At 73.0% G+C, this 112,595-nt stretch carries 100 protein-coding genes and 3 pseudogenes (1 of these 103 cut by a window edge); 48 read left to right on the plus strand and 55 right to left on the minus strand.

Annotated elements, in window-relative coordinates; all coding sequences use genetic code 11:
* Positions 1-742 carry the 3' portion of an MFS transporter gene (locus ACXNSR_RS02150; protein WP_458640419.1) on the plus strand. The gene continues 485 nt to the left of window position 1, outside the view, so only the last 742 of its 1,227 coding nucleotides appear in the window; the start codon falls outside the window, past its left edge; the stop codon is at positions 740-742.
* 48 nt (positions 743-790) lie between these two features.
* On the plus strand, positions 791-1,591 hold the full coding sequence (locus ACXNSR_RS02155) for an arylamine N-acetyltransferase family protein (RefSeq protein WP_458640420.1): 801 nt from the start codon (positions 791-793) through the stop codon (positions 1,589-1,591).
* Between the two features lie 34 nt (positions 1,592-1,625).
* On the opposite strand, the gene ACXNSR_RS02160 is transcribed toward ACXNSR_RS02155, so the two are convergent.
* The 3 genes from ACXNSR_RS02160 to nadE form a co-directional block, all read right to left on the minus strand.
* A complete protein-coding gene (locus ACXNSR_RS02160) occupies positions 1,626-2,387 on the minus strand; it encodes a GNAT family N-acetyltransferase (RefSeq protein WP_458640421.1) in 762 nt (253 codons plus the stop codon).
* Positions 2,388-2,449: 62 nt separating this feature from the next.
* Positions 2,450-3,673, minus strand: a complete 1,224-nt coding sequence (locus tag ACXNSR_RS02165; RefSeq protein ID WP_458643537.1) for a PP2C family protein-serine/threonine phosphatase — start codon at positions 3,671-3,673, stop codon at positions 2,450-2,452.
* Between the two features lie 128 nt (positions 3,674-3,801).
* Positions 3,802-4,632, minus strand: a complete 831-nt coding sequence (gene nadE / locus ACXNSR_RS02170; RefSeq protein ID WP_458640422.1) for an ammonia-dependent NAD(+) synthetase — start codon at positions 4,630-4,632, stop codon at positions 3,802-3,804.
* A 193-nt stretch (positions 4,633-4,825) separates the two neighbouring features.
* Between nadE and ACXNSR_RS02175 the strand changes: the two genes are divergently transcribed.
* Positions 4,826-9,604 (plus strand): hypothetical protein, encoded by a 4,779-nt coding sequence (locus ACXNSR_RS02175; RefSeq protein ID WP_458640423.1) that lies wholly within the window; start codon positions 4,826-4,828, stop codon positions 9,602-9,604.
* Positions 9,605-9,670: 66 nt separating this feature from the next.
* Positions 9,671-10,408 (plus strand): SAM-dependent methyltransferase, encoded by a 738-nt coding sequence (locus ACXNSR_RS02180; RefSeq protein ID WP_458640424.1) that lies wholly within the window; start codon positions 9,671-9,673, stop codon positions 10,406-10,408.
* A 64-nt stretch (positions 10,409-10,472) separates the two neighbouring features.
* Here the strand turns inward: ACXNSR_RS02180 and ACXNSR_RS02185 are convergent, their stop codons facing one another.
* Entirely contained in the window at positions 10,473-10,886 is a 414-nt protein-coding gene (locus ACXNSR_RS02185; RefSeq protein WP_458640425.1) for a nuclear transport factor 2 family protein, read from the minus strand.
* An 86-nt stretch (positions 10,887-10,972) separates the two neighbouring features.
* Here ACXNSR_RS02185 and ACXNSR_RS02190 point away from each other — a divergent pair, with 86 nt between their 5' ends.
* Positions 10,973-11,539 (plus strand): PadR family transcriptional regulator, encoded by a 567-nt coding sequence (locus ACXNSR_RS02190; RefSeq protein ID WP_458640426.1) that lies wholly within the window; start codon positions 10,973-10,975, stop codon positions 11,537-11,539.
* Complete coding sequence (locus ACXNSR_RS02195) at positions 11,526-12,311, plus strand: SGNH/GDSL hydrolase family protein (protein ID WP_458640427.1); 786 nt, start codon at positions 11,526-11,528, stop codon at positions 12,309-12,311. Before ACXNSR_RS02190 ends, ACXNSR_RS02195 begins: the two co-directional genes overlap by 14 nt.
* A 15-nt stretch (positions 12,312-12,326) precedes the next feature.
* On the opposite strand, the pseudogene ACXNSR_RS02200 reads toward ACXNSR_RS02195, so the two are convergent.
* Positions 12,327-13,158: pseudogene (locus tag ACXNSR_RS02200) on the minus strand (IS5 family transposase).
* 227 nt (positions 13,159-13,385) lie between these two features.
* Between ACXNSR_RS02200 and ACXNSR_RS02205 the strand changes: the two are divergent.
* The 3 genes and pseudogenes from ACXNSR_RS02205 to ACXNSR_RS02215 form a co-directional block, all read left to right on the plus strand.
* Positions 13,386-13,718, plus strand: coding sequence for a hypothetical protein (locus tag ACXNSR_RS02205; protein WP_458640428.1), 333 nt, complete (start codon positions 13,386-13,388; stop codon positions 13,716-13,718).
* A gap of 123 nt (positions 13,719-13,841) precedes the next feature.
* The gene (locus ACXNSR_RS02210; RefSeq protein WP_458640429.1) at positions 13,842-15,026 is read left to right on the plus strand and encodes an IS701 family transposase; all 1,185 of its coding nucleotides are present in this window, start codon (positions 13,842-13,844) and stop codon (positions 15,024-15,026) included.
* Between the two features lie 240 nt (positions 15,027-15,266).
* Positions 15,267-15,877 (plus strand): annotated as a pseudogene (locus ACXNSR_RS02215) (transposase); the annotation flags it as partial.
* A gap of 158 nt (positions 15,878-16,035) precedes the next feature.
* Here the strand turns inward: ACXNSR_RS02215 and ACXNSR_RS02220 are convergent.
* Positions 16,036-17,679 (minus strand): PLL family lectin, encoded by a 1,644-nt coding sequence (locus tag ACXNSR_RS02220; RefSeq protein WP_458640430.1) that lies wholly within the window; start codon positions 17,677-17,679, stop codon positions 16,036-16,038.
* A gap of 168 nt (positions 17,680-17,847) precedes the next feature.
* On the minus strand, positions 17,848-19,518 hold the full coding sequence (locus ACXNSR_RS02225; protein WP_366454483.1) for a PLL family lectin: 1,671 nt from the start codon (positions 19,516-19,518) through the stop codon (positions 17,848-17,850).
* Between the two features lie 341 nt (positions 19,519-19,859).
* Here ACXNSR_RS02225 and ACXNSR_RS02230 point away from each other — a divergent pair, with 341 nt between their 5' ends.
* Positions 19,860-22,802, plus strand: a complete 2,943-nt coding sequence (locus ACXNSR_RS02230; protein WP_458640431.1) for an ATP-binding protein — start codon at positions 19,860-19,862, stop codon at positions 22,800-22,802.
* 236 nt (positions 22,803-23,038) lie between these two features.
* Here the strand turns inward: ACXNSR_RS02230 and ACXNSR_RS02235 are convergent, their stop codons facing one another.
* Positions 23,039-23,956 carry an alcohol dehydrogenase catalytic domain-containing protein gene (locus ACXNSR_RS02235; RefSeq protein ID WP_458643538.1) on the minus strand — a complete coding sequence of 306 codons (918 nt, stop codon included), beginning with the start codon at positions 23,954-23,956 and terminating at the stop codon, positions 23,039-23,041.
* A 132-nt stretch (positions 23,957-24,088) separates the two neighbouring features.
* Between ACXNSR_RS02235 and ACXNSR_RS02240 the strand changes: the two genes are divergently transcribed.
* Positions 24,089-24,496, plus strand: a complete 408-nt coding sequence (locus ACXNSR_RS02240; protein ID WP_458640432.1) for a winged helix-turn-helix transcriptional regulator — start codon at positions 24,089-24,091, stop codon at positions 24,494-24,496.
* Between the two features lie 90 nt (positions 24,497-24,586).
* On the opposite strand, the gene ACXNSR_RS02245 is transcribed toward ACXNSR_RS02240, so the two are convergent.
* Together ACXNSR_RS02245 and ACXNSR_RS02250 are read right to left on the minus strand one after the other, a co-directional pair.
* On the minus strand, positions 24,587-25,300 hold the full coding sequence (locus ACXNSR_RS02245) for an AAA family ATPase (RefSeq protein WP_458640433.1): 714 nt from the start codon (positions 25,298-25,300) through the stop codon (positions 24,587-24,589).
* Positions 25,301-25,332: 32 nt separating this feature from the next.
* Positions 25,333-25,893 carry a MarR family winged helix-turn-helix transcriptional regulator gene (locus tag ACXNSR_RS02250; RefSeq protein WP_458640434.1) on the minus strand — a complete coding sequence of 187 codons (561 nt, stop codon included), beginning with the start codon at positions 25,891-25,893 and terminating at the stop codon, positions 25,333-25,335.
* Between the two features lie 47 nt (positions 25,894-25,940).
* Between ACXNSR_RS02250 and ACXNSR_RS02255 the strand changes: the two genes are divergently transcribed.
* The 3 genes from ACXNSR_RS02255 (at position 25,941) to ACXNSR_RS02265 (ending at position 27,952) form a co-directional block, all read left to right on the plus strand.
* A complete protein-coding gene (locus ACXNSR_RS02255) occupies positions 25,941-26,912 on the plus strand; it encodes a DMT family transporter (protein WP_458640435.1) in 972 nt (323 codons plus the stop codon).
* Positions 26,913-26,978: 66 nt separating this feature from the next.
* Positions 26,979-27,377 (plus strand): hypothetical protein, encoded by a 399-nt coding sequence (locus ACXNSR_RS02260; protein WP_458640436.1) that lies wholly within the window; start codon positions 26,979-26,981, stop codon positions 27,375-27,377.
* A 164-nt stretch (positions 27,378-27,541) separates the two neighbouring features.
* Complete coding sequence (locus ACXNSR_RS02265) at positions 27,542-27,952, plus strand: hypothetical protein (RefSeq protein ID WP_458640437.1); 411 nt, start codon at positions 27,542-27,544, stop codon at positions 27,950-27,952.
* 76 nt (positions 27,953-28,028) lie between these two features.
* Here the strand turns inward: ACXNSR_RS02265 and ACXNSR_RS02270 are convergent, their stop codons facing one another.
* Positions 28,029-30,083: an AfsR/SARP family transcriptional regulator gene (locus ACXNSR_RS02270; protein WP_458640438.1), complete on the minus strand. Its 2,055-nt coding sequence runs from the start codon at positions 30,081-30,083 to the stop codon at positions 28,029-28,031.
* 157 nt (positions 30,084-30,240) lie between these two features.
* On the opposite strand from ACXNSR_RS02270, the gene ACXNSR_RS02275 reads away from it, so the two are divergent.
* On the plus strand, positions 30,241-33,546 hold the full coding sequence (locus ACXNSR_RS02275) for an ATP-binding protein (RefSeq protein ID WP_458640439.1): 3,306 nt from the start codon (positions 30,241-30,243) through the stop codon (positions 33,544-33,546).
* Positions 33,547-33,748: 202 nt separating this feature from the next.
* On the opposite strand, the gene ACXNSR_RS02280 is transcribed toward ACXNSR_RS02275, so the two are convergent.
* The 9 genes from ACXNSR_RS02280 to ACXNSR_RS02320 all read right to left on the minus strand — a co-directional run bounded on the left by ACXNSR_RS02280 (position 33,749) and on the right by ACXNSR_RS02320 (position 41,411).
* The gene (locus ACXNSR_RS02280; protein WP_458640440.1) at positions 33,749-34,333 is read right to left on the minus strand and encodes a GNAT family N-acetyltransferase; all 585 of its coding nucleotides are present in this window, start codon (positions 34,331-34,333) and stop codon (positions 33,749-33,751) included.
* 28 nt (positions 34,334-34,361) lie between these two features.
* The gene (locus tag ACXNSR_RS02285; RefSeq protein ID WP_458640441.1) at positions 34,362-35,774 is read right to left on the minus strand and encodes a sensor histidine kinase; all 1,413 of its coding nucleotides are present in this window, start codon (positions 35,772-35,774) and stop codon (positions 34,362-34,364) included.
* Complete coding sequence (locus tag ACXNSR_RS02290) at positions 35,771-36,502, minus strand: response regulator transcription factor (RefSeq protein WP_458640442.1); 732 nt, start codon at positions 36,500-36,502, stop codon at positions 35,771-35,773. Before ACXNSR_RS02290 ends, ACXNSR_RS02285 begins: the two co-directional genes overlap by 4 nt.
* 34 nt (positions 36,503-36,536) lie before the next feature.
* On the minus strand, positions 36,537-37,115 hold the full coding sequence (locus ACXNSR_RS02295) for a hypothetical protein (RefSeq protein ID WP_458640443.1): 579 nt from the start codon (positions 37,113-37,115) through the stop codon (positions 36,537-36,539).
* Between the two features lie 77 nt (positions 37,116-37,192).
* A complete protein-coding gene (locus tag ACXNSR_RS02300; RefSeq protein ID WP_458640444.1) occupies positions 37,193-37,969 on the minus strand; it encodes a cytochrome c biogenesis CcdA family protein in 777 nt (258 codons plus the stop codon).
* Positions 37,966-38,586, minus strand: a complete 621-nt coding sequence (locus ACXNSR_RS02305) for a TlpA disulfide reductase family protein (RefSeq protein ID WP_458640445.1) — start codon at positions 38,584-38,586, stop codon at positions 37,966-37,968. Before ACXNSR_RS02305 ends, ACXNSR_RS02300 begins: the two co-directional genes overlap by 4 nt.
* A gap of 26 nt (positions 38,587-38,612) precedes the next feature.
* Positions 38,613-39,374, minus strand: coding sequence for a thioredoxin family protein (locus tag ACXNSR_RS02310; RefSeq protein ID WP_458640446.1), 762 nt, complete (start codon positions 39,372-39,374; stop codon positions 38,613-38,615).
* 336 nt (positions 39,375-39,710) lie between these two features.
* Positions 39,711-40,277 (minus strand): hypothetical protein, encoded by a 567-nt coding sequence (locus ACXNSR_RS02315; protein WP_458640447.1) that lies wholly within the window; start codon positions 40,275-40,277, stop codon positions 39,711-39,713.
* Positions 40,278-40,517: 240 nt separating this feature from the next.
* Positions 40,518-41,411, minus strand: a complete 894-nt coding sequence (locus tag ACXNSR_RS02320; RefSeq protein ID WP_458640448.1) for a CAP domain-containing protein — start codon at positions 41,409-41,411, stop codon at positions 40,518-40,520.
* 243 nt (positions 41,412-41,654) lie between these two features.
* On the opposite strand from ACXNSR_RS02320, the gene ACXNSR_RS02325 reads away from it, so the two are divergent.
* From ACXNSR_RS02325 to ACXNSR_RS02340, 4 genes are all read left to right on the plus strand, one after another.
* On the plus strand, positions 41,655-42,365 hold the full coding sequence (locus tag ACXNSR_RS02325) for a hypothetical protein (RefSeq protein ID WP_458640449.1): 711 nt from the start codon (positions 41,655-41,657) through the stop codon (positions 42,363-42,365).
* A 235-nt stretch (positions 42,366-42,600) separates the two neighbouring features.
* The gene (locus ACXNSR_RS02330) at positions 42,601-43,263 is read left to right on the plus strand and encodes an NADPH-dependent F420 reductase (RefSeq protein WP_189746561.1); all 663 of its coding nucleotides are present in this window, start codon (positions 42,601-42,603) and stop codon (positions 43,261-43,263) included.
* Between the two features lie 101 nt (positions 43,264-43,364).
* Positions 43,365-43,703, plus strand: coding sequence for a PadR family transcriptional regulator (locus ACXNSR_RS02335; RefSeq protein ID WP_189746563.1), 339 nt, complete (start codon positions 43,365-43,367; stop codon positions 43,701-43,703).
* The gene (locus ACXNSR_RS02340; RefSeq protein ID WP_458640450.1) at positions 43,700-44,593 is read left to right on the plus strand and encodes a hypothetical protein; all 894 of its coding nucleotides are present in this window, start codon (positions 43,700-43,702) and stop codon (positions 44,591-44,593) included. The genes ACXNSR_RS02335 and ACXNSR_RS02340 overlap by 4 nt, the downstream gene beginning before the upstream one ends.
* Before the next feature lie 9 nt (positions 44,594-44,602).
* Here ACXNSR_RS02340 and ACXNSR_RS02345 read toward each other — a convergent pair whose 3' ends face one another.
* Positions 44,603-45,403 (minus strand): class I SAM-dependent methyltransferase, encoded by an 801-nt coding sequence (locus ACXNSR_RS02345; RefSeq protein ID WP_458640451.1) that lies wholly within the window; start codon positions 45,401-45,403, stop codon positions 44,603-44,605.
* Between the two features lie 279 nt (positions 45,404-45,682).
* Between ACXNSR_RS02345 and ACXNSR_RS02350 the strand changes: the two genes are divergently transcribed.
* Entirely contained in the window at positions 45,683-46,084 is a 402-nt protein-coding gene (locus ACXNSR_RS02350; protein ID WP_458640452.1) for a RidA family protein, read from the plus strand.
* A 28-nt stretch (positions 46,085-46,112) separates the two neighbouring features.
* Here ACXNSR_RS02350 and ACXNSR_RS02355 read toward each other — a convergent pair whose 3' ends face one another.
* Positions 46,113-46,952 (minus strand): dienelactone hydrolase family protein, encoded by an 840-nt coding sequence (locus ACXNSR_RS02355; protein WP_458640453.1) that lies wholly within the window; start codon positions 46,950-46,952, stop codon positions 46,113-46,115.
* A gap of 317 nt (positions 46,953-47,269) precedes the next feature.
* On the opposite strand from ACXNSR_RS02355, the gene ACXNSR_RS02360 reads away from it, so the two are divergent.
* The gene (locus tag ACXNSR_RS02360) at positions 47,270-49,171 is read left to right on the plus strand and encodes an alkyl/aryl-sulfatase (protein ID WP_458640454.1); all 1,902 of its coding nucleotides are present in this window, start codon (positions 47,270-47,272) and stop codon (positions 49,169-49,171) included.
* Positions 49,172-49,200: 29 nt separating this feature from the next.
* Positions 49,201-49,851 carry an HAD family hydrolase gene (locus ACXNSR_RS02365; RefSeq protein WP_458640455.1) on the plus strand — a complete coding sequence of 217 codons (651 nt, stop codon included), beginning with the start codon at positions 49,201-49,203 and terminating at the stop codon, positions 49,849-49,851.
* A gap of 19 nt (positions 49,852-49,870) precedes the next feature.
* On the opposite strand, the gene ACXNSR_RS02370 is transcribed toward ACXNSR_RS02365, so the two are convergent.
* The 3 genes from ACXNSR_RS02370 to ACXNSR_RS02380 all read right to left on the minus strand — a co-directional run bounded on the left by ACXNSR_RS02370 (position 49,871) and on the right by ACXNSR_RS02380 (position 53,175).
* The gene (locus ACXNSR_RS02370) at positions 49,871-50,605 is read right to left on the minus strand and encodes a hypothetical protein (RefSeq protein ID WP_458640456.1); all 735 of its coding nucleotides are present in this window, start codon (positions 50,603-50,605) and stop codon (positions 49,871-49,873) included.
* A 261-nt stretch (positions 50,606-50,866) separates the two neighbouring features.
* Positions 50,867-51,712 carry an IclR family transcriptional regulator gene (locus ACXNSR_RS02375; protein ID WP_458643539.1) on the minus strand — a complete coding sequence of 282 codons (846 nt, stop codon included), beginning with the start codon at positions 51,710-51,712 and terminating at the stop codon, positions 50,867-50,869.
* Between the two features lie 884 nt (positions 51,713-52,596).
* Positions 52,597-53,175 carry an RNA polymerase sigma factor gene (locus tag ACXNSR_RS02380; protein WP_458640457.1) on the minus strand — a complete coding sequence of 193 codons (579 nt, stop codon included), beginning with the start codon at positions 53,173-53,175 and terminating at the stop codon, positions 52,597-52,599.
* 630 nt (positions 53,176-53,805) lie between these two features.
* Here ACXNSR_RS02380 and ACXNSR_RS02385 point away from each other — a divergent pair.
* Both ACXNSR_RS02385 and ACXNSR_RS02390 read left to right on the plus strand, forming a co-directional pair.
* A complete protein-coding gene (locus ACXNSR_RS02385; RefSeq protein ID WP_458640458.1) occupies positions 53,806-55,728 on the plus strand; it encodes a glycoside hydrolase family 15 protein in 1,923 nt (640 codons plus the stop codon).
* Between the two features lie 43 nt (positions 55,729-55,771).
* Positions 55,772-56,992 carry an FAD-dependent monooxygenase gene (locus ACXNSR_RS02390; protein ID WP_458640459.1) on the plus strand — a complete coding sequence of 407 codons (1,221 nt, stop codon included), beginning with the start codon at positions 55,772-55,774 and terminating at the stop codon, positions 56,990-56,992.
* 66 nt (positions 56,993-57,058) lie between these two features.
* Here ACXNSR_RS02390 and ACXNSR_RS02395 read toward each other — a convergent pair whose 3' ends face one another.
* The gene (locus tag ACXNSR_RS02395) at positions 57,059-57,700 is read right to left on the minus strand and encodes a hypothetical protein (RefSeq protein ID WP_458640460.1); all 642 of its coding nucleotides are present in this window, start codon (positions 57,698-57,700) and stop codon (positions 57,059-57,061) included.
* Positions 57,701-57,835: 135 nt separating this feature from the next.
* Here ACXNSR_RS02395 and ACXNSR_RS02400 point away from each other — a divergent pair, with 135 nt between their 5' ends.
* The 3 genes from ACXNSR_RS02400 (at position 57,836) to fusA (ending at position 62,497) form a co-directional block, all read left to right on the plus strand.
* Positions 57,836-58,513, plus strand: coding sequence for a response regulator transcription factor (locus tag ACXNSR_RS02400; RefSeq protein WP_458640461.1), 678 nt, complete (start codon positions 57,836-57,838; stop codon positions 58,511-58,513).
* A 118-nt stretch (positions 58,514-58,631) separates the two neighbouring features.
* Positions 58,632-60,008: a sensor histidine kinase gene (locus tag ACXNSR_RS02405; protein ID WP_458643540.1), complete on the plus strand. Its 1,377-nt coding sequence runs from the start codon at positions 58,632-58,634 to the stop codon at positions 60,006-60,008.
* Positions 60,009-60,421: 413 nt separating this feature from the next.
* Positions 60,422-62,497: an elongation factor G gene (gene fusA, locus ACXNSR_RS02410; RefSeq protein WP_458640462.1), complete on the plus strand. Its 2,076-nt coding sequence runs from the start codon at positions 60,422-60,424 to the stop codon at positions 62,495-62,497.
* A gap of 128 nt (positions 62,498-62,625) precedes the next feature.
* On the opposite strand, the gene ACXNSR_RS02415 is transcribed toward fusA, so the two are convergent.
* The 4 genes and pseudogenes from ACXNSR_RS02415 to ACXNSR_RS02430 all read right to left on the minus strand — a co-directional run bounded on the left by ACXNSR_RS02415 (position 62,626) and on the right by ACXNSR_RS02430 (position 66,236).
* Positions 62,626-63,495, minus strand: a complete 870-nt coding sequence (locus ACXNSR_RS02415) for an alpha/beta fold hydrolase (protein WP_458640463.1) — start codon at positions 63,493-63,495, stop codon at positions 62,626-62,628.
* 76 nt (positions 63,496-63,571) lie between these two features.
* Positions 63,572-64,309, minus strand: coding sequence for an SAM-dependent methyltransferase (locus ACXNSR_RS02420; RefSeq protein WP_458643541.1), 738 nt, complete (start codon positions 64,307-64,309; stop codon positions 63,572-63,574).
* 15 nt (positions 64,310-64,324) lie between these two features.
* A pseudogene (locus ACXNSR_RS02425) lies at positions 64,325-65,539 on the minus strand (glycosyltransferase); the annotation flags it as partial.
* Positions 65,540-65,549: 10 nt separating this feature from the next.
* The gene (locus ACXNSR_RS02430; RefSeq protein WP_458640464.1) at positions 65,550-66,236 is read right to left on the minus strand and encodes a hemerythrin domain-containing protein; all 687 of its coding nucleotides are present in this window, start codon (positions 66,234-66,236) and stop codon (positions 65,550-65,552) included.
* Positions 66,237-66,408: 172 nt separating this feature from the next.
* Here ACXNSR_RS02430 and ACXNSR_RS02435 point away from each other — a divergent pair, with 172 nt between their 5' ends.
* The 5 genes from ACXNSR_RS02435 (at position 66,409) to ACXNSR_RS02455 (ending at position 70,338) form a co-directional block, all read left to right on the plus strand.
* Positions 66,409-67,302 carry a LysR family transcriptional regulator gene (locus ACXNSR_RS02435; RefSeq protein WP_458640465.1) on the plus strand — a complete coding sequence of 298 codons (894 nt, stop codon included), beginning with the start codon at positions 66,409-66,411 and terminating at the stop codon, positions 67,300-67,302.
* A 97-nt stretch (positions 67,303-67,399) separates the two neighbouring features.
* The gene (locus tag ACXNSR_RS02440; protein ID WP_458640466.1) at positions 67,400-67,735 is read left to right on the plus strand and encodes a lysine transporter LysE; all 336 of its coding nucleotides are present in this window, start codon (positions 67,400-67,402) and stop codon (positions 67,733-67,735) included.
* A gap of 119 nt (positions 67,736-67,854) precedes the next feature.
* Positions 67,855-68,397, plus strand: a complete 543-nt coding sequence (locus tag ACXNSR_RS02445) for a heme-binding beta-barrel domain-containing protein (RefSeq protein WP_458640467.1) — start codon at positions 67,855-67,857, stop codon at positions 68,395-68,397.
* 120 nt (positions 68,398-68,517) lie between these two features.
* On the plus strand, positions 68,518-69,291 hold the full coding sequence (locus ACXNSR_RS02450) for a polysaccharide deacetylase family protein (RefSeq protein WP_458640468.1): 774 nt from the start codon (positions 68,518-68,520) through the stop codon (positions 69,289-69,291).
* Between the two features lie 135 nt (positions 69,292-69,426).
* Positions 69,427-70,338, plus strand: a complete 912-nt coding sequence (locus ACXNSR_RS02455) for a sigma-70 family RNA polymerase sigma factor (RefSeq protein WP_458640469.1) — start codon at positions 69,427-69,429, stop codon at positions 70,336-70,338.
* Between the two features lie 74 nt (positions 70,339-70,412).
* Here ACXNSR_RS02455 and rox read toward each other — a convergent pair whose 3' ends face one another.
* Positions 70,413-71,846, minus strand: coding sequence for a rifampin monooxygenase (gene rox, locus ACXNSR_RS02460; RefSeq protein ID WP_458640470.1), 1,434 nt, complete (start codon positions 71,844-71,846; stop codon positions 70,413-70,415).
* Positions 71,847-71,999: 153 nt separating this feature from the next.
* On the opposite strand from rox, the gene ACXNSR_RS02465 reads away from it, so the two are divergent.
* From ACXNSR_RS02465 to ACXNSR_RS02475, 3 genes are all read left to right on the plus strand, one after another.
* Positions 72,000-73,199 carry an NAD(P)/FAD-dependent oxidoreductase gene (locus ACXNSR_RS02465; protein ID WP_458640471.1) on the plus strand — a complete coding sequence of 400 codons (1,200 nt, stop codon included), beginning with the start codon at positions 72,000-72,002 and terminating at the stop codon, positions 73,197-73,199.
* 289 nt (positions 73,200-73,488) lie between these two features.
* Complete coding sequence (locus tag ACXNSR_RS02470; RefSeq protein ID WP_458640472.1) at positions 73,489-75,564, plus strand: RICIN domain-containing protein; 2,076 nt, start codon at positions 73,489-73,491, stop codon at positions 75,562-75,564.
* Between the two features lie 116 nt (positions 75,565-75,680).
* Positions 75,681-76,322: a hypothetical protein gene (locus ACXNSR_RS02475; RefSeq protein WP_458640473.1), complete on the plus strand. Its 642-nt coding sequence runs from the start codon at positions 75,681-75,683 to the stop codon at positions 76,320-76,322.
* 104 nt (positions 76,323-76,426) lie between these two features.
* Here the strand turns inward: ACXNSR_RS02475 and ACXNSR_RS02480 are convergent, their stop codons facing one another.
* Positions 76,427-77,311 (minus strand): ATP-grasp domain-containing protein, encoded by an 885-nt coding sequence (locus ACXNSR_RS02480; protein WP_458640474.1) that lies wholly within the window; start codon positions 77,309-77,311, stop codon positions 76,427-76,429.
* Between the two features lie 275 nt (positions 77,312-77,586).
* Here ACXNSR_RS02480 and ACXNSR_RS02485 point away from each other — a divergent pair, with 275 nt between their 5' ends.
* A complete protein-coding gene (locus ACXNSR_RS02485; protein ID WP_458643542.1) occupies positions 77,587-78,474 on the plus strand; it encodes an endonuclease/exonuclease/phosphatase family protein in 888 nt (295 codons plus the stop codon).
* Here ACXNSR_RS02485 and ACXNSR_RS02490 read toward each other — a convergent pair.
* The 11 genes from ACXNSR_RS02490 to ACXNSR_RS02540 form a co-directional block, all read right to left on the minus strand.
* On the minus strand, positions 78,469-79,437 hold the full coding sequence (locus ACXNSR_RS02490; RefSeq protein WP_458640475.1) for an NAD(P)-dependent alcohol dehydrogenase: 969 nt from the start codon (positions 79,435-79,437) through the stop codon (positions 78,469-78,471). The genes ACXNSR_RS02485 and ACXNSR_RS02490 overlap by 6 nt on opposite strands.
* Positions 79,434-79,667 carry a helix-turn-helix transcriptional regulator gene (locus tag ACXNSR_RS02495; protein WP_458640476.1) on the minus strand — a complete coding sequence of 78 codons (234 nt, stop codon included), beginning with the start codon at positions 79,665-79,667 and terminating at the stop codon, positions 79,434-79,436. Before ACXNSR_RS02495 ends, ACXNSR_RS02490 begins: the two co-directional genes overlap by 4 nt.
* Complete coding sequence (locus tag ACXNSR_RS02500) at positions 79,661-80,089, minus strand: hypothetical protein (RefSeq protein WP_458640477.1); 429 nt, start codon at positions 80,087-80,089, stop codon at positions 79,661-79,663. Before ACXNSR_RS02500 ends, ACXNSR_RS02495 begins: the two co-directional genes overlap by 7 nt.
* A 141-nt stretch (positions 80,090-80,230) precedes the next feature.
* The gene (locus ACXNSR_RS02505; protein WP_458640478.1) at positions 80,231-80,974 is read right to left on the minus strand and encodes an SOS response-associated peptidase; all 744 of its coding nucleotides are present in this window, start codon (positions 80,972-80,974) and stop codon (positions 80,231-80,233) included.
* Positions 80,975-81,011: 37 nt separating this feature from the next.
* The gene (locus tag ACXNSR_RS02510; protein ID WP_458640479.1) at positions 81,012-82,973 is read right to left on the minus strand and encodes a helix-turn-helix domain-containing protein; all 1,962 of its coding nucleotides are present in this window, start codon (positions 82,971-82,973) and stop codon (positions 81,012-81,014) included.
* Between the two features lie 93 nt (positions 82,974-83,066).
* Positions 83,067-84,461 (minus strand): MFS transporter, encoded by a 1,395-nt coding sequence (locus ACXNSR_RS02515; protein ID WP_458640480.1) that lies wholly within the window; start codon positions 84,459-84,461, stop codon positions 83,067-83,069.
* A 564-nt stretch (positions 84,462-85,025) separates the two neighbouring features.
* The gene (locus ACXNSR_RS02520; protein ID WP_458640481.1) at positions 85,026-85,571 is read right to left on the minus strand and encodes a type 1 glutamine amidotransferase domain-containing protein; all 546 of its coding nucleotides are present in this window, start codon (positions 85,569-85,571) and stop codon (positions 85,026-85,028) included.
* Positions 85,572-85,959: 388 nt separating this feature from the next.
* Positions 85,960-87,687: a thiamine pyrophosphate-dependent enzyme gene (locus tag ACXNSR_RS02525; RefSeq protein ID WP_458640482.1), complete on the minus strand. Its 1,728-nt coding sequence runs from the start codon at positions 87,685-87,687 to the stop codon at positions 85,960-85,962.
* A 23-nt stretch (positions 87,688-87,710) separates the two neighbouring features.
* A complete protein-coding gene (locus tag ACXNSR_RS02530) occupies positions 87,711-89,306 on the minus strand; it encodes an FMN-binding glutamate synthase family protein (protein WP_458640483.1) in 1,596 nt (531 codons plus the stop codon).
* A gap of 161 nt (positions 89,307-89,467) precedes the next feature.
* Positions 89,468-90,046, minus strand: coding sequence for a SixA phosphatase family protein (locus ACXNSR_RS02535; RefSeq protein ID WP_458640484.1), 579 nt, complete (start codon positions 90,044-90,046; stop codon positions 89,468-89,470).
* 125 nt (positions 90,047-90,171) lie between these two features.
* Entirely contained in the window at positions 90,172-90,390 is a 219-nt protein-coding gene (locus ACXNSR_RS02540) for a DUF6480 family protein (protein ID WP_458640485.1), read from the minus strand.
* A 282-nt stretch (positions 90,391-90,672) separates the two neighbouring features.
* On the opposite strand from ACXNSR_RS02540, the gene ACXNSR_RS02545 reads away from it, so the two are divergent.
* Entirely contained in the window at positions 90,673-91,134 is a 462-nt protein-coding gene (locus ACXNSR_RS02545) for a DUF4232 domain-containing protein (protein ID WP_458640486.1), read from the plus strand.
* Positions 91,135-91,297: 163 nt separating this feature from the next.
* Here the strand turns inward: ACXNSR_RS02545 and katG are convergent, their stop codons facing one another.
* A complete protein-coding gene (gene katG, locus ACXNSR_RS02550) occupies positions 91,298-93,487 on the minus strand; it encodes a catalase/peroxidase HPI (protein ID WP_458640487.1) in 2,190 nt (729 codons plus the stop codon).
* 231 nt (positions 93,488-93,718) lie between these two features.
* Here katG and ACXNSR_RS02555 point away from each other — a divergent pair, with 231 nt between their 5' ends.
* Positions 93,719-94,150: a Fur family transcriptional regulator gene (locus ACXNSR_RS02555; protein WP_458640488.1), complete on the plus strand. Its 432-nt coding sequence runs from the start codon at positions 93,719-93,721 to the stop codon at positions 94,148-94,150.
* 144 nt (positions 94,151-94,294) lie between these two features.
* Here the strand turns inward: ACXNSR_RS02555 and ACXNSR_RS02560 are convergent, their stop codons facing one another.
* Both ACXNSR_RS02560 and ACXNSR_RS02565 read right to left on the minus strand, forming a co-directional pair.
* Positions 94,295-94,786, minus strand: coding sequence for a DUF6328 family protein (locus ACXNSR_RS02560; protein ID WP_458640489.1), 492 nt, complete (start codon positions 94,784-94,786; stop codon positions 94,295-94,297).
* Between the two features lie 409 nt (positions 94,787-95,195).
* Entirely contained in the window at positions 95,196-96,458 is a 1,263-nt protein-coding gene (locus tag ACXNSR_RS02565; RefSeq protein WP_458640490.1) for a cation:proton antiporter domain-containing protein, read from the minus strand.
* A 555-nt stretch (positions 96,459-97,013) separates the two neighbouring features.
* Here ACXNSR_RS02565 and ACXNSR_RS02570 point away from each other — a divergent pair.
* The gene (locus ACXNSR_RS02570; RefSeq protein ID WP_458640491.1) at positions 97,014-97,928 is read left to right on the plus strand and encodes a SigB/SigF/SigG family RNA polymerase sigma factor; all 915 of its coding nucleotides are present in this window, start codon (positions 97,014-97,016) and stop codon (positions 97,926-97,928) included.
* Between the two features lie 282 nt (positions 97,929-98,210).
* The gene (locus ACXNSR_RS02575) at positions 98,211-98,678 is read left to right on the plus strand and encodes an ATP-binding protein (protein WP_458640492.1); all 468 of its coding nucleotides are present in this window, start codon (positions 98,211-98,213) and stop codon (positions 98,676-98,678) included.
* Positions 98,679-98,930: 252 nt separating this feature from the next.
* On the opposite strand, the gene ACXNSR_RS02580 is transcribed toward ACXNSR_RS02575, so the two are convergent.
* The gene (locus ACXNSR_RS02580; RefSeq protein ID WP_458640493.1) at positions 98,931-100,295 is read right to left on the minus strand and encodes an NAD(P)/FAD-dependent oxidoreductase; all 1,365 of its coding nucleotides are present in this window, start codon (positions 100,293-100,295) and stop codon (positions 98,931-98,933) included.
* 275 nt (positions 100,296-100,570) lie between these two features.
* A complete protein-coding gene (locus tag ACXNSR_RS02585; RefSeq protein ID WP_458640494.1) occupies positions 100,571-100,978 on the minus strand; it encodes an SsgA family sporulation/cell division regulator in 408 nt (135 codons plus the stop codon).
* Positions 100,979-101,328: 350 nt separating this feature from the next.
* Here ACXNSR_RS02585 and ACXNSR_RS02590 point away from each other — a divergent pair, with 350 nt between their 5' ends.
* Together ACXNSR_RS02590 and ACXNSR_RS02595 are read left to right on the plus strand one after the other, a co-directional pair.
* A complete protein-coding gene (locus ACXNSR_RS02590; protein WP_458640495.1) occupies positions 101,329-101,604 on the plus strand; it encodes an isoamylase early set domain-containing protein in 276 nt (91 codons plus the stop codon).
* A gap of 577 nt (positions 101,605-102,181) precedes the next feature.
* Complete coding sequence (locus tag ACXNSR_RS02595) at positions 102,182-102,511, plus strand: plasmid stabilization protein (RefSeq protein ID WP_458640496.1); 330 nt, start codon at positions 102,182-102,184, stop codon at positions 102,509-102,511.
* A 62-nt stretch (positions 102,512-102,573) separates the two neighbouring features.
* Here the strand turns inward: ACXNSR_RS02595 and ACXNSR_RS02600 are convergent, their stop codons facing one another.
* A complete protein-coding gene (locus ACXNSR_RS02600) occupies positions 102,574-102,900 on the minus strand; it encodes a hypothetical protein (protein WP_458640497.1) in 327 nt (108 codons plus the stop codon).
* 249 nt (positions 102,901-103,149) lie between these two features.
* Here ACXNSR_RS02600 and ACXNSR_RS02605 point away from each other — a divergent pair, with 249 nt between their 5' ends.
* Complete coding sequence (locus ACXNSR_RS02605) at positions 103,150-103,731, plus strand: DUF2231 domain-containing protein (RefSeq protein WP_458640498.1); 582 nt, start codon at positions 103,150-103,152, stop codon at positions 103,729-103,731.
* A gap of 1,041 nt (positions 103,732-104,772) precedes the next feature.
* Here the strand turns inward: ACXNSR_RS02605 and ACXNSR_RS02610 are convergent.
* Positions 104,773-105,396, minus strand: a complete 624-nt coding sequence (locus ACXNSR_RS02610; RefSeq protein WP_458640499.1) for a TetR family transcriptional regulator — start codon at positions 105,394-105,396, stop codon at positions 104,773-104,775.
* A 101-nt stretch (positions 105,397-105,497) separates the two neighbouring features.
* Between ACXNSR_RS02610 and ACXNSR_RS02615 the strand changes: the two genes are divergently transcribed.
* Both ACXNSR_RS02615 and ACXNSR_RS02620 read left to right on the plus strand, forming a co-directional pair.
* Complete coding sequence (locus tag ACXNSR_RS02615) at positions 105,498-105,683, plus strand: hypothetical protein (RefSeq protein ID WP_458640500.1); 186 nt, start codon at positions 105,498-105,500, stop codon at positions 105,681-105,683.
* Positions 105,683-105,976 (plus strand): DUF4190 domain-containing protein, encoded by a 294-nt coding sequence (locus tag ACXNSR_RS02620; protein WP_458640501.1) that lies wholly within the window; start codon positions 105,683-105,685, stop codon positions 105,974-105,976. The genes ACXNSR_RS02615 and ACXNSR_RS02620 overlap by 1 nt, the downstream gene beginning before the upstream one ends.
* Before the next feature lie 190 nt (positions 105,977-106,166).
* On the opposite strand, the gene ACXNSR_RS02625 is transcribed toward ACXNSR_RS02620, so the two are convergent.
* Positions 106,167-106,490 (minus strand): hypothetical protein, encoded by a 324-nt coding sequence (locus ACXNSR_RS02625; protein ID WP_458640502.1) that lies wholly within the window; start codon positions 106,488-106,490, stop codon positions 106,167-106,169.
* A 410-nt stretch (positions 106,491-106,900) separates the two neighbouring features.
* Here ACXNSR_RS02625 and ACXNSR_RS02630 point away from each other — a divergent pair, with 410 nt between their 5' ends.
* Positions 106,901-107,500 (plus strand): hypothetical protein, encoded by a 600-nt coding sequence (locus ACXNSR_RS02630; RefSeq protein ID WP_458640503.1) that lies wholly within the window; start codon positions 106,901-106,903, stop codon positions 107,498-107,500.
* Positions 107,497-108,558, plus strand: a complete 1,062-nt coding sequence (locus ACXNSR_RS02635; protein ID WP_458640504.1) for an NAD-dependent epimerase/dehydratase family protein — start codon at positions 107,497-107,499, stop codon at positions 108,556-108,558. The genes ACXNSR_RS02630 and ACXNSR_RS02635 overlap by 4 nt, the downstream gene beginning before the upstream one ends.
* A 335-nt stretch (positions 108,559-108,893) precedes the next feature.
* Here ACXNSR_RS02635 and ACXNSR_RS02640 read toward each other — a convergent pair whose 3' ends face one another.
* The 3 genes from ACXNSR_RS02640 to ACXNSR_RS02650 all read right to left on the minus strand — a co-directional run bounded on the left by ACXNSR_RS02640 (position 108,894) and on the right by ACXNSR_RS02650 (position 110,178).
* Complete coding sequence (locus ACXNSR_RS02640) at positions 108,894-109,310, minus strand: VOC family protein (RefSeq protein WP_458640505.1); 417 nt, start codon at positions 109,308-109,310, stop codon at positions 108,894-108,896.
* A 69-nt stretch (positions 109,311-109,379) separates the two neighbouring features.
* A complete protein-coding gene (locus tag ACXNSR_RS02645) occupies positions 109,380-109,748 on the minus strand; it encodes a hypothetical protein (protein ID WP_458640506.1) in 369 nt (122 codons plus the stop codon).
* A 232-nt stretch (positions 109,749-109,980) separates the two neighbouring features.
* Positions 109,981-110,178 (minus strand): CsbD family protein, encoded by a 198-nt coding sequence (locus ACXNSR_RS02650; protein WP_458640507.1) that lies wholly within the window; start codon positions 110,176-110,178, stop codon positions 109,981-109,983.
* A gap of 474 nt (positions 110,179-110,652) precedes the next feature.
* Between ACXNSR_RS02650 and ACXNSR_RS02655 the strand changes: the two genes are divergently transcribed.
* The gene (locus ACXNSR_RS02655) at positions 110,653-111,003 is read left to right on the plus strand and encodes an STAS domain-containing protein (RefSeq protein ID WP_458640508.1); all 351 of its coding nucleotides are present in this window, start codon (positions 110,653-110,655) and stop codon (positions 111,001-111,003) included.
* A gap of 25 nt (positions 111,004-111,028) precedes the next feature.
* Here the strand turns inward: ACXNSR_RS02655 and ACXNSR_RS02660 are convergent, their stop codons facing one another.
* Entirely contained in the window at positions 111,029-112,294 is a 1,266-nt protein-coding gene (locus ACXNSR_RS02660) for a cytochrome P450 (RefSeq protein WP_458640509.1), read from the minus strand.
* Positions 112,295-112,595 lie beyond the last annotated feature (301 nt).

The raw sequence follows: 112,595 nt of genomic DNA on the forward strand, positions 1-112,595 counted from the left end.
CGGCCTGTCGGGGCCGGTGACCACCGTGGTGGCCGACGCGCTCAGCTACCTGTTCTCCGCGCTGTGCCTCGCCACGATCCGCGACCGGGAGGAGGCTCCGCGCCCTCCCGGGCGGACGACGGTCCGCTCGGGCGCGCTGCTCGACGGCTGGCGGCACATCATGGGGCATCCCGTGCTGCGGGGGCTCTACCTCAACAACATGCTCGTCTCCGGTCTGATCATGGCCACCGAACCGCTGCTGGCCGTGCTGATGCTGCGCCGGCTCGGTTTCCCGCCCTGGCAGTACGCCCTCGCCTTCGCCGCCCCGTGCGTCGGCGGGCTCATCGGCTCACGGCTGGCCCGCGGTGTCGTGGCCCGCCACGGCCGGCACCGGGTCCTTCGGACCGCCGGCACCCTGCGCGCCGTCTGGTTGATCGGCCTGGTCCTCGTCCGGCCCGGCGCGGTCGGCCTGCTCGTCGTGATGGCGGTCCAGCTGGCGATCATCGTCAACATGAGCCTGTACACCCCGGTGCTCGCCACCTACCGGCTCGAACACACCCCCACGCATCTCGTCGCCCGTACCCTGTCGGCCTGGTCGATCGGCCAGCAGGCGTCCACCGCCGTCCTCACCGCGCTCACCGGTCTGCTCGCCGGCGCCACCGGCCCGCGCACCGCGCTCACGGTCGCGGGACTCCTCGTCCTGGCTTCCCCGCTCCTGCTTCCCGGGGCCGCCCGTACCACCACGGTGGACCGGACGACCTAGGTCCAACCGCGTATGGCGGGGGCGGGTGGGGGTTGCGAGACTGCCGGGATGGAAGAGCTTCCCGCGTCGCGCGTCGACGCGTACCTGCGGCGGATCGGGGCGGAGCGGCCCGGGTCGGCGAGTGCGGCCGCCCTGCGCGATCTGCACCTGCGGCACCTGCGGACCGTCCCCTTCGAGAGCCTGTCCATCCACCTGGGACAGGAGATCGTGCTGGAAGGGGCGGCACTGCTCGACAAGCTGCTGCACGGCGGCCGCGGCGGATTCTGTTACGAGCTGAACGGCGCGTTCGCGCTGCTGCTGCACTCCCTGGGCTACCGCGTGGAGCTGCTGCAGGCCCGGGTGCACTCGGCGGACGGCGGGCAGGGCGTGCCCTACGACCATCTGGCGCTGCGCGTGGAGTGTGAGGACGGCCGCCCCTGGCTGGCGGACGTGGGCTTCGGCGACCACAGCCACTTCCCGCTGGCCCTCGACGAGCACGGCGATCAGGCCGACCCGGGCGGGGTGTTCCGGATCGTGCCCGCCGGCGGCCCGGAGGGGGACCTCGACGTCCTGCGGGACGGTGTGCCCCGGTACCGGATGGAGACGCGGCCCCGGGTCCTGTCCGACTTCGTGACCGGTGCGTGGTGGCACAGCACCTCGCCCGCGTCGGGTTTCACCCGCAAGCCGGTCTGCTCGCTGCTGACGGAGAGCGGCCGGACCACCCTCAGCGACCGCGTGCTGACGGTCACGGCCGACGGGGAACGGACCGAGCGGACCCTGGCCGACGACGCCGAGGTCCTGGCCGCGTACCGCACCCGCTTCGGCATCGACCTGCCCCGTGTCCCGGTCCCTCTCCATCCCCGCCCCTGAGGCCGGGCCCGGGCGGCGCGCGGCGCGTGGGGCGTCAGCTGCGTTCGAAGCCGTGCGAGCGGCCGACGACGGCGAAGCCGCGACGCTCGTACCAGTGGCGCGGCCAGTCCATCGCATCGGCGGTCAGGAAGCGGAAGTCGCTGCCGTGGTCGGCGGCCAGGCGCAGGGCGCCCGCCAGGACGGCGTCGGCGTAGCCCCGTCCGAGGTGGGCCTCCGCGGTGATCAGGTCCTCGATCTGGGCCGTGCCGGTCGCCCGGTCGACGTAGAGGTCGGCCCATGAGGCGACCTCGCCCGCCTCGGTTCGGGCGCCGATGAAGCTGACGACGTCCGCCCCGCGCCGGCGGGCCTCGCGCCGGTCGACGAGCTGGCGCAGGACCTCGTCGTCGGCGTCCGGGAGGAATCCCCGCCAGCGCCGGGTCAGCGGCCCGCGCAACGCGTCGAGGTCCACCTCGCGGGCGGGTCCGGCGTCCGGCACCGGGCCCGTGTGGAGCATGACGAGGTAGGTGGAGTGGGTGTATCCGGCCCGGATCAGCGGCCCCGCGCAGGCCCGCCCGGTGTCGTCGTCGAGTACGGAGATCAGCCGGTGCGGCAGATGTCCCAGGGCTTCCTCCGCGAGGGCGGGCAGTGCCTCGGGGTCGACGGCCGCGTCGATGACGACCTGGTTGTTCGCATAGGACTGGGCGAACGTGTCGTCGTGGACGGCGAATCCGCCGGGCAGGGCCGTCGTGCGCTCGGCCTGGCGGCGGGCGAAGTCCGAGAGGAAGGTGTGGACGCGCTGGAGTGCTGGGCTCGGCATGGGCCGAGCCTACGCAGCCGGGGACCGTGGACGCCTTCGTATTACCCGGCGTGCGGCGGGCCTCACAGGCGCAGGACGACCAGCGCGGTGTCGTCGGTGATGCCGCCCGCGGGGATGAGACCGGCCAGCAGGGCGTCGGCGAGGGCGTCCGGTTCGGCGGTGCGGTGTCGTACGAGGGCGTCGGCGAGCCGGCCGAGGCCCACGTCGATGTCCTCGCGGCGGCGTTCGATGAGCCCGTCGGTGTAGAGGACGAGGGTGGAGCCCTCGGTGAAGGCGAGCCGGTCCTCGGGGCGGGGCGCGTGTTCGGGCCGGGCGCCGAGCGGGGGGTCTGTGGCCCGGTCGAGGAAAGTGACCGTGCCGTCGGGGTGGCAGAGCAGGGGCGGGGGATGGCCGGCGCTGCTGTAGGTGAGGGTGCGGCTGTCCCAGTCGATGAAGACGGACACGGCGGTGGTGGACTCGGCGCCGTCGATGGAGCGGGCGTACAGGCCGAGGACCTCCAGGGCCTGGGCCGGGCCCTCGGCGACGTGGGAGGCGGCCGACAGGGCGCTGCGCAGCTGGCCCATGACGCCGGCCGCCCCGAGTCCGTGGCCGACGACGTCGCCGACGGCCACGGCGGTGCGACCGGGCTGGTCGACGAGGTCGTACCAGTCGCCGCACACGTTCAGGGTCATGGTGGCGGGCCGGTAGCGGACGGCGGCCCGGTGGTGGCCGAGCGGGCGCGGCGCGGGCAGCAGGGCCTCCTGGAGGTGGAGGGCCACCTCGCGCTCGTGGGCGTGGGCCCGGCGCAGGCGTTCGTTGACCTCCTGGAGCTCCAGGCCACGGGTGTAGATCTCAGCCTCCAGCACCTGGGCGTGGTCGCCGCCGCCGCGGGCGCCGGCCCGGATGAGCTCGGTGACCTCTTCCACACGGTGCAGGAGCAGTGCCACGGTGCCGTCGGGGGCGAGGACGGGCACGTTGACGGGGCTCCAGTAGCGCTCGTGCCAGACCCCGGACCCGTCGGGGTATTCGACGTCGTAGCGCTGGACGGCCATGCTGTCGGACTCCCCGGTGGCCGCCACGCGTTCCAGGGAGGCGCGCAGGTTGCGCACGCCGTTCGCCGCCGGATCGTTGGGGTTGTCGGGGAAGACGTCGAAGAGGTAGCGGTCGATGAGCTGCTCGCGGGTGCGGCCGGACGTCTCCAGGAACGAGTCGTTGACGTCCAGGTACACGAGGTCGGGGGTCAGCAGCGCGACCGCGCCCGGAAGGGCGTGGAACACGGCGTGATAGTCGATCCCGGATCCGTCCACAGCCACCTGTTCGCGCGCCACCACCGGTCATGAGGTCGTTCCCACCATAGGTGCGACCCCTCGGGGCGGGCCCGCCGTCGGCCCGGCGTTGAGCCGTTCGGCTCAACGCCGGGCCGGCGCGGGGCGGCTCAGGGGGCGATGGGCAGCTGTCGCTTGTGCTCGGTGAGGCGGTAGCGGGTGACGATGGCCGCGAAGGCGGTCCCCGCGACGGGCTTGCCCTCCAGGAGGTCGTCGATGTCGTCGTAGGTGACGCCGAGCGCGTCCTCGTCGGGCTTGCCCGGGTCGAGGGTCTCGAGGTCCGCGGTCGGGGTCTTGTGCACCAGCTCGGCGGGGGCGCCGAGCTCCTGCGCGAGGGCGCGTACCCGGCGCTTGGTGAGGCCGGTGAGCGGGACGACGTCCGCCGCGCCGTCGCCGAACTTGGTGAAGAAGCCGGAGACCGCCTCGGCCGCGTGGTCGGTGCCGACCACCAGGCCCTCGTGCGCGCCCGCCACCGCGTACTGGGCGATCATGCGCTGCCGGGCCTTGATGTTGCCGTGCACGAAGTCCTGGTGGTGCGCGTCGCGGAAGACCGTGCCGCCGGCCAGCGCCGCTTCCAGGGCGGCGTCGCTCGCGGACTTCACGTCCACGGTCAGGACCCGGTCGGCCCGGATGAAGTCCAGCGCCAGCTGCGCGTCCTTCTCGTCGGCCTGGGTGCCGTAGGGCAGTCGCATCGCGAAGAACGTCGCCTCGTGCCCGGCGGCGCGCACCCGCTCGACGGCGAGCTGGCACAGTCGGCCCGCGGTCGTGGAGTCCACGCCGCCGCTGATGCCCAGGACCAGTGCGCGCAGGCCCGTGGAGGTCAGCCGCTCGGCGAGGAAGGCCACTCGGCGCTCGATCTCCTGCCGGACGTCGAAGGACGCGCTCACCTGGAGATCGCGGGCGATCTCCTGCTGCAGGGATATGGACGCCAGGTCGGTCACGGTTGCTCCTCGCTCGGGCCCGTGCGCGGGTCGGCACGCGCCGCCCGGCCGGGGTCACAGTCACGTGTACGGGACGGAAGCACTCTAGAGGAAGGGCAGGAGGCCGTGGCCCGACGGCCCCGGGGCCGCGGCCGGACCGGGGCCGCTCCGCCCCGGCCGGGTGGTGTCACAGGCCCGTGCGACGATGCGAGGCATGATCGTCTCGCTCGACGCCCTGCTGCCCGCCTCCCGTCCGCACGCCTCGACCACGTACGCCGACTGGGTCGCCGCCCATGATCCGGGTGCGGCCGGGGCCGCGCGGGACCTGAACGAGAACATGTACACCGAGCTCGGCCGGTCCCAGGGGAAGCCCGGCCGGTTCGTCGACACGATGACGGCGTGGGCGCGGCGGCTGCCACCGGCCCACCTGCCCTGGTTCTGGGACACGGTGGGCCATCGCCTGATCGGGTACGGGAGCCGGCCCGGGGGCCGGGCCTACGCGGCGGCGCGCGCGGCCGAGGCCGAGCACGGGCTGCCGGTGGATCCCGGCTACCGCCGGGCCAACGCCCTGCTGTTCGCGGCGGGCGGAGCCATGCCGGCCAAGGAGTTCGGAGCCCATCAGCGCTTCCTCGTCGAGACGCTCGACCCGGCGGCCGCGCACACGGCCCTGGAGGCCTTCCTGACGGCGTGGGCGGGCTCGCGGGCGGACCTGCCGGCGGATCTGGTGCGCCGGGTGCGGGCGTCGGCCAGGGCGGCCGGGCACGGTGACGCCGAGGCCGCGCGGATGGTGGGCGCGATCCTGTCCGTCACCCGCGGGAAATCGGTGCCCGAGGCGCTGCTGGCGGCCGCGGAGGACGTCCTGACGGCCCATCCGCCGGCGGACGCCGTCCTGGCCGGACTCGTCGAGGTCTTTCCGGACGGGGTCACCGACGGCGGGGCCTGGCTTCGGATGCTGATCGGCTGCGGCGCGACGGAGGCGATGGCGGCCGGGCGGGTGGTGCCGGAGGGCGGGCCGGCGCACTGGGTCGGCCGGTTCGTGCGCATGTACCAATACGCGCTGTCCGGCGGCGGGGTGTCCCGGCAGCCGTTGCCGGCGGAGTTCCTCGACGTGATCGGCCGGCTGGGGCCGCGGCTTCGGACGGCGGGCACCCCGGTCGAGGTGCACACCACCCGGTACCACTACCAGGGCTTCGACGCGGACGTGCTGGACGCCTGCCTGGCGGCCGGGGCCGTGGTGGTCGACCCGGGCGCGGAGGTCCGGATGCGGTTCTGGGGGGAACGGTCCCGGCGGGACCTCGTCGCCCTGGCCGCGGACCCGGTGTTCGGACCCCGGCTGGAGGGGACGGTCCATGCCGACCTGCTCCCCGACCACTGGGCCGCGCGGGGACGTCGCACCGGGTCCGCGGTGACGCTGCTGCCGGGCAACGAGGGCATCGCCCAGGAGGTGGCCGGGCGGGTCGGCAAGCTCGTCGCCGCGGTCGGGGGCGGCGGCATGGCGGGAGCCGAGGAGGCCGCGGCCGAGCTGGAGACCCTGCTGGACCGGCCGACGGTGACGGCTCTCGGCGGGATCGTCGACGCCCTCGGCGGAGCGGACGTGGCGGACACCCTGCGGCGCTCGCTGGCGGCGGGGCTGCCGGAGGAACTGGCCTGGCCGGCCCTGGAGTCGGTGTACGCGGGGTTCTCGGAGTCCGTCCGGGCGGGCACACCGGAGGGGGCGGCCGACGGTGCGCTGCCGGGCGTGGCGGGGGTGACCTGCACCTGGCCGGTGCTGACGGTGTTCGGGCGGGACCGGGCGGTCGCCGTCGCCCCGGACGGGGAGCGGGGCTCCTGCCGGTTCACGGTTCCCGAGGACGCGACCCTGTTCGCCGTGCACTACGTGGGCGGCTCCTTCCTGGTGAGCTGGACCCTCGAGCCGAACCCGTACTTCTGCGACACGGCCGTCTGGGCCGACCGCCCCGAGGAGCCGTTCGCGCCCGCGGAGCTGGGCGGGATGGTGCCGTTCGGCGGCAGCCTGGACGGGGCCTACGGCTTCCAGTTCGAGTCCGCCGACGGGGGCGGGCGCCACAGCGGCCTGCGCGTGCTGCGTCCGGGCGGCACCGAGGGCATCGACAGCGAGGAGCTGCTGATCGGCGACGGCTCGCGGATCTGGACCAACGCCATCTACGGGCGGAAGCCGTGGGAGGTGGTGGACCCGGTCACCGGGGAGCGGCGGGGAACCGTGGCACTGCCGGACTTCCCCGGGCGGTCCCCGGGCACCGATCCCGCCGCGGAGCCGTCCGAGGCGGGGATGAGCCTGTGCTCCGAGGCACTGCAGCTGGCACCGCTGCCCGCCGGACTGTCCGGCTCCCCGCTGGGCAGCCGGGACGGGCTGGTCGGGACCCGGGTGCTGTTCCGTACCCGGCACCGCGACCACGCGCCCGACCACTATCTGGTGGAGAGCGTGGACGGGCGCACGGCGCGCTTCGACATCGACCGGCCGGGTCAGGAGCCTTGGGGGCTGTGGGCCGCGCCGGAGGGTGCGGTGGAGGACGTGGTCCTGGCCGAGGCGCAGACCCCTACGGGCGTGCGCGCGTACACCGCCGACGGCTCCTTGCTGTGGGAGCTGGACGGGCACCGCTCCCCCAAGCACCCGCGGGTGCGGCCGGCCCGGCAGGCCACCGTGTCGGGGGGCGTGGCCCTGCCGCCCGCCTTCTGGTACCTGCTGCGCACGCGTGACGCGGCCGGGTCGCGCGCGCTGCGGAAGGTGGGACCGCGGACGGCTCGGACGCTGCTGGCGGCCGCCCTCACCGGCGAGGAGGCGCTGCGTACCGCCGTGGCCCGGGAGTTGCCGGAGGTCACCGACCCGGTACTGGCCGGGGCGGTCGTGGCGGTGGCCGGGCGGGCGGCCCGGGTGGAGGAGCGGCGGCTGGCCCTGCACCGGCGCGTGTCCCTGCTCGCCGAGGCCCCGCCGGTCGTGCTGCGCCGGTCCGCGCGGGACACCGAGCTGCTGCCCGCGCTGTTCGGCCTGGTCTCGTACGACGGGGCCGACGCGCACCGGCGGACCCCGGACGTGGCTCTGCCGGCGACGCTCGGCGCGCTGGCCGCCGACGGTGCCTGCCTGGCCGGAACCATAGTCGAGGAGGTGCGGCGGCTGTCGCCACCGGCACCGCCGCACGACTGGTCGCAGTTGCTGGGCTCGATCGACGCCGTGGCGTGGCGGGCGGCGGTGGCACCGACCCCGGACGCGGACCGGGCCGCCCTGCTCGCGCTGCTCGACACCTGGGCCGAGCAGCCGTTCGCCCGGGCGGGCAGCGGGTGGTGGGTGGGCCGGACGACCGGCCCCGCGGACCTGGACGGGCTGCGGGCGGGCGGGACGGCCGTGGCGTCCGCCGCGGTACGGGGCGGCGGGTCGGCGTGCTGGTTCGTGGCGCCCGCCACCGGGGAGCCGGAGGGCGACCCGGTGCCGGCGGCGCTCGCACAGGCCGAACCGGTCCGGGTGCGGCGCGACGACGCCGCCCGGCTGCGGGCCCTGGTGGCGGCGGTCGAGGCGCACGGGCCGGTCCCGGTGCCCGAGTCGGCGGCGGCGCGCTTCGCGGAACTGACCGGTGTCCGGCGGGCCGTGGCCCGGCTCGTGGTGGCCGGTCTGGTCGGGCGGGCCGACCGGGACGAGGACCGTGCCCTGGTGTGCCGGGCCCCGTACCGGGCGACCGCGATGACGGCCGGGGCGTACGAGGAACTGCGCGCGCGGCTCGGGGGCGCCGGGCAGCGGGCCGTCCTGGCCGCGGCCCTGCCCGAGGACCCGGCCGAGCTGTGGCGGCCGGGCGGGGTCGACGCGGCCGTGGAGCGGATGGCCGGAGTGTGGCGGGAGCTGCTCGGGGCGCTGCCCGCCGTGCACGACGGCGCGGCGGACGCGCTGGAGAGCGACCTGGGCCTGGGCGAGGTGTGGGCCCGGCGGCTGGCGGGTGGCTGGGAGGCCGCCACGGACACTCCCGGGAACCCGGCCGTGGAGGCGGCCGTGGACGCGGCCGGCTGGGAGCTGGCGGCGACCCCGTACGGCATCGGCGTGGAGGTCCGGGCCGTGCCCCCGGCCGGGCCCGGACTGCCGTACCGCACCCGGGTCGGCCTCGACCTCCTCGGGATGGCGAGCGCGCTGGTGTGGGCCTGGACGGACCGGCCCGTCGGGGATCCGGCGGTGGCCGGAGCACTGGACGTGTACGAGCGGCTGCGGGCCGAACTGGCGCGTCCGGAGCTGCTGCTGGCGCTGTCCGGCGGCCGGGTCCAGGACACCTCGGCGCGGATCGCGGAGCGGTTCGGGCCCGGGCTGCTGCCGGTGGCGATGGACGACCGGAAGGAGGACGGCCCGGCTCCGGTGACCGCGTACGACTCCGGCCCCCTGGTGGTGTGCGCGCCCGGCGGCGCCTCGTTCCTGCGGCCCGCGGCGGTCGCCGACCCCGAGGTGTGGCGGCGGGTGCGCGAGGTCACCGACCTCGCGGAGGAGCTGGACCGGACGGCGCCGCTGCTGGCGGGGGGCGGGCTGGAGCGGATGATGCTCCGCGCCCGCTCCGGACCGGTGCCGGCCGGTGCGTACGAGGCGGATCCGCGCCGGTCCTGCCCGGAGCTGGTCACGCTGGTGGCGGGTGAGCTCGGCGTCAGCGCGGCCGCGGCGGCGCTGTATCTGCAGGTGGCGGCACTGGCCGCCCCCACGGACCGCAACGTCCGACGGTGGAACGGCTGGTCCGCCAAGCGGCACAAGGAGGTCCAGGCGGAACTCCTCGCCACCGGCGCGGTCGTCCAGGCCAAGCGGGCGCGGGCGGGCCGGACCGTGTTCCTGCCCGGGGAATGGACCGAACTGAAGGCCCCGAACCTGCCCCTGGAGACGGTGAAGCTGGCGGCCCACCAGGTGCGCCCGCTGTGGAGCAACGCGGTCCGGGCCCCCTTCGGCCGGGTGCTGCCGACGGAACCCCTCCACGAGATGTTCGCGCGGGCCTGGGAGCGGAGGTCCTCCGACCACTAGGAAGTGGGTCCGGAACCCGGACGGAAATGGGGTGCGCGCGGGTTCCGGCGTTGGCAGGCTGCCACGGTGAATCATGAACAGATCTCCAGGATCGCCCACACCGACCACCCCATAAAGGCCCCGCTCGGCGACGAATCGGTACGCCGGCTGCTCGAACACGGCGCACCGCGCGACGGCGAGCGGGTGCTCGACCTGGGGTGCGGAACCGCGGAGTGGCTTCTGCGCGCCCTGACCACGCACCCCGCCCTGCACGCCGAGGGCGTGGACACCTCGGAGGAGTCGGTGGAGCAGGCCCGCCGGTCGGCGAGCCTGCTCGGCGTCGGGGAACGTCTCGTCGTGCACCGGCGGAAGGCCGCGGACTTCGTCTCCGACCGGCCTTTCGACCTGGTGCTCAGCGTCGGGGCCACCCACGCCTTCGGCGGCCTCCTGCCGACCCTCGCGGCGGCCCGGGAGCACCTGGCTCCCGGCGGCCGCGTGCTGCTCGGGGAGAGCTTCTGGGACCGCGCTCCGTCGCCTGAGGCCGTCGAGATCTTCGGCGAGCTGCACGACCTGGCGACCACCGTGGACCTCGTCGTCGCCGACGGGTGGGCTCCCGTGCACGGGCATGTCAGCACGCGCGAGGAACTGGACGCGTACGAGTGGTCCTGCCTGGGCTCGCTGGCCTCGTGGGCCCTCGACCACCCGGACGATCCGGACGCCGCCGAGGTCCTGCGGACGGCCACCGCCCGGCGTACGGAATGGCTGCGCGGCTACCGGGACGGCTTCGGCTTCCTCACCCTGGTCCTGCGTCCGGTCTCCGGCTAGGAACAACGGTCCGGCCGGCCGTGCGACCGCCGTCCGGCCGGACCTCCGCCACCGGTGCCGGTCTCTACGCGAGGCCGTCGGCGACCAGGCCGGCGAGGACCGCCTGCCCCAGGGCCTGCACGGCGGACTGCGGGCGGACCATCACGGTGAACTCCTTGATGCGGCCCGCCTCGTCGAAGTGGAGCAGGTCGATCCCGTGGATCTCCCGGCCGTCCACCGCGGCCCGGAAGAGCAGGACCTCCGCCGGGGCCTGCGCGCCGTCGGCGCTGGTCTCGGCCGCTCCCTCGAAGTCGCCCACGTAGCGGAAGTCCTCGAAGACGCGCAGCAGGACCCCGAAGAGCCCCAGGACCATGGGCCGGCCCTCGAAGGGCGTGAACTTCACCGGGCTGTAGAGCCGGACGTCCTCGGTGAACAGGTCCTCCAGCGCGGTGAGATCCCGCTTCTCCACGGCGGCGCGGAAGCGTTCGGCAGTCTCCATGACCCCTCCTGGTACTCAAGAATCTGACTAGTCACTTTCATGAGTATGATGCAGGGGTCGGCGAGGAAGGGGAAGGGGTGACCGCGATGGCCTTGCGACATGCCGTACTGGCGGCTCTGCTGGACGGCGAGTTCAGCGGCTACGAGCTGGCGAAGTCCTTCGACATCGGCGTCTCGAACTTCTGGCACGCGCTGCCCCAGCAGCTGTACGCCGAGCTGGCCAAGCTGGAGAAGGAAGGGCTGGTCGAGGGACGCGAGGTGGTCCAGGAGACCCGGCCCAACAAGCGCCTCTTCCAGGTCACCGAGGCCGGCCGCACCGAGCTGGAGGAGTTCGCCGCGGCCCCGCTGAAGTCCTCCGTCATCCGTGACGACCTCCTCGTCAAGGTCCAGACCGCCGACCGGATCGGCATCGAAGCGGTGATCGCGCAGCTCGAGGCGCGCGCGCTCGCCGCCGACGCCAAGATCGAGCTCCTCGGCAGGGTGCTGCGCAAGATGCGCGGCGACATGGACGAGGAGGAGTTCCTGCTCCACGGCGAGCGGATCGGCGGGTACCTGACCGGCCTGCGCGGCCTCGCCTTCGAGCAGGGACACCGCGACTGGTGCCGCCGGAGCGCGGCGATCCTGAAGGAGAGGTCGGCCCGTGCCGAACGGTGAGTACCTGCGCTACGTCGCCCTCGGCGACAGTCAGACCGAAGGCCTCGGCGACGGGGACGACACCGTGGGCCTGCGCGGCTTCGCCGACCGGTTCGCCGAACACCTCACCGCCGTCAACCCCGGTCTCCGGTACGCCAACCTGGCCGTGCGGGGGCGTCTCGCCGGGCAGGTCCGCGCCGAACAGCTGGGCCCCGCCCTGGCCCTGCGCCCCGACCTGGCCACCGTCGTCGCCGGGGTCAACGACATCCTCCGGCCGCGGTTCGACGCCGCGGAGGTCGCCGGGCACCTGGAGGAGATGTTCGCAGCGCTCACGTCCACCGGGGCCCGCGTGGCGACGGTGACCTTCCCCGACCTCAGCGTGCTCGTGCCCCTCGCCCGACCCGTCGCCCCGCGCATCGCCGACCTCAACGACCGCATCCGCGCCGCGGCCGCCCGCCACGGGGTCGCCGTCGCCGAGACCGCCCGGCCGGTCGCCGTGACCGACCCGCGGATGTGGACCACGGACCGCCTCCACGCCAGCCCCGTCGGGCACGAACGGATCGCCGCGGCCCTCGCCCACGCCGTCGGCCTGCCCGGCAGCGACGACACCTGGACGCACCCGCTGCCACCGCTGCCGACCGCCCCGGGCGCCTCGACCGTGACGGCCGAACTGCGCTGGGCGGCCGCCTTCCTCGGCCCCTGGCTGGGCCGCCGCCTGCGCGGCCGCTCCTCCGGCGACGGCCGCACCGCGAAGCGCCCCGCACTGCTGCCGCTGACCGCCGCCGTCGACTAGGTTCTGTCTCTTTGGTCAGTGGCGGGTCCAGATGAGGATGCTGGCGAGGTGGAGTGCGGCCTGGTAGGCGATGGCGAGTTTGTCGGTTCGGGTGGCCAGGCCGCGCCACTGCTTGAGGCGGTTGATGCAGCGTTCGACGGTGTTCCGCTGCTTGTAGGCCTCGGGGTCGAAGCCGGGCGGGCGGCCGCCGTGACGGCCTCGCCGTCGGCGGTGGCCGATCTGGTCGGACGGCTGCGGGATGACCGCGCGGATTCCCCGGCGTCGCAGATGGGCCCGGATGGCGCGTGAGGAGTATGCGCGGTCGGCCAGGACAGCGCTGGGCCTGGTCCGGGGCCTGCCCGGGCCGGTGCGGGGCACGCGGATGCGGTTCATCACCGCTTCGAAGGCCGGTGCGTCACCGGCCTGGCCTGCGGTGACGGTGAAGGCCAGGGGCCGGGCCCGGCCGTCGGCCGCCAGGTGGATCTTGGTGCTCAGGCCTCCGCGGGAGCGTCCGAGTGCGTGATCGGCCGGCTCCCGGCGTCGCGCCTCCCCCTTTTGAGTGCTCCGGCGGCATGCTGGTGGGTCCGGACGACGGTCGAATCGACCGAGACGGTCCAGTCGATGTCGTCGGCGGCGTCCGCCGCGGCCAGGACGGAAGCCAGGATCCGTTCCCAGGTGCCATCGACGGCCCACCTGATCAGCCGTTTGTGGGCGGTCTGGAACGGACCGAGCTCGTCGGGAAGGTCCCGCCAAGGCGAGTTGGTGCGGTACTTCCAGGCGATGGCGCCTCAAGAGTGCGGCGGTGGTCGGCCCATCGCCTGCCACGGACCGGATCGGCCGGCATCAGCGGCTCGATCCGGTCCCACATCGCATCGGTGATCACTAATCGGACGGACACATCCGATCAACTGACCAACCGATCAAAGAGACACGCGCTAGGCGAAGGCCTCAGGCTGGAAGCGCCAGGCGGAAGAGCCCATGCGCTACATCGACCCGCCACGCCAGGTGGGCGGGGGTTGCCGGACCTTATGGAGGCCGTCGTGGTCCGCCTATCTGGACTTTCGTCTACTCCGCGAAGACTGTCCCCCGATCGCGGTGGAGATCGACCGCGAGGACTTCGGCACCGCCGTGGACAAGCTCCGCGACGAGGCATTGCGTGGGCGTCCCGCACTGTGGATCCGCTGGCACGGAGCGCTGCGCGCTGAACTCCCGGCTGGCGTCGCCCGCCTGCGCCTGCCGACGCGCGCGACCCGCTCCCCCATCCGGTACACCCTGGCCCCCCTCGGCGACACGGCAGCGATCACCTGTGGCGAGCCTGTGTCCGCAGAGGCCCTCGATGACGCACGCATCAGGGACCGGCAGCGGATCGCGGAGGAGAAGCGCACCGCCGAACGCCGACTGTCCTACCCGCCTGTGATCCGCTGCTGAGGCGCGGCACAAGGATGGAAGAATCGGCTGGCCTTAGGTGATCCGCGAGTCCGGACTGGGAACGGCCTAGTACTGCAACGGTCTTTGCCGTGACGGTTGGGCAGGTGGGTCGTTGGGCTGGTCATGGGTGGGGAACGCGTTCAGGCCCGGTCGTGGGCTGGTGAACTGAAGGCTCTGCATGAGCGGTTTGTGCACCGCTTCTCCAGGTCGGAGCCGCGTGAGACGGCCCTTGCCCATATGCGGGGCCTGATCGCTCCGCTGGAGCGGAAGAACGGCTGGACGCTGGCGGAGGAGGCCGGGCATGCGGGTCCGGACAGGGTCCAGCGGCTGCTGAACCGGATCGACTGGGACGCGGACGAGGTTCTCAACGACGTGCGGGAGTACGTCGTTGAGAACCTCGGCGATCCGGATGCGGTGCTGATCGTGGACGACACCGGGTTCCTGAAGAAGGGCGACCGGTCGGCCGGTGTCCAGCGGCAGTACTCCGGCACGGCCGGCCGGACGGAGAACTGCCAGGTCGGAGTCTTTCTGGCCTATGCGTCCTGTCGCGGTCGCACCCTGATCGACCGGCGTCTCTACGTGTCGGCGTCCTGGACCGAGGACCGGGACCGGTGCCGGCGGGCCGGCATCGACGACACGGTCGTCTTCGAGACCAAGGTCGCAACAGCCAGGGCGATGGTCCGACGGGCCATCGCGGAGAAGATCCCGTTCGGGTGGGTGACCGCGGACGCCGGCTACGGCTTCTCCAAGAGCTGGCGCTCGGAGCTGGAGCGGGCTGACGTCTTCCATGTCATGGCCACCACCCGGCACGACACCGTCGTCACCCGCTGGGCCATGGACCATCCCGTCCATGACCTGTTTCCCGGGCTGCCGCGGCAGAAGTGGAAGCGCCGCTCCTGCGGCGACGGCGCCCACGGACCCCGCGTCTTCGACTGGGCCCGAGTCGAGGTCCGCCCCTGGCACCGAGACGACCGCCGTCACTGGGTGATCGCCCGCCGCAGCGTCCGCAGGCCTGAGGAGATCTCCTACTACATCGCTTACTGCCCCGCGGAAACCACCCTCGACCAGCTGATCCACGTCGCCGGCAGCCGGTGGGCAGTCGAGGAGTGCTTCCAGACCGCGAAGCAGGAGTGCGGCCTGGACGACTACCAGGTCCGCCGCTACCCCGGCTGGCACCGACACATGACTCTCGCCCTGGCCGCCCACGCCTGCCTCACCGTTCTGCGGGCCCGCGAACTGGACGCCGGCAAAGCAGAAACGGATCCTCCGGCCTCGTCCCCCTCAGTCTGCCCGAGCTCCGACGTCTGATCACCCGACTCACACACCGGCAGGCCACCCCCGTCGAGCATGTCCTGCACTGGTCCCACTGGCGACGCCGCCGACAGTTTCAGGCCCGACTCAGCCACTACAAACAACGCGGCCACCTGCCACCCGAAACTGCCCAACCATCAGAGCAAAGACCGTTGCAGTACTAGGGCCTGTGTGGTGTCGTGATCAATATTGCGGTTTCGTGCCCACCTGAAAGCGGAATCCGGTAGGACGCTGTGTGTGACGCGTAGGCAACTCACCGACGAGCAGTGGACGTTCATCGAGCCGTACTTACCGATCGGCGAGTACGGCCCCTACCCCGAGAGGCTGCGGGATCAGTTCGAGGGCGTGATCTGGCGCTTCCGCTCCGGCGCCCAGTGGCGGGAGATGCCCTCCGAGTTCGGTCCCTGGCCGACGGTCTACGGTCGCTTCCGGGTCTGGAGGGACGCCGGCGTCTTCGAAACCCTGCTGGAGGGACTGATCGCGGAAGCCGCGAAGCGGGGTGAGGTGGACTTGTCGCTGGTCAGCGTGGACTCCACCACCGTGCGGGCCCACCACGACACCGCCGGGATGCACCTCGACTCCGACACTCTGGCCGCCCTGGAGAAGGCCGCCGACGAGGCGGACAAGGCCCGGCAAAAGGGGGCGACCCGAAGGAACAAGACGGGCGGGCCGCCGCAGGCGACCCGGAACGGGAAGAACGACGACGAATCCGGCGTCGGCGCAAGCTCCGGCTGAAAGCCGCCCTGCTCGGACGCTCCAGAGGCGGACAGACCAGCAAGATCCAATGCGCCGACGACCGCAAGTGCCGCCCGCTGGCGTTGCTCCTGACCGAGGGGCAGGCCGCCGACAGCCCGCAGTTCACCCGGGTTTCCCTTGGCCGCCCCGTCACAGGCGGCGATGATTCGGTCGTTCATACAGCGATCATGCCAGGACGACGGCCCCGCCCCCGACCACGGCCTGCGCGGCCGGCCCCCGGACAGGCCGGGGGGCCGGCCGCGGCCGGAGGTCAGCCGGTCCGGAACTTCGCGCCGCCCAGGGTGTACCAGGAACTGAACGGCTTGCCGTCGGCGCTGTAGGCGTGGGAGAGGACGCCGTCGGTGCCGATGGCGAAGACTTCGGCGGCGTTGAGGCCGGACTCGTAGACGGCGGACGGGGTGCCGGTGAACTTCCAGGCGGTGTTCAGGGACTCCCAGCCCTGCCAGGGGCCGGCGTTGAGGTTGTAGTTGTGGTTGAGGACGCCGTCGGTGCCGATGCCGAACAGCTCGACGGCGTTGGTGGTGGCGTTGTACGCGGCGGTGGGGCTGCCGTTGAACCGGAACGAGGGGCCGAGGGTGCTCCAGCCGTTCCACTTGGCGTCGTTGAACAGGTAGTTGTGGGAGACGACGCCGTCGGTGCCGGTGGCGAAGACCTCGGTGACCTTGTTCACCGGGTTGTAGACCGCGCTCGGGTCGGAGGCGAAGCGGAAGCTGCCGTCGAGGACGTCCCAGGTGGTCCACGGCTTGCCGTCGGTGGAGTAGCTGTGGGAGACGACGCCGTTGGTGCCGGTGGCGAAGACCTCGGCCGTCCGGGTGTCCGGGTTGTAGACGGCGGACGGGGTGCCGGTGAACTTCCAGGCGGTGTTCAGGGACTCCCAGCCCTGCCAGGGGCCGGCGTTGAGGTTGTAGTTGTGGTTGAGGACGCCGTCGGTGCCGATGCCGAACAGCTCGATGGCGTTGGTGGTCGCGTTGTACACGGCCTTCGGGCTGCTGTTGAAGCGGTAGTCGGAGCCGAGGACGTCCCACCCGCTCCAGGAGGCGGCACCGTTGAAGTGGTAGTTGTGGGAGACGATGCCGTCGGTGCCGGTGGCGAAGACCTCGGTGACCTTGTTGACCGGGTTGTAGACCGCGGTGGGGCTGCCGGTGAAGCGGAAGGAGTTGTCCAGCGACTCCCAGGGCGTCCAGCCCGGGCCGCCCTTGGTGTTGTAGGAGTGGACCATGATCCCGTCGGTGTTGACCGCGAAGGCCTCGGCGGTCGCCGTGTCGGGGTTGTACAGCGTTGCGGCCGTCGGTCCCGAAGCGGCGGGGGCCGGGGTCGGTGCCGGGACGCCGAGCGCGGCGACGATGCGCTGGCCGTCGGCCGCCTGCTGTCCGTAGCGGTCGGGGTACGCCGACCGCTGGACGTTCTGGCACACGGTGCCGATGTCCTGGGACTGCCAGGACCCGCCCGGGTAGGTGCGCTGCATCGCGTTGATGAACGCCGTGGTGGACCAGGTGGGGTCCAGTCGCTGCTGGGTCGAGCCCCAGAAGTCCTGCTGCTGGAAGAGGCCGACGCTGGTGTGGTCCAGCACGTTGGGGTTGTTCTCCAGGGTGCTCTCGACGATGGCTGTGGTGACCGCGATGACGGCGGCCCGCTCCGGCAGGCCGAGGCCGCGGACGGTGGTGACGACGGCCCGGGCACAGGAGACGCGGTAGGCCGTCATGGCGTGCGCCAGGGAGCCGGTGAGCTGCTGGTTCAATTGCGCCGCGACGGCCGCGTCGGCGTCGGTGATCGTCCCGCAGGAACGATTCGGCAGCAGTGCGTAGGCCGGCCCGGTGGTGGCGGTGACCGTGCCGGTGGCTGCGACGGCGGTCAGGGCGAGCGTGGACAGGCTCAGACGAAGGCGACGGTTCACGGGATTCTGACTCCTGGTTGGACGTGGAAGGGTGGAACGGTCGGGCGTGGACGGGCCACGGAACAGGCGTGGCCGGAGGCGGGCGCGGCCGGAGGGAGGGACGAGCGGCGGCCCGGGCCCGGTCGGCGAGCCGACTCGAGCCGGGACCGCGGGTCGGTGGCGTGGTGCTCAGCCGGTCCGGAACTTCGCGCCGCCCAGGGTGTACCAGGGGCTGAAGGGATTGCCGTCGGCGCTGTAGGCGTGGGAGAGGACGCCGTCGGTGCCGATGGCGAAGACTTCGGCGGCGTTGAGGCCGGACTCGTAGACGGCGGACGGGGTGCCGGTGAACTTCCAGGCGGTGTTCAGGGACTCCCAGCCCTGCCAGGGACCGGCGTTGAGGTTGTAGTTGTGGTTGAGGACGCCGTCGGTGCCGATGCCGAACAGCTCGACGGCGTTGGTGGTGGCGTTGTACGCGGCGGTGGGGCTGCCGTTGAACCGGAACGAGGGGCCGAGGGTGCTCCAGCCGTTCCACTTGGCGTCGTTGAACAGGTAGTTGTGGGAGACGACGCCGTCGGTGCCGGTGGCGAAGACCTCGGTGACCTTGTTCACCGGGTTGTAGACCGCGGCGGGGTTCGACGCGAAGCGGAAGGTGTCGTCGAGGACGCTCCATCCGGTCCAGGGCTTGCCGTCGGTGGAGTAGTTGTGGGAGACGACGCCGTTGGTGCCGGTGGCGAAGACCTCGGCCGTCCGGGTGTCCGGGTTGTAGACGGCGGACGGGGTGCCGGTGAACTTCCAGGCGGTGTTCAGGGACTCCCAGTCCTGCCAGGGGCCGGCGTTGAGGTTGTAGGTGTGGTTGAGGACGCCGTCGGTGCCGATGCCGAACAGCTCGATGGCGTTGGTGGTTGCGTTGTACACGGCCGTCGGGCTGCCGCCGAACTTGAACGTGGGACCCAGGGTCTGCCACCCGCTCCAGGAGGCGGCACCGTTGAAGTGGTAGTTGTGGGAGACGATGCCGTCGGTGCCGGTGGCGAAGACCTCGGTGACCTTGTTGACCGGGTTGTAGACCGCGGTGGGGCTGCCGGTGAAGCGGAAGGAGTTGTCCAGCGACTCCCAGGGCGTCCAGCCCGGGCCGCCCTTGGTGTTGTAGGAGTGGATCATGATCCCGTCGGCGTTGATGCCGAACGCCTCCGCCGTCGCGGTGTCGGGGTTGTAGAGGGTGGCGGCCGAGGGCGCGGACGTCGACGGCGCCGGGGTCGGCTCGACCGGTACGGTCGCGTCGTCGACGACGCTGGTGTTGCGGACGGGGGTGTAGCCGTTGCCCTTGATGTAGTCCGGGAAGTACGGGTACGGGATCGTCCGGTGGTGCACGCCGGTGCCGCTGAACTCGTACCCGACGTAGGAGGTGTGGGCGGCGTCGGCCCAGCGGTCGAACAGCACGATGTGGCCGTCCCTGCCCGCCGCGTCGTTCAGCAGCGCGTCCCCTGCCCGGAGTTCGTTCTTGTCGATCCGCTGCGCCACCCCGGCCGGGATGAAGCGGGTGGTGTCCAGACCGGGCGTGCCCAGCTTCCAGGCCATCGAGGCGTAGCCGGAGCAGTCCCGCCGGTACCCGTTGTAGTAGCCGCTGCCGCTGTACACCAGGCCGAGCGACACCCAGGACTGGGCCCTCGCCAGCACCTCGGAGCGGCTGATCGCGGGCCCGGTCTGGGCCACCAGCGGAGCGGACGTGCCCTGCCCCGGGTTGACGGCGCGGACGCCGTCGCCCGACAGGGCGTGCACCGGCGCGGTGCCGAGGGCGAGCGAGACGAGCCCGGCCGCGAGCAGGGCCGAGGCGGCTCGGACGGTGGGTGTGGCGATGCGCATCAGCGTCTCCTGAGGAGGGTTCGTGGGCCGCCCCGGCGGTGCCCGCGGACACGGCGACGTGTCCCGTACGGGCCGCCCGGTGGCGGGTGAGGTCTACCGGGAGCGGCAGTCGGGTGCCGAACGGCTCGGCCCGGCCCCGTTCGCCGCCGGCTCAGCCTGGCCGGGCGACGGCACGGGCCGCCTCCGTGCCGACCACGGAAAGCCGGCGGGCGCGGCGGCCACGGATCAGTACGGATCACCACTGACCGTCAGGGATCCGTCCTGGTCAGCCCGGATCACCACGGATCACCACGGAGGAGAAACACGGACCACCGCGGAGCTGTGCCACCGATAATGAGTCCGTGTCCACACCATTGATATCGACGCGGGAAACCGACGTACTCGTCCTGCTCGGACAGCACCTCAGCAACGCGGAGATCGCCGTACGCCTGTCCATCTCGGTCCGCACGGTGGAGTCCCACGTCTCCTCCCTGTTGCGCAAGTTGGCCCAGCCCGACCGGCGGGCGCTCTCGCGCCACGCGCTGGGCCGGGAACCGGGCGCGTCCGACCGGCCTGCGCCAGGGCGGCTCCCGTCGGTCCTACGCCCGGATGGCCGGCCCGCGCCCGGGCGTCCGGTGGCCGAACGCCCGGGACCCTTACTGCCGGTGCCGTTGACGGCGTTTGTCGGGCGCGCGCGGGAACGCGCGGACCTGGCCGCCGCGATGACGGCGCATCGGCAGCTGACCGTCCTCGGCCCCGGCGGGGTGGGGAAGACCCGGCTGGCGCTGGAAGTGGCGGCGGACGTCGCCGGTGAGTTCCCCGACGGGGTGTGGTTCGTCGACCTGGTCCCGGTGACCGAGCCGGACCGGGTGGCGGCCGAGGTCGCGGCAACCCTCGGCGTCGCCGAGGAACCCGGCCGAGACGTCGACCTGGCACTGCTGGAGTCGCTGGCGGACCGGCGGGTCCTGCTGGTGCTGGACAACTGCGAACAGGTCCGGGACGGCGTGGCGCCCTTCCTCGAGCGGCTGCTGACGGCCTGTCCCGGGCTTCGGGTGCTGGCGACGAGCCGGTCCCGGCTGCTGGTTCCGTTCGAGCGGGTCTTCCCGGTGGCCCCGTTGTCCCGGGAGGGTGGCTGGGGATCCGACGCCGTCGCCCTCTTCACCGCCCGGGCGGGTGGGCTCGGGCTGCCGCCCGGTCCGGCCGAGCTCGACGGCGTCGTGGACATCTGCGAGCGGCTGGACGGCATGGCGCTGGCGATCGAGCTGGCGGCGGCGCGCTGGCCGACGCTGGGCCTGGACGGTCTCGGGGCGGGGCTGTCCGACCAGTTGCGGTTCCTGGCCGGCGGCCCGCGCGCGGACGACCGCCACCGGTCGGTACGGGCGGTGCTGGACTGGAGTCACGAACTGCTGGAGCCCGTCGACCGGGCGCTGCTGCGGCGGGTGTCGGTGTTCGTCCTGCCGTTCACGGCCGGGGCGGCGGTCGAGGTGGCGGGCTTCGCCCCGCTGGACCCGGTCGCCGTCGCCGACGGACTGGGCCGGCTCGCCGAGCAGAGCCTGCTCACCGCCGTCCCGTCCGCGCACGGCACCCGGTACCGGGCGCTGGAGACGATCCGCCAGTACGGTGCCGAACGGCTCGACGAGGCCGGTGAGTCGGCCGACGTGCGCTCCCGCCACCTGGGGTGGTGCCTGGACGGCGCGCACGAGCTGGTGCGGACGGCGGACGAGGACGGGCGGGCCGGGTTCGACGTGCTGGCGGACGAGCTGCGGTCCGCGCTGGCCTGGGCCGCCGGGCGGCCGGAGCGGCGCGCGGACGCCCGACGGCTCGCCCTGGCGCTCGCGGGGGCGGCATTCGAACGCAACCTGCTCGGCGAGTCCCAGCAGCGGTACGAGCAGGCCGCCGTCCTCGCCGCCGACGGGACCGACGCGGCCGAGGCCCTGCGCCGGGCGGCAGCCGTGGCCGGCTGCCGACGACTCGGCGACGAGATGTACCGCCTGCATCGCGCCGCCGCGGCCGCCGCGCTCGACGCGGGACACAGGGCCGCCGCCGGCCGCGACCTGGCCACTGCCGCCACGGTGGCGGTCCGCTTCGCCGGCGAGTTCGAACAGGCACCCCCCGCCGAGGTGGTGGACGCCCTGCTCGCCGAGGCCCGTTCGCTCTCCGACGACTCCCCGGCCGGAGGCGCGGCCCTCGCGCTGGCCGAGGTGGCCGTGCACGGTGACGCCTTCGGTACGGCCCCCGTCGGCCCGGCCGATTCCGGCGCGAGCGTCCCCCTGGCGGCTGCCTCCGTGACGAGCGCGTCAACGGCTGCCGTTCCCGCGCCGGACGTCGTCGCGCGCGCCGAACGCGCCGTCGCCCTCGCCCGGCGCGCGGGCGACCCGGTGGCGGAGTCCGCCGCGCTGGACGCCCTCGCCGGAGCCTGGAGCCGTGGCGGTGACGCCTTCGCCGCGGCGGCCGCGACCCGACGCCGGATCGACCTGCTGCGGACGCTGCCGCAGGCCCCGGCCGTCACGCACGAGCTGCTCGACGCCCTCGCCACGGGCATCGGGAACGGCTTCGGTGTGGGCGACCTGGAATGGGCCGGCCGGTGTGCCGGACAGCTCGCCGAGCATCGGCTGCTGGTCGAGGCAGGAGCGTGCGCGCGGTCCTGGCTGCTGGTCGCCGACGTGCTGGCCGGCCGGGTCGAGAAGGCCCTGGAGACCGGTGACCACCTGCTGGAGACCTGGGAACGGATCGGGTTCCAGCGGTCGTTCTCGCTCGGCCCGGCCGCCGCCGCGGTCGCCATGGTGCACGGTCTGCGAGGCGACCACGAGGCCCGGGCGACCTGGCTGGCCCTCGCCGGCCGGGCCGGCACACCGAAGCACAGTCACGGCTACGAGGCGGTGTTCGACGCCGTGGTGCTGCTCCACCACGGCCGGCCCGACGCGGCGCTGGGACGTCTGGCGGCGCGGCCGGGCGAGGCCGGCACGCCGGTCTCATCGTTCTGGCTGCACTGGTCCGTGGTGCTCCGGGCGGAGGCCTCGGTGCTCGCGGGGCGTCCGGGGGCCCGCGAGCAGTTGGACGCCGCACGGGTGGCTGTCGCCGGCAACGCGGCCGCCACCGCCCACGTGGACCGCGCCGAGGCCCTGGCGGACGGCGACCGGGAGCGGCTGCTCGCCGTCGTGGCCGCCTTCGAGGCGGCGGACTGCCCGTACCAGGCGGCGCTCACCCTGGTGCTGGCCGGGGGCGACCACACGGCCGCCGGCGAGCGGGCGCTCGCCGGACTGGGCTTCGCGCCGCCCGGCACGGATGGGCTTCGGCTCCCGTGATGTCACACGGTCGGGCGCGGGTGGGGCGCTCCGGTCGGCCCCCGGTCACCGACCACGGTCGGGGCCGCGTGCTGCGGCGGACCTGACCGGACCTGGTCGATCGGACCCTCGCTGCGGCGGCGGCTGCCGCGTGCGCGCCTGCGGCAGCCGCCGGGTCGGCACGTGCGGCGGGCTCGCGGCGGTGCAACGGCCCGGGTGTCGGCCCGCCCCCCGTGAACTGGGCCGGCCGCGGCCGGTCAGGGCACCAGGACGAGGCGGCCGCGCAGGCCGCCGGCCGCCAGGCGGTGGTGGGCGGCCGCCGCCCGGTCCAGCGGGAGGGTGTCCGCGACCCGGAGGGTCAGCTCCCCGCGCCCCGCCAGCGCCGACAGTCCGGCGAGCGCGGCGCCGTCGGCCGCCACCCAGACGTGGTCGACCCGGACGCCGCGCAGCCCGATCGGCGCCGCGCCCGCCGAGACCGCGACGAAGCAGCCCCGGTTGCGCACCGCGCCGAGCGCCGCGACCCCGAGCAGTGCGGCGTCCAGCGCCCCGTCCACACCGCCCGGCACCAGCGACCGCACCTCGGCGGCCAGGTCGGCGGCGCCGCGCGGCACGACCAGGTCCGCGCCCGCCGCGCGGACCGCCACCGCGACCACCCGCAGGCCGCGCCGCGCCGCCAACTGGCCGGCGAACCCCCCGACGCCGCCGGCCGCACCGGTGACCAGCAGGGTCGCCCCGGCCGGCAGGGCGAGCAGGTCCAGGGCCTGGAGGGCGGTCAGCCCGTTCAGCGGCAGGGTCGCCGCGGCCTCCGCGGACACCCCCGCCGGGGCCGGGGCGAGCGCCGAGGCGTCGAGCACCAGGGCGTCGGCGTAGGCGCCGAGCGGGACGTCCAGCCGGTCGCGGAGCCCGATCACCCGGTCGCCGGGCGCGAACCCGGACACCCCGGGGCCGAGGCGGTCGACGGTTCCGGCGGCGTCCCAGCCGATGCCGACCGTCTCGCGCGGCCCCATCAGCCCGGCCGCCGCGAGCGCTCCGGACCGGGTCACCGCGTCCACCAGGTTGACCCCGGCCGCCTCCACCCGCAGCCGCACCTGGCCCGGGCCGGGTTCCGGGTCGGGCACCTCGATCAGTTCCAGGACCTCCGGGCCACCGAACCGGCGGACGACCACGGCACGCATCATGCTCTCCTCCCTGGGGCCGGCCCCGTCCGGTTTCCGGCGGGGCTTGCGAACACCCGCCAACCTAGGGAGAGTTGCTCTCCAACAGGAAGTACGCACCTCGGAGTGCGTACCGCACGGTGAGGAGAGCCGATGGCGACCACGCCCGCCGCCCAGCGCCGCGCGGCCGAGCGGGCCGGCTTCGACGCGTACCTCGCGGAGTGCCCGGCCCGGCAATTGCTGGACCGGATCGGCGACAAGTGGGTCAGCCTGATCGTCAACGCGCTGGCCGACGGCCCGCAGTGGTACAGCGACCTGCGCCGCCGCCTCGCCGGGGTGAGCGAGAAGATGCTCACCCAGACCCTGCGGGCGCTGGAGCGGGACGGTCTGCTCACCCGGACGGTCACCGCGTCCGTCCCGGCCCGGGTGGACTACGCGCTCACGCCGCTGGGCGCCGGACTGCTCCCGCTGCTGCGGGCGATCAAGGACTGGGCCGAGGAGAACATGCCCGAGGTGCTCGCCCACCGGGCGGCCCACGACGGCGCCGCGGCCGCTCGCTGAAGGCGCCGCAGGGCGGCCCGGTGGGGGAGCCGGTGCCGGTGCCTGTGCCGGGACGGGAACGGGTCCGGCGGCGGTTCCGCGGTCCTGCGCCTACTGCGGCGACATCGGGTCGATCTTCCGCAGCGGCTGCACGCCGGTCCGGCCCTCGGGGCCGCCGGAGGGCGAGCCGTCGAGTGCGCGGCCGGGTGCGTGGGCGAGGGCGAGGGCCTGGTCGACGCGGTCGGCGAGCGTGGGCCACGGGCGGCAGTCGACCACGGGGAGCGCGTGCCTACGGGCCTCGGCGGCGAGCCAGCGCGAGTACCGCGCGCTGACCTCGGCGCGGTCCGTCTGCGCACCGCTCCCCGGTTCGCGCGACGCGTAGTTGGCGGCGATGCGGACGGCGTCGCCCTCGTGCAGGAAGACGGCGCGGACGTCCCGGCCGGCGGCCCGGCCCAATGCGACCGCCCGGGCGCAGGCGGCCGGGGTGAGGTAGTCGCCCTCGAACACGGCCGGGACGGGAACGGTCAGCCGGTTGCGCACCACCCCGATCACGGCGGGCTCCAGCGCCTCGGCGGTGGCGATCTGCAGCGCCAGCACCCGCTCGGGCGGCGGGGTCCCCTCCGGTCGCTCCGGGGCGGCGGGCTCGTCGAAGTGGTGCAGGGCCGGGTGCTGTTCGGCCGTGGTGAGCTCCTGGACGGCGCCGACCACGTCGTCGAACTCCACGACGAACGCGCCGGTCGCGGCGGCGATCCGGGCGGCGGCCAGGCTCTTCCCGACACCCGAGGCGCCGCCGAGCAGTACGAGGTCCCAGCGTGGTTCCGGCATCCGGTGACACTATCGCGCGGGAACCGGCCGGATCACCCCGATTCCGCCCCGGCGTCGTCGTCACCCCGGATCGGTCCGATGTGGTCGAGGCGTTGCTGCCAGGTCGTCAGCAGGCGCTCCAGCGCCGACGCCTCCTCGGCGGTGAGCACGCCCAGCAGGCGGTGCTCGTTGCGCATGTGGGCGGTGAACGCCTCGTCGAACAGCCGCCGCCCGGCGTCGGTGAGGGCGACCACCCGGCCGCGCCCGTCCGCCTCGCTGCGGCGCCGTGTGACCAGGCCGGCCCGCTCCAGCCGGTCGACCCGCTTGGTCATGGCGCCGGTGGTGACCATGGTGTGGGCGGCCAGCTCACCGGGTGCCCGTTCGAACGGCGCTCCCGCGCGGCGCAGCGCGGCCAGGACGTCGAACTCGCCCTCGCCCAGCCCGTAGCGCCCGTAGACGAGGCAGAGCTCCTCGGTCAGGCGCCCGGCCAGCCGGTGCAGCCGTCCGATCACGGCCTGCGGTGAGACGCCGAGGTCCGGCCGCTCCCGGCGCCACTCGGCCTGGATGGCGGCGACGTGGTCGGTGGCCGGGGGGTGGTGCTCCGTGGGTGCCATGGTCCCATCCTAGCCCGATGTCTTCCATGGAAGGTATATTGTCTTCCATGGAAGCCAGTTTTCGGTGGGTGCTGCTGACCGCCGTCGCGCCGGTGGCATGGGGTGCCAACTACTTCGTCACCCGCGAGTTCCTCCCGGCGGACCGGCCGCTGTGGGGTGCCGCCCTGCGGGCCGTTCCCGCCGGCCTGCTCCTGCTGGCGCTGCGTCCGCACCGTCCCCGCGGGGCGTGGTGGTGGCGCTCGGCGGTCCTGGGGCTGCTCAACACGGCGGGGTTCTTCGTCCTGCTCTACATTGCCTCGCAGTCCCTGGCCACCAGCGTCGCCTCCACCGTGATGGCCGCCTCGCCGCTCGCGATGCTGCTCCTCGCCTGGGCGCTGACCGCCACCCGCCCCGCTCGGGCCCATCTGCTCGGCGCGCTGGTCGGCCTGGCCGGTGTCGGGCTGATGCTGCTGACGCGGGCCGAACCGGTGAGCCTGCCCGGACTCGCCGCCTCGGCGGCGGCGATGCTGGTCTCCTCGCTCGGCTACGTCCTGGCCGGCCGGTGGCGGGACGACGTGGACGTCCTCGCCACCACCGCCTGGCAGCTGACGGCCGGCGGGCTGGTCCTGCTGCCCCTGGCCGTGGCCTTCGAGGGCGCGCCAGAGGTGCCCAGCGGCCGGGAACTGCCGGCCTTCGGCTACGTCGCGGTGGTGGCGACCGCACTGGCCTTCGCCGCCTGGTTCGCGGGGCTGCGGCACCTGCCGCCCGGCACGGTGGGGCTGCTGGGGCTGCTCAACCCGCTGACCGGTGTCCTGCTCGGCACCACGGTCGCGGGAGAGAGCCTCGGCCCGCTCCAGTGGTCCGGGCTGGTCCTGGTCCTCGGGGGAGTCGCGCTCGGCCGCCCGGGACGCCCGGGGCGCCCGGGCGGGCCCGGTCGATCAGGCCGCGGTGACGGGGCCGGCCGGGGCGGGCGCCCGGTCCTGCTCGGGGTCTCCGGGCCGCGCCGGGGCGAGGAAGGACGGCGTCACCAGGGCGGTTGAGGCGTTCGGAGCATTCACGGCCGCGGTCCCGTTGCGGCCGGCCGGGCGCCGTTGGACGGTCGCCGCATGACGACCTCACGCGCACGCGGCGCCTCCCTGGCGGCCCCGGCCGCCCTCGCCCTCCTCCTCGCCCTCCTGCTCCTGGCCCCGGCCCCCTCGGCGGCCTCCGCCGCCCCGGCTCCCGTCCCGCCCGCCGGGCCCGCCGCAGGCACCCCACGACTGGCCGCCTGCAACGTGGCCGGGAGCCGTCAGCCGGGTGACACCCTGCTGCAGACGCGGGTCGAGGCCTCGGGGAGGTTCATCGGGCAGTACGCCGACTACACGATCACCAAGGTCGAGGTCGTGACGGTGCTGGGCACGCCCCTGTGCATGACCATCACCGACAGAGGCCCCGGCACCGACCGCGTCTCCCTGACCATGGAGCAACTGATCGACACGATCAGGATCTTCGCCAAGCGCAACTAGGCCTCCTCTTTGAGCCGCCCGTGCAGCGCCCGTGCAGCGATCGTGCACCCACCGTCGGCAGAGTCGACCCCGGGTTCCGCCGGCAGCAAGCCGCGGAGCAGGCTCTCTGGAGGATGGACATGAAGGTGTGGCGCAAGCGCGCAGTGACAGCGGGTGCGATGGCCATGGCTGTCATGGGAATGGTGTCCGGCACCGCGAACGCGGCCGGTTCGCTGCCGTGCGGCAGCGGGTACAGCTGTGACGGATACGACCCCAACACCGTCAGCTGGGACTCCGGCCCCGACACGGACCAGGCGGTGTCGGTCCGCGGGCTGGCCAGCGTGGGCCTGCGCTCCGGCAAGAAGAACGGCCAGTGGTACGCGTGGGCCAAGGGCACGACGCAGGCGAAGGCCGGCATCTGGATCGACCGCTCCACCGACGGCGGACGGACCTGGGACGGCATGCGCGGCTACATCCACCTCGAGGGCGGCGAGGGCAACTACACCGCGATGAACTACTGGCCCGACGGGACGCACATGCGGGCGTGCATCAACGTCGAGGGCACCGAGCTGAAGTGCACGGGCTGGGTCAGCTGATCCACGGTCCGGACGGGCCGGACGGGCACCCCGCCCGGCCCACCGCTCCTCGCCGCACGGCGCCGCGGGCGCCCGTTCAACGGCTCGTGCACGTCCTCGGCCCGCCCCTCGGACGCCGGGCGGGTACGGAGCGGGCCGGCTCCGGGTCCCGCAGGTGCCCGGCTCCCCCGTCCGCCACTTCGCGGGCGTAGTCCTGCACCAGTGCGTGCACCGCGTGGCTCCCGTCGCGCCCCGCCACGACGAACCCGGAGGCCGCCAGCCCCTCCAGTGCTGTCGCGCCCGCCTCGGGACCCCGCTCCAGGAGCTGCCCGGCCAGCGCCGGAGTCACTTCCTCCAGCCGCTTTCCGCCCAGCAGCGGGAGGAGCCGGGCGGCCAGGCGGCCACGGGTGTCCGAGGACCGTGCGAGGGCACGGTGGCCGGCGGCGAGGGACCTGCGCACGCTCAGGTCGTCGAACTCCAGCTCGTCCAGACGGCTCGTGCCCTGCGCCAGCGCGCCCGCCAGGTCCGCCAGCGACAGCGCGGGGTGCGCCGCGAGCCGGGCCCCGACCACCCTGAGGGCCAGGGGAAGGTGGCCGCACAGGGCTGCGACGCGGGCCGCCTCTGCGGCTTCCGCCGCCACGCGCCCGGCCCCGGCCAGCCTGCTCAGCAGTGCCACGGAATCCGTCGGGGGCAAGGGGCCGACCCGCACCAGGGTTAAGCCGTCGAGGCCGGCGAGCGGCGACCGGCTGGTGGCCAGTACCGCGCAGCCCGTCAGGGGCTCCAGCAGCGGCCGCAGTTGGGCGGCCCCGGCCACGTCGTCGAAGACGAACAGGACCCGCCGGCCGGTCACCGCGTGCCGGAGCCGGGCGGTGAGCCGGGACAGGTCCTGCGCGTCGGCGCCGGATCCCGGAGCGGGCTCGGGCTCCGGTCGGCCTCCGGGATCGCGCTCCGCTCCCAGGAGGCAGAGCGTCTGGCGCAGGACGCGGGCGGCCGACGGCCTGGCCGGGCTGCCGCCCCGCAGATCGAGGTGGATCCTGCCGTCGGGGAACCGTTCGCCCATCCGGTGCGCGACGAAGGCCGCCAGCGCGCTCTTGCCCACGCCGGGCATGCCGCTCACCGCCACGGCGCGAGCCCCGTTCCCCACGGGGCCCTCCAGCACCCGCTCCACCAGCCCCACCGCCTCGGCACGTCCGGTGAAGCGGGCCGGCAGGCGGGGTATTCCGGGGGCGGTTCCGTGACCCGTAGGGGCGGTGGCCGCCCGCCCGGGTGCGCGGTCCGGCGCCCGGCTGTGGGCCGGAGCCTGTACGAGGGTCTGGGAGCGGGGCCGGACCCCGTCCCGGCCGGCCGCCGCCCAGCCCCGGACACGGGCCGGGCCGGGAACTGCGGGGCGAGCGGGCGGTGGGCCGGGCGTCCCGTCGCGCCCGGACAGGAGCGCCCGGTACCGGTCCTGCACCTGTTGCCCCGGGGCGACGCCGAGCTGTTCGGCGAGGCGGCCGCGCAGGTGCTCGTAGACGAGCAGCGCCTCCGCCGGACGCCCGCACGCGTGCAGCGCCTCCATGAGCAGGCGGTGTGCGTGCTCACGCAGCGGGTACCGGGAAGTCAGCCCGCCCAGCCTGCCGGTGGCCTCCTGGGGACGTCCCAGTTCCAGCAGCAGTTCGGCGTACGTCTCCACCACCGTGGCCCGGAGCTCCTCCAGGCGCACCGCCTCCGCCGCCGTGCACGGATTGTCCTGGGTGCCGGAGAACGGGGCGCCCCGCCACATCGCGAGCCCGCGGGCGAGCAGCGCGGCCGCACCCGACGGGTCACCCTGCTCCCTTCGACAGCGTGACCGGTGCACCAGGTCCTCGAAGTCCAGCGCGTCGAGGGCCTGCCGGTCGAGGTCCAGTACGTATCCGCCGGACCTGGTGACGACCACCGCGTCGCCGTCCGCACCCCACTCCTTCTGGAACAACCGGCGCAGGCGCGAAACGCGCACCTGGACGGCGTTCACGGGGTCGGCCGTCGGGCTGCTCCCCCACACCCGGTCGATGAGGTGGTCGCTCGACACGAACGACCCCGCATGGGCGAGCAGTTCCCCGAGAAAGGCCAGGTCCTTGGCAGCGGTCGGTGTGGCGTCGCTCCCCTCCCGGCCGGTCACTGCAATGAGTCCCAACACGCTGATGTGCATCGTTCCCCCCGTTGGCGACACTGCGCTGTCGACACGTCCCACCCTCCACGGAGCCTCTAACCGCGCGATAACGGCCGGGCCGCGGGATACGATCATGCTCCGGGGGCTTACCGACCCCCTTGTCCACGACGGGGGTTGGGGCATGCGGTTCGGGCTGCTCGGCACGCTGACGGTGCACGACGAACAGGGCGTCGCGCGCACACCGCGTTCGCCCATGGCCCGCGCCCTGCTGGCGGCGCTGCTCCTGGAGCCCGACCGGGTCGTCTCCCTCGACCGTCTGGAAGCGCTCCTGTGGGAGGGGAGCCCACCGGCCCGTGCCCGGGCCTCCCTGCACAACCATCTTCTGCGGCTGCGCCGTTCGCTGCAGGACCCCGCGCGCATCAGGAGCGGGAACGGCGGGCTCCTCGCGCACGTCGCGGAGGAGGAGCTGGACCACGTCCGCTTCGTCCGGCACCTCGACGCGGCGCGGCGTGCCCGCAGCGGAGCCCACTGGCAGCGTGCGGCGCAGGAGACGGACGCGGCCCTCGCTCTGTGGCGGGGCGCCCCCCTCGCCGAGTTCCCGGCACTGGCCCACGAGGCCGCGGCCCGGATCGTCGCATGGCAGGAGGCCCGGCTGCAGGCCCTGGAGCTGCGCGGCGAGGCTGCCCTGCACCTCGGCACCCATGCGGATCTCCTTCCGGAACTCCTGCGCCTGTGCGCGGAGTTGCCGCTCCGTGAGACCTTCCACGCCCAGCTGGTGCAGGTGCTCCACCGCACCGGTCGGCGCGCCGAAGCGCTCGAGGTGTACCACCGGCTGCGCCGCACTCTCGTCGACGAGATGGGGGTCGATCCGGGTCCGGCCGTCCGTCTGGCCTACCAGCGGGCGCTCGACGACGACAGGGAGACCCCGCGGGAGAAGCGCACGGCATTGACCGATCTCCCCCGGGACGCGGCCTCGTTCACCGGCCGGGCGGTCGAACGGGACGCGCTGCTGGCCGCCGTGCGCGGGGCCGCGGAGACCGGCGCCGACGCGGTGGGCATCTACGCGGTGGACGGCATGCCGGGCAGCGGCAAGACGGCGTTCGCCGTGCACGTGGCGCACCGGCTGGGGGACGCGTACCCCGACGGCCAGATCTTCCTGCCGCTGCAGGCCCATACCCCCGGGACCCCGGCGGTCGATCCGAAGGACGCGCTGACCAGTCTGCTCCTCACCCTCGGGGAGAACCCGCGGGACATCCCCGACGACCTCGCAGCCCGGGCTGGACTCTGGCGCCGCCGACTGGCCGGGCGCCGCTTCCTCGTGCTCCTCGACGACGCGCACAGCAGCGCCCAGGTCGAACCTCTCCTCCCGGGCACGGCCGACTCCCTGGTGCTCGTCACGAGCCGGACCCGTCTGGAGGGCCTGCGGGACGCCGTTCCCGTCACCCTTGGCGTGCTCACTCCGGACGAGGCCGTACGGCTCGTGGTGGCCACGGCGGCGCGCTCCGACATCACGGCGGACGACCCCGCGGTCGCGGCGCTCGCGGCACTCTGCGGTTGTCTCCCGCTCGCCCTCCAGCTCGTGGCCGCCCGGCTGCGGCACCGCCCGGCATGGACCGCCGCGGACGTGGTGCAGGACCTCGGCGCCGCCCGCGGACGGCTCGACGCGCTCGTCTCCGAGAGCGCCTCCGTCGCCGCTGCCTTCGAGGTCTCCTACGAGGGACTTCCCCGGGCGGCGCAAGGACTCTTCCGCCGGCTGGGGCTGTTGATCGGGGACGACGTCGACGCCCATGGCGCCGCGGCACTTCACGGCGTACCGCCGGAACGGACCCGCGCCCTGCTCCGGGACCTGGAGAACCGGCACCTCCTGGAGGAGCGGGTGCGCGGTCGCTACCGGATGCACGACCTGGTGCGCGAGTACGCCCGCACACTGGCCGCCGCCGACGGTGCCCGCGAGTCGAAGGCCGCGCGGGAGCGCCTCCTGGACCACTACCTGCACACCGCCGTCGACGCGGACCGGCGCCTTGCCCGGTACGGCGAGGCCGAATCCGTGCCGCGGACGCAGCGCCCGGCTTCCGTCCCCGGCTTCCGTGACGGCGAGGAGGCGGCCGCCTGGCTGCGCACCGAGCAGGCGAACCTGGGCGCGGCCGTCGAGTACGCCGCCCGCCACGGGCATACCGTTCACGCGATCCACCTGCCTGCGGCAATGACCGAGCATCTCCGCAGGAGCGGTCACTGGAACGAGGCCCTGGGGCTGCAGCGGACGGCGCTGGACGTGGCAGTCGCGGCGGACGACGTCGCCGGTCAGGCCATGGCGCACCGCAACATCGCGACGGTCGAAAGCCTGCTGGGCAGGTACGGGCAGGCGGAGGCGGGGCTGCTGCGCGCCCTGGACCTCTTCCGGGCGGTCGGCGACCGTCATCGGGAGGGGATCGTGCTCCAGCACCTCGCCAAGGTCCAGCGCATCACGGGGAGGACGGGCGAGGCCGCGGACACCCTGCGGGAGGCACTGGACCGCTTCGTCGGCGTGGGGGACGGACGGGGACAGGCCGCGGTATGGGTGGACATGGGGCAGCTGCACCAGTTCACCGGCCAGTACCCGCAGGCGATCGCCGGGCTGGAGAAGGCGCTCGCGCTGCTCCGTCCCCTGGGGGAGGTCCTCGGGCAGGCCAACGCCCTCAGCACGCTGGGGAACGTCCACCGGGCGATGGGCCGGTACCCCGAGGCCGAAGCCCGGCACCGCGAATCGCTGGTCCTCTACCGGCGTCTCGGCAGCCTTCTGGGTCAGACGAACGCCCTCACCGACCTCGGCGACGTCCAGCGGCTGACCGGCGCGTACGACGAGGCGGAGACCGGGCTGCGCGAGGCGCTGCGATTGGCTCGCGCGGTCGGCAGCAGGATCGCGACGGCGGAGGCGCTGACCTACCTCGGTTTCATCCAGCTGCGCCGTGGCCGGCTCGCGGAGGCGGAGGCGGACCTCCGGGAGGCACTGGCCCTGTGCGAGGCCCTGGGAAGCGCCCTCGGGCTCGCCCACGTGAGGCAGCACCTGGCGGAGGTCGAGTGCGCCGCGGGAGCCCTCCCCGAGGCCCTCGGGGAGGCACTGACGAGCCTCGACCTCTTCCGTCGTGCGGAGAACCGCGAGGGTGAGACGGGCACGCTCAACGTCCTCGGCGCCGTCCAACTCGCCATGGGCTCCCCCGATGAGGCACTGGAGAGCCACCGGCGGGCGTTGGACCTGGCACGGGAGATCCGCGCGCCCTTCGGTGAGGCGCGCGCCCTGGAAGGCGTCGGTTCGGCCCTCGCCCGCCTGGGGCGCGCCGACGAGGGCCGGGAGTTCCTCGGCCGCGCGCTGGCGATCGACCAACGGCTCGGGGTTCCCGACGCGGCCCGCGTGCGCTCCGCCCTGGCGGGTGAGCCGGCTCGCCGCGGGGGCGGGGCGGACGAGTACGTCGCCCCCGCCGGGCAATTGCCGGGCCCGCAGGAGCCGTGAGCGCCCGCACCGAGGACCGGGGCGAGCCGCGCGGCGCTCGATACGCCGCCCGCGCGAGGGGCCACGGCGTGCGGGTGGCCGCGAGGGTCTCGCGCAGCCGCATGCAGCCGGCGTGTCCTGCCCGTCTTCGGGTAGGACACGCCCTCGGGCATCGCGGTCGTCTCCGCCTCGGGAACACGAACGGTTCGCCGGTTCGGCGCAGTCAGCGGACCAGGGCGTGCAGGTGCTGGTCGTGCCATCCGTCGGCGTGCAGCAGCGCGCCGCGCATGGTGGCTTCGAGGGAGTATCCGGCCTTGTCCGCCACGCGGCACGATGCCGGGTTCGCCACGGAGTGGCACAGCCGGAGACGGTGCAGGCCGAGGTCGTCCAGTGCCCAGCGGCTGACACGCTGTGTCGCCTCGACGGCGACGCCCCCGCCGCGGGCCGCGGGCAGCAGCCAGTAGACGATCTCGGCGCTGCCGCCCCGGAGGTCGACGTCGTTCCAGCCGATCAGGCCCGTGGCCGCACCGCCCGGCCGGGCGATGGCCCACATCGCCGCGCGTTCGGCCCGCCACCGCCGGTGCATGCGCTCGATCCGGCGGAGGGCCTCTTCCGGGGAATTCACCGACAGGAGGTTCCAGAGGCGAACGGCCGGGTCCTGGCCGGCCGCGTACAGGGCGTCGGCGTCGGCGTCGTCCGCGTGCCAGGGTCGCAGCTCCCACCCGCCGGGCAGTGCGAGTACGGGCTGCTCCGACCGGGCCATGCGACCTGCGGGAACCACGTGCGGTATCGGCGAGTTGGAGATCATCTCGGCATCCTGCCACGGCTCCCGCGGGTCACCGCCTGCGTGGCCACCATCGGGTGCGCCTGCGCGAGCCGCGCGGTCCGCGTTCGGGGCGTGCGGGTGGTGCCAGGGCGAAGACCACGGTGATGTGCGCGCCTCCCCGCGGGCCTTGCGCGATGCTCATCGTGCCGCCGGTGACGGCCGCGGCCCTGCGCGCGATGTCGAGGCCGAGCCCGGAGGAGCCGGTGCTGCTCCCCCGGGACAGGGCCCGGTCGGGTTCCGGGATGCCCGGCCCGGAGTCCTCCACCACCAGTTCCACGGCCTGGGCGGTACGGGCGACGCGGACCCCGAACGCGGTGCCGGCCGGCGTGTGGCTGAAGACGTTGCCGATGAGCGCGTCCACCACGGCGGCGATGTCGTCGTCGCTGAGGCTCACGGCCGTGGGCTCCTGGGTGATGTCCAGGGAGCAGGGGCGGTTCTGCTGTTCCGCGAGGACCGCCCAGAAGGCGGTCCGGCGCCGCACGACGTCGGCGGTCTCGGACCGGGGGCACTCGGACGACGGCCCCGGCCCGGTCGCCTGGTGGCCCGTACTCGGTTCCGCGCTGCGCAGGCCGTGGCCCATCGGGCCCACGGCGAGCGGTGTCCGCGCCGCGGCGATGATGGCCTGGAGTTCCGACTCCAGCGCGTGCACCGCCGCCTCGACCCTGGCCGATTCCGGTGTGCCGGCCATCCGCTCCGATGCCAGGTGCAGGGCGGTCAGCGGGGTGCGCAGCCGGTGGGACAGGTCGGCGACCAGTTCGCGCTCGATGGCGAGCAGTTCGGTCATGCGGTGTGCCATGGCGTTGAAGGCGACGCCGGCGTCGCGCAGCTCCTTCGGGCCCATGGGCTCGACCCGGGTGTCCAGATTGCCCTCACCGAGGGTGTGCGAAGCCTGCGCGAGCTGTTTGGAGGAGCGGACGACCTTGGCTCCGAGCCGGTCGGCAACCAGCACCGAGCCGCCCACCAGACCGACCGCGAGCAGGAACATGACGGCCCAGGAGGCTTTGACCCCGCGGGTCAGTTCCTCGTCGGGGACGAAGTTCTCGATGACGGCGACCCGGTCGCCGGGGAGCACCACGGGCTGCAGGCAGATCCATCCGCCGGGAGTCTTCTGGGAGATGGACTCGCGTCCCTGCTGGGCCCGTTCGAGCAGTTTCACCGGAGCCTGGGAGTCGCCGAGGCTCTGCGCGTCGGGGAGGTGGACGACCAGGTGTTCGGCGGCGTCGAGGCCGGCGGCGGATTCCCGCAGTGCGGACGGGTCCGTGGTGAGGGTGAGGACGGGTGCGAGTGCCGCGGCGCGTTGCTCGGCCGCGGTGACGCTCTGCTCCTTGACCAGCGACATCACCAGTGCGCCCAGGGGTATGAGGAAGGAGAGGGCGACCATGGACGTCACGGCGAGCGCGACTCCCGCCAGTGAGCGTCTCACCGCGGGGCCACCAGCTTGATGCCGACTCCGCGGACCGTCAGCAGGTAGCGGGGGGCGGCGGCGCGTTCGCCGAGCTTGCGGCGCAGCGACGACAGGTGCACGTCGACGGTCTGGTCGTCGACGTACGGCTCGCGCCAGACCTCGGTCAGCAGCCGGCGTTTGGAGACGACCTGGCCGGTGTGATGGGCGAGGAAGGCCAGCAGGTCGAACTCCCGCCGGGTGAGGTGGAGCTCCCGGCCGGCCAGGTACGCGGTACGCGCGCCGGGGTCCACCGCCAGCTCGCCCACGGTGGTGGCGCCCAGCGGGTCGGCGGCCGGCGCCGGCCGTGCCCCGGGCCCGGCGTGGGCGGCGCCCGTGGGGGCCGCGTGGCTGGTGCGCCGCAGGACGGCGGAGAGGCGGGCTATGAGTTGTCCTCCGGAGAAGGGCTTGACCAGGTAGTCGTCGGCGCCGGCGTTGAGGAGCTTGATGATTTCGGTCTCGTCGTCGCGGGCGGTGGCCACCAGGACGGGGACGGAGGATATGCCCCGGATCATGCGCAGGGCGTCTCCCCCGTCCAGGTCGGGCAGTCCGAGGTCGAGGACCACCGCGTCGACGGGCGTCTGGGTGACCTCGCGCAGGGCGCCGAATCCGTCGCCCACGCTGCGTACGGCATACCCGTGCTCCGCCAGGACCTCGATGAGTGACTGGCGGATGCTGGGGTCGTCTTCCACGACCAGGACGCTGGGCATGGGCACACCTTAGGGGGTCGCTCCGGGCCCCGTTCTAGTGGGCGGTGAACGTCGGGCCGCTGTCGGTGAGGCGCAGGTGCACGGGGTGGTCGGCGACCGGAATGGTGCAGCCCTCCTCCGCGCTGCAGCTCGCGTACCCGAGCAGCACCGTCGCGTCCCCGTTGCCGTCGGCGCGGACGGGCAGGGTGGTGGTGACGGGGCCGTCCGGGTAGACGGGCATCGGGGCGTCGACGCCGGGCACGCTGATGGAACGTACGCCGGCGGCGGCCGTCAGCTTCCCGTCGGCCTTGAGGACCCCGGTGACGTCCACCGCGGTCGGCCGGCCGACGCCTTCCACCCCGGTGGGCGGCAGTTCGGTGCTGTAGAGGTGGAAGCCCTTCTTCTCGGGGGTGAAGACGGCGGTCAGCGTGCCCTTCTGCGCGTGCCAGTCGGACACCGAGAGGGTGACGGTGACCCCGTTCTCGGTGAAGCTGGTGGTGGGCGGCGGCGCTGCGCCGGCGGCCGCTTCGTCCTGGTCGGACGGGTCGCCGCAGGCCGTGAGGGCGGCCAGGGCGAGGAGGGCGACCGCCGTCCGGGTCGTCCGGGGACGCCTCGTGCGCGGGGAAAGGTTCATCCGGGTCTCTGTGCCTCTTGTGTCGGGAGAACGGATCGGTTCTCGGGTCTTCGGGTCGGGCCCGTACGGGGAGCCGCTCACACGGCGGGGGTGAAGTCCGCGCTCCACGACTGCAGCCGGTACACCAGGTCGTTCCACACCCCGGTGGCCAGCAGTACGCCGACGAGGACGAGCATCCCGCCGCCGATCCGCAGGACCCACGGGTAGTGGCGTTTGACCAGGCCGAAGGCGCCCAGGGCCCGGCGGAAGGCCAGCGCGGCCAGGACGAACGGCAGTCCGAGGCCGAGACAGTACGCCGCCATCAGCAGCGCCCCTCGGGCCGCGCTGGCCTCGCTCCAGGCCAGCGCCTGTACGGCGGCCAGCGTCGGGCCGATGCAGGGGGTCCAGCCGACCGCGAACACCGCGCCCAGTACGGGGGCTCCGGCCAGCCCGAGGGCGGGCCGCCGGTGGCTGCGGAACTCCCTCTGGGTGAATCCCGGCAGGAACCCCATGAAGGACAGCCCCATCAGCACGGTGAAGACGCCGAGCACCTGGGTGACCACCTCCTGGTGGGCCAGCAGGGTGCGGCCGAAGTACCCGAACAGGGCGCCCCCGGAGACGAGGACCGCCGTGAAGCCGAGGACGAAGAGCAGCGCGCCGGCCGCCATCCGGCTGCGGCGCCCGCCGCGGGCCTCGGCCAGGTCGGAGACCGACAGGCTGGTGACGTAGCTGAGGTAGCCCGGTACGAGCGGCAGCACGCACGGAGAGAGGAAGGAGACGAGTCCCGCGAGGAACGCCACCGGGGCGGCGACGGCCAGGGTCCCGTGCAGGAGTGAGGGGGTGTCCGCGGCGGCGAGCACCGTGCCCGCCGTCATGACGCCTCCTCTTCCATCACGCGGGAGAGCAGCGGGCCCAGTTCCTCCCCGGTGACCGGGCCGCCGATGCTGACGGCGATGCGTCCGCGGCGGTCGATCACGAGGGTCGAGGGGATCGCCCGCGGGTTGAGGAGGGCGGGGGGAAAGCGGAGCAGGAGCTCGCCGGCGGGGTCGTGGAGGCTGGGGAAGCCGATGCCGTGCGCGCTTACGAAGGAACGGGCCGCGGCGCGGTCGGGGTCCCGGGTGTTGATCCCGAGGAACCGGACGCCCTGGTCCCGGTTGAGCCGGTCGAGCCGCGCCAGGTCGTCGGCCTCCTCCCGGCAGGGGCCGCACCAGGACGCCCAGACGTTGAGCACGACGACGTGCCCCCGGAGGTCTTCGGGGCGGACCGGCTTCCCGTCGAGGTCGTCGCCCGCGAGCACGGGGGCGGCGGGCCGGTCGGCGGGGTCGATGACCGTGGCCCCGTCCGCGGTGCCGACCACGGCCCTCATCGCGGTCACCGGTCCGGCCGCCGCCTCCGCGCGGCTGCCGTCGGCGGCGACCGTGCCGACGGCGGCGAAGACACAGCCGGCCACGGCGGCCGCGAGGGCCGCTCCCGCCAGGACCGTGGTACGCATCGTGACCCGGCGCGGGCCCGCTGGTCTCACGAGGCCCACTTGCGCAGGAAGGCGTTGATCCCCTCCGCCGTGAGGGAGGGGTTGCCCGTGGCGTGGGTGTCGGTGCGCACCTTGCCGGACGAGTTGACGACGACCAGTACGGGCATCGTGTAGGTGCCGCCCGAGGGGCTGTACTTGCGCAGGAGCGCGGAGTTGGCGGAGCTGTTGCCCCCGATGTCGATCTTGACCAGGTGGTACGAGGCTCCGAGGATCGCCGCCGTCTGCGGCTGGGCGAACACCTTGTCGGCGGCCTTGCAGTTGCCGCACCAGTTGGCCCCGAAGTCGAGCAGCACCGTCCTCCCGTCGGCCTTGGCGGCCGCCATTGCGGCGTCGATCTGCTTCTGCGCGTCGGCGGAGCTGTCGTAGCCGGGCCCGGGAACCTTGGCAGGGGCGGGGGCGGCGGACGTACGGGCGGGCTTGGGGGCGGCCGAACCGCTCCGGGACCGGGAGGGGGTCGGCGAGGAGGAGGCCTGCGCGGTGGCGGACGCCGACGGCGAGGCCGAAGCGCTCGGGGCGGCCCCGGTGGACTCGGAGGCCGACGGTACGGCGGCGGCGAGGGCCTGTGCGGACGCGTCGGCCGTGGTGGGCGAGGCCGAGCCGGCGCTCCCGGAGGACGGCCCGCAGGCGGCGCACAGACCCGCCGCGAACACGGCCGCGGCGACGAGCGGCAGCCGGGTGCCCAGGGGCGCGGCGGAGCGGGGCCGCGCGGTGCGGCCGGTACGGACGGGTCGGAGTATGCGAGAAGTCATGGCGAAGACACCCCAAGGCGCGCTGAGGACTGCGGGAAGGGCGAGAGGCCTCCCGACTCGGTGAAGCCGGCGGACCCGGGGGGCGCCGGGGCGGTGTGCCCGGGCGCCGGAGGCCGGTCGGCTGACGTGAGCATAGGACCGCGGCGGGCCCTGTGAACCGTCTGGGCGCGATCTTGAGGTTCCCCTAAGGAAGAGCTCATCTTCCGCTTCGCCGGGGCCCGTCCGATGAGCGCATACGGGGAGGTGAACCCCGCGAATGGGGCGGGAGGGACCGAGCGGTGCGGACCGGCCGTAGCGCTCACGCCGCCGCGGTCCGGCCGGTCGGTCCTCCGGTTCTCAGAACGATGTCTCGCGGACGCTGGCCTTGGCCATCGGGTCGATGGTCGCGGTGATGACCGACCTGTGGTCCGATCCGCTGAACGTGACCGTCAGCGTGTCGTCGTCGGTCTGTGACGTGGTGGCCTTGAAGCCGCGGCTGGGGACCGCGGAGATCAGGCACACGCCGCGGCTCCCGTACCGCACGGTGACCTTGCCGCCCTGCGAAGGAACGGTGTGCAGGCCGGGCCCGCCGGTCTCGCAGTCGACGCGGGGTCTGGGCGCGGTGGTCCGGGCGGCCGGCGAGGGTTTCGCGGGCGGGGAGGACGGGGCCGAGGGGGTCGGGGCCTCGGTCACGGTGGGCGACGGACTCGGGGACGCGGAGGCGGTCGGGGAGGGCGGGGCGGGCGACGGGTCCTGGACCGCCGGCCATGCCGGCGGCGAGCCGAAGACCATGGGGGCGGACCGGGCCACCGGGGGCGTATGGCGGGTGGAGCCGACCACGAACTGGACCGTGGCGAGCACGGCCGTCACGCTGGTGGCCGTGCACGACAGCCATATGAACAGGTAGCGCGGGAATCGGGGCACGGCCCCATAGTGACCGACGGACCGGGCCGCGCGTCACCGGCTCCCCCGCAGAGCCGGACGGGCCGCCTCCGACCCGCGGTGCACGGGCCCGGACGCGGACGTCCTCCGACCCGCGTACGGGTCGGAGGACGTGTGCGGCTCGGCAGCCGGTGGGGGGAGACCGGTGCCGAGGGCCGGGGGGAGGGGGTGAGGTCAGGGGCTGGGGGGACGGGCCGGGGGGAGGGGCCGGGGGGAGGGGTCCTACTTCGACGTCCCGAAGTCCTGTGTCCACCACGGGCCGCCGTCGCCCTTGTGGACGCCTATGCCGATCTCCTTGAAGGAGCAGTTGAGGATGTTGGCCCGGTGGCCGGAGCTGTTCATCCACGCCTTCATGACCGCGTCGGCGTCCGACTGACCACGGGCTATGTTCTCGCCGAGGCGGGACCACGCGTAACCGGCGGCCTCCACGCGGCTGGTCATGGTGGACCCGTCGGGTCCGGTGTGGGACATGACGCCGCTGCGGGCCATCGTGTCGCTGTAGGCGCGTGCCGCTGCGCTCAGCTTGGAGTTCATGGTCAGCGGGCCGCAGCCGGCCGTGGCCCGCTCCTTGTTGACCAGGGCGAGGACCGCGGATTCGGAGGCGGAGGAGCCGGAGGACCCGCCGGACGAACCTCCGGAGGAACCGCCGGATCCACCGGACGAGCCGCCGGATCCACCGGACCCGCCGGACGTACCGGAGCCTGTGCCACTGCTCCCGCCGGACGTACGCGCGGGCTTGCCGGCCGGGGCGGACTTGGCCGGGCCGTCCTCCTCCGCCGCGGGCTTCGGCGGAGCCGCGGACTCGGTACCCTCGGCGGCCGGCGTGCCGGGCGGCGGCGAGCCCGTGGCGGCCGCGGCATCGGCGGTGATCTCGGGAAGCGGCGCGGTGGGGCTCGCCGTCCCCGCGGTGTCCGCGGGAGTCGGCGTCCCGGTCTTCGCGCCGGTGGCGCCGTCGGCCCGCTGGTCCACCTGCGTACCGCCGCCGGAATCGGCAACGGCGACGCCGACCGCCACCGCCGCGGCGGCCGCGGTCAGGGACAGGACGACGCGCGTGCGCATCGCCTTCTTCCGCCGCGCCTCGACGCGGGACGGCGTTGCGGGAGTTCGGCTGCTCATGCCTGTAGCACCTCACAGAGGGAAGGGGAGTCGGGTGCGACCGAGCCTAGGGTCGTGATCAGCGAAATCCGCACGCTGGAGGGGTTCTTCAAGTTCTCTTAAGGAAGCCCGCAGGGTCGGTTCAGGGGACGACCCGGTCATCCCCCGCTATTCGGTCGATAGGGCCCGGGCCGACCCCCGGCGGGCCCGGGCCGACGGCGTGTGATCATGTCCGTCGACAGATCCGCACCTCATGGGGGGACCATGCGCACCCGCACCACCACCGCCACGACCGGTCTCGTGACCGCGCTCGCAGCGCTGCTCGTCCTCTCCGGCTGCACCACGGCGGGAGAGGGCCGGACCGCGGCGCCGAGCTCCGTGGCCACCGTGCCCGCGCAGAGCGGCGGCGGGGCCGGCTTCCAGGGGCCCCGGCCGCAGGACCAGAACCTGCTGGCCTGGACCGGGGATCCCAATGACGCGGGACACGTCACCGCCCAGTCCCCGGCCGGGGTCGGCGGCCGGGTCACGCTGGTACGGATCGTCCTGCGCGAGCAGATCACCTGGTCCAACATCTGGCTGGGCCTGGCCGGCATCGACCCGAACGCGCAGCTCGCCAACTGCTACCTCGGCGTGTACGACGCCAAGGGCACCCTCGTCGCGGCCACCGGGGACATCTCCCCCCAGCTGATGACCGACGCGATCGCCAAGCCGTTCGCCCTCGCCAAGCCGTTCACCGCCGCACCCGGCACCTACTTCATCGCGCTGCTGCTCAACGGCACTTGGGCGACCAACGGCCTCACCCTGAAGTCCACGGGCGCCGGCATCTCGGTCAACGCGGGTCTGGCGCCGCCGAACCTCCGGTACAGCACCCTGTTGACCGGTCAGACCTCGCTGCCGCCCACCGTGAACCTCGCCGAGCAGTCCACGAGCACCATCAACACCGGCTGGGCCAGCCAGTGGTACGCGATCTCCTGACCCTCGGAAGCCGGGTGCGGCCCCGCCCGGTTCGCGGAGCGCGCGAAACGGCCGAAAAGTCATGCCTGCGGCTCCAGCGGGCCGGTCAGCGGCCCGGCCCGTACCGGTCGGCCCCGTACAGCGGCGCGATCGCATCGCTCGACCGGGCGATGACCGCCGCCGGCCGGAATGCCGTGGCCGGGGCGGGGGTTGGTGCGGACGCGACACTGATCCCGGATGCACTGGAGAGCTCATCATGAAGATCGGCATCATCGGCGCGGGCAACATCGGCGGCAACCTCACCCGTCGGCTCACGGCCCTCGGCCACGAGGTCTCCGTGGCGAACTCGCGCGGTCCCGAGACCCTGGCCGCGCTGGCCGAGGAGACCGGCGCCACCCCCGTCACCGTGGCGCAGGCCGCGCGCGGCGCCGAGATCGTCGTGGTCACGATCCCCTTCAAGAAGGTGCCGGACCTGCCGGCGGGCCTCTTCGACGAGGCCGCCGAAGGCTTCGCGGTCATCGACACCGGCAACTACTACCCGCGCCAGCGCGACGGCCGGATCGCCGGCGTCGAGGACGAGGGACTCACCGAGAGCCGCTGGACCGAGCGGCACCTCGGACACCCCGTCATCAAGGCCTTCAACGGCACCTACGCCCAGGACATCCTGGACCGGCACCGTCCGGCGGGCGCCGCGGACCGGATGGCACTGCCCGTCGCGGGCGACGACGCCGCGGCGAAGAAGGCCGTACGCGCCCTGATCGAGGAGCTCGGCTTCGACACGGTCGACGCGGGCGGCCTCGACGACTCCTGGCGCCAGCAGCCCGACACCCCCGTCTACGGACTGCGGGAAGGGGTCGACGCGGTCACCAAGGCCCTGGCCGAGGCCTCGCCGACCCGGCCGGAGGCCTTCCGCGGCTGACCGCCACACGGGCCCTCGCACCGCGGGCCGCGCCCCGCCGTGGCTCGGCGGGGCGCGGCCCTTCCGACGTCATATGCCGGTGGATGACCTACCATGCGGACATGAGTGATCGTGCGATGCAGGAACCGACCCTCCTCCTCCTGACCGCGCTGGCGGACGAGCCCCGCCACGGATACGCGATCGCGCGCGAGGTGGAGCTGATCTCGGGCGGCCGCGTCAAAATGCGGACCGGCACCCTGTACGGGGCCCTGGAGCGGCTGCTGGGTCAGGGGCTGATCGAGGTCCACGAGGAGCAGATCGTCGACAGCCGGCTGCGCCGCACCTACACCCTCACCGCCGAGGGCCGGCAGAGCCTGGCCGCCGAGGCGCAGCGGATCGCCGCCACCGCGCGCGAGGCGGCGCGCCGCCTGGGCGTCTCCGGCGAGACGGCCACGGCGTGAACCTCCTTCTCCTGCGCCTGTATCCGGCAGGGTTCCGCCGCGCCTTCGGTGACGAGATGGCCGAGGCCTACCGGCAGGCGACCGAGGGCGCGGGGCCGCTCACCCGGCTGCGGGAAGCCGGGGACATCGTGGCGCACGCGCTGCGGCTCCGCCTGGGGGTGGGTTCGGCGCAGCGCGGCGGGCGCCTGTTCGCGGCGACGGCGCCCTTCGCGCTGGCCGCGACGGGTGCGCACGCCGCGTTCCTGCTCGCCTCGACGCTCAACCTCGCGTACGTCACCGGTCTCCCGGACTTCCAGGCCCCGCTCGGGTATGTGATGAGCGGCTTCTCCGTACTGACCCTCATCGGCGCCGTGGTGGCGTTGAGCGGGCGCTTCGCCTCCGGCGCGCGGACCGTGTTCGCCGGGGTCGCGGGAAGCACGGTGTGCTTCGTCATCGCCGTCCTGCCGGGCGTTCTGGACACGCCGTTGGCACATCTGGCCTACCTGACCCCACCCCTGGTGATCGCCGCGCTCCCGCTGCTCTGCCCGCCTGACCTGCATCCGCCCTGCCGGATCAGGACCACGACGGGGCTGGTGGCACTGCTGCTCTGGGCCCCGCTGTCCGTGGTGCTGCTCGCCGTGCTGGACGCGGGCGGGATCGGCATGATGCCGGTGTGGCGCTTCGCCGTGACCGTGACCGCCGCCCTGGCCCTGGCGGGCCGCCCCGCGCTGTCCGGGATCCGAACGTCCGGCCAGTTCGCCCTGGCCGCGGCCCCGTTCCCCGTCCTCGGCTACTTCGCGGGGGTGGTGGGCCAGGACACCGCGGTGCCGTGCCTGGTCCTGCTCACGGCCACGGGCCTGGGCGTGCGCCTGTGGCGCCGCAGGCACGCGGACACGACCGGCCGCGCCTGAGCCGCGGGGTCAGACCTCGGCGTCGACGCCCGATCCGGCGACGCTGACGCGGATCTTGGACTGGCCGTGGCCGAGCTCCTCCCAGTCCTCCATGAATCGCGCCGACAGCCCGTGCCCGGCGGCGAGGTCGACGAGGGTCTGGGTGCGGTAGTAGAAGTCCTCGCGCAGCACCTGGTGTTCGGTGCCGGTGGTGCGGTCGAAGGTGAAGTCGAAGTGGCCCCCGGGGGCCAGTACCCGGCCGACGTGGGCGAAGCACTCGTCGATGACGTCGAGCGGCGAGTGCGAGAAGACGCTGTGGGCGTGGACGACGTCGAAGTAGCCGTCGGGGAGGAAGTCCAGCGTCAGGTTCCTGGTGAGGGTCAGGTGCGGGACCTTCGCCTGGAGCCCCCGCTCGGTCAGGGTCCGCTTCGCGGCGATGAGGATGTCGGGCGAGATGTCGATGCCGTAGTAGTGGCCCGCGTCGAGGTAGTCGATGAACCGCCAGCCGGCGCGGAGGTTGCCGCAGCCGATGTCCAGCATGCGTGCCCCGGGCTTCAGGCCGTGCCCGAGGAGGTAGTCGAACTGCATCTGCCCGAGCGCGAGCCAGCGTTCGTGGGTCTGGCTGCCGACCGCGGCCTCGGGGTTGCGGCGGGTGTCCGAGGCCATCACGGCGCGGTAGTAGCTGACGTGGTCGGGGTGCTTGAAGGCCAGCCACCGGTCACGGGCGGCGCGCTTCAGGTACGGGGCGATGCGGTGGGGACGGCTCGCGGCGTAGCGGACCTTGTGGACGAGGGATTCCCGGTTCGCGGTGAGGTTCTTCCTGGTGGCCATGGGCACTCCGTCTCCATCGGAACGTGAATCCCCGGCGGCGGGCAGGAGCGGCTGCCGCCGGGAAGGATCTTCAGAACCCACCATACGTCGGTGACCGGCATATACAAATCACTGGACTATCCAGGGATGCGGAAGGCGCGATGCGGGGTGCATGTGAATAGCTAACAAACTTGGGCATACAAGGCGATATCGCCAGATTGCCAGTCGGCGCCCCGCGGGTCCACGCAACGCGCCCGGGGCGTGACGCCCCGTCAGTCACACCTCTGGCAGCATGACGACATGACAGACATACATCGGAAGGTCGGCTCGGGATCGCCGCTGGAGCCTCGGATCGGCTTCTCCCGCGCGGTGCGGGCGGGGCAGTACGTCGCCGTCGCGGGGACCGCTCCCCTCGCGAACGGCTCCACGGTCGGCTCCGGTGACGTCCGCGCCCAGACCGTACGGTGCCTGGACATCGCCGAAGCGGCCCTGCGGGAGGCCGGGGCGTCACTGGAGGACGTCGTGCGCACCCGGGTCATGCTCACCGACGTGACGCGGTGGCAGGAGGCCGCGCGGGCGCACGGTGAGCGGTTCGCCTCCGTCCGGCCCGTCACCACCTTCGTCGAGGTGTCCCGCTTCATCGACCCCGACTGGCTCGTCGAGGTGGAGGTCGACGCGGTCATCACCCGGGAGGAGGGCTGAGGGGCCGGGTCCCCGCCGTACGGGACGGTCACACGGCAGAGGCGGGCCGTTCCCCGAGCAGTCGGGTGCGGAAGAGGTCGAGGACGGTGTCGAGCGCCTGCCGGGTGGGCTGGCCCGGTTCGTCGATGAGGTGTTCCGTCAGGACGGAGTGCGGCGCGAGGGCGCTCTGCGGGTTCGCCGCGCTCGCGTCCAGCTCGACGGCGACGAAGGCGTCACCGAGTTCCCGCCGGAGGTGGGCGAACCGGTCGCCGGGGACGAGCCGGTCACCCCGGAAGCGCAGCCCGAGCACCTGGAGCCCCTCGCGTTCGCAGCGGCCGCGGACGACCGCGAGGTCCTCGGGGCTGATGTCGATGGTGCCCGCTCGGCTCGCGGTGCAGGCCAGCGGGAGCGAGGGCTGCGAGAGCACCGGGGCGACGAGGCGCTCGTCCGTGGCCATCGCCAGGGCGAATCCCCCGGTCAGGCACATCCCGACGGCGCCGACCCCGGGACCGCCGCAGCGCTCGTGTTCGGCGGCCGCCAGGGCGCGCAGCCAGTGCACGACGCGCGAACTGCGCCCCGTGGCCAGCAGGGTGAACTCGCGGCTCACACACACCCGCCACAGCGACGAGGCCATGTAGCGGCCCGCACTCGACCGGCCGACCGCGCCGGGATCGGCGTCACGGCCGGGCCGGCCGAAGAGCACCGGGAGCACGGCCGTACAGCCGGCCGCCGCGACGTGCTCGGCGAACTCGATGACCTTGGGGGTGATGCCCGGGATCTCCGCCATGACGATCACCGCGGGGCCCGTGCCGCGGCGCAGGATCCGGCGGGTGGTGCCGTCATGGGTGAACGTGCTCTTCTCGAACCCGCTCAGGTCGTGGTCTGCCACGCCCCGCTCCTTCCGACGGCCGCCCCGCTTGGACGACATCAAGTTACCGAGAAGTAGAGCCTGGTGGTCAAGCCTGCGGCGGATGTTTCGGTGCGGCCGCCGAGGACGGGGCGAACACCGTGGTGGCCCAGACCCGCCCAGACCCGCCCAGGCCCGCCCGGACCCGCCCAGCTCCTCCCTCTCACCCGGACGGCTGAACGCGCCGGGCGTGCGCGGTGCGGCCGGGCGAGGCTGGGGTGGACCGGCGGCGCCCGCCGTAGGCCCCTCGCCCGGTCCGGTCGGGGCCGGTCAGGTACCGCCCCGAGGAGGCTCACCCGATGGAGAACGACCCCGGACACGACGCTTCCGAATCGATCGCCGCCGCCCACCGCGCGGCGCGCGGCAGTGGCACCTTCGCCGACCGCGCCGACTTCGACGACGCCACCCGCGGCTTCGTCGCCGCCCTGGAGCCCTGCGTGATCAGGGACGAGGACGGAAGCGTCGTATGGGACGGTGACGCCTACGCCTTCCTCAACGGGGACCGCCCGGACACCGTCCATCCCAGTCTGTGGCGCCAGAGCCGGCTCGCCGCCCTCCAGGGCCTCTTCCAGGTCGTGGACGGCGTGTACCAGGTGCGCGGCCTGGACCTGTCGAACATGACCCTCGTCGAGGGCGAGCGCGGTGTCATCGTGATCGACCCGCTGATCAGCGAGGAGACGGCGGCCGCGGCCCTCGCCCTGTACCGGGCCCACCGCGGGGACCGTCCGGTCACGGGCGTCCTCTACACCCACAGCCACGCCGACCACTTCGGCGGCGTCAAGGGCGTCACCACCCAGGCCGAGGTCGACGCGGGCCGGGTCCCGGTCCTGGCGCCCGAGGGCTGCGTCGAACACGCGGTCAGCGAGAACGTCTACGCCGGCACCGCCATGGCCCGCCGCGCGGGATACATGTACGGGGCCGGCCTGCCCAAGGGCCCGCGCGGCCAGGTCGGCGCGGGCCTGGGCCAGACCACCTCCACCGGCCGGGTCACGCTGATCCCGCCGACCGTCGACATCACCCGTACCGGTCAGGAGGAGACGGTCGACGGGGTACGCATGGTCTTCCAGCTCACCCCGGGCACCGAGGCCCCGGCGGAGTTCAACGTGCTGCTCCCCGACCACCGGGCGCTGTGCATGGCCGAGAACGCCACCCACACCCTCCACAACCTGCTGACCCTGCGCGGCGCCCTCGTGCGCGATCCGCACGCCTGGGCCGCTTACCTCACCGAGTCCATCGCGCTGTTCGGCGACCGGTGCGACGTCGTCTTCGCCTCCCACCACTGGCCCACGTGGGGCCGCGAGCGGGCCATGTCGTACCTGGCGCAGCAGCGGGACCTGTACGCGTACCTCCACGACCAGACGGTGCGCCTGCTCAACCAGGGATACACGGGGACCGAGATCGCCGAAACGCTGCGCATGCCTCCGGCGCTGGAGGCCGCCTGGCACACCCGCGGCTACTACGGGTCGGTCAGCCACAACGTCAAGGCGGTCTACCAGCGGTACATGGGCTGGTTCGAGGGGAACCCTGCGCTCCTCTGGCCGCACCCGCCGGAGGAGTCGGCCCGCCGCTACGTGGAGTTCATGGGAGGCGCGGCGGAGGTCCTGCGCCGCGCCCGGACCTCCTTCGAGCAGGGCGACTTCCGCTGGGTGGCCCAGGTGGTCGACCACGTCGTCTTCGCCGATCCGTCGAACGCCGAGGCCCGGGAGCTCCAGGCCGATGCCCTGGAGCAGCTCGGCTACGGCTCCGAGAACGGGACCTGGCGCAACTTCTACCTCACCGGCGCCCAGGAACTGCGCGGCGACTGGGTGGGGACACCGGCCACCGCCGCGTCCCCGGACGTGCTCGCGGCCCTGAGCCTGGACCAGCTGGTGGACTCGCTCGCCGTACGGGTCGACGGGCCCCGGGCCTGGGACGCCGACGTCGCCGTCCGGTTCGTCCTGCCCGGCTCGGACCCGCTGACGCTGCGCCTGGGCAACGGCGTACTGACCGGCGTGCGCGGCGACAACCCCGCGGCCGGTCGGCCGCACGCCGTAATCGTCCTCGGCGAACCGCTCCTGCGCGGGCTCCTGCTCGGTGTCCTGCCCCTGGACGACCTCCTGCGGCAGGAGGGCGTGGCCCTCGACGGCGACCCCTCGGTCGTCGCCGAGCTCTTCGCCCACCTCGACTCCCCCGACCCGGACTTCACCATCGTCACCCCCTGACGCACGAGCTCGGCCTCTATGCTGCGGACATGATCAAGCCGATTGAACTCGTGATATTCGACTGCGACGGAGTGCTCGTCGACACCGAGCGCATCGCCCTGCCCCTCCAGGTCGCGCTGGGAGCGGAGCTGGGCTGGCCGCTGACCGAGGACGAGGTCATGGACCGCTTCCTCGGGCGCTCCAGCGCCTCGATCCACGAGACCATCGCCACCCGCGTCGGCGCCGAGACGGCCGTCCTGTGGCGGGAGCTGTTCGAGCAGCGCCACCGCGAGGCGGTGGACGCCGGGCTGTCCGCCGTCGAGGGACTGCCCGAGGCGCTCGGCTCGATCGCCCTGCCGACCTGCGTCGCCTCCAGCGGCTCGCACGAGAAGATGCGGCACACCCTCGGCCGCACCGGCCTCTACGAGCACTTCGAGGGCCGCATCTACAGCGCCACCGAGGTGCGCCACGGCAAGCCCGCCCCCGATCTGTTCCTGCATGCGGCGCGGCAGATGGGCGTCGACCCGGCGGCGTGCGCGGTGGTCGAGGACAGCCGTCCCGGTGTCGAGGCCGCCCGCGCCGCCGGCATGCGGTCCTTCGGCTACGCGGGCGGACCGACCCCGGCCGAACGGCTCGAGGGCACCGGCACCGTCGTCTTCCACGACATGCGCGAACTGCCCGGCCTCATCGCCGCGGGGTGACTCCCGGGCGGCGCGGAGGTCACAGGTGCGCGTCGCGGGCGAGGGCGCCCATGACGGCCTCGGTCTTGCGCTCGCCGAACGGCGGCGGGGTGACATCGCGGTCCCGCAGGGCCTGTTCGAGCTGTGTCTGGACCTCGGCGGCATCGGCGACGTCCGACCGCACCGAGACCTCCAGGAAGCGCAGGCCGTTGTCGGTGCGCCATTCCTCGATCGCCACCTTGCCGGGCAGCTCGTCCCAGTCCTCCTTCCACTTCACGGCGTGCACGGGGCCCAGCGCCGTCAGGTCGGCGAGATCGGCCTCGGCCACCCCGGCCATGTGCAGGAGGTCCCGCTGTTCCTCGATGAGCAGCAGCTCGGGCGGGCCGGCCTGGGCCTCCAGCGAGGCCGCCACCGTCGGAGAGAACTCCGGGCCGGTCCGGTCCTGCTCGATCTTGAACTTCCAGTCCTCGCCCTCCTGGTCCTCCCGCCAGGGCTCGGGAAGCACGGGGCAGGGACGCAGTTTGACGGTCAGGTCGGTCTCCCGCTCGGATACGGGCCCCTCCTCGTCCCGGCGCCGACGCAGGATGACGCCCTGGACCAGCAGGGGCAGGGTCAGCGTCCCATCGGCCGCCCACTGCGGTCTGTCCCAGAAATGGATCGCGCGGCGGCTCCCCTCGTCCCGGTCGAGTTCCAGGGCGTCGAAGGCGGCCTTCGCCTCGGCCCCGGCGAAGCTGATCTTGATTTCCGCGGCCGTGGCCGCCGGAGACTCTGCCATGGTGCCGTTATCCCACGCCGTCCCCGGGCACGCATCTCACGCGGCGGCTGGCCCGGGGACGGGCGGACGGGCCCGGGAACGGCGGAACGGGCCCGCGCTAGGCCGTCTCTTTCGGATCTTGCCGGGCCCGCGGCGTCCGGCACCGCACCCGGCCGCGTTGTCGGGGCACCCGAGTACGTCCAGTACACGGGCGCCCCTCCGCCTTGCCGTGCACGGCACCGGACGCCGCGGGCTCGGCCGACAAGATCCGAAAGAGACGACCTAGGAGGTCGGTGACAGGAGGCTGCCTTCCGGCCGGCGTGCCGTCGGCGGGGTGCTGCCCGCGACGATCAGGGCGAGCAGGACCGCGGCCGCCTCGCTCTGCAGGAGCCGGGCGGCCTGCTTCAGCCGACCGGGGTCGGGGACCGGAATGGACAGGGCCACGCATTCCGCCTTCGGGCCCGCGGTGATCGGCACCGCCGCGCACACCGTCCCGATCGCGTACTCCTGCAGGTCGAGGAGGGGGGTGTTCGGCGGGCGGTCGTCGAGCTGGTGGAAGAGATCCTGTTGGCTGGTGAGGGTGTGGGGCGTGAACCGGGTGAGCCGGTGGCGTGCCAGGTGGTCCTTCCGGTCGTCCTGGTCGAGTTGGGTCAGCAGCGCCTTGCCCACCGCGGAGGCGTGGGCGGCGACGCGGAAGTCGACCCATTCCTCGACCACGGGTGCGGCCGGTCCGTCGGCGTACTGGGTGATGGAGACCTCGCCGTCGGTGTAGCGGGCGACGTAGACGGCGGCGCCCACGGCGTCCCGCACCCAGGCGAGGGTCTCGTGCAGGTGGCCCCGTCCGTCTCCGTTCACCGATTCGGCCAGCAGGAGGGCGCTGCCGGCGACGTACGCGTCCGGTCCGGTCGGGGTGGCGAGGTTGGCCCGGACCAGCTGTTCCACGGCCCGGGCGAGGACCAGTTGCGGCAGTGCGGTCTCACGGGCGATCTGGGTCAGGTTCACTCCTCCCGAGTAGCGGTTGATGACCTCCAGGACGCGCAGTGCCCGGTGGGCGGATTCCAGTGCGGCGGGGGCCGGGCATCCTTCGGGGGCCTTCCGGGCGGCGTGGGCCGGCCGGGCCTGTTTCAGCGCTTCGAGGGCCCAGGCGTTCGCCTGGTCCGTCAGGTGCGGGGTGTTCAGCCGGGCGTTCTGCGCGACGGCGACCGCCACCTGGGGGCCGGGGGTGACGACCTCCCCCAGGTCGGGGTGCTCCTTGCGGGGGCGGGACACGAGCGCCTGCCGCAGCCGTGCGGGGAGCCTGCACGGAGGCCGGCCGGCCCGTCCCGCTCCGGTGGTGAGGGCGGTCAGGTCCTGGGTGGTGATGGGCGGGGTGGTCCAGATGACCGAGGCTCCGAGGGCCTCTTCGAGGTGTTCCGGGGGCTGCGGCAGGGGCGGCAGGTGCTCTTCCGGCGGCAGGGTCCGGGCCTGGCTCTTCCAGTGGCGGGCGGTCGCGACCTCGGCCCGGGCGAGGTGCAGAAGGTAGAGGCAGTGGGCGGCGGTGCGCGAGCCCGCCCCGGCCGCGTACTGGAACCAGAACTGCGCGTCCTCCATCCGGTCGGCCAGGTGGAGCAGGCAGCCGAACAGCAGCGCCGAGTCCACGCCGTGCGGCCAGGAGCCGGCGTCCAGGGCGAGTTCGGCGAAGGGCCGGCTCTCCACGAGGCACCAGGTGAGGTCGTCCAGACCCCGGGCGGCGCGCACGTGACAGGCGGCGTCCAGGATGAGGTCGTCGGTGACTGCTGTGCGTGCGGACGCGAATGCGGATACGGCCTGCCCCCGCGGCGGCGGGGTCACGGCGCCGGGCGGACCGGTGGTACCGATGGCCGAGCGGGCCCGGTCGGCGACGATCCGGCGGGCGATCCGGCGGCGGGCCGCGCCCTCGTCGTATCCGGCGTACTCCTCCGCGAGTACCGTCGCGTCCACCAGGGCCGCGTCCAGTTCGCACAGCGGCATGTCGCGATGGCGGGGCATGTCGCTCACTGGTCCTTCTCCTCTCCGGGGATCCATTCCACCCCGAGCTTGCGGGACAGGGTTCGGCGTGCGCCGCGGATGTGCGAACGGACCGTCGCGGGGGTGATCCCCATCATCCGGGCGACCGTGTCGGAGTCGTTGCCCATGAGGAAGGCCAGCAGCACCACGTCGTACTGCCGCTCCGACAGGCCGGCGATGGCCGCGTACAGCCCGAGCTTCGACTCCAGCAGTTCCAGCCGCTCTCTGGAGGAGCGGCGCAGCGCTGCGAACCACGCCGTCTCCACCATCGCCACTTGCCGGCCCAGGGCCGCCAGCCGCCGTTCGACGTGTTCGCGCAGTACCGCCCACGCGAAGCCGTGGAGGCTCGCCTCCTTCAGGGCCTGGCCCCAGACCTTCAGCAGGAAGGTGAACACGTCGTCGACGACTTCCTCGGCGTCCTTCGGGTTTCCCAGCTGCAGGTGGGCATAGCGCAGATAGGCGCGGTGCTGCTGGGAGTGGAACGCGGTGAAGTCCACCGGCAGAACACCGGCCAGTTCGCTGGAGACCGCCTGGTCCCCCGATGGATCGAAATCGCCTTCGCTCATACGCTCCCCCACAGCAGCTGTTCGTCGCCGCACGCCGGGGCGGCGGTGACCTCACGGTGGCGGGTACGGGCAGCGGCAGGGCGGTGGCCGGCGGATGGTCCGCCGGTTCCCGTCCGTACCCCCGCACCCGGCAGGCGCATGGGCGCCCTGAACACATCGATGACGCGATAACGGGCAGTGGTGGCTAACAGGGCGAGGGCGGCCGTCTCGGCAACATTCACGTCGGCGCGGAACCTTTCAAGTGGATCATGAGTAACCGGCATGCCTGCCCCCGAACCGGCAGCCGTGGAGCACCAGGCGCTCCCATTCACCACCCCATCGGAAAGCGAGCCCGATCGTGCAGGCCGGTGCCTGAAAATCTTCCGAAGCAAGCGCATCCGCTTCTTCGTGCGCCCCGGTCCGCTAGCGCGCGCCCCGGTGTGCCCGCCGAGCGCCTCCTCCGCCGGCGCGCGCCCGACCGGGTCCCCTCGGCCGTCGCCGTCACACGATCGGATGTCGCTGCGACCCCATCCGGTGGGACACGTCCCGACTCCCCCCGCCCCGGTGCCCCGTACCTGCATGGTGGGTCCAGCTTTCGGCGCCCCGGCCCCCGCGCCCCGCGCGCCCGTCGAGTAGGAAGGGGCTGTACAGATGGCGTTCGCGAGGACCTTGCTGCCCGCCGTGCTCTGCCTGGCGCTCACCGGGGCGCCCGCCGCGCTCCCGCATCCCGCAGCTGCCGCTGCCGCCGCCGCGGCCGCGCCCTACGACGGCCAGGCCGGCCACGAGAGCGCGCTGTTCGGTGTGAAGGCCGCCGACAACGCCGCGGCCCAGGAGTTCACGGTGGACGGCACCCGGCTCTCCCGGGTGAGCGTCTGGCTGGGCAGCGGGGCGGCGACGGGCAGCGTGACCGCGCAGGTCCGCCGGGTCCGCGAGGACGCGGGGTCGGTGATCGCCTCGGCGACCCTGGACCTCGCGGCACTCGGCGGAGCCGGCGCCGGCTGGGTCGAGTTCCCGCTGAGCGCCAGCGTCACCGCGGGCACCACGTACTACCTCTTCCTCCAGGCGAGCACAGCGGAGAGCGGGCCGATCGCCTGGTACGGCACCACACGGCCGGTGCCCGGCTCGCTGACCAGCTGGAACTACGACAGGGTGTACTGGGGCGGCTGGCACGCCTACGACTCCCGGCTCGCCTTCCACGTCAATCCCACCGGCAGCGAGCGCTGCGGGGAGACCGAGCCCTGCTACGTGCCCGCCTCGGCGCTCGCCGCCCGTACGTCGGGCCTGCTGACCAACCGGGTCGCCACCGAAGCCGTCCTGCCCTCCTTCGCCGTGGGCGCCTCCTACGTCGACGGGAGCAATGTGCTGCGCCTGCCGTCGGGCCGGTGGCGGTACCTGCCCGACGGTGCTTCGGCGTCGGCGGTGGTCGAGGCGGACGACCCCGGCGCCCTGGCGCAGATCGAGGAGAGCCGCGCATGGCTGGCGGCGGGCGAGGTACCGGGGACCACCGCCGCGCAGCGGGCCGCGTCGCAGCGCGCCCTGCTGTCGATGCGGGCGCTGCTGAAACCGGGCGGCGCGTTCGCCGCGGCCTGGGCGCCGCCGTGGGAGTACTCCTGGCCGCGCGACGGGGCGTTCGCGGCGGTGGCGTTCGCGGCCACCGGGCACGACGAGGAGGCGTACCGGATCCTGGGCTACGACGCGCGTACCCAGCGGGCCGACGGGACCTGGGAGGCCCGTACCCTGCTGGACGGCAGCGGGCCGCCGGACGCCCGGAAGTGGCAGCTGGACGCCAACGGCTGGGTGCCCTGGGCCACGTGGCAGTGGTACCGGTCGGCGCCGCCCGGCGGGCGGGAGGAACGGCTGCGCGCGCTCTACCCGATGGTGCGCAAGGCGGCCGACTACGCCGCCCGCTGCCTCGGGCCGGACGGGCTGCCTCCGGCGTCCCCGGACTACTGGGAGCTGGACACGGCCACGCCCAACATCGGTACCGCCGCTCCCCTGCTGGCCGGGCTCCGCTCCGCGGCGGACCTGGCCGCGCAGCTCGGCATGGGCGCGGACGCGGAGCGCTGGGGAGAGGCGGCCCGGCGGCTGTCGGCCGCGATCGGCACCTCCTTCGCCCCGCTGGGGTACCAGCGGACCGTCGACGGCGAGCACGGCCGGGACAGCGCGGTGGCGTTCATGGCGCCCCCGTTCAACGCCGCCCCGGCCGGTCTCGGTGAGGCGCTGGACTCCACCTACCGGGCACTGCTGCTGCCGAACGGCGGCGTTTCCCCGGGCAACGACCCGTCGTTCAGCTGGGGTTCGTACGCGTGGACGGCCAGTACCTCCTTCTTCGCCCTCGCCTGGGCCGGTACGGGTGAGCCGGCGAAGGCGGGCGCGGTGCTCGACTGGGTGCTGTCGAAGCGGAACGGACTGGGCGAGCTCCCCGAAACGGTGAACGGGGCCGGACTGCCCTCCGCGGTGGCGCCCCTGGGCTGGACGGACTCCCTGGTCGTCCTCACCGCGCTGGCCCTCCAGGGTGCCGGGCGGCCCACTCCCCCGTCGACGCGGTCTTCCGCGCAAGGACCGGCCCTGTGAGGGTCACTCGAGTGCTGTGCATCGACAGGAGGCGGAGGCGGTTATGCGGGGTGGAACGATCGCGGTGGTCGGCGGGAGCATCGCGGGGTGCGCCGTCGCGGCGGCGGCGGCGCGGGCGGGTGCCGGTGAGGTGGTGGTGCTGGAGCGCACGCGCGGGCGGTTGCAGGACCGGGGCGTGGGCCTGTGCATCCACAACGAGCGGGCCGCCGAGCTCGGCGCGAGCGGCGCGCTGCCCGGGGGGATCGCCGCGCACCCGCTGGAGCGGCGCCGCTGGATCGTCCGCGACGATGCCCACGGGGCGGGCGGCCGGGTGATCTGGGAGCAGCCGTTCCCCTTCCACTCCTACCACTGGGGCCTGCTCTGGCAGGGCCTTCGCGGGTCCGTCCCGGACTCGGTGGTCTACCGGCAGGGGGAGGCGGTGACGGGGGTCGCGGAGGCCGGCGCCGCGGGCGTCGAGCTGCGGCTCGCCGGCGGGTCCGTCGAGCGGTACGACCTGGTGGTCGGGGCGGACGGGTACCGGTCGGTGGTACGCACGGCGCTCTGCCCCGACTCCCGGCCGCAGTACGCCGGGTACGTGTGCTGGCGCGGCAATTTCGACGCGGCGCTGCTCGCGGGGCTCGGCAGCGTCGCGGACTCGGCGCCGGATGCCGGGACCACGGTCTGCTTCCCGGGCGGCTCCTGCGTCATCTACCGGATCCCCGGACCGGACGGGCCCCGGGTGAACTGGGTGCTCTACGGCTCGCCGCCGCGGGACGGGCAGCTGCGCCTGGACGATCCGACGAGCTTCCCGCCGGGCGGCCTCACCCCCGCGCTGGCGGAGCATCTCGCGGCGTTGCTCGATCGCGAGTTCCCGCCGTACTGGGCGCAGGCGCTCGCGCTGACCGAACCGGCGGACACCTTCGTCCAGCCGATCTACGACATGGAGACTACGCGTACCGCCGCCGGCCGGCTGCTGCTCGCGGGGGACGCGGCGAGTGTCGTACGCCCGCACAACACGAGCGGCGCCGCCAAGGCGCTCCAGGACGCCACCGCCCTCGCGGACGGCTGGCGCCGCTGCGGGTCCTTCGAGGAACTGCTGTGCGGCTACGAGGAGACCCGCGGCGCCGCCGGACGGGAACTGGTCGCCCTGGCCCGCCGGCTGGGCCGCGCCCAGGTCGAGCGGACCCCGGCCTGGGCGGGCATGGACGGCGGGCAGATGGAGGCCTGGTGGCGGGGGCAGCTCGGCGGGGCCCCCGGTATCGGGGGCCGGGCGATGACGCCGTAGGCCGGCTCTTTCGGATCTTGCCGGGTCCGCGACGCCCGGCGAGATCCGAAAGAGACGACCAGGGCCTCAGCGGCCCTTGGTGGTGTTGCTGGTGATCGTGCCGTCCGTGCCGGACACGGTGACGGCGTGCCGGACGCCGTCGGAGCCGATGACCACGGCCAGCCAGGCGCTGCCGCCGCCTTCCTGGGCGACCGCGCGCAGCGCCTCGACCTTCCCGCCCGGCACGGCCGCGGCGGCCTTCTCGGCCGCCTCCCCGATGGCCAGGGAGGGGATGGGCGCGGGTGCCGGGGCGCTCCTGGCCCGGTCTCCGCGTCCGTCGGCGCCGCCGGGGCGGCCCTGCTCCCCGGGTGCCCCGGGGCCCTCGGGGCGGCCGGGCTCGCCCTTGCCGCGTTCGTGCCGCGGTTCGGCGGCGTGCGGGCCGCCCCGGAGACCGGCCTCGGGTCCCGGTCCGGCCCAGGCGATGCCCGGGCCCCGGTCGACGCGCCCGTGGTGGTCATGGTGTTCGGCCACGGCCACCGCGGTCACCGCGCCGACGACCACCACCGCGACCGCGCCCGCCGCCGCCCAGCGGGCAGGCCTGCCACGGGGGACGAGACGGCCCAGGGCCGCGGACTTGCGTGCCTGGGCCTCGGGAGCGGTCACCGGAGCGGACACGGCGGCGGTCTCGGCGGTCTCGGTCGGCTCGGACGGCGGGACGGAATCAGACATACAGGCACTCCTCAGGACAACCGGGCGCGGTGCGCGGCTCGTTCCAGAGCATGCTGAGCGGAAGCTGAAGCCCCGCTGAAGCCACCTGAAGACCTCTTCAGCCGACGACGGGGAGGGCCTGAGATCCTGTCCGGCATGCGCGTACTGGTGGTGGAGGACGAACGGCGGCTCGCCGTGGCCCTGCAGCGAGGGCTGCAGTCGGAGGGGTTCTCGGTGGACGTGGCCCACGACGGGACCCAGGGCCTGTGGCTGGCCACGGAGCACGACTACGACCTCATCGTGCTGGACATCATGCTGCCCGGGCTGAACGGGTACCGGGTGTGCGCGAGGCTGCGCGCGGCCGGCAACGAGTCCGGGATCCTGATGCTCACGGCGAAGGACGGCGAGTACGACGAGGCGGAGGCGCTCGACACCGGCGCCGACGACTTCCTGTCCAAGCCGTTCTCCTACCTCGTCCTGGTCGCCCGGCTCCGGGCACTCGGCCGGCGTACGGGCCGCCGGCGGCCCGAGGTGATGCGGTTCGGCGACCTGCTGCTCGACCCCGCCCGGCACTCCTGCTCCCGGGGCGGCACGGAGATCCGGCTGACGGCGCGGGAGTTCGCGGTGCTGGAGTACCTGGCCCGGCGCTCGGGCGAGGTGGTGCCCAAGCGGGACATCCTGGAGCAGGTGTGGGACAGCGCCTTCGACGGCGATCCCAATGTGGTCGAGGTCCACGTCAGCGCCCTCCGCCGCAAGATCGACGCGCCGTTCGGCCGCGCCGCGGTGGAGACCGTGCGCGGAGCGGGATACCGGCTGGCGGCCGACGGTGGCTGAGGCAGGGGCTGAGGCGGTGGCTGAGGCAGGGGCCGCGGCGGGACGCCCCGGCTCGCGCGAGCGCGTGCGCGCCGCCCTTCGCGCGGTCCCGGGCACGGTCCTGCGCCGGTGGCCCGTACTGCGGCGGCTGTGGCCCACCACCGTACGGGCGCGGGCCACCGTGGGCGCGAGCGTGGTGGTGGCGGCGGCCCTCGCGCTCGCCTCGTTCGCGCTGCTAGGGCTGCTGGAGGCGAACCTGCTCCGCAACGCGGAGAACGACGCCCGGCGCCAGGCCGAGAGCGTGGCACAGCTCGCCGCCACCGGGAAGCTGGGCCGTGTCCGGCCTCAGGCCCGTGGCATCGACTTCGTCCAGGTGGTGGGCGCCGACGGACGCGTCCTGTTCGCCAGCCCGAACCTGGCCGGCGCGCCCGCCTTCCCGCCGCCCGGGCCCGGAGCCCCGGGAACCCGGTTCCACACGTGGCGGGTCCGGCCGGTGGACGGTGAGTACCGGCAGCGGGTCGTCCAGGTCGTCACGCAGACCCCCGACGGCATGGCCACCGTCTACGCCGGCGCCTCCCTGCGGGACGCGGACGCGGCCGACGACACGACCACCGCCGCCCTCGTCATCGGCATGCCCCTGCTGCTGGCCACCGTCGCCCTGGTGACCTGGCGGGTCACCGGCCATGCGCTGCGGCCGGTGGAGGAGATCCGGGCCGAGGTCGCCGAGATCTCCGACCGGGGCCTGCACCGCCGGGTGCCGGTGCCCGCCACCCGCGACGAGGTCGCCCGGCTGGCCGAGACCATGAACTCCACGCTGGATCGGCTGGAGGCCTCGGGGATCCGCCAGCGGCAGTTCATCGCCGACGCCTCCCACGAACTGCGCAGCCCCATCACCGTCCTGCGCACCCAGTTGGAGGTGGCGCTGGCCGTCCAGGACCCCCAGCTGTGGCCCGAGCTGATCTCCGGGGCCCTGGAGGACATCGAACGGCTCCAGCACCTCACGGCCGACCTGCTGCTGCTCGCGCGGATCGACGCGGCCCAGCCGGTGGCCGCGGCCCCGCTGGACCTGACCGCCCTGGTCCGCGAGGTGGTGGAGGGCCGGCACGGCGACCGGGTCCCCGTGCGGCTGCGGCTGGAATCCGATGTGGAGGTCACGGCGGGCGCGCTGTGGCTCGGCCGGATCGTCACGAATCTCGTCGACAACGCGCAGCGCTACGCGGACGGGCGCGTGGACGTCACGCTGCGCACCGTGAAGGGTGCGGGTCCGGGCACGGCCGTGCTGGAGGTCGCCGACGACGGACCCGGTATCCCGGCGGCCGACCGGGAGCGGATATTCGAGCGTTTCACGCGCCTCGACGACTCGCGCAGCCGCGACCACGGCGGAGCCGGACTGGGGCTCGCCATCGCCCGCGACCTGAGTACCCACCACGGCGGAACGCTCACGGCCGAGGGCGGTGCGGGCGGGGCCGGGGGCGCGCGGCTGGTGCTGCGCCTGCCGACGACACCCCGTCCCTGACGGCGCAGAGGAAAACCCGGTGCCCCGGCGGGAGGTGATCACTAGACTCGCCGTACGCGCTGCCGACAGGGCACGCGCGTCTCATGCCGAGTGAAGAGAAGGGGAGCCGCGCCATGTGCACGTACCGCACCGCCGCCTTCGCTCCCCCGACCCGGTACGACGTGATCCCGGTGTCTCGCAGCGCGCGGTGCCGGCTGCGCGGCCGGCTCCGTATGCCCGTGACCCGCTTCTAGGGTTCGTCCTCCCGCCTTCCGTACGCCCGCAAGCCCGTGCGCCCGTACGTCCTCCTGCCCGGACTCCGTCCGGACCGGACGGCGACGCCGCCGCGCGCTTCGGTGGCCCGGGAGGACCGGGGCCGGCTTCCGGGAATCGCGCTGCCCCTTTTCCTCAGCACATCCGAAAGGCCTCCGGCCATGCGCGCCAACAGGCAGCCCAGCACCACTTCTTCCCTCACCGCCGTCCGCAACCTGGGCATCCTCGCCCACGTCGACGCGGGCAAGACCACCATCACCGAACGGATCCTCTTCGCGACCGGTGTCATCCACAAGCGGGGCGAGGTCCATCACGGCACCACCGTCACCGACCACGACCCCCAGGAACGCGATCGCGGCATCACCATCTTCGCCGCGGCCGTGAGCTGCGCCTGGGACGGTCATCGGGTCAACCTGATCGACACCCCGGGTCACGTCGACTTCTCCGACGAGGTCGAGCGCTCCCTGCGGGTGCTGGACGGGGCGGTGGCGGTCTTCGACGCCGTAGCCGGCGTGGAACCGCAGAGCGAGACGGTGTGGCGGCAGGCCGACCGGCACGGTGTGCCGCGGATCGCGTTCGTCAACAAGCTGGACCGGGCGGGCGCCGACCTCGACACGGCGGTCGCGTCCATCCGCGAGCGCCTGGGCGTCGTCCCGCTGGTGGTTCAGCTGCCCATCGGAGCCGAGGAGTCGTTCTCCGGCGTCGTCGACCTGCTGGCCATGCGCTCGCTGCACTGGCGGGCCGGCTCCGACGGCTACCGGGCGGGCCCGGTCCCCGAATCCCTGCGGGAGGAGGCGGCCCGGCGCCGCCGGCTCCTGGAGGAGACGGTGGCGGAGCTGCACGCCGACGCCCTGGAGGAGTTCTGCTCGGCCTCGGCCCTGACGGACCGGACCCTGGTCCGGGCCCTGCGGGAGCTGACGCTGAGCGGTGACGGTGTCGTGGTGCTGTGCGGATCGGCGTACCGCAACCGCGGGATCGAGCCGCTGCTGGACGCCGTCCTCGCGTACCTGCCGTCGCCCGCCGACATGCCCGCGGTACGGGGGCTGGTGGCGGACGGTGTCGAGCAGGAGCGGGCCCCCGACCCGGCGGAACCGTTCACGGCCCTCGCCTTCAAGGTGACGGCGACGGAGACCGGGCGCCTCACGTACCTGCGGGTCTACGCGGGCACCCTGCGCAAGGGCGCGACGGTCCTGGACACGGCCACGGGCCGCACGGAGCGGGTCGGCCGGATCCTGCGGGTCCAGGCCGACCGGCACGAGGAACGGGAGGAGGCGGTGGCCGGTGACATCGTCGCGGTGATCGGGCTGAAGGCCGCCCGGGCGGGCACCACCCTGTGCGCGCCGGACGCCCCGCTGGTCCTCGAACCGCCGTCGGTGGCCGAGCCGGTGGTGTCGGTCGCGCTCGAGGCCCGTCGGAGCATCGACACGGGTCGGCTGTCGGCGGCGCTGGCGCGGCTCGCCGAGGAGGACCCGTCGCTGGTGGTGCGGTCCGACGCGGAGAGCGGCCAGACCGTGCTGTCGGGGATGGGCGAACTGCACCTGGAGGTCGCGGTGGAGAAGATCCGCAGCGGCCACGGGGTGGAGGTCGTCATCGGCCGGCCGCAGGTCTCCTACCGGGAGACCGTCGTGCGCGGGGTCAGCGGCCTCGTCCACCGGCATGTCAAGCAGGACGGTGGTGCGGGTCAGTTCGCGCACGTCGTCCTCGACGTCGAGCCGCTGGAGGAGCCGTGCTTCGAGTTCCGCTCGACGGTCGTCGGCGGTCGCGTACCGCAGGAGTACGCGCGCGCCGTGGAGGCCGGCTGCCGGGACGCGCTCGCCGAGGGCCCGCTCGGCGGGTTCCCGGTGACGGGACTGCGGGTCACGCTCACCGACGGGGCGACCCACTCCAAGGACTCCTCGGAGATGGCGTTCCGCGCGGCGGGCAGGTTCGGGCTGCGCGAGGCCCTGCGCCTGAGCACGATGGAGCTCCTGGAACCGCTCGTCGAAGTCACGGTGACGGTTCCGGAGGACGGCGTCGGGAGCGTGCTGGGTGATCTCGCGGCCCGCCGCGGCCGGGTCTCCGGTTCCACGGCCGAGGCCGGTACCGCGGTGATCACGGCGGCCGTTCCGCTGGCCGAGCTGTTCGGCTACGCGTCCCGGCTGCGCGGCCGGACGCGGGGCCGGGGCACCTTCACCACCCGGCCGGCCGGTCTCGCTCCGGTACCGGCGTCGGTCGCGGGGACCCTGCCGGTCCGCTGAGACCACCGGGTGACCGCCGGACGGCCGCCCCGCCCCACCCCCGTTCACCGGGGGCGGGACGGCCGTCCGGGCGATCCGCATGGAGGGTCCGCCGAACCGGTCACCCGGTTGCGGTCACCCGGTTGCGGTCACGCCCGGGCGGACGGGGCCGGGAGCGTGGCGAGTTCGCCCAGGGTGCGCGCCGCCGGGGCCGGGTCGACCAGCCACATGAGGTGACTGCCCGCCAGCGTGCGGACGTCGTAGGGGTTGTCCGGTGTCAGCTCGTCGCCCTCGCGGATCAGCCGGTCCTGCATGGCGAGGGGCAGGCTGGCGTCGTCGGCCAGGCGAACGTAGGTCCTGGGGATGCGGCCCCAGGTGGCGGCCTGCGCCCGGTCGGCGGGCCCGCCGACGTCCAGGTTCTCGTCCGGCTGGAAGGTGTTCAGGAAGGTCAGGAACTGCTCTTCGGTGCCGTCGGCGAAGAAGGCCGCCCTGAACGCGGCGAGCGACTCCGGTTTCGCCGTACGGAAGTTGACGCGGAGCAGCCCGAGGTCGGCGGGGTTCCCGGCCAGTGCCGAAGCGAAGGCGCCGACGTCGACCCCGGCCATCTCCGGCTCGGCGTAGTAGTCATTGACGTCGAGCCGGACGGGGCACCAGGACGAGACGTAGACGATGCGGTCGATCAGGTCCGGGCGGGCGTTGGCCGCGGCCGTGACCGTGATGCCGCCGCGGCTGTGGGCGACGAGGATCACGGGGCCGTTGCGCTTGGCCCGTTCGAGTATCCCGATCAGGTGCGCGGCGTTGTCGGCGAGCGTGACGCCCTTGATCGCACCGGGCGCGGCGGCGAGCCCGTCGGGGTCCTGCGGTGCCTGATAGGCGCGGGTGAAGGTCGCCCCGAAGCCGTGGCCGGGCAGGTCGACGGCGACCGAACGGTGCCCGAGGAGGCCGAGTTCGGCCTGGAGGGGTGCGAAGGAGAAGGAGTTCGCGAAGGCTCCGTGGACCAGTACGAACGTCGGTTGCATCGATGTACTCACTTTCCGGCCGCGGCAGTTCCGCGTCGGCCTTGGCGGCGCTGATGGGGGGGTGGAACGGTCTTGATCAGTCCGACGTACGGCGCAGCACCAGGCAGAGGAAGCCGAAGCTGTCCCGGTACCCGTGCAGCCACTCCGAACGCGCGGCGGTGGCGGTCTCCAGCGCCTGTGCGGCGGCCGGATCGTCGGGGTGGTCCAGAGCCCATGCGGCCAGCGAGCCCCAGCAGGCCCACTCGTAGGCGTCCAGCTCACCGCGGGTGCTGGCATGGGCGTGGACGGGGGTCCAGCCGTCGGCGACGACACTGTCCACCGTGGTCGCCAGGTCGGCGAGTTCACCGAACATCTCGACGGCCTCGGGCGAAGGGGTGCGGTCCCAGAACGACTCTCCGATCAGCACGCGGCCGCCGGGAGCCAGGTGCCCGCGGGCCGCGGCGAGGGTGGGGAGGAGCCCGCCGAAGGCGTGCGCGGCGCCGACGCTGATCACCAGGTCGAAGGGCCGCGCGGAGACGAAGTCCCCGGCCGCCTGCCGGTGGAGGACCAGCCGCTCGTCGACTCCGCGCGCGGTCGCCGCACGGCGGGCCCGGTCCAGGGCGACTTCGGAGACGTCGACGCCCTCGGCGTGCAGGTGCGGGTGCGTCTCCAGCGCGCGCAGAAGCCATTCCGCCGTGCCGCATCCGAGGTCGAGCACGCGCTCGTCGCCCCGCGGGAGGCCGTGTTCGAGCAGTCGGGCGACCGAGTCGTCGGCGAGCGGGGACTTGATCGGGTGGCCGGCATGGGCGATCGCGGAGATCTGCTCGCGGCTCATCGGCGCGGCCTGCCCCGTGCCGAGGAGCAGCTTCGCGGCCACCTCCGTCCCGTCGGTGCGGACCGTGTCGGCGACGGCCTTCGCCCGTGCTCGCGTCTCGGGGGTGAGGGCGGTCCCGAGCGCGGCCGACAGGGATTCGAAGGTCGGGGTCGGGCCCTCGTGTGCCGCGCCGATGCCCAGCTCGGCCACGCGGCCGGCCCAGTACGGCTGGTCCGCCATCTGGGGCACCACCACCTGGGGGGCGCCCGCCCGGGCGGCCGTCGTCGTGGTGCCCGCGCCGCCGTGGTGCACGACCGCGGCCACCCGGCGGAACAGCGCCTGCTGGTTGACCTCGCCGATGGCGAAGCAGTCGTCCCGGTCGTCGGTCAGGGCCAGGTCCGCCCAGCCCTGCCCGAGGAGTACGCGGCGGCCCTGCGCGCGCACCGCCTCGATGGCGGCCCGGGCGACTTCCTCCGCGTTGCGCACGGGAATGCTGCCGAAGCCCACGTACACCGGTGGCGTGCCGGCGTCCAGGAACGCCTCCAGGCCGGCCGGGAGAGGGCGTTCGTCCGGCCGTATCCACGCACCGGTCTGTTCGACGTCGAGGTCCGCCGGCTCCTGCCAGGGGCTCAGGACCGGGTCCGCCGCGAGCCACGGCCGGTCGGTGAGGACGTAGTCGCGGAAGTGGTCCACGGGGGGCAGGCCGATCGACGCCCGGTGCGCGTTGAGTCCCGTGCCGAAGAGGACGTTCATGTTCTCGACGTCCAGGTCCCACAGGGCCCGGTTGTCGGTCACTCCCGGCGGGAAGGGGCGGCCCGGCCGTTCGAAGGGGGCGTGGTGCGGCGACGGCAGATAGGCCGGGAAGTAGGCCACGAACCTGTAGGGGATACCCAGCTTCTCGGCTGCCAGTCGCGCGCCGGCCGCGGCCGGGAGCAGGCCGGTCGCCACCATCACGTCGCATCCCTCGGCTGCCGGGACGACCGCCTCGTACGTCGTGGCGAGCAGCGCGGCAGCGCGCTCGGGCAGTCCCGCCGCCGGCATCGGCGTCTCGCCGGTCACCGCCCGCTTCACGACCTCACGCACCGGCGAGCCGATCGGCACCAGCGGCAGGCCGACGCCGTCGAGGAAGTCCGCGAAGTCCGGCGGCGCGCACACCCGTACCTCCGCGCCGAGCGCCCGCAGCCGCACTCCGAGTCCCGCCATCGGCTCGATGTCGCCGCGCGACCCGTACGCCATCAACAACACACGCATGTGGTGGTTCTCATTTCCGTGGGTTCTGTTCTCTGGTCTCTGGATTCGTCCGCACGACCGCGGTCGTGCCCGGACTCCAGCGGTCGAGCTCGGCGTACGCCGGGATCCACCGGGCGGTGCAGGCGCCGTAGGAGGGTGCGGGCAGGAGGGCGAGGAGCCGCTCCGCAGTCGGTGCGTCGGCGCCGTCCAGCAGCCACGGCAGCAGCAACGGCGCCTCCCGGCCGATGTGCTCGGCCTGGACCCGTCCGAAACGGACCCACTGCTCGGCCGTCAGCTCCCGCCGGGCCAGCGGGAGCGCCGCTTGCTCCTCGTGCTCGAGGTGGCCCGCCAGGCCGCGGGTCAGCGCGTCGGCGAGCTGGCACAGCCGCAGCGATCCGGCACCGGGGTCGGTCAGCACCCCGTCGATGGCGCGGATCACCGTGGCGATGGCGGCGTGTTCGGCAGCCATCACCTCCAGCAGCGCCAGGTCGCTCGGCCGGCCGGTCAGCTTCCGCCGCAGCGGCGGCCACAGCGCGTCGTCCTCGGCCGTGTGGTGGGCGTGGAGGGCCTTCTTGAACAGCGTCCATCCGGCAGCGGTGGCCAGCACCTGCCGCGGGTCGTGGTCCGCGGCGGTGGTGATCCGGTCCAGGTGGACCAGTTCCCGGCGCAGGGCATCGTGCATCGCGTACATGACGGTCAGGCCGATGGCGTCGCTCACGGGCGGTTCGAGAGCGTTCCGGTGGGGCGCCGGATCGCGACCGGTCGTATGGATGGGGGGCTGTGCACGCGTGACTGCATGTCTCAAAGATCGTGCGGTTCGCACGTATGATCAAGGAACATTTGCGCGCGGTTCGATAACCGCCGGGTTATCGATGGAGGTTCGCGGTCCGGTGGAGCTGCGGGACATCGAAATCTTCCTGGTGCTGGCCGAGGAGCTGCACTTCGGCCGGACCGCACAGCGGCTGCACATCTCCCAGGCGCGTGTCAGCCAGGCCATCAAGAAGCAGGAACGGCGCATCGGAGCCGAGCTGTTCGCCCGTACCAGCCGCACGGTGCGCCTGACGGAGGTCGGCCGCCAGTTCCGCGACGACCTGCAGCCGGTCTACGCGGGCCTGCACGAATCCCTGGAGCGCGCCCGATTGGCGGCCCGCGGCATCACCGAACGGCTCGACGTCGGCCTGATGCCCTTCAACGTCGCCGATCTGCACCCCTATTGGAAGGCGTTCCGCGCACGGTATCCGCACTGGGGTCTGCGGGTACGCCAGTTGACCTTCACCGATGTGTTCGGTCAGCTCCGCAGTGGTACGACGGACGTCGCGGTCCTCTGGCTGCCGGTGGAGGAGCCGGACTTCACCGTCGGGCCGGTCCTGTGCACCGACTCCCGGATCCTCGCCGTGGCCGCCGACCACCGGCTCGCGGGACGGGACTCGGTGCCGCTGGAGCTGCTCGCCGACTTTCCGCACGGCACTGCCCACGGCCTGTCGGACTACTGGGAGGACAGCTACCTGCCCTTCCACACCCCACGGGGCCGGCCGATCGAGCGCATCGAGTCCGCGGCGTCGGACAATGCCGATCAACTCATCAACCACGTCGGCATGGGCGAGATCATCCACACCTTCCCCAGCCATGTCACCAGGCACTGGGGCATGTCGAACATCCGATGGCTGCCGCTCCCCGAGATGGTTTCCCTGCACTTCGTCCTGGTCTGGCGGACCGAAGCCGAGAACGACCTCATCCGCGCTCTGGCCGACACGGTGCGGGACCTCGGAGTGTTCCGCTTCTGACGGAACGTGGCGCCGCTGTCAACCGTGCGGGCCCCGCGCGAGTCCTCGATACCGGTCCCCGTGCGGGGGCGGCCGTAGGGGAGGGTGGAGGAGCACCATGTGGGTCTTCAGCGCACTGAAAGGCATAGGCGAGTTCCTGATCGAGTGGGTCGGAGAAGCCGTCGGCGAGGTGATCCTGAGTCTGTTCGCCTGTGCCTTGCTCGGTGGCCTGGTTCTGGTCGCCTATCTGAGCTGGTCCTTCAGTCCGCGCCTGACCATCGCGGGAGCCGGGGTGCTCAGTCTCTTCCTGGCCCACGGCGCCTGGCAGACGTTCCGCACCCCCACGAAGGGTCGGCGCCGGGGCTTCGCCGCCCTGACCGCAGCCGTCTTCGCAGTGACCGCGGGGACGGCCGTCTTCCTGTTCTTCTACACGAGCGGCTGCGGCTGCCTCTGAGTGGACGAAGCGCCGCGACGCGTCCGGTTCCCGGTCGTCGTTCCGGTGCTTCCTTCACTGGTCGGGCGCAGCCCTTAAGCTGCGGGAATCGGCGGTACTCGCAGACAGACAAGGTGAACATGTTCGAGCCGGTGCAGGAAAATCCCTACCCCGACAGCCACGTCCTCGGCGAGGGCCCCGAGCCGCATCCGCTGCTGCGGCCGGTGCTGCCCCTGCTGGGGCGCTGGCACGGCCGGGGGCAGGGCGAATACCCGACCCTCGAGAAGGACTTCCGCTACGAGCAGGAGATCACCTTCAGCCATGACGGCCGCCCCTTCCTGCGCTACGAGGCCCGCGCGTGGCTGATCGACGAGTCCGGGGCGCCGGTGCGGCCCGCTGGCCGTGAGGCAGGGTGGTGGCGGGTGACTCCCGACGCCGGGCTGGAGGTCGTGCTCGCCCACCCGACGGGCGTCGTGGAGACGTACGTCGGGCGGGTGTCCGGCACGGAGATCGAGATCGAGACCGAGGCCGTGGCCCTGACCCCGCTGGCCAAGGAGGTCACCGGCACGCGACGGCACTACACGGTCGGGAACGACGGGATGACGGTCGTCCACGACATGGCCGCCGTGGGACAGCCCCTGCAGCACCACCTCACGGCGCACCTGCGGCGACGCCCGTCGTAGGCGGGACCCGCGGGAGATCACCCGGGTGCCCCGGCACGGGCTGCGGGTGCTGCGGGGTGCGCCGTCGCATAGTCGGTGGCAGGCCGGAGCCGAAGGCCGTGACCGTGGGGAGTGACCGTGGTGGATGTGGTACGACGCTCCGCCCTGGCGGGCCTGCTGTGCGCGGGGTTCGCCGGGTTCGGGGGGCTCGCCGGATTCGCGTCCGCCTCCCCCGTCCGGGCCGCCTCCGGTCCCCGCCCGCCGGCCGCACTGCTCGGTGACGAGATCCGCCGGCTGCCCACCTCCCGCAAGGTCCTGGCCCTCACCTTCAACGCGGCCTGGGACGTCGCCGGGATCGACACGGTGCTGGCCGAGCTGCGCCGGCGGAAGCTGTCCGCCACCTTCTTCCCGACCGGCGAGTTCGCCGAGGCCCACCCGGCCGCGGTGCGCTCCATCGCCGACGCGGGGCACGGGCTCGGCAACCACTCGTACAGTCACCCCTACTTCGACGACCTCAGCACCGCCGAGCGGGCGGACGAGGTACGCCGGGCCGACGCCGCCATCCGGGCGGCGTCCGGGGCCGAGCCCCTGCCTTTCTTCCGGTTCCCCTACAGCTCCACCACCGCGGAGTCCGTCGCCGACGTCAACGATCTGGGATACGCGGCGATCGAGTTCAGCACCGACACGAACGGCTACCTCGGCCCGCAGGGCGGCATGAGTGTGGACAAGGCCGTGGAACGGGCCGTCGACGCCTTCGCTCCCGGGGCGATCATCCAGATGCACGTCGGCGGCAACGGATCCGGCGTCGTCCTCGACGCCGAAGCCCTTCCCCTGATCGTCGACGCCGCCGTGGCCGAGGGCTACGAGGTCATCGACCTGCGCCGGTTCCTCGAAGCCGCGCCGGCCGGCCGCTGACAGGTCCCGCTCCACGCGCCGGCGAGCGCGATGCTGCCCGCGGCTCTCACCCCCCTTACAGGCATGGCTCGTTGCCCTGTCGGTTATCGTCCGACTCGGCACCGACCGGTCGATCGGAACACGGGGATGTGACGGGTGAACGAGAAGGAAAAGGAAGTCGAGAAGGAAGTCCTGGCGCGGCGCTTCGAGGAGCACCGCTCCCACCTGCGGGCGGTGGCCTACCGGATGCTGGGCTCGCTCAGCGAGGCGGAGGACGCCGTGCAGGAGGCCTGGTTCAAGCTGAACCGCTCCGACACGACGGCGGTGGAGAACCTGGGCGGCTGGCTGACCACCGTGGTCGGCCGGGTGTGTCTGGACATGCTGCGCTCGCGCGGCACGCGGCGCGAGGATCCGCTGCACGATCAGGACGGGCAGGTCCGCCTCCCCGACCCGGTCGTCAGCCGCGCGGACGGGCTCGACCCCGAGCAGGAGATCCTGCTGGCCGACTCGGTCGGCATCGCGCTGATGGTCGTCCTGGACACCCTCGCCCCCGCCGAGCGCCTGGCCTTCGTCCTGCACGACCTGTTCGCCGTGCCGTTCGACGAGATCGCCCCCGTGCTCGGGCGTTCCGCCGCGACGGCCAGGCAGCTCGCGAGCCGCGCCCGCCGCCGCGTCCAGGGCGCGGCGCCCGCCCCGGACCCCGACCGGGCCCGGCTGCGCGCGATCGTCGACGCCTTCCTCACCGCCGCGCGCGGCGGTGACTTCGACGCCCTCGTCGCGGTCCTCGACCCCGATGTGGTGGCCCGCTCGGACGGCGGCACGCTGCGGCCCACGCTGCTCCGGCGCGGCGCGGCCGAGGTCGCCTCCCAGGCGATCACCTTCGCCCGGTTCGCCGAGGCCGCCCGCGCGGCACTGGTCAACGGGGTCCCCGGGGTCGTCGCGATGGCGGAGGGCCGGCCGCTGTCGGTCATGGCGTTCACCATCCGGGACGGCAGGATCACCGCGCTCGACATCCTCACCGACCCGGAGCGCCTGGCGCGCATCGACCTGAGCGTCCTCGACGGCTGAGCCGCCGGCGGGCAGCGTACGGAGCCGGGGCCGGTCGGGACCGGCTCCGGCTCCGTACGGTCCGTGCGCCGCGCTCAGGCGGTGGCGGCGCCGAACCAGGTGGGCAGCCGGTCGAGCAGATCCTGCTGGTCCTCGCCGACCCAGGCGACGTGGCCGTCCGGCCGCAGCAGCGCCGCGGGCACGTCCGGTTCCTCGGTGATGTCGACGACGTGGTCGATCCGGTCGGCCCAGCCCGCCACCGAGAGCCGGCCGGTCCGGTCCAGCAGGAGTCCCCGGCCGCCGCGCATCAGCTCGTACAGGCGCCCTTCCTTCAGCGGGATGTCGCGCATCCGCCGGCCGAGCAGTTCGTGCCCCTCGCCGAAGTCGTAGCGGACCCCGACCGCGGAGGTCATCCCGGTCACGTACCGGTTGACCTCTTCGAGGTCCAGCAGCTCCGAGAACAGCTCGCGCAGCGCCACCGCACCCGGCTCCGTCCCGAGCAGCACGCCCTGGGCACGGGTGTTGGCCACGACGCGGGCTCCCACCGGGTGCCGTTCGGCCTCGTAGGTGTCGAGCAGCCCCTCCGGCGCCCAGCCGCGCACCTCGGCGGCCAGCTTCCAGCCGAGGTTGAAGGCGTCCTGCACACCGAGGCCGAGGCCCTGGCCGCCGGCCGGCGGGTGGACGTGCGCGGCGTCGCCGGCCAGCAGCACCCGGCCGGCCCGGTAGCGCTCGGCCTGCCGGCTGCCGTCGCCCACGCGGGACAGCCAGCGCGGCGCGTGCACGCCGAAGTCGGTGCCCGCGAACTTCCGCAGCTGCTGCTTGAACTCCTCCAGGGTCGGCTCGGCCGCCCGGTCCTCGGCCACCCCGTCGGCGGGCACGATGATCCGGTACACCCCGTCCCCCATGGGAACGGTTCCGAACCGTACGTGCACCTTGCGGGCTTCGGCGGTGATGGCGGCCACCGCGTCCGGCTCCGCGGTCACCTCCATGTCCCCGAGCAGCGTCTCGACCTTCGCGGGCTCGCCGGGAAAGCCGATGCCGAGCAGCCCCCGCACCGTGCTGCGGCCGCCGTCGCAGCCGACGAGGTAGCGCGAGCGCAGCCGCGTGCCGTCGGCCAGCTCCACGGTGACCCCGTCCTCGTCCTGGCTCAGCCCGGCCAGTTCGCAGCCCCGCCGGATCTCGGCACCGAGCTCGGTCGCGCGCTCGGTGAGCAGCTGCTCGGTGACGGTCTGCGGTGTCGCGAGGCCGAACGGGTGCGCGGTGTCCAGACGGTCGGGCCGCAGCTTGAGGAGGCCGCCGAAGTCACTGGTCGTGAACGGTTCGCTGACCGCGAGGAACCGGTCGAGCAGACCCCGCTGGTCCAGCAGCTCGACGGTGCGCACGTGTATTCCGCGGCCGCGGGACTGGCCGGCCGGCTCGGTCAGCTTCTCCAGTACGACGGTTCGTACGCCGGCGAGCCGCAGCTCGGCGGCGAGCATCAGCCCGGTCGGTCCCCCACCAGCAATGATCACGTCGATCTCGTCGATCATCAGAACTCCCATCTCCGCAGGTCCTGGCCTCAGCCGTCCATTCTGCGGCAGGTCCGGGGCCAGCCCTGCGGAGTGATCCGCCTCACACCCTGTCACAACCCGCCAGGGCGCGGTGTCTTGATGTCGAACCGCTCAGGACGAAGGAGAAGCACCATGAACCAGCACACCGAAGTGGTCGTGATCGGCGGCGGATACGCGGGCGTGATGGCGGCCAACCGCCTGACGCAGCGGGACGGCGTGACGGTGACCCTGGTCAACCCGCGCGCGACGTTCGTGGAGCGGATCCGCCTGCACCAGCTGGCGGCCGGGACCGACGACGCGGTCGTCGAGTACCGCGAGGTCCTGGCCGAGGGCGTGCGGCTGGTCGTGGACACCGTGACCCGGATCGACGCGGGCGGGCGCACCGTGGAGCTGGCCGCCGGCGGCACGGTCGGCTACGACTACCTGGTGTACGCGGTGGGCAGCGGCAGCGCCGACCCGAGGGTGCCCGGGGCCGCGGAGTTCGCGCACCCGATCACCACCCTGGAGGAGGCGCAGCGACTGCGGCCGGTCCTCGACGCCGCCGCCCCCACGGCCGCGGTGACGGTGGTCGGGGCGGGTCCGACCGGCATCGAGACCGCCGCCGAACTCGCGGAACGGGGCCGCCGCGTGACCCTGATCTGCGGTGGAGTGCTCGGCCCCTACCTGCACGGCCGGGGCCGCCGCTCGGTCGCCGGGCGGCTGGCCGGGCTCGGAGTCACCGTGCTCGACGGCCCCGGGACGAGGGTGACGGCGGTGACCCGCGATGCGGTGGAGCTCGGCGACGGCCGCGAGGTGCCGAGCGCGGTGACCATCTGGACCGCCGGCTTCGGGGTGCCGGACCTGGCCGTGCGCAGCGGGCTGAGCACGGACGACCTGGGCCGCCTGCTCACGGACGAGACGCTGACGAGCGTGGACGACGAACGCGTCGTCGCGGCGGGCGACTCGGCGGCGCCGTCGGGCCTGCCGCTGCGGATGAGCTGCCAGGCGGCGATACCGCTGGGCGCGCGGGCCGCCGACACGGTGCTCGGCCGGATCGACGGAGAGCGGCCGGCGACCCTCAACGAGGTGTTCGCCGGACAGTGCATCAGCCTGGGCCGGGGCGCGGGCATCTTCCAGTTCTCGCACAGGAACGACGTGTCGCTGTGGTTCCACATCGCCGGCCGTCCCGGCGCGAAGCTCAAGGAGTTCGTGTGCAGGGGCACCGTCAAGCACCTGGCCGACGAGGCGGGCAGGCCCGGTTCGTACGGCCTGCACCGCGTCTCGGGAGGGGACCAGCGCGGGCGGCGGCTGCGGGCCGAGCGTTCCGCACCCTCCGAACCTCACAGGTCGTGACCGAGAGAATTCAGCAGGTAGTAATTAGGTGAATTCCTGACTGAATTCCCGTCAACAAGGCTCCGGTTCATATCTCGATTTGATAACAACCCATCAAGAAAGGACTGGACCATTCGGACGCGACGCGCGTAACTGGCCTTGTTTTATTGGGAGTTGAGTGTTCGTCAAATCAGGTCGACAGGTAACGGAATGATTTCTCGGACCGCGCCCCCGTTTGTCCGAATTCTCCTTCGCGTCCGTCTGGCAGGCTTCCGCGCACCTACTCTTCCGACAACGATTTGAGGTGCCCATGACAGGACGTCGCAGACGGCCTGCCGCCGCCGACCACCGCCGCAAACCCCGGCGGTTGATACTCGTCACCGCCGCCACGGCAGCGGCGGGGCTGATAGCCGCAGGCATCGCCTACTCCGGAATCGGTGACGGCGCCGAGGCGGCGGCCCCCGTGGTGGAGGCCGCCGCGGAGGCTCCGGCCGCCGCACCCGCCCGTGACCAGGAGCCGGAACCGATCGCGGCCGCGCCCGCCAACGAGACCGCGCGCGGCATGATCTACGACGGCCTCCAGGCCGCGCCGAAGGGCGACCGGTGCGTGGGTGTCTACCGCACCGACACCGGGCTGTGCACCCACGGCCCCGACGCCCCGCCCAAGGGCGTCGACATCACGAAGGACATCGCACCCGCCGTCAAGGAAGCCGCTCCGGCGGCCGACCCGGCCCGCCCCGCGGCCGACGACCCGGCGAGCAAGGAAGGCGACGGGCGTCCTCAGGACGCGCCCGCGGCCGATGCGTCGACGGCCACCAAGGCCTCCGCACCCGAGCCCGCCGCCGCGGCCGCCGCGTCCGGCAGCCAGAACGTCGCCGCCGGCCCCGCCGGCCAGACCGTCCAGTGCGACGGCGACGGCAGCACCGGCAACCGCGTGCAGGTCGTCTACGTCCACGCGCCGGGCAAGGACCGCTACTCCGAGTACGTCGCCTCGTTCCGCAAGTGGGCGGCCGACGCCGACCTCATCTACTCGGCGAGTGCCAAGGAGACCGGCGGAGTCCGTCACATCCGCTACGTGACGGCCGCCGACTGCACCCCCACCGTGCTCAACATCGAGCTCCCGGCCTCGGCTCTCGCCGAGTTCAGCGCGACCAACAACGCGCTCGCCGGCAAGGGCCTCGACCGTCGCGACCGCAAGTACATGATCTTCGCCGACAGCCAGGTCTATTGCGGCATCGGCACCTTCGCGGGCGACGAGCGGCCCGGCCAGGCCAACCAGAGCAACTTCGGCCCCTCCTACGGGCGCACCGACTCCGGTTGCTGGGGCGGTCACACCGCCGCGCACGAGCTCGGCCACAACCTGGGCGCGGTCAACAACAGCGCCCCGAACACCAGCCGTGGCGCGCACTGCACCGACGAGTACGACGTCATGTGCTACTCAGACACCCCGTACTACCCGCAGATGCGCAACATCTGCACCAACCAGGCGTCCGAGAACATCCTGGACTGCAACCACGACGACTACTTCCACACCAGTCCCAAGCCCGGTAGCTACCTGGCCACGCACTGGAACATCGCCGACAACCAGTTCCTGATGAAGAGCAAGGGCGGCGGTGGCGGCACGGACCCCGGTCCGAACCCCTCCCCCACGCCCACCAAGAAGCCCTCGCCGACGCCCACCAAGAAGCCCTCGGGCGGACCGGCCGTAACGGCGGGCCAGATCCAGTCCACCTCCGTCGTGGTGAGCTGGCCCAAGGTCGACGGCGCCTCCTGGTACGCGGTGCAGCTGAACGGCAAGCACCTGACGTGGGTCCAGTCCCAGGTGCTCCGCATCTACAACCTGCAGCCGAACACCGCCTACAAGGTCACCGTCTCGGTCCGCGACAGCGCCGGCCGTGACAGCGGCCCCGGCAAGGCCGCGTCCTTCCGTACGACGGGAGCGGGCGGCGGCGCCACCACGCCGGGCACCAAGTACGTGCTCGGCAACGGCAGCAGCGGCATGGCCGCGGAGCTGTGGGGCGGCCGCACCGCCGACGGCACCGTCCTCGTGGGCGGCCGCACCAACGGGTACGCCCAGCAGCAGTGGTACTTCGACGACGCGGGCAACGGGCAGGTGCGCATCAAGTCCGTCGCCTCCGGCAAGTGCCTCCAGCCCGGCGGCACCCCCGCCGCCGGCATGTGGGTCGCGCAGCAGCCCTGCGCGGGCGGCAACGGCGCGCAGGCCTGGAAGCTGACGTCCCGCGGCGGCGCGGTGACCGTGACCGACGCGAGCGGCTCCTTCGCCCTCACCGTCAGCAACCGGCCCTACTACGGGTACTGGCTGCTCGACCTCCAGCGTGCGGACGGCCGCGCGACGCAGGCCTGGACCCTGCAGAAGGCCGGCTGATCACTGCCACGGCGCAGCACGCCCTGACGCCCTGACGGCGTGAACCCACCCCGGCGGACGGCCGCACCGAGCGGCCGTCCGCCTGTACCCCTCATCTTGACCGGAGCACCCCGACGATGCGCATACGAATCGTTCTCTCGGCCGCCCTGGCCGCACTCGGCCTCATGTTCCTGCTCCCCGCCGCGGCCCACGCCCACGGTGACACCGTGAAGGTGGTGGTGACCGGGCAACGCGAGGGTCACGTCACCGCCGACGTCACCTGGGAGAACGACGGCGACGCCGTCGAGGAGGCCGTCGCCGCGACCGTGAACGCGACCAGCGTCGACGGCACCCGCACCCTGGGGGCCTGGCGCCTGGTGCGCGACCCCGCCGCGAAGCCCGCGGGCTGGACGACGGCCGAGGCGCTGCCGCCGGGTTCGTGGAAGGTCAGCGTCGACGTGGGCTTCCCGGCTCTGGGGCACGGTGAACTCGAAGTGGCGGTGCCCGTGGTGGACCCGGCTCCGGGTGGTCCCGCCCCGGCCGCCTCCGTGGCGGCTCCCGTCCCGTCGGCGGCCGCGCCGGTGTCCTCGGCGGCCTCCGCCGCCCCGGCCCCGGCTCCGGCCGATTCTTCGGCGCAGGCCGCGGAGCCGGCCGCCGAGACCGAGGGGTACGCCGTCTGGTGGACGACGGCGGGTGTGGCGGTCACCGCCGTGGCGGGTGCGGCCGTCGGTCTCCTGCTCCGCCGCCGCCGGCGCGTGCGGCTCGACCGTCTCAACTAGGCCGAGCCCCAGTCCCCGAAACCCCGGCACGGGGGGCCGGAGCGCCAGGGGGTGTCTTGTCGACCGGGCCCGGCCCGGAAGGCGGGGCACCCCCTGTGCCGTTTCTACCGGCCGGTGGCCAGCGCGCCGACGACCGCCTCGGCGAAACGCTCCAGCCTCTGCGGGACAACGCTCAGGAACAGGTTCGGCTCGATGAGTTCCAGCTCCATGACCACGGGCTCCCTGGCCCCGTCCAACGCCAGGTCCACCCGGGCGAACAGCAGGTCGCCCGGGGCGGGGACGGCCGCCAGCGCCGCCCGTGCCGTACGGAGCTCCGCCTCGGACGGCCGGTAGGGGGCGGCGCCGGGGTGCGGCACCCGGAAGTTGTCGATCAGCCCCGCCTCGGTCAGCAGGGCCTCCTTGCGGATCGCGTGGCTGAAGGTGCCGCCGAAGAAGACCAGCGCCCGCTCCCCCTCCTCCACCAGCGGCAGATACGGCTGGACGATCACCGTGCGGCCCTGGTCCAGCAGCATCCGCGCGTGGCGCTCGGCGTCCGTCCCGCGTCCGGGCTCGTAGCGCGCGGTGTCCCGTGCCCCGGAGGAGACGGCCGGTTTGACCACCACTCCGTGGGGCCCGTCGAACTGCGCCGCGCCCGGGACTCCTCCCGGTTCGAGGACCCGGGTCGGCACGACCGGGACTCCGCGCGCGGCGAGCTCCGGCAGATAGCGCTTGTCGCTGTTCCAGCGCACCAGCGGCGCCGGATTCCACAGCCGGGTGGCCTCGGCCGTCGCGTCCGCCCAGGCCAGGAACTCCGCGAGCCGGTCCGCGTAGTCCCAGGTCGACCGGATGACCGCGAGGTCGTAGCGGTCCCATCGTGGGGTGTCCGCGTCCCAGGCCACCGCCTGCGCGGACAGGCCCGCGGCGCGCAACGCCGTCAGGATCAGCGGGAGATCCGCGTCCTGGTCGGCGCCGCCCTCGCTCGTCACGATCGCGACCCTCGCCGTAGCCATACGCGTCTCCCGTTCCTGCTCCCCGGACCGCCCGCCGCGGCCACGACCCCGGACGATCACTCTTCCACACCGGCCCCGGCGGGAACCCGGCCGCCCGATCATGCGTCGTACCCGAGGTGGAAGACGGTCCGGGACAGACAGGCGGGGCTCCGGTGGTGGCGGAGCAGGCGGCGGCAGGGAGCGGCGAGCGGCGCAGCGCCGGGTGGCGCCGGGGCGCCGACGCCCGGGGCCGTACGCCCTGGACGCGCGGGCGCGTCGTCGCGGCCCTCGCCGCACTGAGCGCCGCGCTGCTGGTGTTCCACTCCGCGGTCCCCAACACGGTGGGCCGCCTGGGCAGCGCGCTGGAGGCCTTCCTGCCCTGGCTGGGCCTCGCGGTCCCGGTGCTGCTCGTCTCGGCGCTGGTGCGCCGCTCGTTCACCGCACTGGTGACCGTCCTGCTGCCCGCGGCCGCCTGGGCGGGCCTCTTCGGCGGGCTGTTGCTGCCGGCGGAGCGCGGCCCGCACGACATCACTGCCGTCCAGCACAACGTGAGCGACGAGAACCCGGACCCCAGCGGTACCGCGCGCGCCCTGAGCGCCTCCGCGCCGGATCTCATCGCCCTGGAGGAGCTGACGCCCGCCGCGCTGCCGGCCTACGAGGCGGCGCTGGCGGCCGCGTACCCGTACCACGCGGTCCAGGGCACGGTCGGCCTCTGGTCGAGGCATCCGTTCACCGAGGTCCGCCGGGTGGACATCAGGCCCGCGGGCATCGGCGAGGGCTGGGACCGTGGCCTGCGCTGCGGTGTGCGCACGCCCCGGGGCGAGATCGCGGTGTACGTGGCGCACCTGCCCTCGGTCCGCTTCCGGGCGAGCGGTTTCGGCTCCGGCCCGCGGGACGAGAGCGCGCGGCTGCTGGGTGCGGCCGTCGCCGCCGAGCAGCTGGAACGGGTGATCCTGCTGGGCGACCTCAACAGCACGGTGGACGACCGGGGACTCGCCCCGCTGACCTCCCGCCTGAGCGCGCCGCGGCGGGGGCTCGCCCTCAGCTGGCCCGCGGCCGTCCCGGTCGCCCGGATCGACCAGATCCTCACCCGCTCGGCGACCGCTGCCGAGATCCGGACGCTGCCCGCCACCGGCAGCGACCACCTGCCGGTCGCCGCCCGCATCCGGCTGGACGCCTCATAGCCGGATGGCGACCTTGCCGCGCACCTGGCCGGCCCGCAGGTGGCGGATGGCGTCGGGCACCTCGGCCAGCGGGTAGGTCCGGTCGACGGCGGGGGTCACCGATCCGGCCTCGATGAGTTCCGTGAGGGCTTCGAGGTCGGGGTGGCGCACCAGCGTGCCGTGCGCGCGCAGCCGGTGGCCGACGAAGGGCGACAGCAGCATCGCGCCCAGCTGCCGCTGGTTGCCGCCGATCCACTTGCCGCCGCCTTCCCCGCCGACGATGACGAGGGTCCCGCGGGGGTTGAGGGCGCGGCGCAGCCGGGCGATGGGCCGGTTGCCCGCGATGTCCAGGATGACGTCGTAGCGGTGGCTGCCGTCGACCGGGTCCTGCTGGGTGTAGTCGAGGACCTCGTCGGCGCCGAGGGAGCGGACCAGGTCGGTCTTGGCGGTGCTGCACACGCCGGTGACGTGGGCGCCGAAGGCCTTGGCCACCTGTACGGCGAAGCTGCCCACGCCGCCGGAGGCGCCGAGGACGAGGACGCTCTGGCCCGCCTTGACCCGTCCGCTGTCCCGTACCGCGCCCAGGGCGGTGCACGCGGAGACGGGCACGGTGGCGGCCTGTTCGAAGTCCAGGGAGGCCGGCTTGGGCGCGAGGGTGCCCTCCTTGGCGCGGGCGTACTCGGCGAACGACCCCGTGCAGTTGCCGTACACCTCGTCGCCGGGCCGGAAACGGGTGACGTCGGGGCCGACGGCTTCGACCACTCCCGCGACGTCCAGGCCGCGGACGCGCGTCCTGGGTCTGCGCAGACCCGTCACGGCGCGGACCGCGTAGGGCATGCCCGCCATGAGGTGCCAGACGCCCTGGTCGACACCGGCCGCGTGCACCCGTACGAGGACCTCCCCCGGGCCCGCGACCGGCCGTTCCGTCTCCTCCATCCGCAGGACCTCGGGCGATCCGTAGACGTCCTGGACCATGGCCTTCATTCTTCGTCCCCTTCAGTGGATGTGTACTGGAACACGCTGTCGAGCGGTACGGCGAAGACCCGCGCGATCTCGAACGCCTTCTCCAGGGACGGCGAGTAGCGGCCCTGCTCGATGGCGATGACGGTCTGACGGGTCACGCCGATCCGGCGGGCGAGCTCGGCCTGGGTCATCTCGCCGTTGGCGAAGCGCAGGGCCCGGATGCTGTTGGTGACCCGGGTGGGCCTCACCACGGGTGGAAGCCGATCCGGTAGGAGGCGATCTTCGCGGTCGACGCGAGCAGCGCCGACAGGACGAATCCCAGATAGATCGCGTTGGCGATCCAGAACCGGTCCGCTTCGGCCATCGCCAGGAGCATCCCGGACACGGCGCCGATCGCGATGAACGACTGGCCGATGTGCTCACTGAACTGGTGGATCTCCCGGTCCCGCTGGTCCTTGACCTTGCCCTCCTCGGGCGAGAGCAGCGACACGGTGATGTGGAGCGCGATCGAGGCGACGATCGCCGCGCCGACCGTCCACAGCAGCACGGCCGCATAGGGCTGCTGGGTCAGGGGGTCGCTCCCGGACCGTCCGAGGATCACGGCCAGATACGTCCCGTACGACGCGACCGTGACCACGATCATGATCCACGCGCGTTTCTCCTCCAGCGCCACTGCCACTCCCCATGTAAAGAAAACCAGACATCGATAGTGTCAAGGAATCAGGACATGGTGTCAATATTTCTTTACCTCTACGGGCAGCGGACGGCTCACGGCCGTAGGCCGTGGGCCGGAGCCGGCTTCAGGGGGTGCCGGTCAGCGCCCCGGCGCGGTGGGAGCCTCGAGGAGCTCGGGCCCGTTGTTGCGCACGTTGTTGACGGCGGTCGACACGGCGCGGACGTCGAGCAGGCCGCCGGCGGGGGCGGCGAGCAGGGCGCGAAGTGCGTCCGGGTCCTGGTGCGACGGGTCGAGCCAGGCCTCGTAGTCCGCCGGTGCGAGCGCGAGCGGCATCCTGGGGTGGACCCGGCCGGCGGCGTCGGTGGCCTCGGTGGTGATGATCGTGCAGGTGGCCCACCAGGCCGCCGGATCGTCGTCGGCGGCGACCGCGGGGTCGCGCCAGAACTCGTACAGCCCGGCCATCGCCATCACCTCGCCGTCCTCGGGACGGATGAAGTACGGCTGCTTGTAGGCCTTCACGGAACCGGAGGCGGGCACGGGCTCCCACTCGTAGAACCCGTCGGCGGGCAGCAGGCACCGGCGCTTGGCGAAGGCGCGCCGGTAGGCCGGCTTCTCGTGCACCGTCTCCACCCGCGCATTGATCATCTTGGCGCCGCCGGACGCGCTCTTGGACCACGAGGGCACCAGCCCCCACCGCAGGGGGCGCAGTTGCCTCTCCAGTACCCCGCTCTCCCGGTCGGCGCGTTCCAGCACCGCCCACACGGCGTCGGTGGGGGCGACGTTCCAGCTCGGCTCCAGCACGTGCCCCGGATCGGGGGGCGTGGCCCGGAAGAGGCCGGACAGGTCCTCGGGACTGCGGGTGGAAGCGTATCGGCCGCACATGCCTTCCACCCTGCCAGCTGAACCGGGTCCGTGCGGGCTACGGCGCGAAGTCGTCCGGGCCGGGCCCGTCGTGGCGGTTCACCCGGTGGATGCGCAGCGCGAGTTGGAGTTCCAGTGCCCGTTCCGGGCGCTGCCAGTCGCGGCCCAGCAGGCTGCCGATGCGGTCCAGGCGCTGCACCACGGTGTTGACGTGCACGTGGAGGGCCTCGGCGGCCCGGGACTGGCTCGCGCCCGTCTCGAAGTAGGCCCGCAGGGTGTGGGTGAGGTCGGTGCCGCGCTTCGCGTCGTACGCGAGCACGGGGCCCAGGGTCTGCCGTACGTAGCCGCCCAGGTCCGTCTGGTCGCCGAGCAGTACGCCGAGGAAGCCCAGGTCGTGGAGGGCGGCGCCGGTGCCTTCGCGGCCCAGGGCGCACAGCGCGGTCCGGCAGCGGCGGGCCTCGGCGTACGCGTCGGCGAACCCGGCGGGACCGGTGACCGGACCGGCGGCGCCGACGGTGACGGAACCGGCGAGCGACTGGCGCAGCTCGCCCGCGAGGCTCGCGGCGGCGGGACCGGGGGCGGGGGCGGGACCGGAAGCGGATCCGTTGCTCGGGACCTCCGCGGGGCAGACCAGGACGACGTCCTCGTGGTGCAGTCCGGCGAGTCCCTTGCGGGCCTGGGCGAGGCGGGCGGCGGCGGCCAGCAGCCGGGGCCGGGGCACGGCCCCGCTGTGCAGGACGAACACCGCGTGCGGGTGGCCCAGGTTCACGCCGAGCCGGCGGGCCCGGGCCGACAGTCCGGCCGGGTCGGCGGCCCGGGTGAGCAGGTCTCCGAGCAGTTCGCCCCGTATCCGGTCCTCGGTCTCGGCGACCGATCGGCGCAGGAGCAACAGCAGGGCGGTGACCAGGCTGGCGCGCTCGAAGAGGCGGCGGTCGGCGTCGTCGAGGTCGGCGCGGCCGGTCAGGGCGATGCTGCCGAGCAGTTCGTGCCCGGCAAGGACCGCGCACACCCAGGTTCCCCGGACGAAGACGGCGCGTCCGCCGGCCCGCGAGGCGGCGACCGCCTGCGCGGACGGGGGCCGCGGGTCGGTGCCCGCCCGGGCGAGCTCGGCCCCTTCCGCGTCGTGCACGAGGGTGCCGCCCTGCAGGACGGTACCGATGGCGGTCGCCACGTCGGTGACGTCGCCGCCGCGCAGCACCAGGTCGGTGAGGCGGTCGTGGGCGTCCTCGGCCCGGCGCATGGCCTCGCTGTGCGCCTCGATCGTCCGCGAGGCCGCGTTGAGGTCGACCAGTGCGGTGCGCGTCTCGTCCAGCAGCCGGGCGCCGTCGATGGCGATGGCGGCGTGGTCGGCCAGCGAGGACAGCAGGGCCACCTCGTCGGGCGTGAAGGTGCGGGCCGTGCGGTCGGCCGCGTAGAGGACGCCGATCACCCGGGTGCCCAGGCGCAGCGGTACGCCGAGGATGGCCCGCAGGCCCTCCTCGGCGACGGCTCCGTCGATCACCGGGGTGTGCCTGAACCGCCGGTCGTCCCGGTAGTCGCCGGTGGAGTACGGGCGGGCGGTCTCCGCCACCAGTCCGCCCAGCCCCTCCCCCATCCCGAGGCGCACACGCTGGAAGGCGGCGGAGACCGAGCCGTCCGTCACCCGCATGTACGTGTCGCCCGCCTCCTCGTCGTTGAGGGACAGGTACGTCACGTCCGTGCCGAGGAGCAGCTTGGCCCGGTGGACGATCGCCTTCAGCACGGCGTCCGGTTCCCTGAGCCGGGCGAGGTCGCCGGCGGTGTCGAAGAGGGCGGCGAGTTCGGCCTCGCGGCGGCGGTGCTGGCCGAGGGTGCGGTGGATGCGGAGCGCGACGCGGGTCGCGTCCGCGATCAGCGCCGCGTCCGCGGCCGACGCCTCGCCGCCCTCCGCGGTCCCTTCCGCGTCGGAGGGGGCGCTGCCTTGGAACGCCTCGGCGGGCGCGCCCTGATCGAGCAGGTCCAGGAGGTTGCGCAGCCGCAGCAGCGCGTCGGTGGTGGCCATCGGGTGCTCTCCGTAGGGCTGGACGCGGACGGGGGCGGCGCCGTACGGGCCGGCGCCGCCCCGTCTCGGAGGGCCGAGGGGCCCGGGGGCGGGTCAGTTCCCGTCGGCCGGCACCGGGCCGTGTCCGGCCCGCCGGCCGGCCGGGACCGGGGCGCGGACCGGGGTCTGTTCCCGGGTCAGGCTACGCCCGCGGGTCTCCTTGGCCACCAGGACGGTCAGCGTGGTGACGGCCGTCGCGGCGGCGAGGTACACCGAGACGGGCAGGGACGAGTCGTATTCCCGCAGCAGGGCCACGGCGACGATCGGTGCGAGCGCGCCGCCGATGATGGAGGCCAGTTGGGACCCCATCGAGGCGCCGGAGTAGCGGACCTCGGTGGCGAACATCTCGGAGATGAAGGCCGCCTGCGGTCCGTACATCGCGCCGTGCAGGAGCAGCCCTACGGTCACGGCCGCGGCGATCACCGGGAAGGACTTGGAGTCCAGCAGCGCGAAGAACGCGAAGGCCCAGCCGGTCATGCCCACCGAGCCGATGAGGGTGACGGCACGGCGCCCGACGCGGTCCGACAGGGCGCCCCAGGCCGGGATGGCCACGAAGTGGACGGCGGAGCCGATGAGTACGGCGTTCAGGCCGTCGCTCTTGGGCAGCCCGAGGTGGCTGGTGACGTAGACGAGGAGGAAGGCGGTGATGACGTAGTAGGAGATGTTCTCGCCGAGGCGGGTGCCGATCGCGGTCAGGACCCCGCGCCAGTTCGTGCGGAACACCTCCGCCACGGGCGGTCCGGCCTTGGCCCCGGCGGCGGCGCGCTCCGCGGCCCTGGCCTGTGCCTCCAGGAAGACCGGGGACTCCGAGACGGACACGCGGATCCACAGGCCGATCACCACCAGCACCCCGGAGAGCAGGAACGGGATCCGCCAGCCCCAGGCCAGGAAGGCCGCGTCGGACTGTACGGCGGCCAGGACGGCGAGCACCCCGGTGGCCAGCAGATTGCCTCCGGGCGCGCCGGCCTGCGGCCAGGAGGCCCAGAAGCCGCGGCTGCTGTCGTCCCCGTGCTCGGAGACGAGCAGCACCGCCCCGCCCCACTCGCCGCCGAGCGCGAACCCCTGGATCAGACGCAGGAGGGTGAGCAGGATCGGGGCGCCGACGCCGATGCTCGCGTGGGTGGGGAGCAGGCCCATGGCGAAGGTGGCCCCGCCCATGAGGAGCAGGCTGAGGACGAGGAGCCGCTTGCGGCCGATCTTGTCCCCGTAGTGACCGAAGACCAGCCCGCCCAGCGGGCGGGCCGCGAAGCCGATCGCATAGGTCAGGAAGGCGAGGAGGGTGCCGACCAGGGGTTCGCTGCCGGGAAAGAACAGCTCGTTGAAGACGAGTGCGGCGGCCGAGCCGTAGAGGAAGAAGTCGTACCACTCGACGGTGGTACCGATCAGGCTGGCGGCGACGATCCTCCGGATGCCGGTCGGCGATGGTGCGGCTGTCGAGGGGGAGGTCATGTGCACCACTTCCGGGGTCTGCGGGGACGTTTGGTGTGGCCACACCGTAGAAGCCCGCAGGTCGGCCGCGTATGTGGCGGGGCATCACATTCAGGCACCACTGTGTGTACCCGACCACCACATCGCGGCCCTGGACCACCTCGAAAGCTTCCGGAACGCCCAACCGACTCTTGCCGTAAATGCGTGGATCAGCCCGCTCCGGAGCGGTTCTCGGCTCCTCGTTCTCCCCGTCCTGCCTGACCTGATGTCTCCGCACGGGCTCGGTCCACACGGTCCGGGTCGGCGGGCGGGCCACCGCCCGTGCCGGTCCTGGACGCGACTCCGGGCGGGCGGCCGTGTTCGTCCACCATGGCTCCCATGTCGGTGAGCAGGGCCGGGCGGTTCGCGTTCCTCTCGCCCATGATTCACCACCTGCCTCCTTCTCGATCTCGGTACCGTCGGTGCCATCGGGCGGCCCTGCGGTGCGCGTTCCCGCGTCGCGGGTCAGTCGGCCGGCTCCCGGGGCCCGGCGCCGCCCGGGGCCGAGAGGGCGCCGCTCCCCTCGGCGTGTGACTCCGCGTGCCGTCACGCGTACGCCGCGAGGGTGAACTCCTTCACGAGCATGGTGCAGAAGGCACCGAGGTCGTCGGGCTTGCGGCTGGTGATGAGCGTCGCCGGAGCCGCCCGGCACACCTGCACTTCCTCGTCGACCCAGGTGCCTCCCGCGTTGCGGATGTCGGTCGCCAGACTGGGCCACGACGTCAGCGTCCTACCGCGTACGGCGTCGGCTTCGATCAGCGTCCAGGGTGCGTGACAGATCGCGGCGACCGGCTTTCCGGCCTCGAAGAAGCTGCGGACGAAGCCGACGGCCCGGTCGTTCGTGCGCAGAGCGTCCGGATTGGCGACACCGCCCGGCAGCACGAGCGCGTCGAAGGCGTCCGAGGTGTCACCGGCCAGCAGGTGGTCGACGGGATAGGTACCGGCCCGGTCGAGGTGGTTGAACGCCTGTACCCGTCCGGGCTCGGTGGACACGAGCTGGGGGATCCCGCCGATCGTCTCCACAGCCTTCCAGGGGGCGGTGAGCTCGACCTCCTCCACGCCCTCCGGGGCGGTCAGAAACGCGATGCGCATGACGCTCACTCCCTTCGTCGGGGTGTCGGTCACCCAGTGAACCGCCGCCGTCACGCCGCAGCAGAGTCGCGGGGATGCCGCGTCGGCTCACGCCCGGCATTCGGCCGGTCTCTCCGCGCCTTCCCCGGTCGGCGGCCTTGAACCGGAGCGCGGCGGATCCGTACGCGGCCAGGTCGCGGCGCCGCCCGGCCGGTCCCGGTGTACGAGCGGGCACGGGACCGGTGCCGGGCGCGGCCGCCTCCGTGCTCCATGGAGGCCTGAACCGGGTGCCCGTCCCTGCTGCGGCGACTTCAGCACGCGCCAAGAACTGGCGTCCTTCGGTGAAACCGTCTCCCCGTCGGGTCGAGCGCTGCCGCGCCCGGGCTCTGATGCGTCCTCACGGCGGCCGTCAGCCCTCGCGTCCCGGCAGGAGCTCCTTGGCCTTGGCCACGGCGAAACCCCAGCCCTGGGCCACCGTCGGCTTGCCCGGCACCGCGACTTCCTCCGGGTTGGTGAGTACGTCCAGGAGGACAGGCCCCGGCGTCTCGAAGGCGCGTCGTACGCCCTCGTGCAGGTCGGCCGGGTCGGTGACCCTGATCCCCGTCAGGCCGAGGGCCGTGGCGACCGCGGCGAAATCGGGATTGTCGAGTTCCGTGCCGAATTCGGGGAGGCCCGCCTGTTCCTGTTCCAGTTTGACCATGCCCAGGCGGCGGTTGTCGAAGACGACGAGCTTCACCGGCAGCCGATACGTCTTGATGGTCATGAGGTCGCCGAGCAGCATGCTCAGCCCGCCGTCCCCGCAGAGCGCGACGATCTGCCGGTCGGGCGCCCACAGCTGGGCGCCGAGGGCCTGGGGCATGGCGTTGGCCATCGAGCCGAGGTTGTACGAGCCGATCAGGCGGCGATGGCCGCGCATGGTGACGAAGCGGGAGAGCCAGACGGTGGCCATGCCCGTGTCGCAGGTGAAGACGGCGTCGTCGGCCGCGTAGGCGTCCACGGCTGCGGCCAACGCCTCCGGGCGGACGGCGTGCTCGCGGTTGTCCAGGGCGGCCCGCAGCTTCCCGGTCCAGCGGTGCTCGTGCGCGGGGTCGGCCAGCCGCTGCTGTCCCTCCTGCCAGCGCAGGAAACGCTCGCGGGCTTCGTCGAGGTGCGCACGGTCCGGGACCGCCTTCAACAGCGGCAGCAGGGCCCGTAGCGTGGCGCCGACGTCACCGGCCAGGCCCACGTCCACGGGGGTGCGGCGGCCCAGGTGGTCCTCGCGGGAGTCCACCTGGATCACCTTGGCGTCCTTCGGATACCACTCCCGGTAGGGGAAGTCGGTCCCCAGCATGAAGAGCACGTCCCCGCTGTCGAGCGCGTGGGCGGCGGCGGGGTTGCCGATGAGGCCGGTCTGGCCCACCTGGAAGGTGTTGTCGTCCTCGAAGCCCTCCTTCGCCTTCAGCGTGAGCACCATGGGCGCCGCCAGCAGCTCGGCGGTCCGCAGGACCTCGGTACGGGCTTCACGGGCACCCTGGCCGACCAGGAGGGTCACCCGGGCCGCGTCGTTCAGCAGCTCGGCGGCCCGGGCGAGGGCCGGGTCGTCGGGCCGGGTGACGGCGCGGTCGAGGGCGAACCGCGTGGGCCTGTCGTCGCTGACCTCCTGATCCCCCAGGTCTCCGGGGACGGTCAGGACGGCCACTCCGCCCTGGGTCACGGCGGCCCGCACGGCCGATTCGAGCAGGCGCGGCATCTGGTCCGGGGAGGTGACGGTGGCCCGGTGGACGGCGACGTCACGGAAGAGCAGGTCGTTGTCGACCTCCTGGAAGTAATCGCTGCCGATCTCGGAGAGGGGGACCTGACCGCAGACGGCCAGGACGGGCGTGCGGCTCTTGGCGGCGTCGTAGAGGCCGTTGAGCAAGTGCACGGATCCGGGTCCCACCGTGCCCATGCACACCCCGAGGGTCCCGGAGAGCTGGGACTGTGCCGAGGCGGCGAAGGCCGCGGCCTCCTCGTGCCGGCAGCCGACCCAGTTCAGGCCGGCGGATGTGCGGATGGCGTCGGTCAGCGGGTTCAAGGCGTCTCCGACGACGCCGAAGACGTGCTGGACGCCGAGTTCCTCGAGTGCGTCGACGATGACGTGGGCGACAGTGCGTGCCACGGGACTGCCCTTCGTTTGCCGGTTCAGCGGCCGGTTCGGCGGGTGGAGTGGGTGAAGCGGTCGGGGTCGGCCGCCATCCAGTCGGCTGCCCAGCTTTCGGGCGGCGATGCCAGCAGTTCCCCGGGGGCGAGCCAGGCGTGGAGTTCGGCGTACGAGCGGACGGTGTGCGGGTCCACCCGCTGGAGCAGCATGTGGGGACGCAGCCCGCGCGCGTCGTCGACGCCCATGGCCGCCATGATCTGCAGCGCGCTCTTGACGGTCGCCTCCTGGTAGCGCCGTACGCGCTGCGCCTTGTCAGCGACGTCCAGGGCCCGGGCGCGCCGCTCGTCCTGGGTGGCGACCCCGACGGGGCAAGTGTTGGTGTGGCAGCGCTGGGCCTGGATGCAGCCGATCGCGAACATCATGGCGCGGGCCGAGTTGGTGTAGTCGGCGCCCTGGACCAGGCGTTTGACGAGGTCGCTGCCGGTGGCGACCTTTCCGGAGGCTCCGATCCGGATGCGGTCGCGCAGCCCGGAGCCGACGAGGGCGTTGTGGACGGTCATCAGGCCGTCGGCGAGCGGCAGGCCGACGTGGTCGGCGAACTCGAGCGGCGCGGCGCCCGTTCCTCCCTCCGCCCCGTCGACGACGATGAAGTCGGGGGTGACGTCCTCCTCCCGCATGGCCTTGCACACGGCGAGGAACTCCCGCCGCGAGCCGACGCACAGCTTGAACCCCACGGGCTTGCCGCCGGCGAGCTCCCGCATGCGGGCCAGGAAGCGCACCAGTTCGCGCGGGGAGGAGTACACGCGGTGGAACGGCGGCGAGACGACGGTCTCCCCCTGCGGCACCCCGCGCACCCGCGCGATCTCCGCGTTCACCTTGGCACCGGGCAGGACGCCGCCGATGCCCGGCTTGGCGCCCTGGCTGATCTTGAGCGACACGCACTTGACCTGCGGGTGTGCGGCCTTGTCGGCGAACTGCCGCTCGTCGAAGCCGCCGTCGTCGGTGCGGCACCCGAAGTATCCGGTGCCGATCTCCCACACGAGGTCCCCGCCGGGGCGCAGGTGGTACTCGGACACGCCGCCTTCGCCGGTGTCGTGGGCGAAACCGCCCAGCTTCGCCCCGGTGTTGAGGGCGAGGACGGCGGCGGCGGACAGGGAGCCGAAGCTCATCGCCGAGACGTTGAGCAGGGACATGGCGTACGGCTCGGTGCAGTCGGGCCCACCGACCCGGACCAGGGGCGGATCGGGCCGTACCGGGTGCGGGGCCATGGACGGGGTGAGGTACTCACTGCCGGGCCGCTGGAGGTCGCGCTCGGTGCCGAACGGCTCCTCCGCGTCGGTGCCCTTGGCACGCTCGTAGACGATGCTGCGGGTGTCGCGGTCGAAAGGACTGCCGTCGACGTTCCGCTCGATGAAGTACTGCTGGATCTCGGGCCGCAGCGCCTCCAGGGCGAACCGCAGGTGACCGAGCACGGGGTAGTTCCGCAGGATGGAGTGCCGGCGTTGCAGGAGGTCGTACGAGGCGACCGGGCCGAGCAGCAGCATCGGAACGGCCACGGCCCACCACCAGGGGGAGAGGCGGACGGCCGCGACCGCCGCCGCGGCGCCGGGCAGGATCGGGGTAAGTGCCTTCAGCATGACCCGCTTGTGTCCCGACGGCCGCGCGCCAAGCGTTCCCCGGCACGGCGGAGTCCAGCCGGAGCCCGACGCGCCGGACGATGCGCCGCTCGATGCCGACGGCTTCGCACACACCGCGACGAGCGGGACCGGATCACCCGCGGGCCGGCCGGAGGGCCGCGTCACGACCATGCGGACCCGTCTTGGTGGGTGGGCGCCCAGAGGGCACTCAGGTGACCATCGCCCGGGGTCAGGTCGTTCCAACCGCCCTGCAGATCCACCACGGCGACTCCTGAGGTCGGGAACCCCTTCCGGAGCCGTTCCAGCAGTTCCTGCGGGCCGCTCCCGCACAGGGCCGTGGCCAGCTCGTGGATACCGGTGTTGTGACCCACCAGCATCACGCTGCCCAGCCCCGCTGACCGTTCGGCGAGCACGGCGGAGATCGTGTTCGGGGCCGCGTCGTACAGCCGCTCGTCGTACACGGCGGGCGGTACGTCCGGCAGGGCCGGGACGATCAGCTGCCACGTCTGCCGGGTCCTTCTGGAGGGGGAGCACAGCACCAGGTGGGGCCGGAGACCGGATTCGGCGAGCCAGCGTCCCGTCTCCGGCGCGTCAGCATGTCCGCGGTCGCTCAGGGAACGTTCGAAGTCCTCGGCGACACGTTTGGGCACCGCCTTCGCGTGCCGTACCAACAACAGGCGGCGTCCGCCCGTCGCACGGGATGGTGAGTACGTCGCGTGTGGCGCGTGGCCCGACGACATGGCATCTCCTTCACCGCGGTGTGGCGCGGGTGTGCACGTGTGCGGTCGTGATGGGAAGGCTGCGAAGACAGGCCCTGGTATCGGCTTGACGGTGCGCGACCGGCAAGGCGCCGTCCCGGCGCCGCTCAGATGTTCAGCATGATGGCGTAGGCCAGGAAGAAGAGCGCGCATGCCAGGGCCATCAGGCAGATCACCAGCAGGGGTCCCTTGCCCCAGCCTCGCGTCAGGGGGCGGTACGGACCCGCGCCGGAGCCGGTGCTCGACTCGCCGGGCGGTGTCTCCCCCGGCGGTACACCAAGATGGGGCGCGTTGCGCGGGGCCGGGTCTGGAACGGGTGCGGACATGACGACCTCCTCGCCCTACGGGCCGCCTGCCCTGCCGGCAGACCGGCCGGTGCTGTTCTGCGCCTACCCGCCGTCGGCCGCACCACTCCTCGTCCCGTCAGGCCCACCGGTACGGCCTGCCCGGCAGCGCGAGGATGCCGCCGGGCAGGAAGCCGATCCGCTTGGCGACGGCTGTCGCGGGTAGACGGGACGGACGCCAACCATGCGGGCCGGCGCCCGCGCCGGAACGATCGATCGGGGTGAGTCCTGGTGAACTTCACACGCACGGCAGTTCCTGCTCTCTTGTCCGCGGCCGTGGGAGCCACGCTGGTGTGCGCCGCTCCGGCAGCCGCGGCCCAGAGCCCCGCACCCGCGAGCACCTGCGCAGCAGGGGACCTGGACCTGTCCGTCGGAACACCGGACGCCGGCGCGCACCAGCTGTACCTACCGCTCGGCTTCACCAACATCGGCGACCGCGCGTGCACCTTGCTCGGCCACCCGGGCGTGAGCGTCCTGGACGCCGACCGGCAACGGATCGGCAGGCCGGCCGACCGCGAGGGCCCGGCACCCGAGCCCGTCACCCTGGCCCCCGGGCGCAGCGCGACCGCCACCCTCCACAGCACGAACGGGCCCATCGGCGGGCCGTGCCTGCCCGAAGGCACCTTCCTCCAGGTGTACCCGCCCGCCGCGAAGGACTCGGTCCTCGTAAACGCCTCCTTCCGGATCTGCTCGGATCGCTTCACGGTGGGTCCGGTCACGGCCTGAGCGCCGAAACGGCGAGCAGGAGGACCACCCGCTCGTGGTCCGCCGGGCCCGCGGCGTCCGGCACCGCACCCGGCCGCGTCGTCGGGGCGCCCGAATACGTCCGGTACGCGGTGCGTACCTCCGGACGACCCGGGCCCGGCCGACAGGATCCGAAGGGGACGGCCTAAGCGAGGTCGAACCGGTCGAGGTTCATCACCTTGTCCCAGGCGGAGACGAAGTCGCGGACGAACTTCTCTTCCGCGTCCTTCGACGCGTAGACCTCCGAGAGCGCCCGCAGCTGGGCGTGCGAACCGAAGACGAGGTCCACCGCGGTCGCCGTCCACCTGACCTGGCCCGTGACGTGGTTCCGGCCCTCGAACACGTTCTCGGCCGACTCCGACGCCTTCCACTGCGTACCCATGTCGAGCAGGTTGACGAAGAAGTCGTTGGTCAGCGCCTCCGGGCGGTCCGTGAACACGCCGTGCCGGACCTGGCGGAAGCCGGTGTTCATGGCCCGCATGCCGCCGACGAGCACCGTCATCTCGGGAGCGGTCAGGTTCAGCAAGTTGGCCCGGTCCAGCAGGAGCGCCTCAGGCGACAGCTTCTCGCCCGCCCGCAGGTAGTTCCGGAACCCGTCCGCCGCCGGTTCGAGGACGGCGAAGGACTCCACGTCGGTCTGCTCCTGCGAGGCATCCGTGCGCCCCGGCGCGAACGGCACCTCGATGTCGTACCCGGCGTTCTTCGCGCCCTGTTCGACGGCCGCGCAGCCGCCCAGCACGATCAGGTCGGCGAGCGAGACCTTCTTCCCGCCGTCCTGGGCCCGGTCGAAGTCCTGCTGGATCCCCTCCAGCTTCCGCACCACCTCGGTGACCTCGGGCAGGTCGTTGGCCTCCCAGTCCTTCTGCGGCGCGAGCCGGATCCGGGCACCGTTGGCCCCGCCCCGCATGTCGGTGCCGCGGAAGCTCGAGGCCGCGGCCCAGGCGGTGGTGACCAGCTGGGGAAGGGACAGCCCCGAGGCGAGGATCGTGCGCTTGAGGGCGGCGGCGTCCTCGTCGCCGATCAGCTCGTGATCGACCGCGGGTACGGGGTCCTGCCACAGCTGTGCTTCGGGGACCCACGGGCCGAGGTAGCGCGAGACCGGACCCATGTCGCGGTGCAGCAGCTTGTACCAGGCCTTGGCGAACGCGTCGGCGAGCTCGTCCGGGTTCTCGTGGAAGCGCTTGGCGATCGGTGCGTATACCGGATCCATCCGCAGTGCGAGGTCCGTCGTCAGCATCATCGGCGCGTGCCTCTTCGACGGATCATGCGCGTCCGGCACCGTGCCCTGGGCCGCGGGGTCCTTGGGGGTCCACTGCTGGGCACCCGCCGGGCTCGTGGTCAGTTCCCACTCGTACCGGAACAGGTTGTCCAGGTACCCGTTGTCCCACTTGGTCGGCTCGGTGGTCCACGCGCCCTCCAGCCCGCTGGTCAGCGCGTCGGCGCCGCTGCCGGTGCCGTAGGTGTTCTTCCAGCCGATGCCCTGTTGCTCGATCGGGCAGGCCTCGGGCTCGGGCCCGATGTAGTCGGCACCGACCGCACCGTGGCACTTGCCGAACGTGTGGCCGCCGACGATGAGAGCGACCGTCTCCTCGTCGTTCATGGCCATGCGCGCGAACGTCTCGCGAATGTCCCGGGCGGCGGCGACCGGATTCGGTTCGCCGTTGGGCCCTTCCGGATTGACATAGATCAGGCCCATCTGCACGGCGCCGAAGGGGCCGGCGAGTTCCCTGTCGCCGCTGTAGCGCTCATCGCCGAGCCAAGTGTCCTCGGGCCCCCAGAAAATCTCCTCGGGTTCCCAGATGTCCTCCCGCCCGAAGGCGAATCCGAACGTCTTGAAACCCATCGATTCCATGGCGCAGTTGCCTGCGAACACCAAAAGGTCGGCCCATGAGATCTTCCGACCGTATTTCTGCTTGACCGGCCAGAGCAGGCGGCGGGCCTTGTCGAGGCTCGCGTTGTCGGGCCAGCTGTTGAGCGGGGCGAACCGCTGGGCGCCCGCCCCGCCGCCACCCCGGCCGTCGGCGATGCGGTACGTTCCCGCGGAATGCCAGCTCATCCGGATGAAGAGCGGGCCGTAGTGGCCGTAATCCGCGGGCCACCAGTCCTGCGACGCCGTCATCACGTCGAAGACGTCCCGCTTCAGGGCGTCGAAGTCCAGGGTCGCGAGCTCTTCCGCGTAGTCGAAATCGTCGCCCATCGGATTGGCCAGGGGCGAATTCTGGTGCAGAACCTGAAGATCCAGCTGGTTCGGCCACCAGTCACGATTCGACCTCGGGCGGGTCGGCGTGGTGGTCGGGGCAGGGATTACTGGGTTCTCGCTGTCGCTGCCGGACACGTCCGTCCTTCTTCCTGTGTCGATGTTTCCATCTGCTGGCTGCTTGCGTCGGCGCGTCCGTATGGTCGCGCACCGAAGGGCTCGCCGCTGCGAGAACACGCAGGGCGCGGGCGCGTGGAAAACACTCGGAATTCGGATCGGCGTCACGGCCCGACGGTTCCGCTTCCCGCCGTGCCCTGATCGTTGTCGCTACCGTTCTGCTGTCCCGCCGAACCGAAAAGGTGAGCCGATATGAGTGACCTGCTGGAGCGGCTTCGGACGCGGGGCTGGCGGATGACGTCCCAGCGGCGTGTCGTCGTGGAGGTCCTCGACGGAGATCACGTGCACCTCACGGCGGACGAGGTACATGCCCGCGCGGCGCAGCGGCTGCCGGAGATCGCCCGGGCGACCGTCTACAACACCCTGGGCGAGCTGGTCGCGATGGGGGAGGTGGTGGAGGTTTCCGTGCAGGGCCGGGTCAAGCGCTTCGACCCCAACGCCCACCACGCGCACCAGCACTTGGTGTGCATGGGCTGCGGCACCATCCGCGACGTGCACGCGGCCGGCACGCCGGCCGACCTGCCGCCGCAGGAGCGGTTCGGCTTCACCGTGTCCGCGGTCGAGGTCACCTACCGCGGGTTGTGCCCTTCCTGCGCCTCCGGGGCTGCTCGGGCGCGACCGTGACCGTGACCGGTCCATGCGAAGCCCGCACCGCCGGCCCGGTGCGCGCCGGGGGTGGTGCCTGCGCCGCGCGGGAGCCACGCCCCGACCGCAACGACCTGGGGCCCGGAGACGGACCCTAACGACTTCACGTACCGGAGGCGGCGGTCACTCCTCGGCGGTGTAATGGGTCCGCGCCCACAGCGGCAGCCCGAACCAGCACAGGAGGTACCAGGCCACGACGCCGGCCACGAGCCACGGCACCAGGGCGTCGTGGGTGGCCACGCGCAGGACGAGGAACAACGCGGAAGTACACGTGGCCAACAGCAGGATCAGGCCGACGAAGGTGAGGCGCGAGGCCCAGGTCACGGCTTCGGGCTTGATCCGGCGGCCGAATACGACCCGGTGGAAGGCCACGGGGCCGACCAACGCGCCCGTCGCGAGGGAACCCAGCACGATGGTGACGATGTAGATCGTCTGGTCGGTCTGGGCCAGCTGGTGGAAGAGCGGGGTGAAGACCACCGTCAGCAGGAAACCGAACAGGATCTGTACGCCCGTCTGGGCGACGCGGATCTCCTGGATGAGCTCCTGCCACCGCCGGTCCGCGCGCTCGCTCTCGCTCTCGCTCCGTCCGTCCCGAACGTCGTGGCCATCGGACATGCTCGCTCCCTTGTGGGTCATGGTGGCCGGACTTCTACTCCTCAGCATCCCCGGAGACCTCCGGTGAGGGGTCGAGCTCGCGCATGGCCACGCCGTGACCAACCGGCCGGAGCACCTCCGGCTCTTCCCCGCCTCCGCCGACGGTCAGGACCGTGGCTGTCATCGCGGCGTGGCGCCCGGGCGCTTCGGCGTGGCCTCCGCCCGGACGGGCATCCACCCGCGCCGGCACCGGCACGGCCGACCCGGGCGCCGACGCCAGCCGGCGGATTCCGCCGTCAGCGGCACACGCCGGTTCGAGACGGCCGGTGGTTCACGATCTCCTGGAGCTCGGCGGACAGCGGCGTCCACCCGCTGGGATGCCGGCGTCTCCGGCGAAGCGCGTGGGACTCCGACACTGATGTCGGTCTCTTCATGGTGGTGTGACGGAGACGCGGCGCAGCCGGTCAAGGCGGCGGATCACGGGGGTGGCGGCGGCCCCGTGGAGTACGACGGACAGCAGGACGGTGAACGCGACGACCGTCCAGAGCTGCTGTGCCCGGTCGTCGAAGCGTTCGCTGTGGCCGAGTGCGTACGCAAGGTAGAAGAGTGAGCCGATGCCGCGGATCCCGAACAGAGCCGCGACGACCCGCTCACGTGGCCCCGTGACGCTGCCCGCCAGCCCTGCCCAGCCCGTGAGCGGCCGGACGACCAGGATCAGCAGGACGCCGACGAGCGCTCCCCGCCAGGAAAGCGCGGGCAGGGCGTACGCCACGAGGTAGCCGCCGAGGAGGAACAGCAGGACGGCGGTCAGGAGACGTTCGACCTGCTCCGTGAACTCGTGCAGGACCTTGTGGTAGCCGTGGGCCCGCTCGGCGGCGCGGATCGTGCAGGCCGTGACGAAGACGGCGAGGAATCCGTAGCCGTGGAGCAATTCCGCCACCCCGTACGCCGTGAACGTGGCGCCCAGGGCCACGAACCCCTCCATGTGCTCGGACAGCCTCAGGGCAGCGGCGCGGGCCCGGAAGAACATGGCTCCGAGCAACCGTCCCATGACCAGGCCCACCGCCACGCCGATGGCGACGCGGCCCAGGACATCGACGAGGACCCACCGGCCCACCCAGTCCGTCGCGGTACCCCCTCCGGCGGCGGCGTACGCCACGGCGGCAAGGACGAAGGGGAACGCGAGTCCGTCGTTGAGACCGGCCTCGGCGGTCAGGGAGAAGCGCACCTCGTCCTCGTCGTCCTCCGCGTCCGTCGGCTCACCGACCCGTACTTCTGCTGCGAGGACCGGATCCGTGGGCGCCAGGACGGCGGCGAGGAGCAGGGCCGGCGCCAGCGGCCACTGCAGGACAGCCGCCGCGAGCGCGGCCGTGGCCACGACCGTCAGCGGCAGGACGAGGCCGACCAGCCGCCAGGGACCGGCCCAACGACGCCGGCCCACGGGGCGGTTCAGGGCCAGTCCGGCGCCCATCAGGGACACGATGACACACAGCTCGGTGACGTGTTCCACCCAGAGTCGGTCGGGTCCGGGCTGCACCACCGGTACGGAGAGCGGCAGAAGTGCGACGACGGCGCCGGCGGCGAGGAACAGCATCGGTGTGGACAGGGGGAGGCGGAAGACCAGCCGGGGGATGACTGCGGCACACAGGGCCCCGATGCCCATGGCGAGGTACGCGGCGTCCGAGAGCGTCATTCATCCCATCCTGACCGAACACGGGCCGCATCACGCGTGTCGGCCCGGGTTTTCGGGCGAGTCGTCCTGTGCCCTTCTGAGCATTGCCATCAGCCGTACGGGGGGGGCCGATCGCACCTACGGCTGTGTCCGGTGACGTGCGGGCCGGCTTCTCTGCCCTCACTGCCAGAGCAGGTGCCGGAACAACTCTGCCGAACCGGTCGAACACGCCGGCTGGGGACCGCGAGCAATCCGTTCCGTCCAGCACCTCGCGCCGAAGCCGGATCAGCGGACGGCTTCGCCGCCGCATCCTGGCGTACCGGGCGATCGAGTTCCTGTCCGTGCACATCCCGGACGCCTCAGACCCAGGCGAAGAATAGTCGGCCAGGTCTGCTACAGGGTCTGCCCCAACTGTGCGCGGGGCGCCATCACTGCCGTCATCGTTGAAGACGTAGCCACGTTTGTCGTACCGGGTCGCGACGGCCCGGTGCCGCAACACCCAGCACGTGTGTACGACCGCGAAGACGGGGCAGAAGATGCGAACAGCCGTCAGCCAATTGGGAGGGAGCGGTCGTCGTGTCTCGCTCGACCACCGTGATGGGCCCCGTACGGGCAAAGAAAGCGCACGTCACAGGCACCCCGGGAACACCGGTGGAGGACCGTGAACCGGTTCGGGTGGAGAACGCCCGTGAGATGGCACCCGGCGACGCGCGCGAGCTCTCACGCGTCTTCTTCCGCAGACTGCGAACGCTGGAGGAGGGCACGCGCGAGTACCAGTACACGCGCAACACCCTGATCGAGATGAACCTCTCCCTCGTCCAGTTCGCCGCACGGCGCTTCCGCACCCGCGTGATCGGCGGTGGGCTGGACATGGACGACATCATCCAGGTGGGGACCATCGGCCTCATCAAAGCCATCGACCGCTACGAACTCGAACGCGAGGTCGAGTTCTCCACGCTTGCCCTCCCCTACATCATCGGTGAGATCAAGCGACACTTCCGAGACACCACCTGGGCCGTGCACGTCCCCCGCCGTCTCCAGGAACTGCGCAGCGAGCTCGCCAAGGCCCAGGAAACCCTGACCGACGTCCTGGGCCGGGCCCCGACCGTCAAGGAGGTCGCCGGGCACCTCGAACTGACCGAGGAGCAGGTCATCGACGGACTCGTCGCGGCGAACGGCTATACGAGCGGCTCCCTCGACACCGCCGCCGGTGAGAGCGATGCCCCGGCCCCGAGCAGCCGGACCACCCGGCCGCTGGCGGAGCTCGTAGGCGATGTCGACCCCGCCATGGAACTCTTCGAGGACTTCCACACCCTCGCACCGCTCCTGCAAGAACTGGGCGAACGCGATCGGACGATCCTGCGGATGCGCTTCGGCCAGGAGAAGACCCAGGCCGAGATCGGCGCCGTACTCGGCATCTCCCAGATGCAGGTCTCCCGCCTCCTGTCCCGCACTCTCGTCCGGCTTCGCGCCGGCATGCTCGCTGGGTAGGGGCGACCGATGAGGTACCCGCCGGGGAACGCGGTGCCGCGAGCTGAGGCCGACCCACCGGCTCGACGATCCGGTCGCGTTCCGCACCACCTGCAACGATTTCACGCTGCGGCTTCACAAGGCAACGCCCTGAGACGGGGGGTCCCCTACACTGTCACGACCGTGCTGAGGCTTCCCGCACCACCCGGGGACGTGCGACCGCCCCGGGGCTCCGACAACGACCGCGGCACGGGCCGGGCGTCTGGAACGGAGGCTCGGGATGAACGCGGGGATGGGGCGAGAGTGGAGACCAAGGAAGCGGGGGCGGGCGGTCCGATGAGCGTTGGTCTTCCCTCCGGGAGGCAGCGCCGTCGGCTCACGCTCACAGGCGTCCCGGGGGCGGTTGCCAAGGGCCGCGACTTCACGCGCCAAGCACTCCGGGAGTGGGGCTGGGACAGGACCGAGACCTCCGAGGACACCCTCCTCCTCGTGTCCGAACTGCTGACCAACGCGTCACTGCATGCAGACGGCTGTCACGAACTCGTCCTGACCGCCGACGAGACGGCCTTGCACATCGAGGTGCACGACGGCACGACGACCCCTCCCGTCCGCCACTCGGCCCCCCGACGCGGAATCCCCGGCGGACGCGGTCTGTACATAGTGGAGCGCCTGTCCGATCGCTGGGGGACACACACGTACGGGACCGGGAAGGCCGTGTGGGCCGAGATCGAGGCTTCCCGGCTGAAGTACGGCGTGGCAGCGGAAGGCTGACCACTTCGGTCACTCACTGCTCACACCAGCCACGGGTCGATGCTGTGGGCTGCTGTAGGCGCGGAGGAAGTGGTCAGGACCACCACGGGAATGGTCTGCAGCATCGCGGCGCGGACCTTCGGTGTGTCGGGGCCGGCATGGCCGCCGCTCCGTTACGCACTCGCAGGGGAGCGGCGCCATCGTGGACCGTGGTGCGGGGGCGGGGTGGTCGCCCTCCCCTCTGTGGCGTAGCGGCCTCGCTCGCCAGAACCGTCAGCTTCCGTCGGCCTCCGTCCGGGCCCGTACCTCCTCCGGGGTGAGGTAGTGGTCCGTGTACTCGAAGTCGCGCAGCGTCCCCGGCTTGGACGTCTGGAAGCCGGTCCGGACGAAGTCGTCGCCGGCCACGGCGTTCAGGAGCCAGTTCGTCATCACCCGGGTCTTCGCGGCTCCGGTGCGCAGTGCCGCCCAGTGGTAGCCGCGGGCCACGGCCTGGGCGGGCATCCCGCGCAGGCCGATGCCGAGGGGCCGGGACACACCGTCGCGGCCGCCGAGGTCCACGACCAGTCCGAGGTCCTTGTGGACGTACTCGCGCAGCGGTGTGCCGCGCAACATGGCGACGACGTTGTCGGCCGCGACCCGGCCCTGACGCTCGGCGTGCTGCGCGGTGGGCGGGCACACCGTACCGTCCCCGCCGCCCGCGAGGTCGGGCACGGCGGCCGCGTCACCGAGCGCGAACGCGCCGTCCGCCCCAGGCACCCGCAGGTCCGGAGCGACGACGAGCCGGCCGCTCTTCGCCGTCTCGGCGCCCAGCGTGGCGACGAGCGGGCTCGCGGCGACGCCGGCCGTCCAGATGAGAGTGCGGCAGGGCAGCACGCGCCCGTCGGTGAGGGTGACGTCCTCGGGACCCGCCTTGGCGACGGAGGCGCCGAGCGAGACCTCGATGCCTCGGCGGCGCAGCACGTCGAGGGCTGCCCGGCCCAGCCGGTCGCCGAGCTCGGGCATCAGTTTCGGGGCCACGTCCACGAGGTGCCAGCTGATCTCGCGCCGGTCCAGCCGGGGGTATCGGCCGACGGCGTTCGTGGTGAGCCGCTGCAGGGACGCTGCGGTCTCGGTGCCCGCGTAGCCGCCGCCCACCACGACGAAGCCGAGCCGTGAGGCCCGCTCCGCCGAGCGCGGTGCGGCGGCGTCGGCCAGGTCGAGCTGGGCGATCACGTGGTCGCGCAGGTGGGCCGCCTCGGCCAGCGTCTTCATGCCGCGGCCGTGCTCCGCCAGGCCGGGAATGTCGAAGGTGCGGGTCACGCTCCCCGGCGCGAGCACCAGGTAATCGTACGGCTGGTCCACCAGCTCCCCAGTGATCTTCCGGATGACGCAGACCTTGGCCCGGGCGTCGACGCCCACGGCCCCACCGGGCACGATCCGGGTCCGGTGGCGGCGGCTGCGGCGCAGCGACACCGCCACGGACTGGGGGGTCAGTACCCCGGAGGCCACCTGCGGCAGCAGGGGCAGGTAGAGCTGGTAGGAAAACGGAGTGACCAGCAGGATCTCCGCCTCCCCAGGTGACAGCGTCCGCTCCAGGCGGCGTACGCAGGCGACGCCGGCGAATCCCGCGCCGACGACCACGATCCTCGGTCGTGCCATGGTGTCCGTCCCTTCTCGGGTGTACGGGTCCTCGGCACGCCTTCCCCGCCAGGCCGCTCCATGCACGCGAAAGGCGGGGCGGACGACTCGGAATGGCCCGGACGGCCACCGAACGGCCCGGGGAAGGCCCCGCACTGAGGCATGTGAGTGCCCCTCGGGACCCCGCATTCCGATGCCTTGACCACAGGCTGCCCTGACGCAGGGCAACGACCTTTCCCGGTACACCCGGGCCGCCACCCCGACCCACACGGGCGGACGTTTGCATTGCCTGCATGTCAGCCGGCCAAGAACTCGTCGAGGAGCCTGTCGAGGTCGAGGAACTCCTCCCCCGCGCCGGTGACGGCGTACGACTGCTCCAGGAAGCACGCGACCGCGCGGGCCTCCAGGACGAGCACCGCATCACCTTGCATCTCGGTGCTCGGACCTCGCAATGTGACGCGCAGTTCCTCGGCGCCCGCTGCCGTGTGGGGGCTGAAGGTGACGTCTCCCTCGCCCACCGGACGGTGCAGCCCCTCCGCGAGCATCTGCCGGTCGAAGTGCCAACGGGCCAGTGCTGTCGGGCCGTCGAGGAACGTGGCCTGGACCACGTACGGGTCCTCGGGGTCGTACGAGAATCGGGCAAGGAGCGGCACACCACCGCTGGACGCCTCCAGACGGACGACGAGCAGAGCGGACGCAGACACACAGGACATCGACAAGCCTCCGGGGTGGGCTGCACGTGTGCACTCGTCTGCCCGGCTTCACCCCTTCCACACTGGCCCGGTCGAAGGAGCAGCACCCGCTGAGGCCGAACGTCCCAAGTCCTCGTACAAGCCGCCGGTCTGCTTGGCGCCCCGGGGCGCCGTGGACTCCGCCGCCGGGGTGGGCGTACACCTCGGTCGTGCGGACCGCCCCCGCCGCCGACAGTGGCCGCGGGCGGCGGAGCCCACCCGGGTGACCTCCGCCCGGCATACGGCCTTGTGTCACCGTGCACGCGCGCGGCAGCGCGAGGATGCACGGACCGGTTCCCCTCCTTCGTGGCTGGAGTCTTTCCGTGCTCGAACGCAAGCAGCTCAAGGGCCGCACCCAGGTCACCTTCATCCTTCCCGACAACATGCCGGACGGGCCCGTCAGCGTCGTCGGAGACTTCAACCACTGGAACCCTGCCGCCCACCCGCTGTCTTCCCGCGGGGACGGCACCCGCGCCACGACCGTCACCCTGCCCGCCAACAGCGCCCATTCCTTCCGCTACCTCGGCATCGGCGACCACTGGTTCGACGACGAACAGGCCGACAGCCATGACGGCGTCAACAGCCGCCTCCACACCTGACCTGCGGCCCGCCGGAATCCGCACGAGCCCGACGGCACGTACTCCCAGTCGTCAGGACCACGGCGCCAGCACGCTTGATGCCCTGATCGCCGGGGCCCGACCGGCACCGAGGTGAGTCCATGCCCACCTCACGGCCAGGCGTGCGAGCCAACTCGAGTACCGGAGGTTCGTTGCCCTGGCCGGCTGAGAACCTCCCATCCGCGGCAAACGGCGGCTCCGGGCCTACGCCACCGGCGCTACTGGGGGGCGCGGGCGCAGATGGTCTTGCCGCCGTCGGGCGCATGGCGTTGGACCAGCTCACCGAGGACCAGGAGCACCGCGTCGTCGTTCCCCGGAATGGCGTGCAACCGATACCCGTGAGCCGGGACCCACTGGCGTGCGAGCCTGGCAGGCCACGGAGTAACGCGCCCGCGCACATTTCGCATGGCGATCGGATCCCCGCCTCCCCGTGTGCCGCAACGAACGGCACGGCCCGAACTCACGACGAGAGCCGTCGGTCCGAAATGCGTGAGATGCGACGCGATCGGGGTACGCGCACCATGACCGTGACATCACGCCGTCGATGGAGGGTTCCGCCATGCCCAGAGGTTCCAGCCCCAAGCGCGAGCGTCAGTACGAACACATCAAGGAGTCCGGGGAGAAGCGCGGTATGTCGGAGGACCGCGCGAAGGAGATGGCCTCGCGAACGGTGAACAAGGAACGTGCCCGTTCCGGGGAGAGCAGGACCGCGAGCCGCAGCTCCACCCAGGGCAAGTCCGCCTCTCAACGGGGTGGCGAGAAGTCCCACGGTGGCGGGAGCTCCTCCGAACGCACCAAGGACGACCTCTACCGGGAGGCGAAGAAGCGCGGCATCGAGGGCCGCTCCACGATGACCAAGCAGCAGCTCAAGAACGCCCTCGGCCACTGACTGGGCCATGCACCCTCGGGGCAGGGCGAAACAAGGCCGTGACGAGCAGGGTTACGGCGAAATCAGGGCGATGCCAGCCGCCTCGAGAAGGGGCCGGCTCCACGGCGGCGACGGACCAGCACGAGCCCGATAACCGCAGCGCCGGCGAGCAGGAGTGGAATGCGGTTGCCTCGTGCGACCGAGGCGGCCCGGCCGGCCTTCTCGAGCCGCGGGTGGGGGGTCTTGTCCGCCGCGTACTGGCCGGCGCGGACCGCTCCGTCCCACACCTGCGCGGCCTTGTCCAGGACCGGGTCGGGGGTCCTGTCCCGCACCAGCTGGACGGCTCGTCCCGCCTTCTCGCGGATCTGGTCGGCCACGAGAAAGGCCTTCTCGACTGTTTGCTGCTTCATGACGGCGGTCTTCTCCTTGGTTCGGGCCCTGTGACATGCGCGTGTTGCGGTCGAGGCGCGCTTACCCCGCCACCGCCTCGTCACCCGCTCCACGGGCAGGATCCCTGCCCGGGTGTGCGCACGGGCAGTTCGGAGGGCCAGCCGGATCGGGACGGTGGAGACCGCGGCTCCCCCATGTGGCGGGCCTGTCGTTCGGGTGCAGTCGAGGCCAGGGCGGGACATCTGCAGGGCAGCGGGTAGGCGTCGTGTATGAACTCACACACCCGCGACACCTCGCCCACCGCAGGGCCTATCGCGGCCATCGACACTGCCTCGGCATGCTGGCTGCAGACCCTGGACCGGCTCGAACGGACAACGGTGGCCGATCCGGCCGTCAGGGCGCTGCAGCGGGGAATCCGCGCACTCCCCCTGGGCCGCATGCGCGATCTACTGCACGGCAGACCGCTGGGACACCCCGTACATCCCGTACTCGTCCAGGTGCCCATCGGCTGCTGGCTGTCGGCCTCAGTGCTCGACTTCGTTCCCGGCACACAGCACGCGTCGACCACACTGACCGCCGTCGGACTGGCCGGCGTAGCCCCAGCCGCGGTCGCCGGCTGGGTGGACTGGGCAGACCTGCCACCCGAGCAGGCTCGGGTCGGCCTGGTTCACGCGGCCTCCAACGCCGCTGCAGTGGCCTGCTACGCCGCGTCCCTGGCTGCGCGGCTCCGCGGCCGCTCGGCGAAGGGCCGGCTGTGGGCCCTGGGTGGGCTGGCTGCCGTAGCCATCACCGGTGCGCTGGGCGGCCACGTGGCCTACCGGCAGGCCGTCGGAGCGCACGCCGCAACGTGATAGGGCCCTCGCGCTCCGCGCCGTCCCCTCCGGTGAACCCGGTCGGTCAACCGGGTTCGGTGGGACTGTCCCGCCTATGGTCGCAATGCGTCTCATTGCATACCCCTCAGGGTCACCCGAGGCGGCCGACATGTTTGATCACGACCGCCACCGGAGTGTGGTGATCGCGTACAGGACGCGGTAACGGCCGATGTGAATGCGACACAGCCCCCGGCCGTGGAAAGCCGCGCCATGCGGGCACAACGCCGTAAGCCATCAGCAGCAGCACTCCTCTGGACGGGCGCCGCGCATGCCGGTCGGAGGTGGCTGGCCGGTCTGGCAGGCACCCGTCTTGGGCGCCGCGCATGCCCACCCAGGACCTGCCCGAAGCGGCCCGCGCTACACCGTGGGCCGACTCCTGCGGCGACGCAGTGCGATGCGGCAGGCGGCACCGCGGCCGGAGCCGCCCCTACGCCACGTTCACGTGGCGCGAAAGCGCCGCCACCGTTGACGTCCTCTCAGAAGCGCTGGAGGGAAGGGGGTTTGAGTGGAGGTGGTCGGGTCAGACGCGTGGATGCCGGGAGCACACACCGTGGGGGGTGGGCTTCCGGAGCGGGCTCCGACCCCGTGACGCCCCTCCCCCTGGCGTCGCGGGGCAGGCCCGCCCGCACGACGGGCTGCCGCCGGGATCCGTACGGCACCCGGACACCCGATGCCCGGCCTCCTCCCCGGCCGGACCCCGGGCCCGTCCGGCAAGCCCCCGGTGTCGGCGCTCAGACCGCCACCCCGGGCAACGGACCCGGCGGCAGCAACCGTCCGCACGATCAATCCCCTGGCTCGATGCGGTCGCCCAGCCGCAGCAGGGGGGCCGGGGCACGGTCCCGTCGCAGCCGGGGGGCCGGACCACACCCCGGTACTGGGCTCCTGCCCGGCACCGCACCGCACCGCACCGCATCCAATGGCCGGCGCTACGGTCCCCTGCTGGAGCTCTTCCGATGGGGATCCGCAACCACCACGAAGCCGGATTCGAACGGCGTCGGAGATCAGTCCCGAAGGCCTTCGCTAGTCCTGCCAGTGCTCGCGCCCGAGGTGGATCAGGCGGAGCTGGTCGCGGGCTGTCGCGAGGACGGGGGACCAGTCCTCTCCGCGCAGGGACGCGGTAAGGCATGCGGAGGCGGTCATGAACATGTGGTCGACCAGGAGCCGGGACAGCATCGTCACGTCGGCGGTCCCCCAGCCGGCGCTGAGCGGGTCGGCTACGAGGACGGAGTCGATCTCTGCTGCGAGGGCGTCGAGTTGTGCGGCGATGGCCTCGCGCACCGCCGCGACTCCGCCGTGCCGCTCCCGGACGAGGAAGCGGACGTGCGCCGGACGGCTGCGGACGAGTTCGGCGACGAGCTGCACCGCGTCGTCGGCGCGCCGAGCGGCGCCGCCGGTCGGCGCGAGGACGCCCCGTAGGGTTGCGTGCAGGCTGGCCAGGGCCTCCTCGACCAGTGCGGTCCCCAGCGCGTCCATGTCGCGAAAGTGCCGGTAGAAGGCGGTGGGGGCGACCCCGGCGTGCCTGGCGACCTCCCTGAGACCGAGCGTTCCGAGGCTCCGCTCCTCCAACTGGTCCAGGGCCGCGTCGAGGAGCGCGCGTCGCGTACGGCTGCGTTGGGCTTCGCGGACACCGGTGTTCGGACTCATGAAGGCCAGTCAACCGCGTCACGGTCAACTGCTGCCAGCATGGGTCGAATTGGACCGGGTAGTCGGTGAACAACTGTTACCTGAAAGTGGGAGGAACTCCCGTGCTCTTCCTCGTAGGTGCACTGCTCGTCCTGGGCGTCGTCCTCGGCGCCGTGGCTCATGTGCCCGTGCCGGTCAGTGTGGCCGCCGGCGTCGCGATCGCGCTCTGGCTCGCCCTCTTCGCCGCCCGCGAGCGCCTGTCGGGCCGCCGTGCCGTACGCCCCGACCATCACCAGGGAGATCTGTGATGAACCCTCGTACTGACGTCAAGGCCCCGACCGAAGCCCGTCCTCGTAACCGCAGCCGCTGCCGTGACGCGGACATGATGGCCGTCACGGCGTTCGTCCTCGGCCTCGTCGGACTCCTGGTGATGAACCTGGTGCTCGGCCCGATCGCTGTCGTCCTCGGCTCCCTCGCACTGTGGCGGCAGACCGCCAGGCCGGGCCGCGCCCGCCTGGGCATCGCCCTCGGCATGGCCGATCTCGTGATCCTCGCCTGTCTCGTCACCGCCGACCACACGTGGTCGTGGGGCCTGAGCTGAGCCGAACCGGTCACCAGATGCGCGTACGTCGCCCGTCCGCCGGCCCGACCACCCCCGCCAGAGGGCGTACGGCGGTCGTGGCCTCTGCTACTCCGGCCCAGCGCTCGGCGGCGCGGTCGAGCGCCGCGCACGCCAGGACGACCTGCCGATCGTCGGGGGGGGCTCCGGCCCACCCCCCTGCCCTCCGTGCTCAGCCCGGACCAGACGCGGTAGGCCCAGTTGACGCAGACTCGGCACGCATCACCGCGTCGCCGCCGCGCCGCACGACCTTCAGGCCCGACCGGCGGTGGCGGGCCTGGGGCACCATTTCGATTCCGTCGAAGGTGGCCCCTCGCGCCATCGCACCCCAGAATCCGTCGGTGATCACGAGCGCGCTCTCGACAGCCGCATGCACGAGGTCGTGGGGCATGGACGGACCGGTCGCCCGGTACATCAGGCGCACGTCCGCGCCCCGCCGGTCCCGCACTTCTGCATCGTGCCGGTTGTCCGGAAGTTTCCGGAAGACGATCTCCATCGTTCCTTCTCTCGAGAGGTCGCCGGTCTCGGCCGATGGGTTCCACCCGGTCGGATCCCAGACACGTACCCTCCATGTCCGCGCTCCGTTTTCCCGCACGAGCCCTCCCTTTGCCGGTGCTGTGACGTGAAACGTTCACCGGGTCTGAACGTGTGCGGGCAAGATCTCCTCGCTGATCCTTCCGAGGGCCTGGCTGCCTGACCGGCTGGGACCGTGCTGCAAGGCGGGGGCGTTCACACAGGTCAACCGGGTGTTGCGGACCGACAACCCGTTGTCGCAGGTTTCAGGGGCCTCAGGATGGTCAGACGCCAAGGGACACTCCTTGCCCTCCTTGCCGACACGATTCGGGAGCCGCGCACTGGAGGTGGAGCGGGAGTGACGGTCGAGACTCCAAGCGATCGGAACAGCTCATGGAAGCCCACTCTCACGGATCGGAATCCCATTCCTCCCCCGCGGCGACGCGCCGACGCCTCCTCGCGATCTACCTGAACGACCACCTCGCAGGCGCCGGCGGCGGCGTCTCCCTCGTCCGCCGCATGGCGCGCTCGCACCGCGGCACACCGGCGGAGGCGACCTTCGCCGAGCTGGCCGAGGAGATCGCCGGGGACCGGGACAGCCTGCGCGAGATCATGACGGCCCTCGACGTTCCCGCGCGGTGGCCCAGGGTCGCCGTGAGCCGTCTGGCCGAGAAGGCGGCCAGGCTCAAGCTCAACGGCCGGCTGGTGAGCCGCTCACCCCTCAGTGACGTCCTCGAACTGGAGGCCATGCGGCTCGGAGTGGAGGGCAAAGCATCACTGTGGCGGTCCCTCGGGATCCTCGCCGACACCACCGCCCCTCTCGATCCGGCCGCCATCGGCCGTCTCCTGGAGCGCGCCGAGCGGCAGGCAGCCGTACTGGAGGGGCTGCGGGTCGAGGCCGTGGCGCGTACCTTCGCCGTCTCTGCTGCCGCCACCACTACCGCGGCACTCACCGACCCGGGCCGCGCCCGTGGGGCACGGTGGGCATCATGAGAGTCGTCGTCACCGGCGCCAGTGGCAACGCGGGTACCAGCGTGGTCAAGGTCCTGGCGGCCGACCGTACGGTCACCCACGTACTCGGCGTCGCCCGTCGTCGGCCCGGCCTGCATATCCCCGGCGTGCAGTGGCGCGAGGCCGACGTCGACCCCGGACGCAGCGACCCGGCGGAGCTCTTCACGGGCGCCGACGTCGTCGTCCACCTCGCCTGGAAGTTCCAGCCGACCCACGACCCCGTCACCACATGGCGCACCAACGTGCTGGGGAGCATCAACGTCTTCGAGTCCTGCGCACGGGCCGGCGTACACGCCGTGGTGCACGCTTCGTCGGTCGGGGCGTACTCGCCCGGCCCCGAGGACGGGCGCCCCGTCGACGAGTCCTGGCCGACCCACGGCTGGCCGGGGGCCGCATACACCCGGGAGAAGGCGTACCTGGAGCGCTACCTCGACGGCTTCCAGCTCGCCCACCCCGATCTGCGGGTGGTCCGGATGCGGCCGGCGTTCCTCTTCAAGAAGGAAGCGGCGAGCGAGCAGGGCAGGATCTTTGCCGGGCCGTTCCTGCCGTGGCGGCTGATCCGGCCGGACCTGCTGCCCGCGCTGCCCGCCATATCGGGCCTGCGCTTCCAGGCCCTGCACACCGACGACGCGGCCGAGGCCTACCGGGCGGCCGTCGTACGGCCCGTCCGCGGACCGTTCAACCTGGTGGCCGACCCTGTGCTGGACACGGCCGCCGTGGCCGGCCTCCTGCACGCCCGTACGCTGCCGCTGCCGGCGGGCGCGGCCCGCGCAGCGCTCGCGGCGGCCTGGCGCGTACACCTCGTACCGGCCGATCCCGGCCTGTTGGACGCCGTATTGCGGCTCCCCCTGCTCGACGCCGGCCGGGCCCGCGAGGAGCTGGGCTGGACGCCGTCGGCCACTGCCACGGAGGCCGTCGCAGCCTTCTTCGAAGGCCTCCACCAGGGAATCGGACTCGACACCCCACCCCTGACACCCGCGGCCGCGGACGCGGGCACGGGCGCGGGCGCGGGCTCCAGGGCGAACGCGACGCCCCCCTGACCACGGATCCGGGCAGCCGCTCGAACTTGTCCACCCAGTCGCGCATCTCGTCGCCGAACAGCTCTGTCCGCCGGCCCTCGCCGTGGCCAGTACGTGCACCGCCCGATGCGGGACACCTCGGGCCATGCGGACCGTGCGGTCGAGCAGCACCACAGTGCGCGGCCGCCGGCTCGAGCACTGTAGGGCGAAGCCCACGAGGGAGCCGGACCGTTCGCCCGGTGCGGCCACCACGGCCACGCGCAGGGGCCGAGCCGTCCGGCACATCGGCGTCCAAGCCCGAAGGCATGAGCGGCGTGAGCGGCGCGGCCCTCGGCGGCAGTCGTCACCCGGCGGCTCTAACGCGCGGCGGTGAGGTCATCGTCGACGACGGCCAGGGTGAACGCGTGGCCGGCCGGGTCGGAGTAGCGCCGCACGGTGGTCCGGCGGCCCGGCAGGCTGCCGTCGTCCTCCGCGGCCACCGGGCGCGCCCCGAGGGCCACGGCCTCGCGCTCGGCCTCGTCGAGGCTCCGCTGTTCGACGAGAATGCACACGTGGGCCTGTTGGGAGCCCTCCGGGAGCGGCCAGCTCGGCGGTATGTGGTCGGGGTCCCGGCGGACTCCGAGGACCACTCCGGTGCCGCCGGTGATGAGGAGGAGCTCCCCGTCGCCCGGTGCCGGTCCTGCCGAGGCGCCGAGCAGTTCGGCGTAGAACTGCGCCAGCAGCTCGGGCTCGGCGCTGTCGAGGACGAGAACGGCTGTCTTGGGTACGGTCATGCAACCCCGTGTGCCCGGTGTCGGCGCCCGTACACGGGCGTTCGTGACCGGACGGCCGCCCTCGGTCCCTCAGGAACGGATGCGGAGTGCGACCTCTCGCTCCTGATCGCCCGATACGGCTCCCATGTCCTCGACCGTGAAGTTGCCGACGAGCGCAGCCTGTACCCGCTGCACCGCGCGGGGGCCTCCCTGGAGGGTGACGCTCACCGCGTCCTTCACCCGTACGGGTGCCGCCTGGCTCTCGGCCGGCTTCGCCGCGTCGAGGATCGCGCTCCACACGGTCACGGCCCGGCCGCCCTGCGCCGCTGCGCCCGCCCCGGGCTCTGCGGGAAAGGAGCGTTCGAGCAGGTCGAGGACGGCGCGCGCGTCCTCCTCGGAGCAGTCGCCGACCGCCACGACCACTTCGGCCACCGGGATGTCCTTGTCGTGTCCGTCCATCGGGGGACCTCTCTCGTGCGTGCGGCATCGGTGCGGGAACGCGGAGGCGGGGATCCGGAGCCTCCCCGCTCCGAACGTGCCACAGGGGGTGGGGGCCCGCATCATTTCCCCCGCCTACGGGAGGGAGCATGGCGCGGGGCCGCGCCGGGAACACGACGCGGCCCCGCGACGCCGGAGCGACGGGGGCCACACCGTGGTCACCCGCGAGCCGCGAGGCCCGCGCCGGGCGGCGTCAGGTCCTGTCGCGCTTGTCGCGCAGGGAATCCTGGACGCCGCGGGCGCGCTCCTCCGTCTCGCTCAGGGCTTCCTTCGCCTTGCCCTTGGCCTGGTCCATCTTTCCCTCGGCCTTCATCCGGTCGCTGCCGGTGACCTTGCCTGCGGCTTCCTTGGCCTTGCCCTTGATCTGGTCCATCTTTCCCTTGTCAGCCATGTGAACTCCTTGGTGAGGTGTCTCAACTCGGCCCAAACTAGATGAAAACAGACTCTTGCGCGCGGCGGGCCGGTTGCCGCGATGTCGACGAGGGCGGCTACCGGCGGCCACCTCCAACAGGGCGTCTGCCCTGTCCCCTCCCCCACATGCTCAAGGATTCCGCCCCAAGCCAGCTCCTGGATCAAGCCCGCCGGGCTGCCGACTCCGGCTTCACCCGCCCGGCGATCTCCGGCCGTTTCCGCACCTCCCCGCCGGATCGCAGTCCGGGAGGCCAGGCCCGCCCCTCACACGTACCGCGCCTGTGCCGGGCCATCGTCTGCGCACTCGGACGGGCCCGCGCCTACCGCTGCCCCTCGGATCCGAGGCAGCTGCCGGGTATGGACTCCGGTTTCGCGGGCAGAAGCGATGCGTCGAGGCCCGACCCGGACGTGGGGCCATGGCCGGAGCCCCGACCGAGGGCGAGGAGGGCCTGACATGACGACCGAATTCGATGTGCGCGCCAGTCGCCGGCCGGATGGCGACGCGCGGGAGCCCGTCGTCGTGCACGTTTCCGGTGAGATCGACATCCAGCACGCCGGTGAACTCGAGGGCCTGCTCACCGTGGCATTCTCCAGCGCCGAGCCCTCGACGGCGATCATTGTCGACCTGAGCAACTCCTCCTTCTGCGACTCCTCCGGGCTCAACGCTCTGATCCGGGCGCGTGAGGCCGGCGTGCGCACCGGCCACGCCCTGATCCTTGCCGCTCCCAGCCACCAAATGCTGCGACTGCTCGACCTGACGGGCACTGCCGCTCTCTTCCCGGTCCAGCCTGCTGGGGCAGGTTGACCGGGCCGAGCCGCCAACAAGCACGCTACGGCGCGGATACGTCCCGTGTGAACCGGGACGGAACCTGCACGATCATGCCGCTGCGGGGCCGGGTCGGAATGCGGCCGACGGGGATGCCGAGGTCCTGCTCGGGCACGTCGAGTTCGAGGTCCGCGAGGGTGGCGGCCAGGATGGCCAGGAGACGGATGGTGATGTCCTCGCCGGGGCAGCGATGACCGGTGCGAGGGTTTCCTCCCCCTTGGGCGATGAGCTCGCCGGGACCGGGCTCCCTGCCGAGAAACCGGCGCGGGTCGAAGCGGTGCGGCTCGGGCCAGAGGTCAGGGTCACGGTGGTGGCCGGGTACGTCGAGGAGCACGAGCGTGCCCTCGGGCACCTCTTGTCCGCCGAAGCGGAGGTCGCGAGCGGCGAGACCGCCGACGAACGGCACGAACGGGTAGCAGCGCCGCACTTCATGGGCGAAGGCCCTCGCGTAGGGGCCGTCGTTCGCGCGCAGTTCCTCCCGGACGGCGGGAAAGCGGTGCAGTGCGTGTGCGGCGAAGGTCGCGAACCAGGTGATCGCCACGGTGGGGCGCAGGACGTTCAGCAGTTCCACGGCGGCTGTACGGAGGTCGAGCGGACTGCCGTCCGCGTCCCGGTGCCCGGCCACCGCTTCCAGCACGTCGGAACCTCTGCCCGAGGGCCGGGTCGCTGTGCCTCGACGTACGTCGGCGATGAGCCGGGCGAAGGCGGATTCCTGGCGGCTTCGGGCGCGGCGGGCTCTCCAGTGGTGGGGGCCGGGGGTGGCGAACCCGTCCACCATGGCCACGCAGTCCTCGGCAAGAGAGCGGGCCGCAGCCCCCTCGGTGAGGGGGATCCCGCTCCACTCGCAGACCGCTGCGGCAAGGGCCACGGCCATCTCGTCGAAGAGGACGGCTCGGCGTCCGCGCAAGCCGTCGACCGTGCGCAGCCAGTGTTCCCGGGTCAGTCGGCCGAGGGCGTCCACGCCGTCGGGCGTCATGAGCCGAGTCGTGAAGAGTTCCTTGCGGACCCGGTGCGATTCGCCGTCCAGCGTGTGGACGGCGCCCCTGCCGAAGAGCGTGTCCAGTACGGGACCGGGCAGGGCGCCGTGCCGCAGGACGTGGCGTTCGTCGTAGAAGAAGTCCACGGCGGCCGGACCGTGCAGCAGGATGGCCGGCCGGCCGATCAGTCGGGTCGGGACCGCGGTGCTGCCGGCGTGCCGGCGGCGTAGTTCGGGTGCCCATGCATAGCCATGGGTCAGCAAGGCGAGCGTGCTGTCGGCGAACGGGTGCATGCAGATCGCCTACCCGTGCGCCCGCGGTGCACGCGCCGCCGAACGGCTGGCGGTCACAGTTCTGACAGGGCGGGGCCGTCGCGTCCCACGCGAAGGACTGGGCGGTGTCGGCTGTCTCGAGCGCGAGCGCGGCGGCCGCGTAGAGAGCGGCCGCCGCCAGGACGAGCCCGATGACGACAGTGGCAGCGAACGTGCCGCGTACCGGGTAGGAGACCGGTACTCACAAGGGCTCCGTTGACCAGCCTGCTCCCGGGCGGTACGGCCATGGTCGTACCGAAGGCGGTATCCCTGGCGCGGAAGC

This window comes from Streptomyces sp. NC-S4 (assembly GCF_054353315.1).

Bases quoted from the DNA above. Each gene is read 5' to 3' on its own strand.
- ACXNSR_RS02255 (WP_458640435.1), top strand. From the start codon at position 25,941: ATGGAAGCCAGTTTTCGGTGGGTGCTGCTGACCGCCGTCGCGCCGGTG.
- ACXNSR_RS02245 (WP_458640433.1), bottom strand. From the start codon at position 25,300: ATGCCGGAACCACGCTGGGACCTCGTACTGCTCGGCGGCGCCTCGGGT.
- ACXNSR_RS02295 (WP_458640443.1), bottom strand. From the start codon at position 37,115: ATGAACCTTTCCCCGCGCACGAGGCGTCCCCGGACGACCCGGACGGCG.
- ACXNSR_RS02280 (WP_458640440.1), bottom strand. From the start codon at position 34,333: ATGATCTCCAACTCGCCGATACCGCACGTGGTTCCCGCAGGTCGCATG.
- ACXNSR_RS02555 (WP_458640488.1), top strand. From the start codon at position 93,719: ATGAGTGACCTGCTGGAGCGGCTTCGGACGCGGGGCTGGCGGATGACG.
- ACXNSR_RS02390 (WP_458640459.1), top strand. From the start codon at position 55,772: ATGCGGGGTGGAACGATCGCGGTGGTCGGCGGGAGCATCGCGGGGTGC.
- ACXNSR_RS02360 (WP_458640454.1), top strand. From the start codon at position 47,270: ATGGAGAACGACCCCGGACACGACGCTTCCGAATCGATCGCCGCCGCC.
- ACXNSR_RS02155 (WP_458640420.1), top strand. From the start codon at position 791: ATGGAAGAGCTTCCCGCGTCGCGCGTCGACGCGTACCTGCGGCGGATC.
- ACXNSR_RS02600 (WP_458640497.1), bottom strand. From the start codon at position 102,900: ATGAAGCAGCAAACAGTCGAGAAGGCCTTTCTCGTGGCCGACCAGATC.
- ACXNSR_RS02175 (WP_458640423.1), top strand. From the start codon at position 4,826: ATGATCGTCTCGCTCGACGCCCTGCTGCCCGCCTCCCGTCCGCACGCC.
- ACXNSR_RS02605 (WP_458640498.1), top strand. From the start codon at position 103,150: ATGAACTCACACACCCGCGACACCTCGCCCACCGCAGGGCCTATCGCG.
- ACXNSR_RS02275 (WP_458640439.1), top strand. From the start codon at position 30,241: ATGCGGTTCGGGCTGCTCGGCACGCTGACGGTGCACGACGAACAGGGC.
- ACXNSR_RS02635 (WP_458640504.1), top strand. From the start codon at position 107,497: ATGAGAGTCGTCGTCACCGGCGCCAGTGGCAACGCGGGTACCAGCGTG.
- ACXNSR_RS02185 (WP_458640425.1), bottom strand. From the start codon at position 10,886: ATGGAGACTGCCGAACGCTTCCGCGCCGCCGTGGAGAAGCGGGATCTC.
- ACXNSR_RS02160 (WP_458640421.1), bottom strand. From the start codon at position 2,387: ATGCCGAGCCCAGCACTCCAGCGCGTCCACACCTTCCTCTCGGACTTC.
- ACXNSR_RS02365 (WP_458640455.1), top strand. From the start codon at position 49,201: ATGATCAAGCCGATTGAACTCGTGATATTCGACTGCGACGGAGTGCTC.
- ACXNSR_RS02325 (WP_458640449.1), top strand. From the start codon at position 41,655: ATGCGCACCCGCACCACCACCGCCACGACCGGTCTCGTGACCGCGCTC.
- ACXNSR_RS02620 (WP_458640501.1), top strand. From the start codon at position 105,683: ATGAACCCTCGTACTGACGTCAAGGCCCCGACCGAAGCCCGTCCTCGT.
- ACXNSR_RS02290 (WP_458640442.1), bottom strand. From the start codon at position 36,502: ATGCCCAGCGTCCTGGTCGTGGAAGACGACCCCAGCATCCGCCAGTCA.
- ACXNSR_RS02540 (WP_458640485.1), bottom strand. From the start codon at position 90,390: ATGTCCGCACCCGTTCCAGACCCGGCCCCGCGCAACGCGCCCCATCTT.
- ACXNSR_RS02265 (WP_458640437.1), top strand. From the start codon at position 27,542: ATGGCTGTCATGGGAATGGTGTCCGGCACCGCGAACGCGGCCGGTTCG.
- ACXNSR_RS02640 (WP_458640505.1), bottom strand. From the start codon at position 109,310: ATGACCGTACCCAAGACAGCCGTTCTCGTCCTCGACAGCGCCGAGCCC.
- ACXNSR_RS02400 (WP_458640461.1), top strand. From the start codon at position 57,836: ATGCGCGTACTGGTGGTGGAGGACGAACGGCGGCTCGCCGTGGCCCTG.
- ACXNSR_RS02560 (WP_458640489.1), bottom strand. From the start codon at position 94,786: ATGTCCGATGGCCACGACGTTCGGGACGGACGGAGCGAGAGCGAGAGC.
- ACXNSR_RS02610 (WP_458640499.1), bottom strand. From the start codon at position 105,396: ATGAGTCCGAACACCGGTGTCCGCGAAGCCCAACGCAGCCGTACGCGA.
- ACXNSR_RS02595 (WP_458640496.1), top strand. From the start codon at position 102,182: ATGCCCAGAGGTTCCAGCCCCAAGCGCGAGCGTCAGTACGAACACATC.
- ACXNSR_RS02655 (WP_458640508.1), top strand. From the start codon at position 110,653: ATGACGACCGAATTCGATGTGCGCGCCAGTCGCCGGCCGGATGGCGAC.
- ACXNSR_RS02345 (WP_458640451.1), bottom strand. From the start codon at position 45,403: ATGGCCACCAGGAAGAACCTCACCGCGAACCGGGAATCCCTCGTCCAC.
- ACXNSR_RS02260 (WP_458640436.1), top strand. From the start codon at position 26,979: ATGACGACCTCACGCGCACGCGGCGCCTCCCTGGCGGCCCCGGCCGCC.
- ACXNSR_RS02395 (WP_458640460.1), bottom strand. From the start codon at position 57,700: ATGTCTGATTCCGTCCCGCCGTCCGAGCCGACCGAGACCGCCGAGACC.
- ACXNSR_RS02335 (WP_189746563.1), top strand. From the start codon at position 43,365: ATGAGTGATCGTGCGATGCAGGAACCGACCCTCCTCCTCCTGACCGCG.
- ACXNSR_RS02305 (WP_458640445.1), bottom strand. From the start codon at position 38,586: ATGCGTACCACGGTCCTGGCGGGAGCGGCCCTCGCGGCCGCCGTGGCC.
- ACXNSR_RS02370 (WP_458640456.1), bottom strand. From the start codon at position 50,605: ATGGCAGAGTCTCCGGCGGCCACGGCCGCGGAAATCAAGATCAGCTTC.
- ACXNSR_RS02565 (WP_458640490.1), bottom strand. From the start codon at position 96,458: ATGACGCTCTCGGACGCCGCGTACCTCGCCATGGGCATCGGGGCCCTG.
- ACXNSR_RS02475 (WP_458640473.1), top strand. From the start codon at position 75,681: ATGCGCATACGAATCGTTCTCTCGGCCGCCCTGGCCGCACTCGGCCTC.
- ACXNSR_RS02470 (WP_458640472.1), top strand. From the start codon at position 73,489: ATGACAGGACGTCGCAGACGGCCTGCCGCCGCCGACCACCGCCGCAAA.
- ACXNSR_RS02645 (WP_458640506.1), bottom strand. From the start codon at position 109,748: ATGGACGGACACGACAAGGACATCCCGGTGGCCGAAGTGGTCGTGGCG.
- ACXNSR_RS02420 (WP_458643541.1), bottom strand. From the start codon at position 64,309: ATGAGCCGCGAGCAGATCTCCGCGATCGCCCATGCCGGCCACCCGATC.
- ACXNSR_RS02440 (WP_458640466.1), top strand. From the start codon at position 67,400: ATGTGGGTCTTCAGCGCACTGAAAGGCATAGGCGAGTTCCTGATCGAG.
- ACXNSR_RS02625 (WP_458640502.1), bottom strand. From the start codon at position 106,490: ATGGAGATCGTCTTCCGGAAACTTCCGGACAACCGGCACGATGCAGAA.
- ACXNSR_RS02480 (WP_458640474.1), bottom strand. From the start codon at position 77,311: ATGGCTACGGCGAGGGTCGCGATCGTGACGAGCGAGGGCGGCGCCGAC.
- ACXNSR_RS02310 (WP_458640446.1), bottom strand. From the start codon at position 39,374: ATGACTTCTCGCATACTCCGACCCGTCCGTACCGGCCGCACCGCGCGG.
- ACXNSR_RS02380 (WP_458640457.1), bottom strand. From the start codon at position 53,175: ATGAGCGAAGGCGATTTCGATCCATCGGGGGACCAGGCGGTCTCCAGC.
- ACXNSR_RS02240 (WP_458640432.1), top strand. From the start codon at position 24,089: ATGGCGACCACGCCCGCCGCCCAGCGCCGCGCGGCCGAGCGGGCCGGC.
- ACXNSR_RS02465 (WP_458640471.1), top strand. From the start codon at position 72,000: ATGAACCAGCACACCGAAGTGGTCGTGATCGGCGGCGGATACGCGGGC.
- ACXNSR_RS02385 (WP_458640458.1), top strand. From the start codon at position 53,806: ATGGCGTTCGCGAGGACCTTGCTGCCCGCCGTGCTCTGCCTGGCGCTC.
- ACXNSR_RS02350 (WP_458640452.1), top strand. From the start codon at position 45,683: ATGACAGACATACATCGGAAGGTCGGCTCGGGATCGCCGCTGGAGCCT.
- ACXNSR_RS02190 (WP_458640426.1), top strand. From the start codon at position 10,973: ATGGCCTTGCGACATGCCGTACTGGCGGCTCTGCTGGACGGCGAGTTC.
- ACXNSR_RS02250 (WP_458640434.1), bottom strand. From the start codon at position 25,893: ATGGCACCCACGGAGCACCACCCCCCGGCCACCGACCACGTCGCCGCC.
- rox (WP_458640470.1), bottom strand. From the start codon at position 71,846: ATGATCGACGAGATCGACGTGATCATTGCTGGTGGGGGACCGACCGGG.
- ACXNSR_RS02580 (WP_458640493.1), bottom strand. From the start codon at position 100,295: ATGGCACGACCGAGGATCGTGGTCGTCGGCGCGGGATTCGCCGGCGTC.
- ACXNSR_RS02445 (WP_458640467.1), top strand. From the start codon at position 67,855: ATGTTCGAGCCGGTGCAGGAAAATCCCTACCCCGACAGCCACGTCCTC.
- ACXNSR_RS02510 (WP_458640479.1), bottom strand. From the start codon at position 82,973: ATGGCCACCACCGACGCGCTGCTGCGGCTGCGCAACCTCCTGGACCTG.
- ACXNSR_RS02210 (WP_458640429.1), top strand. From the start codon at position 13,842: ATGGGTGGGGAACGCGTTCAGGCCCGGTCGTGGGCTGGTGAACTGAAG.
- ACXNSR_RS02490 (WP_458640475.1), bottom strand. From the start codon at position 79,437: ATGAAGGCCATGGTCCAGGACGTCTACGGATCGCCCGAGGTCCTGCGG.
- fusA (WP_458640462.1), top strand. From the start codon at position 60,422: ATGCGCGCCAACAGGCAGCCCAGCACCACTTCTTCCCTCACCGCCGTC.
- ACXNSR_RS02235 (WP_458643538.1), bottom strand. From the start codon at position 23,956: ATGCGTGCCGTGGTCGTCCGCCGGTTCGGTGGCCCGGAGGTCCTGGAA.
- ACXNSR_RS02415 (WP_458640463.1), bottom strand. From the start codon at position 63,495: ATGCAACCGACGTTCGTACTGGTCCACGGAGCCTTCGCGAACTCCTTC.
- ACXNSR_RS02530 (WP_458640483.1), bottom strand. From the start codon at position 89,306: ATGCTGAAGGCACTTACCCCGATCCTGCCCGGCGCCGCGGCGGCGGTC.
- ACXNSR_RS02515 (WP_458640480.1), bottom strand. From the start codon at position 84,461: ATGACCTCCCCCTCGACAGCCGCACCATCGCCGACCGGCATCCGGAGG.
- ACXNSR_RS02630 (WP_458640503.1), top strand. From the start codon at position 106,901: ATGGAAGCCCACTCTCACGGATCGGAATCCCATTCCTCCCCCGCGGCG.
- ACXNSR_RS02535 (WP_458640484.1), bottom strand. From the start codon at position 90,046: ATGTCGTCGGGCCACGCGCCACACGCGACGTACTCACCATCCCGTGCG.
- ACXNSR_RS02225 (WP_366454483.1), bottom strand. From the start codon at position 19,518: ATGCGCATCGCCACACCCACCGTCCGAGCCGCCTCGGCCCTGCTCGCG.
- ACXNSR_RS02520 (WP_458640481.1), bottom strand. From the start codon at position 85,571: ATGCGCATCGCGTTTCTGACCGCCCCGGAGGGCGTGGAGGAGGTCGAG.
- ACXNSR_RS02330 (WP_189746561.1), top strand. From the start codon at position 42,601: ATGAAGATCGGCATCATCGGCGCGGGCAACATCGGCGGCAACCTCACC.
- ACXNSR_RS02505 (WP_458640478.1), bottom strand. From the start codon at position 80,974: ATGTGCGGCCGATACGCTTCCACCCGCAGTCCCGAGGACCTGTCCGGC.
- ACXNSR_RS02660 (WP_458640509.1), bottom strand. From the start codon at position 112,294: ATGCACCCGTTCGCCGACAGCACGCTCGCCTTGCTGACCCATGGCTAT.
- ACXNSR_RS02650 (WP_458640507.1), bottom strand. From the start codon at position 110,178: ATGGCTGACAAGGGAAAGATGGACCAGATCAAGGGCAAGGCCAAGGAA.
- ACXNSR_RS02300 (WP_458640444.1), bottom strand. From the start codon at position 37,969: ATGACGGCGGGCACGGTGCTCGCCGCCGCGGACACCCCCTCACTCCTG.
- ACXNSR_RS02320 (WP_458640448.1), bottom strand. From the start codon at position 41,411: ATGAGCAGCCGAACTCCCGCAACGCCGTCCCGCGTCGAGGCGCGGCGG.